General features: G+C 71.6%; 93 protein-coding genes, 2 tRNA genes and 1 pseudogene (2 of these 96 only partly in view). 45 read left to right on the top strand and 51 right to left on the bottom strand.

Annotated elements, in window-relative coordinates; translation table 11 throughout:
* Together ACZ303_RS04355 and ACZ303_RS04360 are read right to left on the bottom strand one after the other, a co-directional pair.
* Window positions 1-481, bottom strand: partial view of a hypothetical protein gene (locus tag ACZ303_RS04355; RefSeq protein WP_467334904.1) — the beginning only. The gene continues 719 nt to the left of window position 1, outside the view; the window shows 481 of its 1,200 coding nt (coding positions 1-481); it begins with the start codon at window positions 479-481; its stop codon lies off the left edge, out of view.
* A complete protein-coding gene (locus ACZ303_RS04360; RefSeq protein WP_467334906.1) occupies window positions 405-1,334 on the bottom strand; it encodes a phosphatase PAP2 family protein in 930 nt (309 codons plus the stop codon). Before ACZ303_RS04360 ends, ACZ303_RS04355 begins: the two co-directional genes overlap by 77 nt.
* A gap of 289 nt (window positions 1,335-1,623) precedes the next feature.
* Between ACZ303_RS04360 and ACZ303_RS04365 the strand changes: the two genes are divergently transcribed.
* Window positions 1,624-2,223, top strand: a complete 600-nt coding sequence (locus ACZ303_RS04365; protein ID WP_467334908.1) for a histidine phosphatase family protein — start codon at window positions 1,624-1,626, stop codon at window positions 2,221-2,223.
* 57 nt (window positions 2,224-2,280) lie between these two features.
* Here ACZ303_RS04365 and ACZ303_RS04370 read toward each other — a convergent pair whose 3' ends face one another.
* Complete coding sequence (locus ACZ303_RS04370) at window positions 2,281-3,693, bottom strand: tetratricopeptide repeat protein (protein WP_467334910.1); 1,413 nt, start codon at window positions 3,691-3,693, stop codon at window positions 2,281-2,283.
* A 229-nt stretch (window positions 3,694-3,922) separates the two neighbouring features.
* Between ACZ303_RS04370 and ACZ303_RS04375 the strand changes: the two genes are divergently transcribed.
* The gene (locus tag ACZ303_RS04375) at window positions 3,923-4,381 is read left to right on the top strand and encodes a hypothetical protein (protein ID WP_467334912.1); all 459 of its coding nucleotides are present in this window, start codon (window positions 3,923-3,925) and stop codon (window positions 4,379-4,381) included.
* 45 nt (window positions 4,382-4,426) lie between these two features.
* Window positions 4,427-5,296, top strand: coding sequence for a spermidine synthase (locus ACZ303_RS04380; RefSeq protein ID WP_467334914.1), 870 nt, complete (start codon window positions 4,427-4,429; stop codon window positions 5,294-5,296).
* Window positions 5,297-5,308: 12 nt separating this feature from the next.
* Here ACZ303_RS04380 and ACZ303_RS04385 read toward each other — a convergent pair whose 3' ends face one another.
* Genes ACZ303_RS04385 through ACZ303_RS04400 form a run of 4 tightly spaced genes read right to left on the bottom strand, consistent with a single transcriptional unit; the run spans window position 5,309 to window position 9,959 of the window.
* Entirely contained in the window at window positions 5,309-6,709 is a 1,401-nt protein-coding gene (locus ACZ303_RS04385; RefSeq protein ID WP_467334916.1) for a GH1 family beta-glucosidase, read from the bottom strand.
* Between the two features lie 41 nt (window positions 6,710-6,750).
* Window positions 6,751-7,620: a carbohydrate ABC transporter permease gene (locus ACZ303_RS04390; RefSeq protein WP_467334918.1), complete on the bottom strand. Its 870-nt coding sequence runs from the start codon at window positions 7,618-7,620 to the stop codon at window positions 6,751-6,753.
* A gap of 9 nt (window positions 7,621-7,629) precedes the next feature.
* Window positions 7,630-8,625 (bottom strand): carbohydrate ABC transporter permease, encoded by a 996-nt coding sequence (locus tag ACZ303_RS04395; protein WP_467334920.1) that lies wholly within the window; start codon window positions 8,623-8,625, stop codon window positions 7,630-7,632.
* Window positions 8,622-9,959, bottom strand: coding sequence for an ABC transporter substrate-binding protein (locus ACZ303_RS04400; protein ID WP_467335787.1), 1,338 nt, complete (start codon window positions 9,957-9,959; stop codon window positions 8,622-8,624). The genes ACZ303_RS04395 and ACZ303_RS04400 overlap by 4 nt, the downstream gene beginning before the upstream one ends.
* A 207-nt stretch (window positions 9,960-10,166) precedes the next feature.
* On the opposite strand from ACZ303_RS04400, the gene ACZ303_RS04405 reads away from it, so the two are divergent.
* Window positions 10,167-11,234, top strand: a complete 1,068-nt coding sequence (locus tag ACZ303_RS04405; RefSeq protein ID WP_467334922.1) for a LacI family DNA-binding transcriptional regulator — start codon at window positions 10,167-10,169, stop codon at window positions 11,232-11,234.
* 76 nt (window positions 11,235-11,310) lie between these two features.
* Here the strand turns inward: ACZ303_RS04405 and ACZ303_RS04410 are convergent.
* The 4 genes from ACZ303_RS04410 to ACZ303_RS04425 all read right to left on the bottom strand — a co-directional run bounded on the left by ACZ303_RS04410 (window position 11,311) and on the right by ACZ303_RS04425 (window position 14,187).
* A tRNA-His gene (locus tag ACZ303_RS04410) sits at window positions 11,311-11,383 on the bottom strand.
* Between the two features lie 100 nt (window positions 11,384-11,483).
* Window positions 11,484-12,089 (bottom strand): oligoribonuclease, encoded by a 606-nt coding sequence (gene orn / locus ACZ303_RS04415; RefSeq protein WP_467334924.1) that lies wholly within the window; start codon window positions 12,087-12,089, stop codon window positions 11,484-11,486.
* 5 nt (window positions 12,090-12,094) lie between these two features.
* Window positions 12,095-13,462 carry a helix-turn-helix domain-containing protein gene (locus ACZ303_RS04420; RefSeq protein ID WP_467334926.1) on the bottom strand — a complete coding sequence of 456 codons (1,368 nt, stop codon included), beginning with the start codon at window positions 13,460-13,462 and terminating at the stop codon, window positions 12,095-12,097.
* A gap of 368 nt (window positions 13,463-13,830) precedes the next feature.
* Complete coding sequence (locus ACZ303_RS04425; protein WP_467334928.1) at window positions 13,831-14,187, bottom strand: hypothetical protein; 357 nt, start codon at window positions 14,185-14,187, stop codon at window positions 13,831-13,833.
* 365 nt (window positions 14,188-14,552) lie between these two features.
* Here ACZ303_RS04425 and ACZ303_RS04430 point away from each other — a divergent pair, with 365 nt between their 5' ends.
* Entirely contained in the window at window positions 14,553-15,074 is a 522-nt protein-coding gene (locus tag ACZ303_RS04430) for a universal stress protein (RefSeq protein WP_215082839.1), read from the top strand.
* A gap of 372 nt (window positions 15,075-15,446) precedes the next feature.
* Here ACZ303_RS04430 and glmS read toward each other — a convergent pair whose 3' ends face one another.
* From glmS to ACZ303_RS04445, 3 genes are all read right to left on the bottom strand, one after another.
* The gene (gene glmS, locus ACZ303_RS04435; protein WP_467334932.1) at window positions 15,447-17,267 is read right to left on the bottom strand and encodes a glutamine--fructose-6-phosphate transaminase (isomerizing); all 1,821 of its coding nucleotides are present in this window, start codon (window positions 17,265-17,267) and stop codon (window positions 15,447-15,449) included.
* Between the two features lie 60 nt (window positions 17,268-17,327).
* Window positions 17,328-17,603 (bottom strand): hypothetical protein, encoded by a 276-nt coding sequence (locus ACZ303_RS04440; RefSeq protein WP_184729590.1) that lies wholly within the window; start codon window positions 17,601-17,603, stop codon window positions 17,328-17,330.
* 86 nt (window positions 17,604-17,689) lie between these two features.
* Window positions 17,690-18,592 (bottom strand): DUF4429 domain-containing protein, encoded by a 903-nt coding sequence (locus tag ACZ303_RS04445; RefSeq protein ID WP_467334934.1) that lies wholly within the window; start codon window positions 18,590-18,592, stop codon window positions 17,690-17,692.
* 151 nt (window positions 18,593-18,743) lie between these two features.
* Here ACZ303_RS04445 and ACZ303_RS04450 point away from each other — a divergent pair, with 151 nt between their 5' ends.
* Window positions 18,744-20,339: a beta-N-acetylhexosaminidase gene (locus ACZ303_RS04450; RefSeq protein ID WP_467334936.1), complete on the top strand. Its 1,596-nt coding sequence runs from the start codon at window positions 18,744-18,746 to the stop codon at window positions 20,337-20,339.
* Window positions 20,340-20,432: 93 nt separating this feature from the next.
* Here the strand turns inward: ACZ303_RS04450 and ACZ303_RS04455 are convergent, their stop codons facing one another.
* Genes ACZ303_RS04455 through ACZ303_RS04470 form a run of 4 tightly spaced genes read right to left on the bottom strand, consistent with a single transcriptional unit; the run spans window position 20,433 to window position 26,301 of the window.
* Complete coding sequence (locus tag ACZ303_RS04455) at window positions 20,433-21,599, bottom strand: acyl-CoA dehydrogenase family protein (protein WP_467334938.1); 1,167 nt, start codon at window positions 21,597-21,599, stop codon at window positions 20,433-20,435.
* Between the two features lie 3 nt (window positions 21,600-21,602).
* On the bottom strand, window positions 21,603-22,541 hold the full coding sequence (locus ACZ303_RS04460; RefSeq protein ID WP_467334939.1) for a hydroxymethylglutaryl-CoA lyase: 939 nt from the start codon (window positions 22,539-22,541) through the stop codon (window positions 21,603-21,605).
* Window positions 22,538-24,655 carry an acetyl/propionyl/methylcrotonyl-CoA carboxylase subunit alpha gene (locus ACZ303_RS04465; protein WP_467334941.1) on the bottom strand — a complete coding sequence of 706 codons (2,118 nt, stop codon included), beginning with the start codon at window positions 24,653-24,655 and terminating at the stop codon, window positions 22,538-22,540. The genes ACZ303_RS04460 and ACZ303_RS04465 overlap by 4 nt, the downstream gene beginning before the upstream one ends.
* Window positions 24,656-24,669: 14 nt before the next feature.
* Window positions 24,670-26,301 carry a carboxyl transferase domain-containing protein gene (locus ACZ303_RS04470; protein WP_467334943.1) on the bottom strand — a complete coding sequence of 544 codons (1,632 nt, stop codon included), beginning with the start codon at window positions 26,299-26,301 and terminating at the stop codon, window positions 24,670-24,672.
* A gap of 88 nt (window positions 26,302-26,389) precedes the next feature.
* On the opposite strand from ACZ303_RS04470, the gene ACZ303_RS04475 reads away from it, so the two are divergent.
* The 4 genes from ACZ303_RS04475 (at window position 26,390) to ACZ303_RS04490 (ending at window position 29,484) form a co-directional block, all read left to right on the top strand.
* Window positions 26,390-27,022: an SACE_7040 family transcriptional regulator gene (locus tag ACZ303_RS04475; RefSeq protein ID WP_467334945.1), complete on the top strand. Its 633-nt coding sequence runs from the start codon at window positions 26,390-26,392 to the stop codon at window positions 27,020-27,022.
* A gap of 112 nt (window positions 27,023-27,134) precedes the next feature.
* Window positions 27,135-28,292, top strand: coding sequence for an acyl-CoA dehydrogenase family protein (locus ACZ303_RS04480; protein ID WP_467334947.1), 1,158 nt, complete (start codon window positions 27,135-27,137; stop codon window positions 28,290-28,292).
* A gap of 10 nt (window positions 28,293-28,302) precedes the next feature.
* Complete coding sequence (tesB, locus tag ACZ303_RS04485; protein ID WP_467334949.1) at window positions 28,303-29,202, top strand: acyl-CoA thioesterase II; 900 nt, start codon at window positions 28,303-28,305, stop codon at window positions 29,200-29,202.
* Between the two features lie 45 nt (window positions 29,203-29,247).
* Window positions 29,248-29,484, top strand: coding sequence for a hypothetical protein (locus tag ACZ303_RS04490; RefSeq protein WP_467334951.1), 237 nt, complete (start codon window positions 29,248-29,250; stop codon window positions 29,482-29,484).
* A 90-nt stretch (window positions 29,485-29,574) separates the two neighbouring features.
* Here ACZ303_RS04490 and ACZ303_RS04495 read toward each other — a convergent pair whose 3' ends face one another.
* Window positions 29,575-30,372 (bottom strand): phosphatase, encoded by a 798-nt coding sequence (locus ACZ303_RS04495; RefSeq protein WP_467334953.1) that lies wholly within the window; start codon window positions 30,370-30,372, stop codon window positions 29,575-29,577.
* A 179-nt stretch (window positions 30,373-30,551) separates the two neighbouring features.
* On the opposite strand from ACZ303_RS04495, the gene speB reads away from it, so the two are divergent.
* The 6 genes from speB (at window position 30,552) to ACZ303_RS04525 (ending at window position 41,232) form a co-directional block, all read left to right on the top strand.
* A complete protein-coding gene (speB, locus tag ACZ303_RS04500) occupies window positions 30,552-31,523 on the top strand; it encodes an agmatinase (RefSeq protein WP_467334955.1) in 972 nt (323 codons plus the stop codon).
* Window positions 31,524-31,768: 245 nt separating this feature from the next.
* Complete coding sequence (gene kdpB / locus ACZ303_RS04505) at window positions 31,769-33,880, top strand: potassium-transporting ATPase subunit KdpB (RefSeq protein ID WP_467335789.1); 2,112 nt, start codon at window positions 31,769-31,771, stop codon at window positions 33,878-33,880.
* A 140-nt stretch (window positions 33,881-34,020) separates the two neighbouring features.
* Entirely contained in the window at window positions 34,021-35,118 is a 1,098-nt protein-coding gene (locus ACZ303_RS04510; protein ID WP_467334957.1) for an esterase-like activity of phytase family protein, read from the top strand.
* Between the two features lie 113 nt (window positions 35,119-35,231).
* The gene (locus ACZ303_RS04515; protein ID WP_467334959.1) at window positions 35,232-38,987 is read left to right on the top strand and encodes an ABC transporter ATP-binding protein; all 3,756 of its coding nucleotides are present in this window, start codon (window positions 35,232-35,234) and stop codon (window positions 38,985-38,987) included.
* Between the two features lie 57 nt (window positions 38,988-39,044).
* Entirely contained in the window at window positions 39,045-39,641 is a 597-nt protein-coding gene (locus tag ACZ303_RS04520) for a dihydrofolate reductase family protein (RefSeq protein ID WP_467334961.1), read from the top strand.
* A 154-nt stretch (window positions 39,642-39,795) separates the two neighbouring features.
* Complete coding sequence (locus ACZ303_RS04525) at window positions 39,796-41,232, top strand: S28 family serine protease (protein WP_467334963.1); 1,437 nt, start codon at window positions 39,796-39,798, stop codon at window positions 41,230-41,232.
* Window positions 41,233-41,253: 21 nt separating this feature from the next.
* Here the strand turns inward: ACZ303_RS04525 and ACZ303_RS04530 are convergent, their stop codons facing one another.
* From ACZ303_RS04530 to ACZ303_RS04540, 3 genes are all read right to left on the bottom strand, one after another.
* On the bottom strand, window positions 41,254-41,916 hold the full coding sequence (locus tag ACZ303_RS04530; RefSeq protein WP_467334965.1) for a hypothetical protein: 663 nt from the start codon (window positions 41,914-41,916) through the stop codon (window positions 41,254-41,256).
* Window positions 41,917-42,238: 322 nt separating this feature from the next.
* Entirely contained in the window at window positions 42,239-42,862 is a 624-nt protein-coding gene (locus tag ACZ303_RS04535) for a TetR/AcrR family transcriptional regulator (protein WP_467334967.1), read from the bottom strand.
* A 98-nt stretch (window positions 42,863-42,960) separates the two neighbouring features.
* Window positions 42,961-43,764: a sugar phosphate isomerase/epimerase family protein gene (locus ACZ303_RS04540; RefSeq protein ID WP_467334969.1), complete on the bottom strand. Its 804-nt coding sequence runs from the start codon at window positions 43,762-43,764 to the stop codon at window positions 42,961-42,963.
* A gap of 64 nt (window positions 43,765-43,828) precedes the next feature.
* On the opposite strand from ACZ303_RS04540, the gene ACZ303_RS04545 reads away from it, so the two are divergent.
* From ACZ303_RS04545 to ACZ303_RS04565, 5 genes are all read left to right on the top strand, one after another.
* A complete protein-coding gene (locus ACZ303_RS04545; RefSeq protein WP_467334971.1) occupies window positions 43,829-44,992 on the top strand; it encodes a Gfo/Idh/MocA family protein in 1,164 nt (387 codons plus the stop codon).
* On the top strand, window positions 44,989-46,146 hold the full coding sequence (locus ACZ303_RS04550; protein ID WP_467334972.1) for a dihydrodipicolinate synthase family protein: 1,158 nt from the start codon (window positions 44,989-44,991) through the stop codon (window positions 46,144-46,146). Before ACZ303_RS04545 ends, ACZ303_RS04550 begins: the two co-directional genes overlap by 4 nt.
* On the top strand, window positions 46,143-47,024 hold the full coding sequence (locus tag ACZ303_RS04555) for a sugar phosphate isomerase/epimerase family protein (RefSeq protein ID WP_467334974.1): 882 nt from the start codon (window positions 46,143-46,145) through the stop codon (window positions 47,022-47,024). The genes ACZ303_RS04550 and ACZ303_RS04555 overlap by 4 nt, the downstream gene beginning before the upstream one ends.
* 253 nt (window positions 47,025-47,277) lie before the next feature.
* Window positions 47,278-49,494, top strand: a complete 2,217-nt coding sequence (recD2, locus tag ACZ303_RS04560) for an SF1B family DNA helicase RecD2 (RefSeq protein WP_467334976.1) — start codon at window positions 47,278-47,280, stop codon at window positions 49,492-49,494.
* A 229-nt stretch (window positions 49,495-49,723) separates the two neighbouring features.
* Window positions 49,724-51,010, top strand: a complete 1,287-nt coding sequence (locus ACZ303_RS04565; protein ID WP_467334978.1) for a citrate synthase — start codon at window positions 49,724-49,726, stop codon at window positions 51,008-51,010.
* A gap of 384 nt (window positions 51,011-51,394) precedes the next feature.
* Here ACZ303_RS04565 and ACZ303_RS04570 read toward each other — a convergent pair whose 3' ends face one another.
* From ACZ303_RS04570 to iolC, 7 genes and pseudogenes are all read right to left on the bottom strand, one after another.
* Window positions 51,395-53,650, bottom strand: a complete 2,256-nt coding sequence (locus tag ACZ303_RS04570; RefSeq protein ID WP_467334980.1) for a heavy metal translocating P-type ATPase — start codon at window positions 53,648-53,650, stop codon at window positions 51,395-51,397.
* Between the two features lie 50 nt (window positions 53,651-53,700).
* Window positions 53,701-53,919 carry a heavy-metal-associated domain-containing protein gene (locus ACZ303_RS04575; RefSeq protein ID WP_215082076.1) on the bottom strand — a complete coding sequence of 73 codons (219 nt, stop codon included), beginning with the start codon at window positions 53,917-53,919 and terminating at the stop codon, window positions 53,701-53,703.
* A 212-nt stretch (window positions 53,920-54,131) separates the two neighbouring features.
* The gene (gene mmsA, locus ACZ303_RS04580; RefSeq protein WP_467334984.1) at window positions 54,132-55,625 is read right to left on the bottom strand and encodes a CoA-acylating methylmalonate-semialdehyde dehydrogenase; all 1,494 of its coding nucleotides are present in this window, start codon (window positions 55,623-55,625) and stop codon (window positions 54,132-54,134) included.
* 19 nt (window positions 55,626-55,644) lie between these two features.
* Entirely contained in the window at window positions 55,645-57,534 is a 1,890-nt protein-coding gene (iolD, locus tag ACZ303_RS04585; protein WP_467334985.1) for a 3D-(3,5/4)-trihydroxycyclohexane-1,2-dione acylhydrolase (decyclizing), read from the bottom strand.
* Window positions 57,531-58,409, bottom strand: a complete 879-nt coding sequence (gene iolB / locus ACZ303_RS04590) for a 5-deoxy-glucuronate isomerase (protein ID WP_467334987.1) — start codon at window positions 58,407-58,409, stop codon at window positions 57,531-57,533. The genes iolD and iolB overlap by 4 nt, the downstream gene beginning before the upstream one ends.
* 41 nt (window positions 58,410-58,450) lie before the next feature.
* Window positions 58,451-59,341 (bottom strand): Cgl0159 family (beta/alpha)8-fold protein, encoded by an 891-nt coding sequence (locus ACZ303_RS04595; protein ID WP_467334989.1) that lies wholly within the window; start codon window positions 59,339-59,341, stop codon window positions 58,451-58,453.
* 436 nt (window positions 59,342-59,777) lie between these two features.
* Window positions 59,778-60,764: pseudogene (gene iolC / locus ACZ303_RS04600) on the bottom strand (5-dehydro-2-deoxygluconokinase); the annotation flags it as partial.
* 173 nt (window positions 60,765-60,937) lie between these two features.
* Between iolC and ACZ303_RS04605 the strand changes: the two are divergent.
* From ACZ303_RS04605 to ACZ303_RS04625, 5 genes are all read left to right on the top strand, one after another.
* Window positions 60,938-61,858, top strand: a complete 921-nt coding sequence (locus ACZ303_RS04605) for a sugar phosphate isomerase/epimerase family protein (protein ID WP_467334990.1) — start codon at window positions 60,938-60,940, stop codon at window positions 61,856-61,858.
* A 41-nt stretch (window positions 61,859-61,899) separates the two neighbouring features.
* The gene (locus ACZ303_RS04610) at window positions 61,900-62,922 is read left to right on the top strand and encodes a Gfo/Idh/MocA family protein (RefSeq protein ID WP_467334991.1); all 1,023 of its coding nucleotides are present in this window, start codon (window positions 61,900-61,902) and stop codon (window positions 62,920-62,922) included.
* A 1-nt stretch (window position 62,923) separates the two neighbouring features.
* Entirely contained in the window at window positions 62,924-63,925 is a 1,002-nt protein-coding gene (locus ACZ303_RS04615; RefSeq protein ID WP_467334992.1) for a Gfo/Idh/MocA family protein, read from the top strand.
* A 210-nt stretch (window positions 63,926-64,135) separates the two neighbouring features.
* On the top strand, window positions 64,136-64,342 hold the full coding sequence (locus tag ACZ303_RS04620; RefSeq protein WP_467334994.1) for a helix-turn-helix transcriptional regulator: 207 nt from the start codon (window positions 64,136-64,138) through the stop codon (window positions 64,340-64,342).
* A gap of 144 nt (window positions 64,343-64,486) precedes the next feature.
* Entirely contained in the window at window positions 64,487-66,586 is a 2,100-nt protein-coding gene (locus ACZ303_RS04625; RefSeq protein WP_467334996.1) for an FUSC family protein, read from the top strand.
* A gap of 13 nt (window positions 66,587-66,599) precedes the next feature.
* Here ACZ303_RS04625 and ACZ303_RS04630 read toward each other — a convergent pair whose 3' ends face one another.
* Window positions 66,600-67,226 carry a TetR/AcrR family transcriptional regulator gene (locus ACZ303_RS04630; RefSeq protein ID WP_467334998.1) on the bottom strand — a complete coding sequence of 209 codons (627 nt, stop codon included), beginning with the start codon at window positions 67,224-67,226 and terminating at the stop codon, window positions 66,600-66,602.
* A gap of 60 nt (window positions 67,227-67,286) precedes the next feature.
* Here ACZ303_RS04630 and ACZ303_RS04635 point away from each other — a divergent pair, with 60 nt between their 5' ends.
* The 3 genes from ACZ303_RS04635 (at window position 67,287) to ACZ303_RS04645 (ending at window position 70,991) form a co-directional block, all read left to right on the top strand.
* Window positions 67,287-67,814, top strand: a complete 528-nt coding sequence (locus tag ACZ303_RS04635; RefSeq protein ID WP_467335000.1) for a PH domain-containing protein — start codon at window positions 67,287-67,289, stop codon at window positions 67,812-67,814.
* A complete protein-coding gene (locus ACZ303_RS04640) occupies window positions 67,811-69,271 on the top strand; it encodes a PH domain-containing protein (protein ID WP_467335002.1) in 1,461 nt (486 codons plus the stop codon). The genes ACZ303_RS04635 and ACZ303_RS04640 overlap by 4 nt, the downstream gene beginning before the upstream one ends.
* A 118-nt stretch (window positions 69,272-69,389) precedes the next feature.
* A complete protein-coding gene (locus ACZ303_RS04645) occupies window positions 69,390-70,991 on the top strand; it encodes a sigma-70 family RNA polymerase sigma factor (protein ID WP_467335004.1) in 1,602 nt (533 codons plus the stop codon).
* A 42-nt stretch (window positions 70,992-71,033) separates the two neighbouring features.
* Here the strand turns inward: ACZ303_RS04645 and ACZ303_RS04650 are convergent, their stop codons facing one another.
* The 5 genes from ACZ303_RS04650 to ACZ303_RS04670 all read right to left on the bottom strand — a co-directional run bounded on the left by ACZ303_RS04650 (window position 71,034) and on the right by ACZ303_RS04670 (window position 75,099).
* Window positions 71,034-71,297: a hypothetical protein gene (locus ACZ303_RS04650; RefSeq protein ID WP_467335006.1), complete on the bottom strand. Its 264-nt coding sequence runs from the start codon at window positions 71,295-71,297 to the stop codon at window positions 71,034-71,036.
* A complete protein-coding gene (locus ACZ303_RS04655; RefSeq protein ID WP_467335008.1) occupies window positions 71,294-71,647 on the bottom strand; it encodes a DUF6247 family protein in 354 nt (117 codons plus the stop codon). The genes ACZ303_RS04650 and ACZ303_RS04655 overlap by 4 nt, the downstream gene beginning before the upstream one ends.
* Before the next feature lie 122 nt (window positions 71,648-71,769).
* Window positions 71,770-72,522 (bottom strand): succinate dehydrogenase/fumarate reductase iron-sulfur subunit, encoded by a 753-nt coding sequence (locus ACZ303_RS04660; RefSeq protein ID WP_467335010.1) that lies wholly within the window; start codon window positions 72,520-72,522, stop codon window positions 71,770-71,772.
* Window positions 72,519-74,474, bottom strand: coding sequence for a fumarate reductase/succinate dehydrogenase flavoprotein subunit (locus ACZ303_RS04665; RefSeq protein ID WP_467335012.1), 1,956 nt, complete (start codon window positions 74,472-74,474; stop codon window positions 72,519-72,521). The genes ACZ303_RS04660 and ACZ303_RS04665 overlap by 4 nt, the downstream gene beginning before the upstream one ends.
* Before the next feature lies 1 nt (window position 74,475).
* Window positions 74,476-75,099 carry a succinate dehydrogenase cytochrome b subunit gene (locus ACZ303_RS04670; protein WP_467335791.1) on the bottom strand — a complete coding sequence of 208 codons (624 nt, stop codon included), beginning with the start codon at window positions 75,097-75,099 and terminating at the stop codon, window positions 74,476-74,478.
* Window positions 75,100-75,350: 251 nt separating this feature from the next.
* Between ACZ303_RS04670 and ACZ303_RS04675 the strand changes: the two genes are divergently transcribed.
* Complete coding sequence (locus tag ACZ303_RS04675) at window positions 75,351-76,280, top strand: LysR family transcriptional regulator (RefSeq protein WP_467335013.1); 930 nt, start codon at window positions 75,351-75,353, stop codon at window positions 76,278-76,280.
* Between the two features lie 53 nt (window positions 76,281-76,333).
* On the opposite strand, the gene ACZ303_RS04680 is transcribed toward ACZ303_RS04675, so the two are convergent.
* From ACZ303_RS04680 to ACZ303_RS04710, 7 genes are all read right to left on the bottom strand, one after another.
* Complete coding sequence (locus tag ACZ303_RS04680) at window positions 76,334-76,642, bottom strand: transcriptional regulator (protein ID WP_467335015.1); 309 nt, start codon at window positions 76,640-76,642, stop codon at window positions 76,334-76,336.
* Window positions 76,639-77,103, bottom strand: coding sequence for a hypothetical protein (locus ACZ303_RS04685; protein ID WP_467335017.1), 465 nt, complete (start codon window positions 77,101-77,103; stop codon window positions 76,639-76,641). Before ACZ303_RS04685 ends, ACZ303_RS04680 begins: the two co-directional genes overlap by 4 nt.
* A gap of 186 nt (window positions 77,104-77,289) precedes the next feature.
* Window positions 77,290-77,649 (bottom strand): fluoride efflux transporter CrcB, encoded by a 360-nt coding sequence (gene crcB / locus ACZ303_RS04690; RefSeq protein WP_467335019.1) that lies wholly within the window; start codon window positions 77,647-77,649, stop codon window positions 77,290-77,292.
* Window positions 77,646-78,062, bottom strand: a complete 417-nt coding sequence (locus ACZ303_RS04695) for a DUF190 domain-containing protein (RefSeq protein ID WP_467335021.1) — start codon at window positions 78,060-78,062, stop codon at window positions 77,646-77,648. Before ACZ303_RS04695 ends, crcB begins: the two co-directional genes overlap by 4 nt.
* Window positions 78,059-78,529: a fluoride efflux transporter FluC gene (locus ACZ303_RS04700; RefSeq protein ID WP_467335023.1), complete on the bottom strand. Its 471-nt coding sequence runs from the start codon at window positions 78,527-78,529 to the stop codon at window positions 78,059-78,061. Before ACZ303_RS04700 ends, ACZ303_RS04695 begins: the two co-directional genes overlap by 4 nt.
* 207 nt (window positions 78,530-78,736) lie before the next feature.
* The gene (locus tag ACZ303_RS04705) at window positions 78,737-80,005 is read right to left on the bottom strand and encodes a styrene monooxygenase/indole monooxygenase family protein (protein WP_467335025.1); all 1,269 of its coding nucleotides are present in this window, start codon (window positions 80,003-80,005) and stop codon (window positions 78,737-78,739) included.
* A gap of 185 nt (window positions 80,006-80,190) precedes the next feature.
* Window positions 80,191-81,216: a helix-turn-helix transcriptional regulator gene (locus ACZ303_RS04710; protein WP_467335027.1), complete on the bottom strand. Its 1,026-nt coding sequence runs from the start codon at window positions 81,214-81,216 to the stop codon at window positions 80,191-80,193.
* Window positions 81,217-81,700: 484 nt separating this feature from the next.
* Between ACZ303_RS04710 and ACZ303_RS04715 the strand changes: the two genes are divergently transcribed.
* Window positions 81,701-82,666, top strand: a complete 966-nt coding sequence (locus ACZ303_RS04715; protein WP_467335029.1) for a polyprenyl synthetase family protein — start codon at window positions 81,701-81,703, stop codon at window positions 82,664-82,666.
* A gap of 47 nt (window positions 82,667-82,713) precedes the next feature.
* On the opposite strand, the gene ACZ303_RS04720 is transcribed toward ACZ303_RS04715, so the two are convergent.
* Both ACZ303_RS04720 and ACZ303_RS04725 read right to left on the bottom strand, forming a co-directional pair.
* Window positions 82,714-83,616, bottom strand: coding sequence for an AfsR/SARP family transcriptional regulator (locus ACZ303_RS04720; protein ID WP_467335031.1), 903 nt, complete (start codon window positions 83,614-83,616; stop codon window positions 82,714-82,716).
* A gap of 123 nt (window positions 83,617-83,739) precedes the next feature.
* Entirely contained in the window at window positions 83,740-84,342 is a 603-nt protein-coding gene (locus ACZ303_RS04725) for a DUF3159 domain-containing protein (RefSeq protein WP_467335034.1), read from the bottom strand.
* A 260-nt stretch (window positions 84,343-84,602) separates the two neighbouring features.
* On the opposite strand from ACZ303_RS04725, the gene ACZ303_RS04730 reads away from it, so the two are divergent.
* Both ACZ303_RS04730 and ACZ303_RS04735 read left to right on the top strand, forming a co-directional pair.
* Window positions 84,603-84,842 (top strand): chaplin, encoded by a 240-nt coding sequence (locus ACZ303_RS04730; RefSeq protein ID WP_467335036.1) that lies wholly within the window; start codon window positions 84,603-84,605, stop codon window positions 84,840-84,842.
* 241 nt (window positions 84,843-85,083) lie between these two features.
* Window positions 85,084-87,567, top strand: coding sequence for an ATP-binding protein (locus tag ACZ303_RS04735; protein ID WP_467335038.1), 2,484 nt, complete (start codon window positions 85,084-85,086; stop codon window positions 87,565-87,567).
* A gap of 27 nt (window positions 87,568-87,594) precedes the next feature.
* On the opposite strand, the gene ACZ303_RS04740 is transcribed toward ACZ303_RS04735, so the two are convergent.
* Window positions 87,595-88,926, bottom strand: coding sequence for a hypothetical protein (locus ACZ303_RS04740; RefSeq protein ID WP_467335040.1), 1,332 nt, complete (start codon window positions 88,924-88,926; stop codon window positions 87,595-87,597).
* A gap of 949 nt (window positions 88,927-89,875) precedes the next feature.
* Between ACZ303_RS04740 and ACZ303_RS04745 the strand changes: the two genes are divergently transcribed.
* The 3 genes from ACZ303_RS04745 to ACZ303_RS04755 all read left to right on the top strand — a co-directional run bounded on the left by ACZ303_RS04745 (window position 89,876) and on the right by ACZ303_RS04755 (window position 92,979).
* Entirely contained in the window at window positions 89,876-91,327 is a 1,452-nt protein-coding gene (locus ACZ303_RS04745; RefSeq protein WP_467335042.1) for a hypothetical protein, read from the top strand.
* A gap of 270 nt (window positions 91,328-91,597) precedes the next feature.
* Window positions 91,598-91,876 (top strand): hypothetical protein, encoded by a 279-nt coding sequence (locus ACZ303_RS04750; RefSeq protein WP_467335044.1) that lies wholly within the window; start codon window positions 91,598-91,600, stop codon window positions 91,874-91,876.
* A gap of 443 nt (window positions 91,877-92,319) precedes the next feature.
* Window positions 92,320-92,979, top strand: coding sequence for a hypothetical protein (locus tag ACZ303_RS04755; protein ID WP_467335046.1), 660 nt, complete (start codon window positions 92,320-92,322; stop codon window positions 92,977-92,979).
* Between the two features lie 31 nt (window positions 92,980-93,010).
* On the opposite strand, the gene ACZ303_RS04760 is transcribed toward ACZ303_RS04755, so the two are convergent.
* The 4 genes from ACZ303_RS04760 to ACZ303_RS04775 form a co-directional block, all read right to left on the bottom strand.
* Window positions 93,011-94,153 carry a Fic family protein gene (locus tag ACZ303_RS04760; protein ID WP_467335048.1) on the bottom strand — a complete coding sequence of 381 codons (1,143 nt, stop codon included), beginning with the start codon at window positions 94,151-94,153 and terminating at the stop codon, window positions 93,011-93,013.
* A gap of 50 nt (window positions 94,154-94,203) precedes the next feature.
* A complete protein-coding gene (locus ACZ303_RS04765; RefSeq protein WP_467335050.1) occupies window positions 94,204-94,890 on the bottom strand; it encodes a hypothetical protein in 687 nt (228 codons plus the stop codon).
* A complete protein-coding gene (locus tag ACZ303_RS04770) occupies window positions 94,887-95,390 on the bottom strand; it encodes a hypothetical protein (protein ID WP_467335052.1) in 504 nt (167 codons plus the stop codon). The genes ACZ303_RS04765 and ACZ303_RS04770 overlap by 4 nt, the downstream gene beginning before the upstream one ends.
* Window positions 95,391-95,538: 148 nt before the next feature.
* Window positions 95,539-96,765 (bottom strand): ParB N-terminal domain-containing protein, encoded by a 1,227-nt coding sequence (locus ACZ303_RS04775; RefSeq protein WP_467335054.1) that lies wholly within the window; start codon window positions 96,763-96,765, stop codon window positions 95,539-95,541.
* Window positions 96,766-96,917: 152 nt separating this feature from the next.
* Between ACZ303_RS04775 and ACZ303_RS04780 the strand changes: the two genes are divergently transcribed.
* From ACZ303_RS04780 to ACZ303_RS04800, 5 genes are all read left to right on the top strand, one after another.
* Window positions 96,918-99,149, top strand: a complete 2,232-nt coding sequence (locus ACZ303_RS04780) for an N-6 DNA methylase (RefSeq protein ID WP_467335056.1) — start codon at window positions 96,918-96,920, stop codon at window positions 99,147-99,149.
* Between the two features lie 80 nt (window positions 99,150-99,229).
* Window positions 99,230-101,239 (top strand): type I restriction-modification system subunit M, encoded by a 2,010-nt coding sequence (locus tag ACZ303_RS04785; protein ID WP_467335058.1) that lies wholly within the window; start codon window positions 99,230-99,232, stop codon window positions 101,237-101,239.
* Between the two features lie 131 nt (window positions 101,240-101,370).
* Window positions 101,371-102,450: a restriction endonuclease subunit S gene (locus tag ACZ303_RS04790; RefSeq protein ID WP_467335793.1), complete on the top strand. Its 1,080-nt coding sequence runs from the start codon at window positions 101,371-101,373 to the stop codon at window positions 102,448-102,450.
* The gene (locus tag ACZ303_RS04795; RefSeq protein ID WP_467335059.1) at window positions 102,447-105,623 is read left to right on the top strand and encodes a type I restriction endonuclease subunit R; all 3,177 of its coding nucleotides are present in this window, start codon (window positions 102,447-102,449) and stop codon (window positions 105,621-105,623) included. Before ACZ303_RS04790 ends, ACZ303_RS04795 begins: the two co-directional genes overlap by 4 nt.
* Before the next feature lie 177 nt (window positions 105,624-105,800).
* Window positions 105,801-107,384, top strand: a complete 1,584-nt coding sequence (locus ACZ303_RS04800; protein WP_467335061.1) for a serine/threonine-protein kinase — start codon at window positions 105,801-105,803, stop codon at window positions 107,382-107,384.
* 28 nt (window positions 107,385-107,412) lie between these two features.
* Here the strand turns inward: ACZ303_RS04800 and ACZ303_RS04805 are convergent, their stop codons facing one another.
* The gene (locus ACZ303_RS04805; protein WP_467335062.1) at window positions 107,413-108,945 is read right to left on the bottom strand and encodes a CBS domain-containing protein; all 1,533 of its coding nucleotides are present in this window, start codon (window positions 108,943-108,945) and stop codon (window positions 107,413-107,415) included.
* Window positions 108,946-109,329: 384 nt separating this feature from the next.
* A tRNA-Arg gene (locus ACZ303_RS04810) sits at window positions 109,330-109,405 on the bottom strand.
* A gap of 305 nt (window positions 109,406-109,710) precedes the next feature.
* Here ACZ303_RS04810 and ACZ303_RS04815 point away from each other — a divergent pair.
* The 4 genes from ACZ303_RS04815 to ACZ303_RS04830 all read left to right on the top strand — a co-directional run.
* A complete protein-coding gene (locus ACZ303_RS04815) occupies window positions 109,711-111,333 on the top strand; it encodes a dynamin family protein (protein ID WP_467335795.1) in 1,623 nt (540 codons plus the stop codon).
* Window positions 111,334-111,338: 5 nt separating this feature from the next.
* Window positions 111,339-113,456 (top strand): GTPase, encoded by a 2,118-nt coding sequence (locus ACZ303_RS04820; protein ID WP_467335064.1) that lies wholly within the window; start codon window positions 111,339-111,341, stop codon window positions 113,454-113,456.
* 188 nt (window positions 113,457-113,644) lie between these two features.
* Window positions 113,645-114,079, top strand: a complete 435-nt coding sequence (locus ACZ303_RS04825; RefSeq protein WP_467335066.1) for a single-stranded DNA-binding protein — start codon at window positions 113,645-113,647, stop codon at window positions 114,077-114,079.
* 223 nt (window positions 114,080-114,302) lie between these two features.
* Window positions 114,303-115,343: the 5' portion of a Cys-Gln thioester bond-forming surface protein gene (locus ACZ303_RS04830; protein WP_467335068.1), read on the top strand. It continues 411 nt past the right edge of the window; the window shows 1,041 of its 1,452 coding nt (coding positions 1-1,041); the start codon lies at window positions 114,303-114,305; its stop codon lies beyond the right edge, outside the window.

Raw genomic sequence — 115,343 nt, forward strand, 5'->3', positions numbered from 1 at the left:
CCAGCAGGGGGTGGTCCAGAACGGTCCACCGCCCGGCGGCGGAGGCATCGCGAAGGGCCAGGGCCGTACGGGCCGTACGCCCCTCCGGGCCGGCGGCCGACAGGTCGGGGGCGTCGACCCGGCCCGGCTCGGGTGGCGGCGAGCCGTCGCGCAGGCGCTCGTGGAGCAGGCGGACCAGCGCCTCGCCGCCGTCGGCCTTGACCCGGGCCTCGAAGGCATTGCCCCGTACGAAGGCGAATTGCGACTGCCCGAACGTCGACGGCGAGCCGAGGGCCCGGGCCAGCGCGCCCTTGTCCACACCGGCGCCGTCGAGCAGCACCCGGCGCCGGCACCCGGGGTTGGCGGCCAGGGCCGCCAGGGCGCGGGCGTCCAGAGGGCGTGGCGCGGCGGCGGGGCCGCGCAGCTCAGCGAGCCGCTGCCGCAGCGCTGTCGGTGCGGCTGTCACCGGCACCGTGGGCGGGTTGTAGAGGGATCTGGTCACTGGCGTCCGCCTCGCGAGGATTCTCCGCTGTACCTGCCGAAGTCTCGCATCCGCCACTGACATTCGCGGGCGTCCCGGGGGTTTCCTCGCGCACCGCCCGGGAGAAACGGTTCCGCAGGCGGTCGACGGCCCGCAGCGCGGGCCGGGCCAGCAGGAGGCCGGCGACCATGACGGCGGCGCCGGCGACGGCGTCCAGGAAGTAGTGGTTGGCGGTGCCCATCACGACGAGGGTGATGGCCAGCGGATAGACCACGCCGGCGATCCTCGCCCAGGTGGTGCGGCCGTGCCGCCACAGCACGACCCCGCACCACAGCGCCCAGCCGACGTGCAGGCTCGGCATCGCCGCGTACTGGTTGGTCATCCCGCCGAGGCCGCGCGGCGCGCTGGCGTCGCCGCCCCACCAGCCGTACGACCCGTACTGCGCCATGGTGTCGACGAACCCCTGTGCGTCGTCCAGCAGGCGCGGCGGGCAGGTGGGCAGCAGGGTGAAGCCGACGAGGCCGATCAGGGTGGAGATCATCAGCCAGCTCCGCAGGAAGCGGTAGTCGGCCGGGCGGCGCCGGAAGGCCCAGATCAGGAGGGCGGGGGTGAGGATGTAGTGCAGGGAGGCGTAGGCGAAGTCGGCGGGTATGCCGAGCGCCGGGTGGTCCGTGAACAGCCGGTTGAGCGGGTGCTCGAAATTTATTCGGAAGGTCTTCTCGATGTCGAGGATCGACAGACCGTGATCGATGGCTGGCTGCACATCGCCGCGGACGAGCAGCCGGCCCGCCGAATACACCGCGTACACCACGGCGATCAGCGGCAGCTCGGTCCACCAGCGCGGCCGCTTCCCCAGTGGTGTGGTGCGGTACATCCGGACGCTCTCCATATGTTCAGGCGGCCAACAAGCGCGCATGCAACCGTACGGCGTACGCCAGGTCGATCGCACACCGCCCCGCGAGTTCCCGGAAACCTTGAGTTCGCCTGCTGTTCCGCCTCGGTCGGCGGGGCACGGGAGGGGAGACGCCTGTAATGACCGGGGGGTTGCCTGTGTCGGGCGTGAGCGATGATGGGAAGCAAGCAGATCGTTTCTGTCGGCTTTTGCCGATGTATGGGGTGATCTGTTGCGAAAATCACCGAGAACTTATGAAGGGGCTCTCGCCATGCCCTCTGCAGCGCGCATCCTGCTGGCCCGGCACGGACAGACCGAATGGTCGCTGTCCGGCAAGCACACCGGCCGCACGGACATCCCCCTCCTCGACGAGGGCCGCCGCGGCGCGAAGCTCCTCGGCGAGCGGCTCCACCGCGGCCCGTGGGACGGCCTGCCGGGCGTCGAGGTCCGTACGAGCCCCCTGGTGCGCGCCAAGGAGACCTGCGAGCTGGCCGGCTTCGGCGACCGGGCGACCGAGTGGGACGCCCTCATGGAGTGGGACTACGGCGCGTACGAGGGGATGACCCCCGCCGAGATCAAGGCGGGCCGCCCCGACTGGCTCATCTGGCGCGACGGCGTCCCCGAGGGGGAGACCCTCGCCGGGATCACCGCCCGCGCCGACGAGGTGGTGGAGTGGGCGCGGTCGGCCGACCGGGACGTCCTGATCTTCGCCCACGGGCACATCCTGCGCACGATCGGGGCGCGGTGGCTCGGGCTGGACGTGTCCTTCGGCTCGCGGATCCGGCTCGACCCGACGTCGCTCTCCATCCTGGGGTGGGCGTACGGGGCGCCGGCCATCGAGCGGTGGAACGACACCGGGCATCTGGGCTGAGGTTCCCCGTTCGGCGCGGCCCGGTGGGCCGTGTCCTCGACGCCGGACCGGTCCGATTCAGCGCGTGGCGGCCTCGTACCGGTCCAGGAAGGCCGCCACCCCCGGGTCGCCCCTGTGACGTCGCAAGGTGCGGGCGGTGGCCGCGAGCATCACGCGGACGCGGGTGGACTGGACCTGCGACAGGAGGTCCAGGGCCCGTTCGCTCTCGGCCGCCGCCTCGTCCGGCGCGCCGCCGCGGGCCAGATCGCCCGCCAGCTGGGTGGTGAACAGCGCGATGTTGCGGGTGAAGTGCTCGTTCTGGAGATCCACCGCGCGCCGGGCGTGGTCCGCGGCGCGCGTCCAGTCGCCGAGCGCCGACCAGCACTGCGCCTCCAGACCCTCCAGCTCCGCCTCGCCGAAGAACGACATCCACTCCGGATCCGCGTCGGCGGGACCGCGCTCGAACAGGGTGCGGGCCCGCAGCAGCGCCTCCTCGCAGGCCGGCCGGTCCGCGAGCCCGGCCCAGCCGCCCGCCTCGCGCAGCGTCAGCAGCGACATCAGCCGCGGCGACGGCAGCTGCCGGGCCGCCCGCTGCGCCGCCTGCGCCGCCCGTACGGCCTCGCGCGGGCGCCCCGCGTCGCGCGCGAGGAAGGCGGTGTTGCAGAAGGCATGTGCCTCCAGCGCCGCGTCGCCGGCCACCCGCGCCGTGGCCAGCGCCTCCGCGTAGTGCGAGCGGGCATCGGCGAAGCGGCCCGAGTCGTGCGCCAGCCAGCCGACGGAGATGGCCAGTTCACCGGCGCCCGAGTGCAGCCGGTCCGCGACCGACTGCCGGCGCGTGTCGGCGTCCAGCAGGTCGTACGCGACCCGCAGGGGCCGCGCGGCGCGCCGGTAGATGCCGTCCGCTCCGTGGCGGTCGTCGAGCAGCCGGATGCGGCGGACCGCCTGCTCGACGGCGGCGGCCTCCGTCTCGCCGACGCGGCGCCGGTCGCGGGCGCCGGGCACGGCGCCCGGGGAGGCACCCCACGAGGTGCCGCGGGAAGCACCCCAGGAAGCCGATGCCACGGCGGCCGTACCGCTGGTCATGAACGCGCGACGCAACACGTCGCCCTCCTTGAGGCTCTCGAAGGGCTTGCCGGATGAGCCGCCGGGTTCCGGCGGCGGGGCGACGGCGCTCTCCCGCGCCCCCCGTCCGCGTACCACGTCTCGGGGAACGAAACCCATGTCCGCCGGTTCCCGGCCGGGGAACATATGCCGGAACACCCGCTCGTAGGCGTAGTTGGGGCAGCGGATCTCCCCGGACTCCACCCGCCCGATGTAGCGCGCGTCGCACGAGACCTGCTCGCCGATCTCACGGGCGGCCCGCCGCACGGCCGCGGCGAACTCACCCGGCGACCTCGCCCCGCGCAACTCCCGGAAGGCGGTGTTCGGGCGCTGGGTGCCGCCGCCTCTGCCGTCGGACGGGGCTGACGAGGACGCTTGGGACGACGCCATGGCCGGACCCTCTCCCGTGGCGAGTGCTGCCGTAGTGGCGGAGAAACCGTACCGGTTGGCAGGGGCTCACTACACCCTGTTTGGCTACAAACCGGATATCTCACCCGCGATCCGCCATGAACCGCCATCCTTTGTGACGGCATGGCGCCGTAGCCGTTGACGTACTGCGGACGTTGAACTCCTTGGAGCGCGCTCGACGCGGAGTGGCACGGCGGAGGAGGGGTTTCCCTTGGTGGAGGCCGGAGTGGACATCAGCAGCTCGCGGACGACGGCCCTGCACCAGCCGCGTCAGGACCACAGCCCGTCCCCGATCCCGTGCGTGCCCCCCTCCGTGGACGCCGGCCCGTGCGACCTCGTGACCGTTCCCGCCCGCCAGGGCCTGGAGGCGGTCGACATCCTGCGGCTGCGCGACGGCGTGGGGCCCGTGCTGCACGACGGCGAGTGCGACACCCTCGGCTTCCTCGTCCCGCCCGGCACGGCGGACGCCTGGGACATGCCGGGCAGCGCCTGCACCCAGACCTACGACGGCGGGACGGCCGCGGGCCCGGCCGCCGAGCCGCCGCTCACCGGCACGGGGTGGCTGGTGGCGCCCGAGGCGGCGTTCTCGGAGGCGACCGACCCCGCGGTGCTGCGGGCCGCGCTGGGTGAGGCCGCGCGCACGATCGCCGCGGTCGACCGCTGCCGGTAGCCCGGCCCCGGGCGGAGCCCCGGTCACCCGGGGGATACTTGCCGGGTGGCAAACCGTAAGCAGAAGCAAACGCGCGGGCGCGCGGCCGAACCCCTCTCGGAGCAGGTCACCGGCGGCACCGCCGAGCTCGTGCCCGACCGGGACCGCCCCCGCGGCTTCACTCTGCTCATCGACGGTGCGCCGCAGTCCCACGTGGATCTCGACGACCCCTCCTACCTCGACTTCGCCTACCAGCGCCGCCTCGGCCACATCGCCGACCTCGTCGCGCCGCCCGGCAAGCCCCTTCAGGTGCTGCACCTCGGCGGGGGAGCGTTCACCCTCGCCCGCTACGTCGCCGCGACCCGGCCCCGCTCCACCCAGCAGATCGTGGAGATCGACGCGCCGCTCGTCCAGTTCGTACGCCGCGAACTGCCCCTGGACGGCGGCTGGCGGATCCGGGTGCGGAGCGGGGACGCGCGCGAGGGGCTGGCCAAGGTCCCGGACGGCTGGGCGGACCTGATCATCGCCGACGTCTTCAGCGGCGCCCGCACCCCCGCGCACCTGACCAGCGCCGAGTTCGCGGGCGAGGTGCGGCGGGCGCTGCGGCCCGGCGGCTTCTACGCCGCGAACCTCGCCGACGGCCCGCCACTGGCGTACGTCAAGGCGCAGATCGCCACCGTACGGACCGTCTTCCCCGAGCTGTGCCTGACCGCCGACCCGGCGGTGCTGCGCGGCCGCCGCTTCGGCAACGCCGTGCTGCTGGCCTCCGACCGGGAGCTGCCGGTCGCCGAGCTGACCCGGCGCGCCGCCACCGACCCGCACCAGGGCCGGGTCGAACACGGCCGCGCGCTGGCCGACTTCACCGGCGGCGCGGCGCCCGTCACCGACGCGAGCGCCCGCCCGTCTCCGGCGCCGCCGCCCTCCGTCTTCGAATAAGGCCCCGCCGCCTCAGAACGGGGGCAGCTGCCCCGTCCGTGCCACCTGGGCGTACCAGCGAGCGCTGGACTTGGGCGTACGGGCCTGGGTGGCGTAGTCGACGTACACCGCGCCGAAGCGCTTGCTGTAGCCGTACGCCCACTCGAAATTGTCGAGCAGCGACCAGAGGAAGTAGCCGCGCACGTCCGCGCCGTCGGCGATGGCGCGCCGGACGGCGTCGAGGTGGGCGTGCAGATACGCGATGCGCTCCGGGTCGTGCACCACGCCCTGGCCGTCCGGCTTGTCGTCGTAGGCCGCGCCGTTCTCGGTGACCACCAGCGGCAGCCCGGGGAACTCGTGGGTGAAGCGCATCAGCAGGTCGTGCAGGCCGGTGGGGTCCACGGACCAGTCCATCGCGGTCCGCTTGCCCGGCGGGCGGTGGAAGGCGACCTGACCGGCGCCCGGCCAGGGGGAGACGTCCCCGCCGCCGTGGCCGTCCTCGTGCGGCGGGCGATTGTCAGTGGTGCCTGATACCAATGAAGGCGCGTAGTAATTGACGCCCAGTGAGTCGAGGGGGTGCCGGATGACGCCCGGGTCGCCGTCGTGCACGAAGGACCAGTCGGTGAGGGACGCCGTGTCCGCGATCAGGTCGGCGGGGTACGCCCCGCGGAGCATGGGCTCGGTGAAGATACGGGTGGAGAGCGCGTCGACGCGCCGCTGGGCGTCCAGGTCCGCCGGGGCGTCGGTGAGGGCTCGCACGGCCGAGGGATTGAGCGTGACGGAGACCTGGGCCGCCGAGGGGAGCGCGGCGCGCAGCGCCTGCGCGCCGAGGCCGTGCGCGAGGTTGAGGTGGTGGGCGGCGCGCAGGGCCGCCACGTCGTCCGTACGGCCCGGGGCGTGCACCCCTGAGCCGTAGCCGAGGAAGGCGCTGCACCAGGGTTCGTTGAGGGTCGTCCACAGCTCCACGCGGTCACCGAGCGCCTCGGCGACCAGGTGCGCGTAGTCGGCGAAGCGGTGCGCGGTGCCGCGCTCCGGCCAGCCGCCGGCCGACTCCAGCTCCTGGGGCAGGTCCCAGTGATAGAGCGTCAGTACGGGCTTGATGCCGTGGTCGAGGAGGTCGTCGACGAGGGCGCGGTAGAAGTCCAGGCCCGCCTGGGCGGCCGGACCGCGCCCACCGGGCTGGACGCGCGGCCAGGAGACGGAGAAGCGGTAGGCGCCCAGACCCAGGTCGGCCATGAGGCGCACGTCCTCCTCGCGGCGGTGGTAGTGGTCGGTGGCGGTGTCCCCGGTGTCGCCGCCGAGGACCTTGCCGGGCGTGCGGCAGAAGGTGTCCCAGATCGAGGGGGTGCGGCCGTCCTTCTGGGCCGCGCCCTCGACCTGGTACGCGGCGGTCGCGGCGCCCCAGAGGAAGCCGGGCGGGAAGTTCACGGTCATGGAAGCGCTCCCAAGGTGGGGGGAGGGGTGCGGTGGGGGGATCAGCCTTTGACGGCGCCCTGCATGATGCCGCCGACGATCTGTTTGCCGAAGACGGTGAAGGCGAGCAGCAGCGGCAGGGTGCCCAGCAGCGCGCCGGCCATGATCACCGCTTGGTCGGGCACATAGCCGCGCCCCAGGCCGGTGAGCGCGACCTGCACGGTCGGGTTCTCCTGGGTCAGCGCGATGATCGGCCAGAAGAAGTCGTTCCACGCCTGGACGAAGGAGAGCATCGCCAGCACGGCCATCGCGGGCCGCGCCACGGGGAAGACCACGTGCCACACCACCCGCAGGCTGCTCGCCCCGTCGACACGGGCCGCCTCGATCAGCTCGGTGGGCAGCGCCTCCACCAGGTACTGCCGCATGAAGAACACCCCGAAGGCGCTGACCAGCGTGGGCAGGACCACCGACTGGAGCTGGTTGGTCCAGTGCAGATCGGCGATGACCATGAAGAGGGGGACGACGCTCAGCTGCGGCGGCACCATCATCGTGCCGATCGTCAGCAGCAACAGCACGTTCTGGAAGCGGAACCGCAGCTTCGCGAAGGCGAAACCGGCGATGGTGCAGAACAGCGTGGTGCCGAGCGCGATCGAGGAGGCCACCAGCAGCGTGTTCAGCAGCGCCAGGCCCATATGGGCGTCGGTCCAGGCCGTGCCGAGGTTGGTCAGCAGCCGGCCGCCGAACCAGAACGGCGGCGGCGTCCGGGCGAGCCGGGCGTTGTCGCGGGAGGCGGCGACCGCCGTCCACACCAGGGGGAACAGCGACCCCGCCGTGAACAGCGCCAGCACCGCGTAGGTGGCCGGCCCGCCGTGCAGCTGGCGCCCCGCGCGCCGGGCGCCGGTCCGCCGCCGCCCACTCGTCGTGGTCGTCACATCAGCCCCTCACCGGCTCTTGTGCAGCCGCCGCGCGATCAGCAGATTGACCGCGGCGATCAGCAGCAGGATCAGGAACATCGTCCAGGCGACGGCGGAGGCGCGCCCGAGATGGAAGTTGAACCACCCCTGTTCGTAGAGGTAGAGGCCCAGCGTCTGGAACTGGTGCGAGGCCCCGCCCTTCTGCCCGCCCGCCCCGCCGAACAGCAGCGGCTCCCCGAAGAGCTGCGTCGCCCCGATCGTCGAGACCACGACCGTGAAGAGGATCGTCGGCCGCAGCGCGGGGATGGTGACATACAGGAACTGCTGCCGCCGCGACGCCCCGTCCAGCGCCGCCGATTCGTACAGCTCGTCCGGCACGGCCTGCATGGCGGCCAGATAGATCAGCGCGTTGTAGCCCGTCCACCGCCAGATCACGATCGAGGAGACGGCGAACTGCGAGGCCCAGGTCGAGCTCTGCCAGTCCACCGGCCCGACGCCCACCGAGCCCAGCGCCCAGTTGATCATCCCGTAGTCGCGGCCGTAGAGCAGCACGAAGACCAGCGTCGCCGCGGCGACCGAGGTGGCGTACGGGGTCAGCAGCGCGACCCGCCAGAAGGAGGCCGCGCGCAGCCGGTAGTGCAGCAGATGGGCCAGGCCCAGGGCCATCAGCAGCTGGGGGACGGTCGAGATGACGCCGATGGTGAAGGTGTTGAGCAGGGCGTTCCAGAAGAATTCGTCGTCCAGCAGCCGGGTGTAGTTGTGCGGCCCCACCCACTCCATGTGGTCCGGCGCCGACAGCTCCACGCGGTGCAGCGAGGCCCAGCCCGTATAGATGAGCGGGAAGATCCCGAACGCCGAGAAGAAGAGGAAGAACGGCGCGACGAAGGCGTACGGGCTGTAGCGGACGTCCCAGCGGTAGAGGCGGCTGTGCCGGCGGCGCGGCCCGCTGCGGGGCGGCCGGTCGAGGCCGTTCTCGGGCGGCGGCGCCGGGGCGCCCTCGACCGCCTCGGCCGCGGCCGTCATTCGTCCACCGCGTTGTGGATCTCCCTCTGCGCGGCCTTCCAGCCCGTGCGCGGCGACCGGCCCTGCAGCTCCACCTGGGGGATGCCCACGTCGGTGAACGCCGTGCCGATCTGCTGCTCCCGCGGGCCGAAGACCAGCCGGGGGATGCCCCGGGCCGCCACCGAGAAGATCTGCCCGGTCGGCGCGCCGCCGAAGTAGGGGTTACGGGCGTCCTTGACCTGCGGCATCGCATACGAGGCGGGGGTGGAGGGGATGCTCGCCTGCCGGTCGAAGAGCTTGGCCTGCTGCGCGGGCGCCGTCAGCCAGACGGCCAGTTCGACCGCCGCGTTCCGGTGCCGGGCGGCCTTCGGCACGGCGATGAAGGAGCCGCCCCAGTTGGCGGGCCGGGGCGCGGTGGTCACGTCCCACTTGTCCTTGCCCTCGGCCCCCGCCTTCTCCTTGATGTAGCCCAGCATCCAGGGCGGGCAGGCCACGGTGGCGAAGCGGCCGTTCGCGTACGCCTGGTCCCAGGGCTTCTCGAACTGCTTCAGCCGGGCGGTCAGGCCGCCCCGCGCCGCCTGCATCGCCAGGCCCCAGGACTCCTTGACGGCGGGGCTCGTGCGGTAGACGGGCCGGCCGCGGCGGTCGTAGTAGCGCTCCGAATAGGCGTGGATGGAGGCGTTGTAGACCCCGGCCGCCGAGTCGGTGAAGACCGTGCCCTCCGGTGCGTTCTCCTTGTAGGCCAGGCCGGTGTCGATGTACTTCTGCCAGTCACCGGCCCACAGCCGGCCGACGGCCACCCGGTCGGTGGGCAGCCCGGCCCGCTCGAAGAGGTCCTTGCGGTAGCACATGGCGATCGGCCCGATGTCCGTGCCGAGCCCGATCGTCCTGCCGTCCGCCGTCGTGGCCTGCGCCCACTTCCACTCCAGCCAGTCGCGCTTGCGGACGCCCTTGGCCTTCGACAGGTCCACGAACCGGTCGGCCTGCGTGGTGGCCAGGTCGTAGATGTTGCCCACCTCGACGGCCTGGATGTCCGACAGGCCGCTGCCCGCCGCGAGGTGGGTCAGGAGCTGCGGATAGTAGGCGTCGTTCCGCTCGATCACGCTCTCCTTGATCGTGACGTCCGGGTGCAGCTTCTCGTACTCGGCGTAGAGACCGGCCTGCTTGTAGCCGAAGACACCGAAGGTGCCGATGGTGACGGTGGTCCGCTTCCCGCTGCCGCCGGGGCCGCCTCCGCCGGCGCTCTCGACATCCCCGCCGTCCTGGGCACAGGCGCCGAAGAGCCCCGCGCCGAGCGCCGCGACGGCCGCGCCGGCCATTATCCGGCGCGGGGACGTGCGGATGCGGCTGCGCATGGCGTCCTCCTGGTGCCTCGACGTACGGACTCGTGCCAACTCGGGCATGACGATGTCGTGTTCGTTGCTGCCGCCCATCCGGCGGCATACGGCGTAGGGGCGGGCCGGATACTGTGGGAGCGCTCCCATGTCTCGATGTCTTGAAGAGTCGTCGGAACCTGGCGGAGAGTCAAGGATGCCCACGGCGTGCTGACGAGGGAGGCGGCGATGTCCACCGGGTCGACCACGCCGCACACCGGGGACGGTCCGCCGCACCGCCGCGCCCGCCGCCCCGGCCCCACTCTGGAAGAGGTCGCCGCCCGGGCCGGAGTGGGCCGCGGCACCGCCTCCCGGGTGCTGAACGGCTCGCCGCGCGTGAGCGAGCGCGCCCGGGCCGCCGTCGAACGGGCCGTCACCGAATTGGGCTACGTCCCCCACCGCGCCGCCCGCGCCCTCGCCGCGGGCAGCGCCGACACCGTCGCCCTCGTCATACCCGAGCCCGGCACCGCCCTCTTCCCCGATGCCACGTTCGCGGCGATCGTCCGCGGGGTGGGCGCCGAGCTCGCCGAGGGCGACATACAGCTGCTGCTCGTCCTGCTGCGCACCCCCGACGACCGCCGCCGCTTCGCGGGCCGTTTGGCTGCGCAGCACGTCGACGGCGTGTTGGTGGTGTCGGTGCACGGCGACGACCCGCTGCCCGGGCTGCTCGCCGGGACCGGCATACCGGCCGTGCTCACCGGCTGCCCCGCCCTGGGGGAAGCGCTGTCCCTCGTCGACGTCGACGACACCGGCGGCGCCCGCGCCGCCGTCGAGCATCTGCTGGATCGAGGCCGCCGTACGGTCGCGGTGCTCGCCGGGCCGCCCGGGTGCCGCGCGGCCGGGTGCCGCCTCGACGGCTACCGGCAGGCGCTCGAAGCGGCCGGCCGTACCCCGGACGACACGCTCCTCGGCGCCGCCGATGGCACCGAGGACAGCGTCTACGCCGCGACGCGCGCGCTCCTTGACCGCCGCCCGGCGCTCGACGCGGTCCTCGCGCTCTCCGACACCCTGGCCGCCGGCGCGTTGCGGGCCCTGCGCGCGGCGGGGCGCCGCGTCCCGGAGGACGTCGCTCTCGTCGGCTTCGGCGATTCGCCCCTCGCCCGCCGGCTGGATCCGCCGCTCACCAGTGTCCGCCGTCCGGTGGAGGAGCTGGGGCGCGCGATGGCCCGTACTCTCCTCACCCGGATCGGGGATTGTGGCGCAGATCACGCCCGGATCGTACTGCCCGCGCAACTCGTCGTCCGCGCGTCGTCCTGACGCGCCGTACGGAACAGCCGCTTGCCGTACAACGCCGAAGGCCCGGTCCGCTTTCGCGGACCGGGCCTTCGATCAGGGTGAGTAACGGGACTTGAACCCGCGACATCCTGGACCACAACCAGGTGCTCTGCCAGCTGAGCTATACCCACCATGTCCGGTGTGTTTCCCACCGGCTGAGGAAAAGTGTACAGGGTCCTCAGGGGTGCTCGCTCCCAGGTAAATGGCGCGTCCTGGGAGCGAGCCGTGAAGCTACCCCTGAGCGGGCAGCACGTGCTTGGCCGCGATGGCCTTCGCGCTGTCCGAGTCCGGGCCGGGCTGCGGTACGAAGATCGCCTCGCGGTAGTAGCGGAGCTCGGCGATCGACTCGCGGATGTCCGCGAGCGCCCGGTGGTTGCCGTTCTTCTTGGGGCTGCTGAAGTAGGCCCGCGGATACCAGCGGCGGGCCAGCTCCTTCACCGACGACACGTCGACGATGCGGTAGTGCAGGTGGCTCTCCAGCGCGGGCATGTCCCGGAAGAGGAAGCCGCGGTCGGTGCCGACCGAGTTTCCGCACAGCGGGGCCTTGCCCGCCTCCGGGACGTGCTCGCGGACGTACGCCAGGACCTGCCGCTCCGCGTCCTCGAGCGTGGTCCCCTTGTCCAGTTCCGCGAGCAGCCCGGAGGCCGTGTGCATCTGGCGCACCACCTCGGGCATGGTGACGAGGGCCTCGGCGGGCGGGCGGACGACGATGTCCACACCGTCGCCGAGGATGTTCAGCTCAGAGTCGGTGACCAGTGCGGCCACCTCGATGAGCGCGTCGTCCGACAGCGAGAGCCCGGTCATCTCGCAGTCGATCCACACCATGCGATCGTTCATGCGTCTCACCCTACGGGGCGTTCCCGCTGACCGGGCAGCCGTGGGCTGTAGAGGTCGGACTCCGGCTTGCCCGGGTCGGGGCCGGCGGCGCTGTGCCCGGTGTGACCACCGCCGAGCCCACCGTGACCACCTGGGTGCACGCCGTAGCCACTGTGCCCGCCGTGCGGGGGCGGTGTGGCCATGACGGCACCGGTGGCCGCATGGGCCGTGGCGGCCATGGCGGGCCGCCGCATTCCCATGGGCGCCGGTTCCCCGGTCCGCTGCTCACCGATCTCCGGCCGGTCGAACCGGTCGTGACGCTCGCCCCGGTCCGTACGGTCCGGGCGCTCGCCCCGATCCGGCCGTCCGTCCCCGCTCTGGGGACGGCGCGCCCGGTACGCGGCCCGGTAGGCGGCCGGGGAGGACCCCAGCTGCCTGCGGAAATGGCCGCGCAGAGCCACGGGTGAACGGAAGCCGCAGCGCCCGGCGACCTCGTCCACGGAATAGTCCGAGGTCTCCAGGAGCCGCTGTGCCTGAAGCACCCGCTGGGTGATCAGCCACTGCAGCGGAGCGCTTCCGGTGAGCGAACGGAACCGCCGGTCGAACGTGCGGCGGCTCATATAGGCACGGGCGGCCAGGGTCTCCACGTCGAACTGCTCGTGGAGGTGCTCCAGCGCCCAGGCGACGACCTCGGCGAGCGGGTCGGCGCCGATCTCCTCCGGTAAAGACCGGTCGAGATAGCGCTCCTGTCCGCCGCTTCGGCGGGGCGGTACGACGAGACGGCGGGCCAGGGCCCCCGCCGCGTCGGCGCCGTGGTCGGTGCGGACGATGTGCAGGCACAGGTCGATGCCTGCCGCGGTGCCCGCGGAGGTCAGTACGTCACCGTCGTCGACGAAGAGCTCCCGCGGGTCCACATGGACCGAGGGATAGCGCTTGGCGAGCGTCGGCGCGTACATCCAGTGAGTAGTGGCGGGCCTGCCGTCGAGCAGGCCCGCGGCGGCCAGTACAAAGGCACCGGTGCACAGCCCCACGATGCGGGCACCCTCTTCATGGGCGCGGCGCAGTGCGTCGAGTGCGGCGGTCGGTGGCGGCTGGGTGATCGACCGCCAGGCCGGTACGACGACGGTGCCGGCCCGGGAGAGTGCCTCCAGGCCGTACGGTGCGGTCAATTCCAGGCCGCCGGTTGTTCGCAATGGCACATCTTCGCCCGCGCACACCAGCAAGCGGTAGCGGGGTACCCCAGCGTCCTGTCGGTCGATCCCGAACACTGAGAGTGGAATGGAGCTTTCGAAGATGGGGCCGCCGCTGAAAAGCAGCACTGCGACGATCTCCCGGCGGCGGCGTCCGGAGAGCTTGCGCGTGGTCTCCGGTACGGTCGTGGAGTCCTGGCTCATGGCGCTAAGCCCCCCTCGGCGGTCGAGTCCTCTCGGTCCTGCACGTTTCCCCTCGGTCCTGAACGGTTCCCCCGCCGGTCATGGCCAAGATCGAATCTACTGCGTCACACGGAGTCGCGGTGACCAGTTCACCACCCGGCTCTATGTCGACATGGCAACTTGGCGCGAAGCGTTCGATCACGAAGCGTTGCACTTGCAGGGCTCGGTGAAAAGTACGCCTCTCGCCCATGCCCAATCCCCGTAGGGTGCAACCGCCCTCTGCGGTCCTTTCCTTGCTGGTCGACCGGCTGTTGGGGGCTGCTCAAGCCAAGCTGAGGGGTTCGGCGCCAAGTTGGCTGAAAACCGACGGGTGCAGATGTATGAAGGCGTCATTCACCGGACGTACTACCCGGCGTACTCCCCGATCCGGGGCTCCCCGTGTGACGTCCACCGCGGTGCGCGCCGCCACCTGTGCGGCCGTGCCGGCCGCGGTGCGGAACGGTCTGCTCCGCCGCCACCCGCGCCGCGTGCCGCTCGGACTGCCGCAGCAGGGCCCGGCAGGCGCAGGTAAGGGCCACCAGGCCGGCGGCCGTGCCCGCCGCGCCGCCGAAGGACTGACCGCACATCAGCAGGACAACGGGGACCAGGACGCAGCTGAACGCCGCCCAGCGGACCACATCGCTCACCGGATCGGGGGAGACCCCCTCGGTCTCGGCGGAGCGGTCGTGATCACGGTTCCCGGGCACGGAGCGGCTCCCTGCTGACGGCGGCTGGCGGTGGTACAACGCCCGGCCGGCCGCCCGGGTCACTGGGTGGGGACGCATCGGGGGTACGGGGGGAGCGCGGCAGGAGTGCGACAGGAGTGCGGTGGGGGCATTGCGCTACGGGCCCGCCTCGTGCATGCTCCGGGGAACGCCCGGCCCGGCTCTTGTCGGCCGGGCGGCCTCTGGGCAGGCAGCGAGTGTCGCCGTACCCTTAGGGGTAAGTGCTTGAAAAGATGAATCCCGGACGGATTTCTCGTTCATGATCCACCTCCGGGCCGCACCCCCGACAACTCCAACCAGCCCACCGCCGATCCCTCCGCACGAGGACTCCCTTCGCCGAGACACCGATGGCCGGTCACGAATTCTCCGAACCCGCGGACCGCAAGCGGGTCGCCGATCACGAGGCGCACCCCGAAGCGGCGGAAGAAACACGCCATTCCTGCGATCCGGCGTTCCAGCACGGTGTCGTGGTGGGCTTCGACGGCTCCACGTCAAGCGAGCGAGCGCTTGCGTATGCAATCGGGATGGCCCGGCGCTCCGGCTCGGGGCTGATCATCGTCCATGTGGCCAACCGGCTGCCGACCACCGTCTGGGCGGGCTGTGAGCCGCCGGTCTTCGTCGATGTGCCCGACCATCGCACCGAGGTCCTGGGCCTCGAACTGGCCTGTGCGGACTATCTGTCGGAAGTGCCGTGGATCCTCGTCGAGCGCGGTGGGGACATCTGCCACGAACTGGAAGAAGTCGGGCGGGAGTATTCGGCGGACGCGATCGTCGTCGGCTCCACGCACGGCCTGGTCGGCCGGATCTTCGGCTCGGTGGCGGGGCGGCTGGCGCGGCGCGCGCAGCGGCCGGTCGTGGTGATCCCGTGAGTGCGCCGGTGTCGCGAGCCGGCTGATTTCCTGGGCGCCGGCGCTCGTGCCGGGCGCGTCAACACTCCTACCCCGTACGGGCGATGGCTCGCGCCCCCGATTTTTGACGCCCATTGAATCTACCCGCGCGTAGGGGTGGAGAGGGCTCCGGTGGCGGGTAGGTACCGCTCGGACGACGTGCTGCCGGACGGGAGGTGACGGTTCCCGGAACCGGTGGCATCACCGCCGGCGGGAGGGCGACGCCGGCACAGGGGAGGCGGTCTCCCCCACGCGAGTGGTGGCACACGTGGGGGAGGACCGTCTCTCGGGCCCGCCGCGGACAGGCGGGCGGGCCCGAGATCGTGTCGCCCGCCGAGGGCGGGCGCGGGGCGACTACTCGACCGTGACGGACTTCGCCAGGTTGCGCGGCTTGTCGATGTCGCGGCCCATGGCCTTCGCCGTGTAGTAGGCGAGGAGCTGGAGCGGGATGCCCATGAGGATCGGGTCCAGCTCGTCCTCGTTCTTCGGCACCACGATCGTGTGGTCGGCCTTCTCCTGGACCTGGTGCGCGACGGCGAGGATGCGGCCGCTGCGGGCCTTGATCTCCTCCAGCGCGGCGCGGTTCTTCTCCAGCAGGTCGTCGTCCGGGACGATCGCGACCGTCGGCATCGCCGGCTCGATCAGCGCGAGCGGACCGTGCTTGAGCTCGGACGCGGGGTAGGCCTCGGCGTGGATGTACGAGACCTCCTTGAGCTTCAGCGACGCCTCGCGGGCGACCGGGTAGCCCCGGACGCGACCGATGAACATCATCGACTTGGCGTCGGCGTACTCCGCGGCCAGCTTCTCGATCTCGCCCTCGTTCGCGAGGATCTCGGCGATCTGCTCGGGCAGCTTGCGCAGGCCCGCGATGATCCGCTTGCCGTCGGCGACGGACAGGTCGCGGGTGCGGCCCAGGTGCAGGGCGAGCAGGCCGAAGGAGACCACCATGTTGGTGAAGCACTTGGTGGAGACGACGCAGACCTCGGGGCCGGCGTGGACGTAGATGCCGCCGTCGGTCTCGCGGGCGATGGCGGAACCGACCACGTTGACCAGGCCGAGGACGCGGGCGCCCTTGCGCTTGAGCTCCTGGACGGCGGCGAGCACGTCGTAGGTCTCACCGGACTGGGACACCGCGATGTAGAGGGTGTCGGGGTCCACGACCGGGTTGCGGTAGCGGAACTCCGAGGCCGGCTCGGCGTCGGCGGGGATCCGGGCGAGCTCCTCGATCATCTGGGCGCCGATCTGACCGGCGTGGTACGAGGTGCCGCAGCCGAGGATCTTCACCCGGCGCACGGCGCGGGCGTCGCGGGCGTCGAGGTTCAGGCCGCCCAGGTGCACGGTGGAGAAGCGGTCGTCGATCCGGCCGCGCAGGGCGCGGTCGACCGCGTCGGCCTGCTCGTGGATCTCCTTGTGCATGTACGTGTCATGGCCGCCCATGTCGTACGACTCGGCCTCCCACTCCACGGTGGTCGGCGTGGCGGAGGTGGTGGAGCCCTCGGTGGTGTACGTGCGGTAGTCGTCCGCCTTGAGGGTGGCCATCTCGCCGTCGTCGAGGGTGACGACCTGGCGGGTGTGGCTGACCAGCGCGGCGACGTCGGAGGAGACGAACATCTCCTTCTCGCCTATGCCCAGCACGACGGGAGAGCCGTTGCGGGCGACGACGATGCGGTCCGGGAAGTCGGCGTGCAGGACGGCGATGCCGTACGTGCCCTCGATGTGGCGGACGGCCTCGCGGACCTTCTCCTCCAGCGTCCCGGCCTCGGAACGGGCGATGAGGTGGGCGAGGACCTCGGTGTCGGTGTCGGAGACGAAGGTGAAACCGTCGGCGGTCAGCTTCGCGCGCAGCTCGGAGGCGTTGTCGATGATGCCGTTGTGGACGACGGCGACCTTCTCCTCGGCGTCCAGGTGCGGGTGCGCGTTGACGTCGTTCGGGGCGCCGTGGGTGGCCCAGCGGGTGTGGGCGATGCCGGTGGTGCCCGCGAAGCGCTTGGGCAGGCGGGACTCCAGCTCGCGGACGCGGCCCTTGGCCTTGGCGGACTTCAGGCCGCCGGCCTTGCCGCTCGCGTGCAGGGCGATACCGGCGGAGTCGTAGCCGCGGTACTCCAGGCGCTGGAGGCCCTCCAGCAGGAGCGGGGCGACGTCGCGCTTACCGATATATCCAACGATTCCGCACATGGTGTTGACCCTCCCAGGCAAACGATCAGTGATGCTCGGCGGCGGCAGGAGCCGCCGGTCTCAGCCGTAGACGATGCGGCGCAGCTGCCGCAGTGAGAGTTCCGGCGGCGCCACCGCGCGGTGCGGCAGCTCCGCCGCGATCCGCTCGAAGATCTCCGCGTTGTTCAGTCCACCGGACTGGAGCTCGCGGTGCCGGCGGCGCACGAACGTCTCGGTCGTCTCGTCGAAGTACGCCAGGACGTCCAGGACCACCCGGGCGGCCTCGCCGCGCTGAAGCGGCGTGCTGCGCACCAGGTGGTCCACCAGGTCGTCATGGGTCATACGGCGTTCGAGCACCCGTTGATACTGAGGGCTATCGGAGTCATTCGCAAGAATCCTGCCCGATTTCGGGCAAGCTCAAGCGGAAACTTGGGGGGAAGTGTCTAGAAACGCTTCAAAACCGCCTGTTTCGCCGCGGTGAACTCGTCCTCGGTCAGCACCCCGGCCCGGTGCAGCTCACCCAGCTCCCGCAGCCGCCGCAGCAGCGCGTCATGATCGGCGCCCGGTTCCGCTGCCCGTGCGCCGCCCGCCCCGGCCTCGCCGGCCGGGACCAGGGCCGGGCGGGCCAGTCCCTGCTGGCCGGGGCCCGACGGATGCGGCAGCCGGGCCGTGACGGCGGCCGCGACCAGCGCCATCAGCGGGTCCTTCTTGAAGCCGTACAGCTCGATGGCGTACGGGTCGTGCTTCGGCGGCAGCTTGGTCACCACCCTCGGCACGACGAAGCGCAGATAGCCGTTCTCCAGCCCGGCGGACGGCAGCCACTCCACCGCTCCGATGTCCGACAGCGGCAGCGTCTGGGTGCCCGCCGAGCTCTTGCTCTCCTCGGTCTTCCAGTTCCACTCCAGCCGCACCCACTCGCCGTCGAAGGCGACCGTGCCGTCCCCGGCGCCCACTGACAGCGGCACGGCCGGCCCCGGCAGCAGATACCGGTCCGTGGGCCCCTCGGGCACCTGCTCCAGCAGCAGGGCGTTGCGCACCTCGGCCACGAAGTACTCCGCCACGCCCGCGCGGCCGGAGTCCACCGCCAGCTGGTACGGATCGGCGCCGCCGGGCAGCCGCCCGCGCGTGACCTGCGACAGGGGATCGGCCCCGTCGCGCAGGCGAAGCCGCAGCCGGCCGCTCTTGCGGCCCGGTTCGAAGGCGACGCCCGCCACCGCCGACAGCGGAACGGCCACTTCACCCAGCGTCTGCCGCATCAGGTGCACCCCGCGCTCCCGGCCCGGCACGATCCGTATCGTGTCGCCGTCGAACGTCCACGTGCCGTCCTTCTGGAGGATCTCAGCCATGGGTGGATTCTCGCAGGCCCGTGCATGGGACAAGGGGAAACAGGAGGCGCGGGAGACGAGGGCGGCCTTGACGGTCACCCGGGCCGACGGTACTCAAGTGGTCGTTCGTGTGCGCGAATTCCCGTAAGCAGGTTCGCTGAAGGGATCCTCTGTGAGACGACGCCCCGGCACCCTGCCCCGGTTGCTGTGCTCCCTGCTGCTCGTCGCGGCCGCCGGCGCCGCCGTCCGGGCCGAGGCCACCGCCGCCCCCGGGCCCACGCCCCTCGACCGGATCGTCCCCGCCCCCGCGTCCGTACGAGCCGGTGGTGACCCCTACGAGATCACCGAACGCACCCGCATCCAGGTGCCCCAGGGCTCCCGCGAGGCACGCCGGGTCGGCGAACAGCTGGCGGAGCTGCTGCGCCCGTCCACGGGCTACGCCCTGCCCGTCACCTCCGCCCCTCCGGGCGGCCGGGGCGGTGGGATCCGGCTGGCCCTCGGCGACCCCGACCGGGCCCTGGGCGCCGAGGGCTACCGGCTGTCCGTGACCGCCCGCGCCGTGACGATCAGCGCCCGGGAGAGCGCCGGGCTCTTCCACGGCGTCCAGACGCTGCGCCAGCTGCTGCCCGCGCGCGTGGAGCGCGCCGCCCGGCAGCCCGGGCCCTGGCGGGTCGCCGGCGGCACCGTCACCGACGCGCCCCGCTACGCCTACCGGGGCGCGATGCTGGACGTCGCCCGGCACTTCTTCACCGTCACCCAGATCGAGCGGTACATCGACCGGCTCGCGCTCTACAAGATCAACCGGCTGCACCTGCACCTCTCCGACGACCAGGGCTGGCGCATCGCCGTCGACTCCTGGCCCCGCCTGGCCACGTACGGCGGCAGCACCCAGGTGGGCGGCGGCCCGGGCGGCCACTACAGCAAGGACGACTACCGCGAGATCGTCCGCTACGCCGCCGACCGCCACCTGACCGTCGTGCCCGAGATCGACATGCCCGGCCACACCAACGCGGCCCTCGCCTCCTACGCCCGCCTCAACTGCGACGGCGTGGCCCCGCCGCTCTACACCGGCACCGCCGTCGGCTTCAGCTCGCTGTGCGTGCCCAAGGCGGACACGTACGACTTCGTGGACGACGTCATCGGCGAGCTGGCGGCGCTGACCCCCGGCCCGTATCTGCACATCGGCGGCGACGAGGCGCACTCCACCTCCCACCTCGACTATGTGGCCTTCATGGACCGGGCGCAGGCGGCCGTCGCCCGGCACGGCAAGACCGTGATCGGCTGGCACCAGCTCGCCGGGGCCCGCCCGGCGCCGGGCGCGCTGCTGCAGTACTGGGGCCTGAACGGCGGCGAGAAGGACGTCGCGGACGCGGCCCGCACCGGGACGGGCCTGATCCTCTCCCCGGCCAACCGCGCCTACCTCGACATGAAATACACCAAGGACACCCCGCTCGGCCTGGACTGGGCCGGGCTGGTCGAGGTCCGGCAGTCCTACGACTGGGATCCGGCGACCGTCGTCAAGGGCGCCCCGGAGGGGTCCGTGGCGGGCGTCGAGGCGCCGCTGTGGACGGAGACGGTCGTCACCGGAGCGCACATCGACTACATGGCCTTCCCGCGCCTGCCGGGCCTCGCGGAGCTCGGGTGGTCACCGGCCGCCGCGCATGACTGGGCGGCCTACCGGGTGCGCCTTGCGGCGCAGGCTCCTCGGTGGGACGCGTTGGGGATCTCTTATTACCGGTCGCCGCAGGTGTCGTGGCCGGCGTCGTGACGCGTCCGCAGGCCGTGGGGGTCACCGGCCGCCCTCAATCGCCGGGCAGGCTGAAAGAGCCTGCCCGGCGATCGAGGGCAAAGGGTGCGGCGCTCAGCCGGTGAGGCCCAGCTCGCGGGCGATCAGCATCCGCTGGACCTCGCTCGTGCCCTCGCCGATCTCCAGGATCTTGGAGTCCCGCCACATGCGGGCGACCGGGTACTCGTTCATGAAGCCGTAGCCGCCGTGGATCTGGGTGGCCTCGCGGGCGTTGGTGACCGCGATCTCCGAGGAGTAGAGCTTCGCGAGCGCCGCCTCCTTCTTGAACGGCTCGCCGTGCAGCAGGCGGGACGCGGCGTCGCGCCAGGCGATCCGGGCGGTGTGCGCGCGCATCTCCATGTCGGCCAGCTTGAACTGGATCGCCTGGTTGGCGCCGATCGGCCGGCCGAACGCCTCGCGGGTCCTGGCATAGCTCACCGACTCGTCGACACAGCCCTGCGCCAGGCCCGTGGCCAGCGCGGAGATCGCGATCCGGCCCTCGTCCAGTATCCGCAGGAACTGGGCGTAGCCGCGCCCCTCCTCGCCCAGCAGGTTCGCCGCCGGGACGCGGACGTCGGAGAACGACAGCTCACGGGTGTCGGAGGCGTTCCAGCCGACCTTGGAGTACGGGGCGGCGACCGTGAAGCCGGGGGTGCCGGAGGGCACGATGATCGAGGAGATCCGCGGCTTGCCCTCCTCGGTGCGACCGGTGACCGCCGTGACCGTGACCAGGCCGGTGATGTCCGTACCGGAGTTGGTGATGAAGCACTTGGTGCCGTTGATGACCCATTCGCCGGTGGCCTCGTCCAGGCGGGCGGTGGTGCGGGTGCCGCCCGCGTCCGAGCCGGCCCCCGGCTCGGTCAGCCCGAAGGCGCCCAGCATCTCGCCGGAACACAGCCGGGGCAGCCACTCACGCTTCTGCTCCTCCGTGCCGAAGCGGAAGACGGGCATCGCGCCCAGCGAGACGCCGGCCTCAAGGGTGATCGCAACGGAGGAGTCGACCCGGGCCAGCTCCTCCAGGGCGAGGCACAGGGCCAGGTAGTCGCCGCCCATCCCGCCGTACTCCTCGGGGAAGGGCAGCCCGAAAAGGCCCATGCGCCCCATCTCCCGCACGATCTCGTACGGGAACTCGTGGCGCTCGTAGTAGTCGCCGATCTTCGGCGCGACCACGTCGTGGGCGAACTCCTCGACCGTGCGGCGGAGTTCCTCGTGTTCGGGGGAGAGGCGGTGATCCAGCGACATGGCTCAGGGCTCCTGGTGGGAGAGGGCGCGGACGGTGCGGGACGGGCTGGGTCGGCCCAGTTGTTCGGCCATCCACACGCTCGTGGCGGTGAGCGGACCGAGGTCGACCCCGGTGTCGATACCGAGGCCGGTGAGCATCCACAGAAGGTCTTCGGTGGCGAGATTGCCGGTGGCGCTCTTGGCGTACGGGCAGCCGCCGAGGCCGCCGGCGGAGGCGTCGACGGTGGTCACGCCGTGCCGGAGCGCGGCGAGGGTGTTGGACAGGGCCTGTCCATAGGTGTCGTGGAAGTGCACGGCGAGCCGGCCGGTCTCCACGCCCGCCGCGTTCAGCGCGGTCAGCAGGGCGGTGACATGGCCGGGTGTGGCGACGCCGATGGTGTCGCCGAGGCTCAGCTCGTCGCACCCGAGGTCGAGCAGGCGGCGGCTGACCCGTACGACCCGCTCGACGGGGACGGCGCCTTCCCAGGGGTCGCCGAAGCACATGGAGAGATAGCCGCGGACGGTGGCGCCCGCGTCCTTGGCCGTGGCCACGACCGGGGCGAACATCTCCAGGGACTCGTCCACGGTGCGGTTGAGGTTGGCCTTCGCGAAGGACTCCGTGGCGCTGCCGAACACGGCGATCTCGCGGACGCCGAGGGCGAGGGCGCGGTCCAGGCCGCGCCGGTTGGGGACGAGTACGGGCAGGCGGGCGTTCACGCCGTCGAGGAGCGGCATGAGCCGCTCGGCGTCCGCCAGCTGGGGCACCCACTCGGGGCGCACGAAGCTCGTCGCCTCGACGGTGGTCAGGCCCGCGGCGGCGAGGCGGCGGATGAACTCCGCCTTCACCTCGACCGGCACGACCGTCTTCTCGTTCTGGAGACCGTCGCGGGGGCCCACCTCGTGGATCCGCACGCGGGCGGGGAGGGCCGGGTCGGGCACGGCCATGGGCAGTCCGTCGATCATGACGTCTCCTCCTGCTCCGCCGGATGCTCCGCCGGAGCGACGACGGCCAGGACCTGGTCCATGGCGACGGTGGCGCCGGCCGTGACGTCCAGCTCGGTGACGGTGCCGGCGTGGGGGGCGGAGATGACGTGCTCCATCTTCATCGCCTCGACGACGAGGAGGCTCTGCCCGGCGGTGACCCGGTCCCCGACGGCTGCCTTCACGACGGTGACGGTGCCGGGCATGGGGGCGGTGAGGGCGCCGGCGTGGGCGGCCGCGGTGCCGCCGCGCGTTTCGAGGGGGTCGTGGGTCTGTACGTGCCAGGTGTCGGCGTCGCGGCCGAGCCAGGTGCCCTCCGGGCCGGTGGTTCGGGTGAAGGTGTGGGTGATGCCGTTGAGCTCGATGGTGATGGTGTGGGGGGTGAGGGTGACGATGCGGGTGGGTTGGGTGGGGTTTTCTTCCCCGGCCCCGCCCCTTCCCGAAACCGGCCCCCGGGAGGCCGACGACTCGGCGCCGGCAGGGGTGGGTTCAGGGGCTCGGCTGATCTCCCTGTTCGCCCCCGTGCCCCGGACGCGGAGCGTCACCGGGTCCTGGCCCGGTACGCGCATGTGGTGCGGCGTCCACGCCGGTTCGCCGCCCAGGCGCCAACCCGTCGGGAGCGAGAACGGGTCCGTCCAAGTGCTCTCCGTGCGGAGTGCGGCCGGTTCCAGGGCCGCCTGGCGCAGCAGGGCCGCCGCAGCGTACACCTCGTCCGGGACGGACGTCCGTACCAGCGTCGCCGCGTCGCGGTCCACCAGACCCGTGTCCAGCGCGCCCGACACCACCGACGGGTGGGCCAGCAGCCGGCGCAGGAAGCCCGCGTTCGTCTCGACGCCCAGGACGACCGTCTCCGCCAGCGCCGCCCGCAGCCTCCGCAGTGCCGTCGGCCGGTCCGGGCCGTACGCGATGACCTTGGCGAGCATCGGGTCGTACGACGTGCCGACCTCCGTGCCCTCGGAGAGGCCCGAGTCGACCCGTACCCCTTCACCCGCCGGCTCGCGCAGCAGCCGCACCGTGCCCGCCGACGGCAGGAAGTCGACGCGGTCGCCGGTCACCCGGGCCGTCTCCGCGCAGATCCGCGCCTCCACGGCGTGCCCGGTCAGGGTGACGTCCCGCTGCGCGCGGTCCAGCCGCTCACCCGCGGCGACCCGCAGCTGCCACTCCACCAGGTCCAGTCCGGTGACGAGCTCCGTCACCGGGTGTTCCACCTGGAGGCGGGTGTTCATCTCCATGAAGTAGTACGCGGACGGGTCCTCGCCGGGGACGATGAACTCCACCGTGCCCGCGCCGGTGTATCCGCAGGAGCGGGCCGCCTGCACGGCGGCCTCGCCCATCGCGGCGCGGGTGGCCTCGTCCAGGAGGACGCTCGGCGCCTCCTCGATGATCTTCTGGTGGCGGCGCTGCAAGGAGCACTCGCGCTCACCGAGGTGGATGACGTCGCCGTGGCCGTCCGCCAGGACCTGGATCTCGATGTGGCGGGGGCGGTCGACCCAGCGCTCGACGAGCAGCGTGTCGTCGCCGAAGGAGCCCCGCGCCTCGCGTCGCGCGGCGGCGATCTCCTCGCCCAGCAGGGCCTCGTCGCGGACGAGCCGCATGCCCTTGCCGCCGCCGCCCGCCGAGGGCTTGAGCAGCACGGGCATGCCGATCTCCCGTGCGGCCGCGGTCAGTTCGGCGTCCGTCAGGCCGCTGCCCGACGAGCCGGGGACGACCGGCACGCCCGCCGCCCGTACGGTCTCCTTGGCGCGGATCTTGTCGCCCATCAGCTCTATCGCCCCGGCGGGCGGGCCGATGAAGGCGAGCCCGGCGTCGGCGCAGGCGCGGGCGAAGGCGGCGTTCTCGGCGAGGAAGCCGTAGCCGGGGTGGACGGCCTGGGCGCCGGTCCGTGCGGCGGCCTCCAGGAGGCGCTCGACGGACAGATAGCTCCGCGCGGCCGCCGCCGGGCCGATCCGTACGGCGGTGTCCGCCTCGCGCACATGGCGGGCGTCCGCGTCGGCGTCGCTGAACACCGCGACCGAGCGGACGCCGAGCGCCCGCAGGGTCCGGATGACGCGGACCGCGATCTCGCCGCGGTTGGCGACCAGGACGGTGTCGAACATGGTCACGTCTCCTCTCACATCCGGAAGACGCCGTAGCCGGGCGCCGCGGGGTCCTTGTCGGGCAGCGGCGCGTTCGCGCACGCCGTGAGGGCGAGACCGAGGACGGTCCGGGTCTCCAGGGGGTCGATCACGCCGTCGTCCCACAGTCGCGCGGTGGCGTAATAGGCGCTGCCCTGGGACTCGTACTGCTCGCGGATCGGGGCCCGGAAGGCGTCCTCCTCCTCGGTGCTCCACCGCTCGCCGCGCGCCTCGATCTGGTCGCGCTTGACCGTCGCGAGCACCGAGGCGGCCTGCTCGCCGCCCATGACGGAGATCTTCGCGTTGGGCCACATCCACAGGAAGCGGGGTGAGTAGGCCCGGCCGCACATGGAGTAGTTGCCCGCGCCGTACGAGCCGCCGATGACGACCGTGAGCTTGGGGACGCGGGTGCAGGCCACCGCCGTGACCATCTTCGCGCCGTGCTTGGCGATGCCGCCCGCCTCGTACTGCCGCCCGACCATGAAGCCGGAGATGTTCTGCAGGAAGACCAGCGGGATGCCGCGCTGGTCGCACAGCTCGATGAAGTGCGCGCCCTTCTGGGCGGATTCGGAGAAGAGGATGCCGTTGTTGGCGACGATCCCCACCGGGTGGCCCTGGATCCGGGCGAAGCCGGTCACCAGCGTCTGCCCGAACTCGGCCTTGAACTCCGCGAACCGCGAGCCGTCCACCACGCGCGCGATGACCTCGCGCACGTCGTACGGCGTCCGGGAGTCCGCGGGCACCGCGCCGTAGAGCCCGGCCGGATCGGCCTCGGGCTCCTCCGCCGGCTCCACGGGCCAGGGAAGCGCGCCGCGCTCGGGCAGCGTGGAGACGATGGTCCGGACGATCCGCAGGGCGTGCGCGTCGTCCTCGGCGAGGTGGTCGGTGACGCCGGAGACCTTGGAGTGGACCTCGCCGCCGCCCAGCTCCTCCGCCGTGACCACCTCGCCCGTGGCGGCCTTCACCAGCGGCGGGCCGCCCAGGAAGATCGTGCCCTGGTTCCGGACGATCACGGCCTCGTCGCTCATCGCGGGGACGTACGCGCCGCCCGCCGTGCAGGAGCCGAGCACCGCGGCGATCTGCGGGATGCCCGCGCCGGACATCCGGGCCTGGTTGTAGAAGATCCGGCCGAAGTGCTCGCGGTCGGGGAAGACCTCGTCCTGCATCGGCAGGAACGCGCCGCCGGAGTCCACCAGATACAGGCACGGGAGCCGGTTCTCCAGGGCGACCTCCTGCGCGCGCAGGTGCTTCTTGACGGTCATGGGGTAGTACGTGCCGCCCTTGACGGTGGCGTCATTGGCGACGATCACCACCTCGCGGCCCGAGACCCGCCCGATCCCCGAGATCACCCCGGCGGCCGGCGCGGCCCCGCCGTACATCCCCTCGGCCGCCAGCGGCGCGAGCTCCAGGAAGGGCGAACCGGGGTCCAGCAGGGCGTCCACCCGGTCGCGCGGCAGCAGCTTGCCGCGCGCGGTGTGCCGCGCCCGCGCCTTCTCGCCCCCGCCCAGCCGCGCCGCGGCGAGCCTCGCCCGCAGCTCCGCGGACAGCTCGCGGTGCGCGGCCTCATTGGTCCGCCAGGCGTCGGACGCCGGATCGGCGGTGCTCCCCAGCACCGGTGCCTGCTGCATGTACTCGAGCTCCCTTGCTCGGTTAATGAGCGTTAACACATTGCGTTCAGGTTAACGACCACTAACGCCGCTGTCTAGAATTACTTTCGTGAACGACGCAGCGACCCGCACCCCGGCGGCCCCGGCCGCCCTCACCCGCCGCGAGCAGATCCTCCGGGAGGCCGCCCGGCTCTTCGCCGAGCGCGGCTTCCACGGCGTCGGCGTGGACGAGATAGGGGCCGCCGTCGGCATCAGCGGCCCCGGCCTCTACCGCCACTTCGCCGGCAAGGACGCGATGCTCGCCGAGCTCCTGGTGGGCATCAGCGAGCGGCTCTTCGCCGGTGGCCGCGAGCGCGTCGCCGAGGCCACCGCGGCGGACGGCGGCCCGGCCGCCGTCCTCGACTCGCTCATCGACGGGCACCTCGACTTCGCCCTGGACGACCGCGACCTGATCACCCTCCACGACCGCGAGCTGGGCCAGCTGCGCGACAGCGACCGCAAGCGGGTGCGCTCGCTCCAGCGGCAGTACGTGGAGCTGTGGGTCGACGTCGTGCGCGCCCTGCACCCCGGCGCCTGCGAGGCCGACGCCCGCGCCGCCGTCCACGCCGTCTTCGGCCTGCTCAACTCCACCCCCCACCTCGGCCGCCCCGGCGCCCTCCCCGGCCGCGCGGCCACCGCGGCCCTGCTGCGCAGGCTCGCGCTGGGGGCGCTGGCGTCGCTCTCGGACGGCTCACCGGGCTGACCGGGGCGCTTTCGTTCGGCTCTGGACAGTTCTGGTGACCCCCGGGTAACTTGCGCCCTGAGCGAGCGCTTAGGCATGCCGGTCGCGGCATGCGTGGACGAGGGGGCACCACTTGCGTCGGACCGTGTACAACGAGGACCACGAGGCGTTCCGGGAGACCATCCGCGACTTCATCGCCGCGGAGGTCGTGCCCGTCTACGACGAGTGGCGGGCGGCCGGCTCCGCGCCGCGCGAGTTCTACAAGAAACTCGGCGAGCTGGGCGTCTTCGGCATCGAGGTGCCCGAGGAGTACGGCGGCGCCGGCGAGAGCAGCTTCAAGTTCCAGGCCGTCATCACCGAGGAGTGCGCCCGTGTCGGCGTCAGCTTCGGCGGCAGCGGTGTGCACACCGCGCTGTGCCTGCCCTACCTCCTGAAGTACGCCAACGAGGAGCAGAAGCGGCGCTGGCTGCCGTCCTTCGTCTCCGGCGACATGATGACCGCCATCGCCATGACCGAGCCGGGCACCGGCTCCGACCTGGCCGGCATGAAGACCACCGCCAAGCTCTCCGAGGACGGCACGCACTACGTCCTCAACGGCGCCAAGACCTTCATCACCGGCGGCGTCCTCGCCGACCGCGTCCTCGTCTGCGCCCGCACCGCGCCGGCCACCCCCGAGGACCGCCGCGGCGGCATCTCCATCCTCGCCGTCGACACCACCTCCGAGGGGTACGCCGTCGGCCGCAAGCTGGAGAAACTGGGCCTGCACTCCTCCGACACCGCCGAACTCTCCTTCACCGACGTCAAGGTGCCCGTCGAGGATCTGCTCGGCGAGGAGGGCAAGGCGTTCGGCTACCTCGGCCACAACCTCCCGCAGGAGCGCCTGGCCATCGCCGTCGGCGCGTACGCCCAGTCCGCCGCGGCCGTCGACTTCGCCAAGGCGTACACCCGGGACCGCACCGTCTTCGGGCAGTCCGTCGCCGCCTTCCAGAACACCAAGTTCGTGCTCGCCGACTGCAAGTCCGAGGTCGACGCGATGCAGGCGGTCGTCGACCGGGCCCTGGACGCGCACGACGCGGGCGAACTGACCGCCGCCGACGCCGCGTCCGCCAAGCTCTTCACCACCGAGCGCGCCGCCGTCGTCGTCGACAAGTGCCTCCAACTGCACGGCGGCTACGGCTACATGATGGAGTACCCCATCGCCCGGCTCTACGCGGACACCCGCGTCACCCGCATCTACGGCGGTACGAGCGAGGTCATGCGCTCCATCATCGCCAAGTCGATGGGCCTGTAGACGGCCCGCGATGAACGAAGCACGTGTGACGAACGAAGCCCTCCAGGACCTCCTCGACCTCCTCGACCTCGAACGGATCGAGCGGGACATCTTCCGCGGCACCAGCCGCCCCTCGCTGGTGCCGCGCGTCTTCGGCGGCCAGGTCGCCGCGCAGGCCCTGGTCGCCGCCGGGCGCACGGTCCCCGACGACCGGCTCCCGCACTCCCTGCACGCCTACTTCCTGCGGCCGGGCGACCCCGGCGCGCCCATCGTCTACACCGTCGACCGGATCCGCGACGGGCGCTCCTTCACCACGCGGCGTGTCGTCGCCGTCCAGCACGGGCAGCCGATCTTCCACCTCTCCGCGTCCTTCCAGACGTACGAGGAGGGGCTGGAGCACCAGGAGCCGATGCCGTACGCGCCGGACCCGCTCACCCTGCCGACCGCCGCCGAGATGCTGCCCGCGCACGCGCACCGCTTCGCGGACCCGGCGGTCGTGGAGCGGCTGCTGGACGCCCGGTCGGCGGTCGACCTGCGCTACGTCGACGCCCCGCCGTTCGCCAGTGTGGGCGAGGAGCGCGAGGCGAAGTCGCAGGTGTGGTTCCGGACGAACGGCAAACTGGCGGACGATCCCCTGCTGCACGTCTGCCTGGTCACCTACGTCTCCGACATGACCCTGCTGGACTCCGTGCTGCTCGCCCACGGGCGCGGTGGCTGGACGGTCGGCGACGTGGTCGGCGCGAGCCTGGACCACGCGATGTGGTTCCACCGCCCGTTCCGCGCCGACGAGTGGCTGCTGTACGACCAGGAGAGCCCCACGGCGCAGGGCGGCCGGGGGCTCGCCAAGGGCCGGATCTTCACGGAGAACGGGCAGTTGGCGGTCTCCGTGATCCAGGAGGGCGTCGTGCGGGTGCCGCGCGGCGGCCAGTAGCATGACGGGTCGTCATACCGGCCGACGGGGGAGGGGACCCGAACGATGAACGGCACCGACGCGACACCGATGGCGGGCGTCCTCCGGGGCCTGCTGCTGACCGTGGGCTTCCTGATGATCGCGACCGCGGTCGTCGTGGGCTTCCTGCTGCACGGGCGTGTGGTGGAGATGGTCGGCACCGCGCGGATGGTGAGCGGAATGGCCCTGCGCCTGGGGGAGTTCGCCCTGCTGTCGGGCGGCGCGTGGTGCGCCGTGCGCGGCTGGAACGGGCGGATGGACTGACGGCCCGATGGCCGACGGCCGATGGGCTGACGGACTGGATGGACCGACGGCCGGAACGGCCGGGCCGCGCTTCGGCCCGGCCGGCTTCCGCTACGCGGCCGTAAGGCCCGCCGCCGTCAGCAGATACGCCGTCATCGGCTCGTAGAACCGCGGATCGACGACATGGTCGTCCATCGGCACCGCCACCTGGAGCGTGCCCTCCGCCTCCGCGAGGAAGAGCGCCGGGTCGTTGGAGTCCGCGTAGCCGACCGCGTCGATGCCGCGCTGGGCCGCGCAGCCCGCCCAGCCGTGGTCGGCGACGACCAGGTCCGGCAGCGGCTCGCCCTCCCGCAGCAGGCCGTCGAGGATCGCGGCCATCGGGTGGGGGGAGTGGGTGTGCCAGAGCGTCGCCCCGCCCTCGTACACCGCGACGTCCGCGAACTGCACGACACAGCCCTCGTCCGCGGTCAGCCCGCCCGGGATCCGGACGATCTCGCAGCCCGCCGCGCGCAGCGCCCCGGCCGTGGCGTGGTGCACGTCCAGCAGCGCGCCCGGGTGACCGGTCGCGAAGAGCACCCGCCGCCGGCCCTCCGCCGCCTTGCGCAGGACGTTCGCCATGCGGTCCAGGGCGTCGACGGTCAGCTCCGGGTCGATGTGGTCCTGTCCGGCCCGGTGGCCCAGGTCGTCGCTGACCCCGCAGCGCTCGGCCATGACGGCCAGCACGTCCTGCTCGTCCGTCCAGCGGTCGCCCAGCTCCAGGCCGAGCCAGTACCGGCGGTCGCCGTTCGCGAGCTTGCGGTAGTGGTCGAGGTTGTTCTCGCGCGGGGTCGCCACGGCGCCCGCGATGCGGGCCCGCACGAGGTGGTCGATCAGTTCGGCTCGGCTGGGTGCGCGGCTGGTTATCGGCATACGGCTCATTGTCTCCCCCGAGGGCGCTGCGATGGACGTGGTGTCCATATGGCGGGTCCGGACTCACGGATACGTACATGTGCGGAATCCGCCGCCCTGCCTACCCTCGGGTACGTCCACCGCAGCCGCCCCGACGTTGATTCGACCGTAACGCGTCCGTGATTTCGAGAGGCCCTCGCATGCACACCCCCGCCCCCCGTGAACCGCGCGGCCCCGTCGACTCCTCCCGCATCCCGCGCTACGCGGGCCCCGCGACCTTCGCGCGCCTGCCGCGCCTGGACGAGGTAGGCACCGCGGACGTGGCCGTCGTCGGCGTGCCGTTCGACTCCGGTGTCTCCTACCGCCCCGGCGCCCGCTTCGGCGGCAACGCCATCCGCGAGGCGTCCCGCCTCCTGCGCCCGTACAACCCGGCGCAGGACGCCTCCCCCTTCGCGCTCGCGCAGGTCGCCGACGCCGGTGACATCGCCGCGAACCCGTTCAACATCGACGAGGCCGTCGAGACCGTCGAGGCCGCGGCCGACGAGCTGCTCGGCACCGGCGCCCGCCTGATGACCCTCGGCGGCGACCACACCATCGCGCTGCCGCTGCTGCGCTCGGTGGCCAAGAAGCACGGCCCGGTCGCGCTGCTGCACTTCGACGCGCACCTGGACACCTGGGACACCTACTTCGGTGCCGAGTACACCCACGGCACCCCGTTCCGCCGGGCCGTCGAGGAGGGCATCCTCGACACCGAGGCGCTGTCCCACGTCGGCACGCGCGGCCCGCTGTACGGCAAGAAGGACCTCACCGACGACGAGAAGATGGGCTTCGGCATCGTCACCTCGGCCGACGTCATGCGCCGCGGCGTCGACGAGATCGCCGACCAGCTGCGTCAGCGCGTCGGCGACCGCCCGCTGTACATCTCCATCGACATCGACGTCCTGGACCCGGCCCACGCCCCCGGCACGGGCACCCCGGAGGCGGGCGGCCTGACCTCCCGCGAGCTGCTGGAGATCATCCGCGGGCTGTCCTCCTGCAACCTGGTCTCCGCCGACCTGGTCGAGGTCGCGCCGGCGTACGACCACGCGGAGATCACGTCCGTGGCGGCGTCGCACACGGCATACGAGCTGACGACGATCATGTCGCGGCAGATCGCCGCCGCACGCGCCTGAGCGGTGCGTGCGGGGGCTCCGCCCGGACCCCGGTCCTCAATCGCCGGACGGGCTTGATCAAGCCCGTCCGGCGATTGAGGACGCCCGCCGCAGACGCGACGGTGCCGCACTGGCGGCGTCAAGGCTGCGTAAGGCCGGGCCCCCGGCCCGACAAGGCCCCGTAAGGAAACGGTCACGGTCCGTGCCGGAACGGTTGAGTTGAGGTGATCTTCCACCTCACTCACACCGCCGAAGGCCGCCCCCTGATGCTCTACCTCGTCCCCGAGCGGGAACCGACCGCACCACGCCGCCGTCGGCAGGCGACCGCCGCCATCGACCCCAAGCAGCTCGCCTCCTCCCTCCCGGACGCCCTCCGCAAGCTGCACCCGCGGGTCATGGTCAAGAACCCCGTGATGTTCGTCGTCGAGGTCGGCTCGGTCCTCACCACGCTCTCCGCGCTGCTCGACCCCTCCGTCTTCACCTGGCTGATCAGCTGCTGGCTCTGGCTGACCGTCGTCTTCGCCAATCTCGCCGAGGCCGTCGCCGAGGGCCGCGGCAAGGCGCAGGCGGAGTCCCTGCGCCGCACCCGCGGCACCATCGTGGCGCGGCGGCTGCGGGCCTGGCGGGTGGGGATGGACCGGTGGGACTGGGAGGAACAGCGCGTACCCGCCGCCGATCTGCGGCCGCAGGACTTCGTGGTCGTCGAGGCGGGCCAGACCGTGCCCGGCGACGGCGAGGTGGTCGAGGGCGCCGCGGCCGTGGACGAGTCCGCGATCACCGGTGAGTCCGCGCCCGTGATCCGCGAGTCCGGCGGCGACCGCTCGGGCGTCACCGGCGGTACGACGGTGCTCTCCGACCGGATCGTCGTCCGCGTCACCTCGCGCCCCGGCCACACCTTCCTCGACCGCATGATCAATCTGGTCGAGGGGACCACCCGGCAGAAGACCCCCAACGAGCTGGCGCTGAACATCCTGCTCTCCTGCCTCACGGTGATCTTCATCCTCGCCGTGGTCTCGCTCCAGCCCATGGCCGGCTGGGCCGGCGCCCCGCAGACGATCACCGTGCTGGTCGCCCTGCTGGTGACCCTGATCCCCACCACCATCGGCGCGCTGCTGTCCGCCATCGGCATCGCCGGGATGGACCGGCTCGTCCAGCGCAACGTCCTCGCCCTGTCCGGCCGCGCCGTCGAGGCGGCGGGCGACGTCAACACCCTCCTGCTCGACAAGACCGGCACCATCACCCTCGGCAACCGGCAGGCGGCCTCCTTCGTACCGGTCAACGGCGTCGCGCACGACCTCCTCGCCGACGCCGCCCAGCTCGCCTCGCTCGCCGACGAGACACCCGAGGGCCGCTCCGTCGTCGCCCTCGCCGAGCGGTACGGGATCCGGCACGGCGACGAGGACTTCGCGCACGGGCGCTTCGTGCCGTTCTCCGCGCAGACGAGGATGAGCGGGGCCGACTTCGCCTTCGAGGGGGAGTTCTGCCGCATCCGCAAGGGCGCGGGCGGTGCCGTCACCGAGTGGGTGGCCCGGCGCGGCGGCGCGATCCCCGCCGAGGCCGGGTGGATCGTCGACTCCATCGCGGCCGGTGGCGGCACCCCGCTGCTCGTCGCCGTCGAGGACCGCTATGGCGCCCGCGTCCTGGGCGCCGTCCACCTCAAGGACGTGGTCAAGCCCGGCATCGCCCAGCGCTTCGCCGACCTGCGGGCGATGGGCATCAAGACGGTCATGGTCACCGGCGACAATCCACTGACCGCCAAGGCCATCGCCGCCGAGGCGGGCGTCGACGACTTCCTGGCCGAGGCCACGCCCGAGCACAAGCTGGCCCGCATCAGGGAGGAGCAGGCCGGCGGCAACCTCGTCGCCATGACCGGCGACGGCACCAACGACGCGCCCGCGCTGGCCCAGGCGGACGTCGGCGTCGCCATGAACACCGGCACCTCGGCCGCCAAGGAGGCCGGGAACATGGTGGACCTGGACTCCAACCCCACCAAGCTCATCGAGATCGTCGAGGTGGGCAAGCAGCTCCTGATCACCCGGGGCGCCCTCACCACCTTCTCGATCTGCAACGACGTCGCCAAGTACTTCGCGATCGTCCCCGCGATGTTCAGCGGCGTGGCGGGCTACGAGGGCCTGGAGAAGCTCAACATCATGGGCCTGCACAGCTCGACCTCGGCCATCGCCTCGGCGATCATCTTCAACGCCCTCGTCATCGTCGCCCTGATCCCGCTCGCCCTGCGCGGGGTGCGCTACGCGCCGTCCACCGCGCACGCGCTGCTGCGCCGCAATCTGCGGATCTACGGGCTGGGCGGGCTCGTCGCGCCGTTCGTCGGCATCAAGCTCATCGATCTGCTGATCCAGTTCATCCCCGGGATGTGACGGGCCCGGCGTGCGACGGGACGACGGGCACTCGGAGGACGCCCGGCACCCGGTGTTCGTACGGAAGTTCCCCGAACGTGGCCCCCGCCTCCCGCGGGGCCCCTACGCTCAGGCCGCAGCCGACCCAGGAAGGCCCTTCCGTGCGCACTCGACCCGCTCTCGCCGCCGTCACCGCCGCGCTGCTGGCGGCCGCCTGCGCGATCGCCGCCCCCGCCGAGGCCGTCCCGCCCGGCGCGTCGCCCGCCTGCTCGCCGTACGCGCGGATCGACGGCTTCGGTGACGGCCTCGACAAGACGGCCTACCGGGGCACCTTCGTGGGCAACCTCTCCGCTCTCGCCGCCGACACGGACGGCACGGTCGCCGCCCTGTCCGACCGGTCCCAGCTGTTCTCCCTGGACGTCCGCCGGGACCTGGACGTCCACCGGAGCCCGAACGTCCACCGGGGCCCGGCCGCCACCCCCGTACGCCTCGTGCCGCTCGCCGACGAGAAGGGCGCCGCGCTCGACGCCGAGGCCCTCGTCGTCGACCGGGACGGCGGCCGCCTGGTCGCCTCCGAGACCGAGCCGTCCGTCCGCCGCTACGACCGGAACGGCACCCTCCGTGGCCGGCTGCCCGTGCCCGGCGCCCTGCGGCCCGCCCCGGCCGGCCGGGCCGTGCCCAACCAGACCTTCGAGGGCCTCGCCCTCCAGCCCGGCGGCCGCACCCTCGTCGCCGCCATGGAGGGCCCGCTCGCCGGGGACGGGCCGGACGCCGGGGGCCGGCCGCTCGTACGCCTCCAGAGCTGGCAGCGGCACGCGCCGGGTGCCTTCCGGCTCGGGCCGCAGTACGCCTACCCCGTCGACCGGGGCCTCGGCGTCGCCGAGATCGCCGCCACCGGCGACGGGCGGCTGCTGGTCCTGGAGCGGGGTTTCACGGCGGGCGTCGGCAACACCGTGCGCCTCTACGTCGCCGACCTGCGCGGCGCGACCGACGTCGCCGCCACCCCGGCGCTGCCGGGCGGCGGCACCCGGCCCGTACGCAAGACGCCGCTCGCCGACCTCGGCGACTGCCCCTCCCTCGGCGCCCCGGCGAAGCAGCCGCAGACCAATCCGCTCCTGGACAACATCGAGGGCCTCGCCATCACCGGCCGCACTCCCGGAGGCTCCCTCCGTCTGCTGCTCGTCAGCGACGACAACGAGAGCCCGAGGCAGACCACGCGCCTGTACGCCCTGACCGTGCGCCTGCCGCGCGCGGCGTAGGTCCCGCGCTCCGGCTCGCCTCCGACCTCCGTTCCCACTTCGTTGCGCCGGGATGAAATCCGCAGCCCACGGCGTTGGGCCCTTGCGTCGGCAGCGGACAGTGGAGGTCTCGGGTGGCGGATACGGACACAACCGGTCAGGGCTGGGCCAAGCGGCTCGCACGGTACTGCTGGCGGTACCGCCGCACGGTGCTGCTCGCGCTCGGCTCCTCGCTCGCCGGCATGGCCGTCATGGCGCTCGTCCCGCTCATACCCAAGCTGATCATCGACGACGTCATAGGTGCCGGCGACCGCCCCCTCGCCCCCTGGGCCGGCCTCCTGATAGCCGCCGCGGTCGTCGTCTACGCCCTGACCTACCTCCGCCGCTATTACGGCGGCCGCCTCGCCCTCGACGTCCAGCACGACCTGCGGACCGAGATGTTCGCCTCGATCGCCCGCCTCGACGGCCGGCGACAGGACGAGCTCTCCACCGGCCAGGTCGTCGGCCGCGGCACCAGCGACCTCCAGCTCGTCCAGAGCCTGCTGTTCATGCTGCCGATGATGATCGGCAACATCCTCCTCTTCGTGATCTCCCTGGCCGTCATGGCGGCCCTCTCGCCGCTGCTGACCGTCATCGCCCTCGCGGTGGCGCCCGCGCTGTGGTTCATCGCCCGGCACAGCCGCGTCAAGCTCTTCCCCGCCACCTGGTACGCCCAGGGCCAGGCCGCCGCCGTCGCGGGCGTCGTGGACGGCGCCGTCACCGGCGTACGCGTCGTCAAGGGCTTCGGCCAGGAGGCGCAGGAGGCCGGAAAGCTCCGCGAGGTCAGCCGCCGCCTGTTCGCCGGCCGGCTGCGCACGGTCCGGCTCAACTCCCGCTACACCCCGGCCCTGCAGGCCGTACCCGCCCTCGGCCAGGTCGCCATGCTCGCGGTCGGCGGCTGGATGGCCACGCGCGGCCAGATCACCCTCGGCACCTTCGTCGCCTTCTCCACCTACCTCTCGCAGCTCGTCGGCCCGGTCCGCATGCTCACGATGATGCTGACGGTCGGCCAGCAGGCCCGCGCCGGCGTCGAGCGCGTCTTCGAACTCATCGACACCGAGCCGGTCATCGAGGAGCGGCCCGACGCGCACGCCCTGCCCGACGACGCCCCCGCCACCGTCGAGTTCGACGACGTCACCTTCGGCTACGACGCCGACCGGCCCGTCCTCGACCACTTCTCGCTGCGCCTCGAACCCGGCGAGACCGTCGCCGTCGTCGGCGCCTCCGGCAGCGGCAAGTCCACCGTCTCGCTGCTCCTGCCGCGCTTCTACGACGCCGGCGCCGGCACGGTGCGGGTCGGCGGCCACGACGTGCGCGACCTGACGACGTCCTCGCTGCGCGCCGCCATCGGCCTGGTGCCGGAGGACAGCTTCCTGTTCTCCGCGAGCATCCGCGACAACATCGCCTATGGGCACCCGGACGCCACCGACGAGCAGATCCGGGACGCGGCGCGCGCCGCCCAGGCCGACGGCTTCATCAGCGAGCTGCCCGACGGCTACGACACCGAGGTCGGCGAGCAGGGCCTGACCCTCTCCGGCGGCCAGCGCCAGCGCGTCGCGCTCGCCCGCGCCATCCTCACCGACCCCCGGCTGCTGCTGCTCGACGACGCGACGTCGGCGGTCGACGCCCGCGTCGAGCACGAGATCCACGAGGCGCTGCGCGGCGTCATGGCCGGCCGTACGACGCTGCTCATCGCCCACCGCGCGTCGACCCTGGCGCTGGCCGACCGCGTCGCGGTGCTCGACGGCGGCCGGCTCGCCGACATCGGCACGGCGGAGGAGCTCCAGGAGCGCTGCGAGCTCTACCGACGCCTGCTGACCGACCCGGAGGAGCTGGCGGGCGTCCGCAAGGACCCCGCGGGGCTCGCGGGCGCGTTCGGCGGCGAGGCGTCGGCCACGGGCCTCACGGAGCGCCCGCGGGCCGACGAGGCGGCGCCCGGCACCCGCAAGCGGACCGTCGTCGACGGCGTCACCCCCGGGCTCTGGGTCCGCAAGGAGCGGCCCGACACCCACGGCGCCCTCGCCGGCATGCCCGCCACCCCCGAGCTGCTGGCCAAGGTGGCGGCGCTGCCGCCCGCGACCGACACCCCGGACGTCGACGAGGAGCGGGCCGCCCGGCCCGAGGAGTCGTACGGCCTGCGGCAGTTGCTGCGCGGCTTCGGCGCGCCGCTCGCGCTGAGCCTGCTGCTGGTGGCCGTCGACGCCGTCGCCGGGCTGCTGCTGCCCGTACTGATCCGGCACGGCATCGACCAGGGCGTCCAGCGCCTGGCGCTCGGCGCGGTGTGGGCGGCGTCCGCCCTCGCGCTGCTGGTGGTCCTCGGCCAGTGGACCGCGCAGGTCGCCGAGACCCGGCTGACCGGCCGCACGGGTGAGCGCGTGCTCTACGCGCTCCGTGTCAAGATCTTCGCCCAGCTCCAGCGGCTGGGCCTGGACTACTACGAGCGCGAGCTCACCGGCAAGATCATGACCCGGATGACGACGGACGTCGACGCCCTGTCGTCCTTCCTCCAGACCGGCCTGATCACCGCGGTCGTCTCCGTCCTCACCTTCTTCGGCATCCTCGTCGCGCTGCTGGTCATCGATGTCGAACTGGCCCTCGTCGTCTTCGCCACCCTGCCGCTGCTGGTCGTCGGCACCGTCGTCTTCCGCCGTCAGAGCGTCAAGGCGTACGAGCTCGCCCGCGAGCGCGTCGGCCTGGTCAACGCCGACCTCCAGGAGAGCGTCGCCGGCCTGCGCATCGTGCAGGCGTTCCGCCGCGAGGCGGCCGGCGCCCGGCGGTTCGCCGAGCGCAGCGACTCCTACCGCCGGGCACGGGTGCGCGGCCAGTGGCTGATATCGGTCTACTTCCCCTTCGTGCAGCTGCTGTCGTCCGTCGCGGCGGCCGCGGTCCTGATCGTGGGCGCGGGCCGGGTGGGCGACGGCACGCTGACGGCGGGCGCGCTGGTGGCCTACCTGCTCTACATCGACCTGTTCTTCGCGCCCGTGCAGCAGCTCTCGCAGGTCTTCGACGGCTACCAGCAGGCGACGGTCTCCCTCGGCCGGGTGCAGAGCCTGCTGCGCGAGCCCACGACGACGCCGGTGGCCCAGGAGCCGCGCCCGGTGGGCGAGCTGGCCGGCGAGATCGTCTTCGACGACGTCCGCTTCCACTACGGCGACGGCGAGGAGGCGCTCTCCGGGATCGCGCTGACGGTCCCGGCCGGGCAGACCGTGGCGTTCGTCGGCGAGACCGGCGCGGGCAAGTCCACGCTGGTGAAGCTGGTGGCGCGGTTCTACGACCCGTCCTCCGGCGCCGTCCGCGTCGACGGCCACGACCTGCGCGAGCTGGACCCCACGGGCTACCGGCACCGCCTGGGTGTCGTCCCCCAGGAGCCGTACCTCTTCCCCGGCACGGTCCGCGACGCCATCGCCTACGGGCGCCCGGACGCCACCGACGCCGAGGTGGAGGCCGCGGCGCGGGCGGTCGGCGCGCACGAGATGATCGCCGGGCTCGAAGACGGCTATCTGCACACCGTCACCGAGCGCGGCCGCAACCTCTCCGCCGGACAGCGGCAGTTGATCGCCCTGGCCCGCGCGGAGCTGGTCGACCCGGACATCCTGCTCCTGGACGAGGCCACGGCCGCGCTGGACCTGGCCACCGAGGCGCTGGTCAACCAGGCCACGGACCGCCTGGCCGGCAAGCGCACGACCCTGGTCGTCGCCCACCGCCTCACCACCGCCGCGCGCGCCGACCGCGTCGTCGTCCTCGACCACGGCCGGGTCGCCGAGGACGGCACGCACGAGGAACTGCTGGCCAGGGACGGGCGTTACGCGGAGCTGTGGCGGACCTTCACGGGGGAGGCCGTTCCGGCGTAGGGGGCGGGGCTACCTTGAGCGGTTGAAGATCTTGAACGCCGGAACACGGGGGGATCCATGCGCAAGCTCACCTACTTCATCGCCATGACCATCGACGGATGCATCGCGGGGCCGGGCGACGAGTTCGACTTCATGATGAGCGTCCTCGACGATGACTACTCCGCGGCGCTGATCGCCGCCTACCCCGACACCCTCCCGTCGCACGTCCGCCCGCACATCGGACTGGGCCCGGAGAACCGGGACTTCGACACGGTCGTCATGGGCCGCGGCACCTACGAGCCCGGTCTGAAGGAGGGCATCACCAGCCCGTACGCGCACCTCGAGCAGTACGTGGTGTCGAAGTCCCTCACCACCAGTCCCGACCCGGCCGTCACCGTCTTCCCCGGCGACCCGCTGGAGCTCGTGCGCGAGCTCAAGTCGCGCGAGGGCAAGGGGATCTACCTCTGCGGCGGCGGCAACCTCGCCGGGCAGCTGCGCTCGGAGATCGACGAGCTGGTGGTGAAGATCTACCCCTTCGTGGCGGGCGACGGCATCCGGCTGTTCGATGCCGAGTTCTCGCCCGAGCGGTACGAACTGAAGGAGTCGCGCACCTTCAAGAACGGCACGGTCGTCGTCCGCTACGGCAAGCCGGATCCGGCGGCGCCGACCGGCTGAGCGAACCGCCCCGCGGGCGCGGCGCGTTCGCGCGTCGCGTTCGTGTGGTGCGAAAGATCGCCTTGTCTGCCGACTGGGTGGTCAAAAGGTCTGGTGCAGTCGATGTTGACCCCGGTAGGTTCACGGCGAACTTTGCGAACCCAGGGGAGGGCGAATGCGCAAGGCGCTCAGAGGGCTGATGGCGCTGGCGGTGCTGACCGGCACCGTCGGTGCCGGTGGTGCGACAGCGGCGACGGCCAGCGCGGCCACCGGCGAGTCGGACATCAAGGAACGCATCCTCAAGATCCCGGGGATGAGTTTCGTCGAGGAGAAGCCCTACGAGGGCTACCGCTACCTCGTCATGACCTATGACCAGCCGGTCGACCACAAGAACCCGGCCAAGGGCACGTTCAAGCAGCGCTTCACGCTCCTGAACAAGTCCACCGACCGGCCGACGGTCTTCTACACCTCCGGCTACAACGTCAGCACCAACCCCGCCCGCAGCGAGCCGACCCGGATCGTCGACGGCAACCAGGTGTCGATGGAGTACCGATTCTTCACTCCGTCGCGGCCCCAGCCCGCCGACTGGTCCAAGCTCGACATCTGGCAGGCGGCCAGCGACCAGCACCGCCTCTACCAGGCGCTCAAGCCCGTCTACGGCAAGAACTGGCTGGCCACCGGCGGCAGCAAGGGCGGCATGACGGCGACGTACTACCGCCGCTTCTACCCGAACGACATGAACGGCACCGTCGCCTACGTCGCGCCCAATGACGTGGACAACAACGAGGACTCGGCCTACGACCGGTTCTTCGCGAACGTCGGTGACCAGGCGTGCCGCAACCAGCTCAACTCCGTGCAGCGCGAGGCGCTCGTCCGCCGCGACGAGATCGTCGGCCGCTACAAGAAGTGGGCCGGCGAGAACGGCAAGACGTTCAAGATCCTCGGCACCGCCGACAAGGCGTACGAGAACGTCGTCCTCGACCTGGTGTGGGCCTTCTGGCAGTACCACCTGCAGAGCGACTGCGCGAAGTCGGTGCCCGCGACGAACGCCTCCACCGACGAGCTCTACAAGTTCCTGGACGAGATCTCGGGCTTCGACGCCTACACCGACCAGGGCCTGCAGCAGTTCACGCCGTACTACTACCAGGCGGGCACCGAGCTCGGCGCGCCCACCTTCAAGTCCCCGCACCTCAAGGGCCTGCTGCGGTACCCCGGGATCTACAGCCCGCGGTCGTACGTGTCGCGTGACATCCCGATGAAGTTCCGCCCCGGTGCGATGGCCGACGTCGACCGCTGGGTGCGCAACGACAGCAAGCGGATGCTCTTCGTCTACGGTCAGAACGACCCGTGGAGCGGCGAGCCCTTCCGCCTGGGCAAGAACGCGGCGGCGCGCGACGACTACCGCTTCTACGCCCCTGGCGGCAACCACGGCTCCAACATCGCCCAGCTCGTCGCCGACGAGCGGGCCAAGGCCACGGCCGAGGTCCTGGAGTGGGCCGGCGTCGCCCCCAAGTCCGTACAGAAGGACACGGCGGAGGCCAAGCCGCTCGCCCCGTACGACACCAAGCTCGACCGGCCGGTCGTGGAGCGGAAGCAGAGCCTGCGCCCGTAACGGCCTTCGGGTCGGCCGGGATCAGGTCAGGCGGCGGGCGCACCCTATGGGTGTCCCGCCGCCGACGTGTACGTACAGGTCGGTGGAGGGCGGGCAGTCGGGGCGCGCGCCGACCTCGCCCGTCACCCGGTACTCCGGCGCGTGCGGCCCCGAGCCGTCGCAGGCGGTCTCCTTCACCACCCCGTCGCGCTCGCTGTAGACGCAGTCGCCGGTCACGGTCAGCGGGCCGCCGCCCATGCCGGGGTCGCCCGGGTGCGGCACCTGGAGGTTGCGCATGCAGGCGTACCCCTCCGGCTTGCTGTCCTCCTCCGAGGAGCCCCGGTCGACCGCGGTGATGTGCAGCACGAAGTCGGTGCCGTCCGGGCAGCGGGGCCCCGTCGCCCGCGGGCCGTTGTAGCGGGCCAGGACGCGGGCGGTGGCCCGTTCGCTGGTGCAGGAGACCTCGGTGTACGAACCGTCGCGGCGGCCCGCGCACTCGTCCCGGGCGAGGAACGCCGCGTCGCGGCCGGGCGCCGAGGGCGAGACGGGGGCGAGGACGGCCGCGTCTCCCCGGTCGCGCTCCCCCCGCGCGCCCGCCGCGCCCATCGGCCCCTGGGCCCGGCACCCGGTCAGCGCGGTCAGCGAGGCCGGTGCCGCGAGCAACACGAGCGCGAGCAGCGCGGTCGGCAGCGCACGATGGCGCATGGTCGTTCCCCCGTCCCCTGTGCGCTCCAGCCTGGCTTCCCGGCACCGGCACACGCCAGGACACGGCTCGGCGCGGCGGTGGAGGAAACAGAGCGCGTGCGGGGCGCGCCACCCGGCTCGCACGCCGGGGCGAGGGGTGCCGCCGCCGGCGCCTTTGGAAGGGGGGCGCGCCGACGGCGGTGCGCTGTCGCACCCCAGGCGGCGGAGAGGGAGGTCAGCGGCGCGGCCGGTGGCGCGCGCCGACACCGCTCTGCGGTGATGCGACGACAGCACGACCCTTGGACGGGCGGTGCCCCGGAGCGGTTCCCGCGCGGGGCGCGCTTCAGCCGTGCGCGCGCCGCATGCCGCCGAGCCGGGTGGGCAGCCGCCGCGTCAGCAGGCGGGCGCGCGGGGCCAGCCGCCGGGCCATCGCGAACACCGACTCCGTACGGGAGCGGTCGGCGTCCAGCACCGTGAAGAGGTTGACGCCGAGATAGAAGGTGATCGCGGCATTGGCCAGGTCGCGCGGCGGGGTGAGCCGGGCGAGCGGGGTGCCCCCGATGACGCGCTCCAGCGTCTCCTCGACGAACCCGATCCACGGCTCGGCCCGCGCCCGGATCTCCTCCCGCAGCTCCGGCTTGGCGACGGCGGCCGCGACCAGCTCGGAGAACAGCGTCAGGTGCCCGGCGTCGATGTCGTGCCGGTAGACGAGGGTGCCCGCCTCGACGAGGTCCTCCAGCGTGCGGCAGCCGGCGACGGACTCGGCGAGCAGCGCCATCCGCTCGGCGGAGGTCCGGTCCAGTGCGGCGAACAGCAGCGGGTCGACCCCCCCGAAGTGATAGAAGACCAGCGCCGAGTTGACCCCGGCCTCCTTGGCGATCGTCCGCGCGCTGGACTTGTTGTACCCCTGCGTCCGCAGTACGGTCCCCGCCGCGCTGATCAGCCGTTCCTTGGTGTCCACCGTCATCTCAGCCCTCTCGCCAAGGCGATCATACGGTTTGACCGACTGTTCAAACCGCCTGATCAACGCCTCGGTCGGGCCGGTGCGGAGGTGCGTCGTGGGGCTCAGGCGGCCCCGGCGCCGGCGATCAGGCCCAGCAGGTATTCGCGCCCCGGCCCCGCCAGCTGCTGGAAGTCGGTCGCCTGGGGGTACCAGCGCTTCTCGTACTCCCAGCACAGCCAGCCGTCCCAGCCGCCCTGGCAGAGGGTCCGTACGCAGTCGGGCAGCGGCAGCGTCCCGGAGCCCAGTTGCAGCGGGGTGGTGTCCTCGGCCGACGCGATGTCCTTGACCTGCACATAGCCCAGGTGGGGGGAGAGCGCGGGGAAGCTGACGGCCGGCGTCTCGCCGCCGAGCCAGGTGTGCAGGACGTCCCAGAGCGCGCCGACGTTCGGGTGGCCCACGGGGCCCAGGATGCGGGCGGCGTCGCGGGCCCGGCGGTGGGAGTCGTGGGTCTCCAGCAGGATGTGGACGCCCAGGTCGGCGGCGAGCGGCGCGACGGCGCCCAGCCGGCGGGCGGCGGTCGCGTCGGCCTCCGCCTCGGGCCGCTCGCCGCCGCCGGGGAAGACCCGTACGTACCGGGCCCCGAGGTCGCCCGCGAGCCGTACGAGGCCGGTCAGCTCGCCGAGGACGCTCTCGTCGTCCTCGGGGGCGGCCACGCGCGCGTACCCGGCGACGGACAGGATCTCCAGCCCCGCCGCCGTGAACTCCCGGGCCGTCGTGGCCCGCTCGCCCGGGCCGCTGTCCAGGCGGACGGGTTCCTCCGGGTGGGCCCGCAGTTCGACGCCGTCGTAGCCGTGTTCGCGGGCGAGCCGCGCCACGTCCGGCAGGGGCAGTCCGGGCACACCGAGGGTGGAGAAGGCGAGTTTCATGGGGACCGGGTTCCCCGGGGGCGGGCGGGAAATGCTTCCTGTACGGCAGAAGGGGGTCCAAAGGATGACGGGCACGCGAACCAGGACCGTGCGGATCGCCATGGGCGGCGTCACCGGGCGCATGGGCCACCGCCAGCACCTCGTCCGCTCCGTCCTCGCCCTGCGCGAGGAGGGCGGCCTCGACCTGGGCGACGGCACCCGGCTGTGGCCGGAGCCGGTGCTCGTGGGGCGCGACGCGGGCAGGACCGGGGCGCTCGCCCGGCGCCACGGCCTCGCCCACTGGTCCACGGACCTCGACACCGTCCTCGCCGACCCGGCCGTCGAGATCTACTTCGACGCCCAGATCACCGCCGCCCGCGAGGACGCCCTGCGCAAGGCCATCGCCGCCGGGAAGCACGTCTACTGCGAGAAGCCGACCGCTTCGGACATCGGCGGCGCGATGGACCTCTACGAACGCGCCCGCGCGGCCGGCGTCAAACACGGCGTCGTCCAGGACAAGCTCTTCCTCCCCGGCATCCGCAAGCTCAAGCGCCTCGTCGACGGCGGCTTCTTCGGCCGGATCCTCTCCATCCGCGGGGAGTTCGGCTACTGGGTCTTCGAGGGCGACTGGCAGAGCGCGCAGCGCCCCTCATGGAACTACCGCGACGAGGACGACGGCATCACCACCGACATGTTCCCGCACTGGGAGTACGTCCTGCGCGAGCTCTTCGGTCCCGTCACGTCCGTACAGGCCCACACCGCCACCCACATACCGCGCCGCTGGGACGAGCGCGGCAAGCCCTACGACGCCCGTGCCGACGACGCCGTCTACGCGATCCTGGAGCTGGAGAGCGGCGCCGTCGCCCAGCTCAACTCCTCCTGGGCGGTGCGCGTCCACCGCGACGAGCTGCTGGAGCTCCAGGTCGACGGCACCGAGGGCTCGGCCGTCGCCGGGCTGCGGCGCTGCCGGGCGCAGCACCGCTCGGTCACGCCCAGGCCCGTATGGGATCCCGACGTGCCCGCCTCCGAGGACTTCCGCGCGCAGTGGCAGGAGGTGCCCGACAACGACCACGACGACGGCGTCAACGCCTTCAAGGCGCAGTGGGAGCTGTTCCTGCGCCATGTGGCCCTGGACGAGCCCTGGCACCACGACCTCCTCGCGGGCGCCAGGGGCGTACGGCTCGCCCGCCTGGCCCGTACGTCCGCCCGGGAGGGCCGCAGGATGGAGCTGCGGGTGAGCGGCCCGTGATCCGGCTGCCCGACCCCTCAGGGGCGCTGCGCCCGTACGAGCCCCGGTGCCTGCCCGTGGAGCTCAGCGTCGAGGGCATGCCGCCCATGGCCCGTACGGTCTTCGCCGCCGCCCACATCGTCGCCGACCCCTTCGGCGACACCACCCCCTACGGCCCCGCCGCACTCGACTGGGACGCGACGCTCGCCTTCCGCCGCCACCTGTGGGCGCACGGCCTGGGGGTCGCCGAGGCCATGGACACCGCCCAGCGCGGCGCGGGCCTGGACTGGCCGGGCGCCGCCGAGCTCGTCCGGCGCACGGCCGCCGAGGCGCGGGCCGTCGGCGGTCGCCTCGTCTGCGGAGCCGGTACGGACCAGCTCGCGCCCCCGTACGGCACCCTCGCGGACGTCGCCACCGCCTATGAGGAGCAGCTGGCGCACGTGGAGGCGCACGGCGCGCGGGCGGTCGTGCTGGCCTCCCGCGCCCTCGCGGCCATCGCCACCGGGCCGGACGACTACCGCAAGGTCTACGGCGAGCTGCTGCGGCAGACGTCCCGGCCCGTGATCCTGCACTGGCTGGGCCCGATGTTCGACCCGGCCCTGGAGGGCTATTGGGGCAGCACCGACCTGGACGCGGCCGGCGAGACCCTGCTCGCCATCGTCGCCGACCGGCCGGACAAGGTCGACGGGGTGAAGATCTCGCTGCTGGACCCGGAGCGCGAGCGCGCCCTGCGCCGCCGCCTGCCCGCCCGGGTGCGCTGCTACACGGGCGACGACTTCCACTACCCCGAGCTCATCGCGGGCGACGCCCACGGCCACAGCGACGCCCTGCTCGGCGTCTTCGACCCGCTGGGCCCGCTGGCCGCCCACGCCGCCCGCCTGCTCGACTCCGGCGGCCGGCACGGCTTCCGGGCGCTCCTGGACCCCACGGTCGCCCTGGCCCGGCACCTGTTCGAGCCGCCGACCCACTGCTACAAGACGGGCATCGTGCTGCTGGCCTGGCTCGCCGGCCACCAGGACCACTTCACGATGGCCGGCGGCGGGCACGCCGCGCGCTCCCTGCCGCATCTGGCCCGCGCCTACGAACTGGCCGACGGCCTCGGCCTGTTCCGCGACCCGCCGCTGGCCGAGGCCCGGATGGCGCGGCTGCTGGCCGTGCACGGGATCGGCCCGTGACGGGCCTGGAGCGCTTCAGCCTCAACCAGCAGACCGTCCGGCAGTGGTCGCTGCCGGAGCTGGCGGCGGGCTGCGCGGCGGCCGGGGTGCGCCATGTGGGCCTGTGGCGCGAGCCCGTACGGCGGTATGGTCCGGCGGCCGCGGCCCGGCTCGTACGCGATGCCGGGCTGGCCGTCAGCAGCCTGTGCCGCGGCGGCTTCCTGACCGCCTCCGACCCGGCCGCGCGGGCCACGGCCCTGGCGGACAACCGCGCGGCCGTCGAGGAGGCGGCCGAGCTCGGCACCGGCACCCTCGTCCTGGTCGCGGGCGGCCTGCCGCCGGGCGACCGTGACCTGGCCGGCGCCCGTGAGCGCGTCGCGGAGGCGCTGGCCGAGCTGGGCCCGTACGCGGCGCGCCACGGCGTGCGGCTCGCGATCGAACCGCTGCACCCGATGTACGCCTCCGACCGCTGCGTCGTCTCGACGCTCCGTCAGGCGCTGGACCTGGCCGAGCGGTTCCCCGCCGGGCAGGTGGGCGTCGTGGTGGACACCTACCACCTGTGGTGGGACGACACGGTGGCCGAGCAGCTCGTACGGGCCGGGGCCGGCGGCCGGATCGCGGCCTTCCAGCTCGCCGACTGGGTCACGCCGCTGCCCGAGGGGGCGCTGCTGGGCCGGGGGCTGCCCGGTGACGGCTGCGTGGACCTGCGGTGGTTCCGCGAGCGGGTCGACGCCGCGGGCTTTTCCGGGCCCGTCGAGACCGAGATCTTCCATCCCGGGCTGTGGGAGCGCGACGGCGCCGAGGTCCTCGCGGAGGCCCTGGATCGTTACCGCAGGTACGTACTGGAGGTACCAGTGGTAACGGAGGGGCTCCTGTTTCCACTGAAGGTAACGGAATGATAACCCCTTGAAAGCGGTGCAACCCTTTGCCGGGGAAGTGGGTCGTACTGGACATCGGGCTTCCTGGGGAGGGATCCGGGGGGATTCAAGGAAGCCGGTTTTGGGGGGTACCCGAGGGGCCTGGTCGTCGGACCAGGCCCCTCGATTTTTCTCCCGCGCCGCGCTGGGCGCGATGAGTTGTCCTCCCCCAGCTACCGCTGGGAGGTGCCCCCATCCCCGAACGCCTGTCGCACCCCGGCGGTACCGTCGGGACATGGCGAACATGGCAGTGGTGGAAGGGGTCCTGGAGCGGATCACCTACGCCAATGAGGAGAGCGGCTATACGGTCGCCCGCGTCGACACCGGCCGCGGCGGCGGCGACCTGCTCACGGTCGTCGGCTCGCTGCTCGGGGCGCAGCCGGGGGAGTCGCTGCGCATGGAGGGCCGCTGGGGCTCCCACCCCCAGTACGGCCGCCAGTTCACCGTCGAGAACTACACGACGCTGCTGCCCGCCACCATCCAGGGCATCCGCCGCTATCTCGGATCCGGCCTGATCAAGGGCATCGGCCCGCGCATCGCCGACCGCATCACCGAGCACTTCGGCACGGACACCCTGGACGTCATCGAGAAGGAGCCCAAGCGCCTGATCGAGGTGCCCGGCCTGGGCCCCAAGCGGACGAAGATGATCGGTGCCGCCTGGGAGGAACAGAAGGCCATCAAGGAGGTCATGGTCTTCCTCCAGGGCGTCGGCGTCTCCACCTCCATCGCCGTGCGGATCTACAAGAAATACGGCGACTCCTCCATCTCCGTCACCCGCAACCAGCCCTACCGGCTGGCCTCCGACGTATGGGGCATCGGCTTCCTCACCGCCGACCGCATCGCCCAGTCCGTCGGCATCCCGCACGACAGCCCCGACCGCGTCAAGGCCGGTCTGCAGTACGCCCTCTCCCAGTCCACGGACCAGGGGCACTGCTTCCTCCCCGAGGAGAAGCTGATCGCCGACGCCGTCAAGCTCCTCCAGGTCGACACCGGGCTCGTCATCGACTGCCTCGGCGAACTGGCCGCCGACGAGGAGGGTGTGGTGCGCGAGAGCGTCCCGGGCCCCGAGGGCGGCGAGCCCGTCACCGCCGTCTATCTCGTCCCCTTCCACCGGGCCGAGCTCTCCCTCGCCGCCCAGCTGACGCGGCTGCTGCGCACCGAGGAGGACCGCCTCGCCGTCTTCCGCGACGTCGAGTGGGACAAGGCCCTGGCCTGGCTCGCCGACCGTACGGGCGCCGAGCTCGCCCCCGAGCAGCAGCAGGCGGTGCGGCTCGCGCTCTCCCGGAAGGTCGCGGTGCTCACCGGCGGCCCCGGCTGCGGCAAGTCCTTCACCGTGCGGTCCGTCGTGGAGCTGGCCCGTGCCAAGAAGGCCAAGGTGGTGCTGGCCGCGCCCACGGGCCGGGCGGCGAAGCGGCTCTCCGAGCTGACGGGCGCCGAGGCGTCCACCGTGCACCGGCTCCTGGAGCTCAAACCCGGCGGGGACGCCGCCTATGACAAGGACCGGCCGCTGGACGCCGATCTGGTGGTCGTCGACGAGGCGTCCATGCTCGACCTGCTGCTGGCCAACAAGCTCGCCAAGGCCGTGCCGCCCGGCGCCCATCTGCTGCTCGTCGGCGATGTGGACCAGCTGCCGTCGGTCGGCGCCGGCGAGGTGCTGCGCGACCTCCTCGCCCCCGGCGGTCCCGTCCCGGCCGTCCGGCTCACCCGGATCTTCCGGCAGGCCCAGCAGTCCGGCGTGGTCACCAATGCGCACCGCATCAACTCCGGGGTGCCGCCCATCACTCAGGGGATGACGGATTTCTTCCTCTTCCCCGAGGAGGACACCGAGGAGGCGGGCCGCCTCACCGTGGACGTGGCGGCGCGGCGCATCCCGGCGAAGTTCGGGCTCGACCCGCGCCGCGACATCCAGGTGCTGGCCCCCATGCACCGCGGCCCGGCCGGCGCCGGCACCCTCAACGGCCTGCTCCAGCAGGCCATCACGCCCGCCCGGCCCGACCTGCCGGAGCGGCGCTTCGGCGGCCGGGTCTTCCGCGTCGGCGACAAGGTCACCCAGATCCGCAACAACTACGAGAAGGGCGAGAACGGCGTCTTCAACGGCACGGTGGGCGTGGTCACCGCCCTGGACACCGTGGAACAGCGGCTGACCGTGCGCACCGACGAGGACGAGGAGGTCGGTTACGACTTCGACGAACTCGACGAGCTGGCCCACGCCTACGCGGTGACCATCCACCGCTCGCAGGGCAGCGAGTACCCCGCGGTAGTGATCCCGGTCACCACCGGCGCCTGGATGATGCTCCAGCGCAATCTCCTCTATACCGCCGTTACTCGGGCGAAACGCCTCGTGGTGCTGGTCGGCTCCCGCAAGGCCCTCGGCCAGGCCGTGCGCACCGTTTCCGCGGGCCGCAGGTGCACGGCCCTGGATCACCGGCTCGGGAGAGGGGTCGCGAGTTGAGGTTCCGGACCGGTGGGGAAGGGGAGGGGAAGGGAAAACCGAGGTGGCATTCGTCTCTCAGCGGTTTACCAACCGGGGCGAACGGGGCAGTATGGCCAGGCTGGGCGGCACTGAGTGCCGCCTTTAGGCCCTATGGCCGACCCCGAGTGCACGTGCATCGTCCAAATGGGGGAAGGTAGGGGTAGTCAGGGCACCTCGAAGAAGAGGCACAACGTCGGTGAGGGATGACGTGAGCGACAACTCTGTAGTACTGCGGTACGGGGACGGCGAATACACCTACCCGGTGGTCGACAGCACCGTCGGCGACAAGGGCTTCGATATCGGCAAGCTCCGCGCCCAGACCGGGCTGGTGACCCTGGACTCCGGTTACGGCAACACCGCCGCGTACAAATCCGCGATCACCTACCTCGATGGCGAGCAGGGCATCCTGCGCTACCGGGGTTATCCGATCGAGCAGCTCGCCGAGCGCAGCACGTTCCTGGAGACGGCTTACCTGCTGATCAACGGCGAGCTGCCGTCCGCGGACGAGCTGTCCTTCTTCAAGGGTGAGATCACCCACCACACGCTGCTGCACGAGGACGTCAAGCGCTTCTACGACGGCTTCCCCCGTGACGCCCACCCGATGGCCATGCTGTCGTCCGTGGTCAGCGCCCTGTCGACGTTCTACCAGGACAGCCACAACCCGTTCGACGAGCAGCAGCGCCACCTGTCGACGATCCGGCTGCTCGCCAAGCTGCCGACGATCGCCGCGTACGCCTACAAGAAGTCGGTCGGCCACCCGGTGGTCTACCCGCGCAACGACCTCGGCTATGTCGAGAACTTCCTGCGCATGACCTTCTCGGTGCCGGCCGCGGAGTACGACCTGGACCCGGTCGTCGTCAACGCCCTCGACAAGCTGCTGATCCTGCACGCGGACCACGAGCAGAACTGCTCGACCTCCACCGTGCGCCTGGTCGGCTCCTCGCAGGCGAACATGTTCGCCTCGATCTCCGCCGGCATCAGCGCCCTGTGGGGCCCGCTGCACGGTGGCGCCAACCAGTCGGTGCTGGAGATGCTGGAAGGCATCAAGGCCAACGGCGGCGATGTCGACTCCTTCATCCGCAAGGTGAAGAACAAGGAGGACGGCGTCCGCCTGATGGGCTTCGGGCACCGCGTCTACAAGAGCTTCGACCCCCGGGCGAAGATCATCAAGGCGGCGGCGCACGATGTCCTCTCGGCGCTCGGCAAGTCCGACGAGCTGCTGGACATCGCGCTCAAGCTGGAGGAGCACGCGCTCTCCGACGACTACTTCGTCTCGCGCAACCTCTACCCCAACGTGGACTTCTACACCGGTCTGATCTACCGGGCCATGGGCTTCCCGACCGAGATGTTCACCGTGCTCTTCGCGCTCGGCCGCCTTCCCGGCTGGATCGCCCAGTGGCACGAGATGATCAAGGAGCCCGGTTCGCGCATCGGCCGTCCGCGCCAGATCTACACCGGCGTCGTCGAGCGCGACCTTCCGGTCGAGCGCGCCTGACCCTCGGTGCAGGGCAAGCCCGCGCAGTAGTCCCAAGCGCACGAAAAGCGCCCCGCCGCCAATCCCCCCACGGGTTGGAGCGGGGCGCTTTCCGTTCCCCGGATTCGGATTCCCCCCACGGGATCCGGCCGGGAGCCGCGGTGCGCGGTGCCGACGCGATCTGCCGGGACGCGTACGTACGGGAGGGCCGCTCAAAGCTCCCCGGGTACGTGCCCCGGCCACGCGTGGCCGGTACCGTCCCCCAAGACGATCCAGCACTGCCTGGTTAGACCCTCGACCCCCCACAATGGTTACGTTCGGATGCCTGTGATCTAGGTCTCTTGCCATAAGGGGACGTAGGAGGGCAAGACCCCGAACGTGTGGGTGTTGTGTCTCTTTTATGGGCTACGCGAAGGTCCGCAGCCGCAGACTGTTGGTCACGACGAACACCGAAGAGAAGGCCATCGCCGCCCCCGCGATCATCGGGTTGAGCAGGCCGGCCGCCGCGAGCGGCAGGGCGGCCACGTTGTAGCCGAAGGCCCAGAAGAGATTGCCCTTGATGGTCGTGAGTGTCCGGCGTGCGAGCCGGATCGCGTCCGCCGCCACCCGCAGATCGCCGCGTACGAGCGTGAGGTCGCCCGCCTCGATGGCCGCGTCCGTGCCGGTCCCCATGGCCAGCCCCAGGTCCGCCGTGGCCAGGGCGGCCGCGTCATTGACGCCGTCGCCGACCATCGCGACCGTACGGCCCTCGGCGCGCAGCCGCTCCACGACCGCCACCTTGTCCTGCGGCAGCACCTCGGCGATCACCTCGTCGATCCCCACCTCGCGGGCCACCGACTCGGCCACCGCGCGGTTGTCGCCGGTCAGCAGCACCGGCCGCAGGCCCAGCGCCCGCAGCTCGGCCACCGCCCGCGCGCTGGTCGCCTTGACGGTGTCCGCGACCGAGATGACACCCCGTGCCTCCTTGTCCCAGGCCACGGCCACCGCGGTGCGGCCCCCGGCCCGGGCCGCCGCCAGGGCGTCCGCCAGCTCGCCCGGCAGCTCGACGCCCGCGTCGGCGAGCAGCGACTCGCGCCCCACCAGCACCTCGTGGCCCTCGACCCGGCCCCGGACGCCCAGGCCCGCGACGCTCTCGAAGTGCTCGACGGGCGGCAGGTCGCCGGTCCGCTCGGCGGCACCGGCCGCGACGGCGCGGGCCACCGGGTGCTCGGAGGCGTGCTCCACCGCCCCGGCGAGCCGCAGCAGCTCGCGCTCGCCCACTCCGGGCGCTGTGACCACGTCCCGCAGTCCCATCCGGCCGGTCGTCACCGTCCCGGTCTTGTCCAGGACGACGGTGTCCACCCGCCGCGTGGACTCCAACACCTCCGGCCCCTTGATCAGGATGCCGAGCTGCGCGCCCCGGCCCGTACCGACCATCAGGGCCGTCGGGGTGGCCAGGCCGAGCGCGCACGGGCAGGCGATGATCAGCACGGCGACGGAGGCGGTGAACGCGGCCGTCACGTCGCCCGTGGCCAGCAGCCAGCCGGCCAGGGTGCCGAGCGCGATGAGGATCACGACGGGCACGAAGACGCCGGAGATCCGGTCGGCGAGGCGTTGCACCTCGGCCTTGCCGCTCTGGGCGTCCTCGACGAGCTTCGCCATCCGGGCCAGCTGGGTGTCGGAGCCGACGCGGGTGGCCTCGACGACCAGGCGCCCGGAGACGTTCACGGTCGCGCCGGCCACGGTGTCGCCCGCGGCCACGTCCACCGGCACCGACTCGCCGGTCAGCATCGAGGCGTCCACGGCCGACGAGCCCTCGACCACCCGGCCGTCCGTGGCGATCTTCTCCCCGGGCCGCACGACGAAGTGGTCACCGACCGCCAGCCGGGAGACCGGAACGCGCTCCTCCCGGCCGCCGCGCACCACCGTCACCTCCTTGGCGCCCAGCTCCAGCAGCGCCCGCAGCGCCGCGCCCGCCTTGCGCTTGGAGCGCGCCTCCAGCCAGCGCCCGGCGAGGATGAACGTCGTCACCCCCGCCGCGGCCTCCAGATAGATCGCCGACGAGCCGTCCGTGCGCGAGACGGTGAGCGAGAAGGCGTGCCGCATGTGGGGCATGCCGGCCGTGCCCAGGAACAGCGCCCACAGCGACCAGCCGAGCGCCGCGAGGGTACCGATCGACACGAGGGTGTCCATCGTGGCGGCGCCGTGCCGGGCGTTGGTCCACGCGGCCCGATGGAAGGGGAGCGCGCCCCAGACCACGACGGGCGCGGCCAGGGTCAGCGACAGCCACTGCCAGTTGTCGAACTGGAACGCCGGGACCATCGACATCAGCACCACCGGGACGGACAGCGCCAGCGAGACCGCCAGCCGCTGCCGCAGCCCGGCCGCCTCCCCGCCGCCGTCGTGCTCCGGTGCGCCGTCCGGCTCGGGCGCGGCGACGGGGGGCGGCTCGGCGGTGTAGCCCGTTCTCTCCACGGTGGCGACGAGGTCGGCGATCGCCACGCCTTCGCCGAAGGCGATCCGGGCCTTCTCGGTGGCGAAGTTGACGGTCGCCGAGACGCCGTCCATCCGGTTGAGCTTCTTCTCGACGCGGGCGGCGCACGAGGCACAGGTCATCCCGCCGATGGTCAGTTCGACCTCGGTGGGGGCCGGCGCCGTCCGGGCGGTGGCAGTGCTGTTCATGCGTGTTCCCGGCGGAAAGGAGGGCTGGGGCGGGCTGGGGCGGGCTGGGGTCAGGCGCGGCCGGTGAGTTCGTAGCCCGCCTCGTCCACGGCGGCGCGGACGGCCTCGTCGTCCAGCGGGGCGGTGGCGGTGACGGTGACCTCACCGGTCGAGGCCACGGCCTTGACGGAGCTGACGCCGTCGAGGGCCGACAGCTCGCTGGTCACCGCGGACTCGCAGTGGCCGCAGGTCATGCCGGTCACCTTGTAGACGGTGGTGGAGGTGCTCATCGGTGTACTCCTCGGTAGGTCGTGTGTTGTCCTCTGCAAGCGGCAACAGCTTACCCCCTAGGGGTATTCCCGGCCGAGGTGTCGAAGAGGCGAATCCATCGAGGGGGCGGGTTCGAGGAGGCGGTCGGCGCGCCCGACCGGAAAAGCCCGACGCCACCGAGGGGATACCCCCTCGGTGGCGTCGGGCCGTCGAGCGTGCGTACCGCCGTGTCTCAGCGGTGGCTCGGGAACCCCAGGTCGACCGCGCTGTCCGCCGGGTCCGGCCACCGCGTGGTGACGACCTTGCCGCGCGTATAGAAGTGGACGCCGTCGTTCCCGTAGATGTGGTGGTCGCCGAAGAGGGAGTCCTTCCAGCCGCCGAAGGAGTGGTAGCCGACCGGAACCGGGATGGGCACGTTGATGCCCACCATGCCCGCCTCCACCTCCAGTTGGAAGCGGCGGGCCGCGCCGCCGTCGCGGGTGAAGATGGCGGTGCCGTTGCCCCAGGGCGAGCCGTTGATCAGGGCGAGGCCCTCCTCGTACGTCTCCGCGCGCAGGACGCACAGCACCGGTCCGAAGATCTCGTCGCGGTAGGCGTCCGCGTCGGTGGGGACCTTGTCCAGCAGGGACAGGCCGATCCAGTGGCCGTTCTCGTGGCCCTCGACCGTGAAGCCCGTGCCGTCGAGGACGACCTCCGAACCCTGCGCGGCCGCGCCCGCCACGTACGAGGCCACCTTGTCGCGGTGGGCGGCGGTGATCAGGGGGCCCATCTCGGACGTCGGGTCGTCACCGGGGCCGATCTTGATCTTCTCGGCCCGGTCTCGGATCTTCGCGACCAGCTCGTCGCCCGCGTCACCGACCGCGACGACCGCCGAGACGGCCATGCAGCGCTCGCCGGCCGAGCCGTACGCCGCGGAGACGGCCGCGTCCGCGGCGGCGTCGAGGTCGGCATCGGGCAGGACCAGCATGTGGTTCTTCGCGCCGCCGAGGGCCTGGACGCGCTTGCCGTTGGCGGTGCCGGTGGTGAAGATGTGGCGGGCGATCGGCGTCGAGCCGACGAAGGACACCGCCGCGACGTCCGGGTGCTCCAGGAGGCGGTCCACGGCCACCTTGTCGCCGTTGACGACGTTGAGCACGCCGTCCGGGAGACCGGCCTCCGCGGCCAGCTCGGCGAGGAGGAACGCCGCCGAGGGGTCCTTCTCGCTGGGCTTGAGGACGAAGGTGTTGCCGCAGGCGATGGCCAGCGGGAACATCCACATCGGCACCATGGCCGGGAAGTTGAACGGCGTGATGCCCGCGACGACGCCGAGCGGCTGCCGGATCGCGGCGACGTCCACCCCGCCGGAGACCTGCGTGGACAGCTCGCCCTTGAGCTGTGCGGTGATCCCGCAGGCCAGCTCGACGATCTCCAGACCGCGGGCGACCTCGCCCAGCGCGTCGGAGTGCACCTTGCCGTGCTCGGCGGTGATCAGCCGGGCGAGCTCGTCGCGGTGGGCGTCGAGCAGGGCGCGGTACTTGAACAGCACGCTCGTGCGGGCGGCCAGCGAGGAGGTGCCCCACGTCGCGTACGCCGCCTTCGCGGCGGCCACGGCGGCGTCGACCTCCTCGGCCGAGGCGAACGCGACCCGCGTGGTCCGCGCACCGGTGGCCGGATCGGTCACCGGCCCGTACGTGCCGGAGGTGCCCTCGACGGCCTTGCCGTCGATCCAGTGGTTGACGGTCCTCATGCTGCGGCCTCTCTCACGTTCAAAGGTACCGGCGGCGGGCGGACACCTGCCGTTCGTACTCCTCCCGGGCCCTGCGGGCCGCCGGGCGGGTCGCGGTCGCGGCGACAGGCACATCCCACCACGCCTGCGCGGGGGGCGCGCCCGGCACTGTGTCGGCTGTTTCGGTCTCCACATGGACACATGTGGGGCGGTCGGAGGCGCGCGCCTCGGCCAGCGCGTCCCGCAGCTCGCCGACGGTGCGCGGGCTCAGCACGTCCATGCCCAGGGAGGCGGCGTTGGCGGCGAGATCCACCGGCAGCGGCCCGCCGGTGTACGTGCCGTCGGCGGCCCGGAAGCGGTAGGCGGTGCCGAAGCGTTCGCCGCCGACGCCCTCTGAGAGGCCGCCGATGGAGGCGTAACCGTGGTTCTGGACCAGGACCACCTTGATGGCGATGCCCTCCTGCACGGCCGTGACCAGCTCGGTCGGCATCATCAGATACGTGCCGTCGCCGACGAGCGCCCACACCGGCCGGTCGGGCGCGGCCAGCCGCACCCCGATCGCGGCGGGGATCTCGTAACCCATGCAGGAATACCCGTATTCGAGGTGGTACTGGCGGCGGGAGCGGGCCCGCCAGAGCTTGTGCAGGTCGCCGGGGAGCGAGCCGGCCGCGTTGACGATCACGTCCTCGTCGCCGACGACGGAGTCCAGCGCGCCGAGTACCTGCGCCTGGGTGGGCCGCGCCCCGGCGTCCTGCCAGGCGTACGCGCGCCGGACGGCCTCCTCCCACCGCGCCTTCCCGGCCGCGTACTCGCTCTCGTACGCCTCCTGGACGCGGTGGCCGGCCAGCGCTCCGGTCAGCGCCTCCAGGCCGGCGCGGGCGTCGGCGACGACCGCGAGGCCGGCCATCTTGTGGGCGTCGGCGGCGGCGATGTTGAGGTTGACGAAGCGCACGTCCGGGTCCGCGAAGAGGGTGCCGGAGGCGGTGGTGAAGTCGCTGTAGCGGGTGCCGACGCCCAGGACCAGATCGGCGGCGCGGGCGAGCGCGTCGGCGACGGCGGTGCCGGTGTGGCCGATGCCGCCGACGTCCGCCGGGTGGTCGTGGCGCAGCGAACCCTTGCCGGCCTGCGTGGAGGCGACGGGGATGCCGGTGGCCTCCACCAGCGCCCGCAGCGCGTCCTCCGCGCCGCTGTGCACCACGCCCCCGCCGGCGACGATCAGCGGGCGCCGGGCGGCCCGCAGCGCCGCCGCGGCCTCCGCGAGGACGTCGGGCGCCGGCGCGGGGCGGCGTACGTGCCAGACGCGGTCGGCCAGGAACTCCTCCGGCCAGTCGTACGCCTCGGCCTGGACGTCCTGCGGCAGGGCGAGGGTGACGGCGCCGGTCTCGGCGGGGTCGGCCAGGACGCGCATGGCCTGGAGTGCGGCGGGGATCAGCGCCTCCGGCCGGACGATCCGGTCGAAGTACCGGGAGACCGGGCGCAGGCAGTCGTTGACGGAGATGTCACCGGCGCCGGGGTGTTCGAGCTGCTGGAGCACGGGGTCGGCGGGGCGGGTGGCGAAGGTGTCGCCGGGCAGCAGCAGGACCGGCAGCCGGTTGATCGTGGCGAGGGCGGCGCCGGTGACGAGGTTGGTGGCGCCCGGCCCGATGGAGGTGGTGACCGCGTGCGCGGCGAGCCGGTCGCGCTGGCGGGCGTAGCCCACGGCGGCGTGGACCATGGCCTGTTCGTTGCGGCCCTGGAGATACGGCAGGTCGTCCCCGGACTCCAGCAGCGCCTGGCCCACGCCGGCGACGTTGCCGTGGCCGAAGATCCCCCAGCACGCGGTGACCAGCCGCTGCCGCCGCCCGTCGCGCTCGGTGTACTGATGGGAGAGGAACTCCACCAGGGCCTGGGCGACCGTGAGCCGCCGGGTCGGGGTCCGGGTCGCGGTCATCGGGCGTCTCCGGGGACGGGGAAGCGGGGCAGCCGGGGGTCGACGGGCTGCTCGGGCCAGGTGGCGCGGATCCAGGCGTGGTCGGGATGGTCGCGAATGAGCCACTCGCGCTCGGCGCCGGGTCCGGCCATCACATTGAGGTAGTACATGTCGTGGCCGGGCGTGGCCATGGACGGGCCGTGCCAGCCGTCGGGGATCAGCACGGCGTCGCCGGTACGGACCTCCGCGAGGACGTCGGTGCCGCCGGGCCGGGACGGTGAGACCCGCTGATAACCCAGCCCCGCCTCGCCGTCGATCTCGAAGTAGTAGATCTCCTCCAGCTGCGACTCCTCGCCGGGCCGCCGCTCGTCGTGCTTGTGCGGCGGGTAGGAGGACCAGTTGCCGCCGGGGGTGAGGACCTCGACGGCGATCAGCCGGTCGCAGTCGAAGACGCCCGCCGCCGCGAAGTTGTTGACCTGGCGCGAGCAGTTGCCCGTGCCGCGCAGCTCGACGGGGACGCCGGACGCGGGCCCGTAACGGGCGGGCAGGCGGCGCTCGCAGCGCGCGCCGGTGAGCGCGAACCGACCGCCCGCGCGGGTGCGGATCGTGACCTGGGAGTCGCGCGGTACGTACGCGAAGTCGGTGACGCCCGTGAACACGCCCTCGCGGCCGTGCAGTTCGAAGGGCTGCCCGTCCGTGGTGACCGTGCAGCCGCCGGTCAGCGGCAGCACGATCCACTCGCTGTCGCCCGCGGTGAAGGTGTGCGTGGACCCGGGCGCGAGGGTCAGCACGCGCAGCGAGGAGTAGTCCCAGCCGGCCTGCTCGGGGCCGATGTCCAGGCTGTACGGGCCGCCGTCGGCAGCGCTGCCGACGGGGAGGTGGTGAGCGGAAGTCATGCGGTTTCTCGTCTCTCCTGACGCCGTATGGGACACAAGCGTCACAGCAGTCCTACGGCCGTGTCGACGGCGCCCGCGACGTCCCCGTCGGCCGGATAGAGCAACGAACGGCCGACGACGAGCCCTTGGACGGTCGGCAGGCGCAGCGCCGTGCGCCACTTCTCGTACGCGGCGTCCTGGCCGGCCGGGCCGTCGGCGACATCGCCGCCCAGCAGCACCGCCGGGAGCGTGGAGGTCTCCATCACCCGGGCCATGTCGGCGGGATCCTCGGTGACCGGCACCTTGAGCCAGGTGTATGCGGAGGTGCCGGCGAGCCCGGAGGCGATGGCGATGGACGTGGTGACGGCGTCGGCGCCCAGGTCGTTGACGACCTTGCCGGCCACGCGCCGGGACAGGAACGGCTCGACGAAGACGGGCAGCCGCCGGGCGGCCATCTCGTCGATGACGCGGGCGGCGGAGTGCAGCGTCGTGAGCGAGCCGGGGTCGTCGTGGTCGACGCGCAGCAGGAGCTTGCCGGCGTCGAAGCGGAGGGCCGTCAGGTCCTGGGGGCGGTGGCCGGTGAACCGGTCGTCCATCTCATAGGCGGCGCCGACGAGTCCGCCGCGGTTCATCGACCCGATGACGACCTTGTCCTCCAGGGCGCCGAGCAGCAGCAGGTCGTCGAGGATGTCGGCGGAACCGAGCACGCCGTCGACGCCGGGCCGGGAGAGCGCGAGGCACAACCGCTCCAGCAGGTCGGTGCGGTTGGCCATGGCGAGGGGCCGGCCCCCGGCGGAGAGGGCACCGCGCGCGGCATGGTCGGCGGCAATGATCATCAACCGCCCGCGTTCCCCGACGAACGTCCGCCGAACCCGCCGCGCGGCCGCCTCCGCCACCGCCTCGGGCCGCCGGGCGCGCGTCCGCGCGAGGTCCTCGATGCGCACTGCTGTCATGAGCGCCGCCTTTTCCGCTGCGGGGTGCGCGTCCGCGCGAGGTCCTCGATCCGCATCACCGTCACGACCGCCGCCCTTCCCGTCGCCGAGCCCGGGCGGCCTGGGCTTTGGTGGGGCGGGGTTTGGCGGGGAGGGGGCGATCTTCCGCGGCGCGGGATTCGCTTGCGGCGGGCGGGCTGGCGGCGGATCGGTCTTCGGTGGTGGTGGGTCGGGTCACGGTGGTGGTGGCTGTGCCGGTGTCGGCGGGCCGGTCGCCGGCCGACCCGTCCTCGGCCGTACGGTCGCCGGCCGACCTGCCCTCGGCCGACCGGCCGTCCGCCGACCGGCCGCCACCCCCCGGGCCCGACCGGGGCGCGGGGGCTGCACCCCCCGCACCCGAGACCCCCGTGCCCATGGCGGCGGCCGAATCGACACCCCCGGCCGGACGGCCGAACCGCAACATCCCCTCCACCTCCGGAGGACCCGGCATCGCCGACGAGCAGGCGATCCGTGTAGCGACCAGCGCCCCCGCGGCATTGGCGTAGCGGATGGTCCGTTCCAGGTCCCAGCCGGCGAGCAGCCCGTGGCACAGCGCGCCGCCGAACGCGTCGCCCGCGCCGAGGCCGTTGAGGACCTCGACCTCCACCGGCGGTACCTCGACCGTCGTGCCGTCGCGGTGGACGGCCAGGACGCCCTCGGGGCCGCGCTTGACGACGGCGAGTTCGACCCCGGCGTCGAGCAGGGCCCACGCCGCGGCCTGTGGATCCCGCTCGCCCGTGGCGACCTCGCACTCGTCCACGTTGCCGACGGCGACCGTGGCGTGCGCGAGGGCCGCCGCGTAGTGCGGCCGGGCGGCCGCCATCGCGGCGGCGCCGGTGTCGCCCCCGGCGCCCGAGGCGCCGCCCTCGCCGCCCCAGAACAGCGGCCGCCAGTCCAGGTCGAAGACCGTCGTCCCGCGCTTGGCGCGGGCCGCGAGCGCGGCGAGCGTCGCCGACCGGCTGGGCTCCTCGCACAGGCCGGTCCCCGTCACCCAGAAGATCCGCGCGGCGCGCACCGCCTCCAGGTCCAGCTCGGCGGTGCGGATCTGGAGGTCGGGCGCCTTGGGCCGGCGGTAGAAGTAGAGCGGGAAGTCGTCGGGCGGGAAGATCTCACAGAAGGTGACCGGCGTGGGGTCGGTGGCGACGGGCGTCACCCACCGTTCGTCCACGCCGAAGTCGCGCAGCGCCTGCCGGACGTACTCGCCGAAGGGGTCGGCGCCCGTGCGGCTGATCAGCGCCGGGCGGCGGCCGAGCCGGGCCGCGGCGACCGCGACATTGGCCGCCGACCCGCCCAGGAACCTGCCGAAGGTCTCGACCCGCGCGAGCGGCACCCCGGCCCGGAGGGGGTAGAGGTCCACCCCGACCCGGCCCATCGTGATCAGGTCGTACGGTCCCGTCTCGCTCATGGGGTCAGGTCTAGCCGGGCCCGTACGACCGTGTCAAGGAATTGTCCTTACATATAGACGTACCTCGCCGGTGACTTGACGTTACGTCCGTATGTCCGGACGAAGCCTTGACACTCCTCCACCCCCCGGGGAAGCTACGGACAACCCGCCCCTCGCCCGAGGAGAGCCACCAGATGCCCGTCAGCCCCCCTCGCCCCTCGTCCGCGTCCCGCATCCGCGTCGGCTCCGCGCCGGACTCCTGGGGCGTCTGGTTCGCCGACGATCCGGCCCAGGTGCCCTGGCACCGCTTCCTGGACGAGGTCGCCGAGGCGGGCTACGAGTGGATCGAGCTCGGCCCGTACGGCTATCTCCCCACCGACCCCGCCCGGCTGCGCGAGGAGACCGGGCGGCGGGGGCTGAAGGTCTCCGCGGGCACGGTCTTCACCGCCCTGCACCGCGGCCCCGCCGTCTGGGACACCACCTGGGAGCACGTCTCCCGGGTCGCGGAGCTGACCCGGGACACGGGTGCCCGCCACCTCGTCGTCATCCCCTCCTTCTGGCGCGACGACAAGACCGCCGAGCCGATCGAGAGCCCGGAGCTGACGTCCGATCAGTGGCGCGCGCTCACCACGGGCATGGAGCGGCTGGCCCGCCGGGTCCGCGACACCTACGGCCTCGGCATCGCCGTCCACCCGCACGCCGACACCCACATCGACACCGAGGCCCACGTCGAGCGCTTCCTCGACGCCACCGACTCCGCGCTGGTCGACCTCTGCCTGGACACCGGGCACTACGCCTACTGCGGCGGCGACAGCGTCGAGCTCATCAAGACCTACGGCGAGCGGATCGGCTACCTCCACCTCAAGCAGGTCGACCCGGAGGTCCTCGCGGACGTCCTCGCCAAGGGCACGCCGTTCGGCCCCGCGGTCCGCCAGGGCGTGATGTGCGAACCGCCGCGCGGCGTACCGGCGCTGGAGCCCGTGCTCGCGGCCGCCGCCGAGCTGGACGCCGACCTGTTCGCCATCGTGGAGCAGGACATGTACCCCTGCCCGCCGGACCGTCCGCTGCCCATCGCCCGGCGCACCCGGGGGTTCCTGCGCGGCTGCGGCCTCTGAGCGCGCCCGTCCGCGCACGTACGAAGGGGAGAACACGCACCATGACGCAGCACAACACGCTGGGCGTCGCCGTCATCGGCACCGGAAGAATGGGTTCCGATCACGTCCGGCGGATCGACGGGGTCATCAGCGGAGCGCGGGTGGCGGCGGTCGTCGACATCGACGGCGACCGCGCCGAGCGGACCGCCGGGGGCATCGAGGGCTGTACGGCCCACACCGACGCGGCCGCCGCCATGGCCGACCCCGGGGTGGACGCCGTCCTCATCGCCTCGCCCGGACCCGCACACGAGGCGGCGCTCCTGGAGGCGTTCGCGCGCGACCTGCCGGTGCTGTGCGAGAAGCCGCTCACGCCGGACGCCGAAGCGGCCCGGCGCGTCATGGAGGCCGAGCTCCGGCTCGGCAGGCGGCGCGTCCAGGTCGGCTTCATGCGCCGGTACGACGCGGAGTACCTCCGGCTCAAGGCGCTGCTCGACGGCGGCGGGATCGGGCGCCCGCTGATGCTGCACTGCCGGCACCGCAACGCCGGCACCCCGCCCGGTTTCACCGAGCCGATGATGATCAACGACTCGGTGGTGCACGAGATCGACGCCACCCGCTGGCTCCTGGACCAGGAGATCACCGCCGTCACCGTCCTCAAGCCCGCCCGCTCCGCGTCGGCGCCCGAGGGCCTGAGCGACCCCCAGCTCGTCCTGCTGGAGACCTCCGGCGGCGCGGTCGTCGACGTCGAGATCTTCGTCAACTGCGGCTTCGGCTACCAGGTGCAGTGCGAGGCCGTCGCCGAGCGCGGCACGGCCCGGCTCGGGGACGCGCACGGGCTGTACGTGAACGCCGCCGGCCGCTGGGGCGGTGAGATCGCGCAGGACTTCGTCGTGCGCTTCGAGGACGCCTACGACCGTCAGGTGCAGTGCTGGGTGGACGCCACCCGGCGCGGCGTCACCGAGGGCCCGAGCGTGTGGGACGGCTACGCGGCCGCCGCGGTGTGCGAGGCGGCGGTACGGGCCCAGGCCACGGGCGGACGCGTCCCGGTGGAGCGCGCCGAGCGGCCGGCGCTCTACGGGGGCTGAGATGAGGATCGGCCTGCTCGGCGCCGGGCGCATCGGCTCCTTCCACGCCGTGACCCTGACCCGTACGGAAGGCGTCGGCGAGCTGATGGTCGCGGACGCCGACCCGACCCGCGCGGCGGCGCTGGCGGAAACCGTCGGCGCGCGGGCCGCGCGCTCGGTGGACGACGTCCTCACCGGGACCGGCGTGGACGCCGTGGTCATCGCCACCGCGACCGCGGCCCACGCCGAGCTGATCGTCCGCGCCGCGCGCGGCGGGCTGCCCGCGTTCTGCGAGAAACCCGTCGCGCTCGACCTGCCGGGCACGATCGCCGCGCTGCGCGAGGTCGAGGCGGCGGGCACGGTGCTCCAGATCGGCTTCCAGCGGCGCTTCGACGCCGGGTATCTGGCGGCGCGGGAGGCGCTGCGCTCCGGTGCGCTGGGGCGGGTGCACACCATCCGGTGCGTGACCTCCGACGCCGCGCCGCCTCCGGCGGAGTTCCTGCCGCGATCGGGAGGGCTCGTCCGGGACTGCATGGTCCACGACTTCGACGCCGTCCGGTGGCTGACGGGACGTGAGGTGACCGAGGTGTACGCGCGGGGCTCCAGCGGCGGCGCGGCCTTCTTCCGGGCGGCGGGCGACGTGGACACCGCCGCCGCCCTCCTGACCCTCGACGACGGCACGCTCGTCACGGCCACCGCCACCCGCTGCAACGGCGCCGGCTACGACGTCCGTACGGAGCTCTCCGGCGAGCGCGACCAGTGGGTGGTCGGCCTGACCGGCCGCACGCCCACGACCTCGGCCGAGCCGGACGGCCCGGCGGCGCCCGAACGGCCGTGGTCGGGGTTCCTGGAGCGGTTCGAGGGGGCGTACCGCGCGGAGCTCGCGGCCTTCGTGCGCGTCGCGCGGGGGGTGGCGGAGAACCCCTGTCCCGGCGTGGAGGGCCTGCGTGCGCTGTGCGTCGCCGAGGCGTGCGAGGTCTCGCGGCGGGAGGGCCGGCCGGTGCGCGTCGCGGACATCGGCTGACATCGGCGGCGGGTTCGCTGTCTCCGCGTCATCTTCCTGTTACGAGCGTCACGTTCCCGTAGGCCGTGCGTCACAGGAGGACGACAGCCCCGCCTGCTTTGTCACTGTCCGTCGTTCCCCGGGCACAGGCTGAGTGATCGAGACGGCCGAGCCGCGGCTCCCCCGACGGATCCCCCTCCGTCGCCGCGGCCCGGCGGAGAGGCGCGAGAGATGACCGACCGTCGACTCTGGTCCTATAAGGAGATCGCGGCACACCTCGGTGTACAGACCGACACCGTCCGGACCTACCGCAAGCACGGACTGCTGCCCGCGCCCGACCTCACCGAGGCCGGGAAGCCCTACTGGTTCGCGGACACCGTCCGCGCCTGGGTGGCTCGACGCCCGGGCAACCGCTCACGGCGCGAGAACGGAAACTGACCCGCCCTTCCTCCCGGTTCGCCAGGGCCCCCGCCGACACCACGCCGGCGGGGGCCCTGGCGCGCGGGCCTCGCGCACGGGTCCTCGTACGTCACCGGAGGTGCGCCTTCCGGTTCGGTGCGGCCGAGATCGTAAGCTCGGGGCATGACCTGGTCGAGCGCGCTGCGGAAGTCCGTCCGGAGCGGCCTGACGGTCGAACGGACCACGCTGACGCCGCTCGTCGCGCTGCGCGGCACCTGCGGCGTCGCGATCGTCATCGGGCTGATGCTGTGGCTCGGGACGCCGAAGCTGGCGGTGTCGTCCGCGTTCGGCGCGTTCGCCTCGGGGCTGGTGACCTTCCAGCGGACGTGGCGGCCGCGGCCGGTGCTGGCGCTCGCGGTGGCGGTGGGCCTGGCCATCAGTACGTTCCTCGGCTACGTCGCCGCCTTCGACCACGTCGTCTTCGCCGTACTGCTGGGCGTGTGGACGCTGCTGGCGGGCATGGCGTGGGCGGTCGGCCCGGTCTCGGGCCTGATCGCGACGCAGACCGTCGCCGTCATGCTGGTCACGGTCACCCTGCCGACCTCCGTCTCCGGGGCGCTGCACCACGCCGGACTGATCGCCTTCGGTGGGCTGGTGCAGGCCACGCTCATCGTCCTGCTGCCCATCCGCCCCTGGGGCGCCCAGCGCGACGCGCTCGCCGACGCCCTGGCCGCCGAGGCGGACTACGCGCGCCGGCTCCGCCACGACCCCGTCGCCCGCTTCGACCCGCAGCCCCTGATGGACGCCCGCGAGGCCGCCGAGCTGACCCCGCGCCAGGCCCGCAGCAGACCACGGCAGCTGGGCGGTCCGCGCGGCGTCGCCGAGCGGATCCGCCCGGTGCTCGCCTCGCTCGCCGACCCCGTGCTGGGCGCGCCCGCCGAGGGCCCCGAACGCGACCGGGCCCGTGACCTGCTGGCCGCCGCCGCGTCCGTCCTGGACTCCGTCGCGCGGGCCATCCGCTGGGGCAGGCCGGTGCGGCTCTCGCCCGACGCGGTGGCCGCGCTGGAGGTGCCCGAGTCCGGACCGGTCCTCAACGGCGCCGCACGCCGCTCCGCGCTGCGGCTCATCGCCCTGCTCGGCGACGCGGTCGACGCCACCGACGAACCCGTCCGTACGACGGGCCCGCAGCCGGACGGCCGCGAACACCGGCACCTGCTGCGGCCCTCGGTCCCCCGGCTCGTCCCCGTGGGCCTGCAGGCGGTGCGCCGCGAGGCGCGCTGGTCCTCGGCGATCGGACGGCACGCGGTACGGGTGTCGGTCGTGGCCCTGATCGGCTACGCCCTGGGCAGCGCGCTGCCGCTGGGACACGGCTACTGGGCGCCGCTGACCTCCGTGATGGTGATGCGGCCCGACTTCGGCCAGACGTACTCGCGCGGCGTCGGCCGCTTCGCCGGCACGGTCGTCGGAGTCCTCTTCGCCGGAGCGCTGATGGCGGCGTCCCACCCCGGCACGTACGTGTGCGCGGCGCTGGCGGTGCTGTGCATCGGTCTGATGTACCTGCTGATGGGCACGGGCTACAGCGTGGCCTCGGCCTGCATCGCCGCCTACGTCGTCTTCCTGCTCGGCATCGGGGGCGAGGGCTGGTCGCAGACCGTCCAGGCGCGCGTGGCGCTCACCCTGCTGGGCGGGCTGCTGGCGATGGCCGCGTACGCGCTCTTCCCCACCTGGGAGACGCCCCGGCTGCGCGACCGGCTCGCCGACTGGCTCACCGCCAACGGCCGCTACGCCCTGGCCGTGCTCGGCGCGTTCGCCGCGCCCGCCGACCGCAAGCCGCGCCGGGTGCGGGAGGCCCTGCTGGACTCGCGGGCGGCGCGTACGGCCTGGGACGACGCGGCCGCCCGCGCGCTGACCGAGCCCGTACGGCACCGCGGCATCTCCCGCACCGCCGAGCGGGCGGCGGAGGCGGCGCTCGCCACCATGGGCCGGGCGACGATGCTGATGGAGGCCCACCTTCCGGACCGGGAGGCCGAGCCGTCCAAGGGGGCGGGCGCGTTCGCCGACGCCCTCCAGGCGGCGCTGCCGGACGCCGCCGCGGCCGTACGCGAGCGGCGCGAGGTGGACTGGAGCGGACCCCGCGCGGCGCTCGACACCTGGCGGGAACAGGAAGGCGACACCGGGGTCGCATTGCGGGGGAGCGAGCTGCTGATGGACGCTCTGGAGGAGCTGGCGACGGCGCTGTCGCCGGGACCGGGCGGCCGCAACCGGGCGGCGCGCAGGCCGTGAGCCCGTCGGACCGTCAGGGCGTGAACAGCCTCTCCAGGTGCGCGTCCAGCATCCGCAGCGCCTCCTCGGCCGGCCAGACCTCCAACAGGCTGTAGCTGGCGAGCCCGTCGATCAGGGCGATCAGCAGCGCGGCCTCCGTGTCCGGGTCGCGGTCGGCGGCGACCTCACCGCGGTCGACGCCCTCGCGGATCCGGCCGGCGAAGAACTCCCGCAGCGCCGGGACGCCCTCCTTGGCGTGGCCGCGCAGCCGTTCGTCGTGGACGGCCCGGACGAAATAGGCGATCTGGACGAGATGGCCGGTGCGGCTCTTCTCGTCCAGCGGGAGCATCTCCTTGATCGACTCCCGGAGCACGTCGCGGGGGGCGGGCGTGCCGGAGAGCGTGCGCAGACGCTCGCCGACGCGCCGCGCGGCGAGGTCGCTGATGTGGCCGAGGGCGAAGACGAGCATCTCGTCCTTGCTGGAGAAGTAGTGCTGGAGCTGGCCCAGCGAGATCCCCGCCTCGGCCGCGACATCGCGCAGGCTCGCCCCGTCGAGCCCCCGCGCGCAGGCGATCCGCCACAGCGCCTCGGCGATCCGCCTGCGGCGCTCCTCATGGTCCACGCGCTTGGGCACGCCGTCGCCTCCACTTTCGTAAGTCATCTGTATTGCTATAGCTTGACCTCTGCCAGTACAACTGACTTGGAAAGAATAGGTGCAGCGATGGCCGCACACCGGAACCACCCGCGCGTCAGGCTCCGGCCGCCGCGCAACGCCGTCGACCCGCGCGCCCGCCGCTGGTGGACCGTCCAGGCCCTGGTCACCGTCAGCGGACCGATGCTGCTCACGGCGCTCGCGCTGGGCGTGCTGTCCCTGCTCTTCTTCCCCGGCGCGCTGCCCTGGCTCGCGCCCCTCCTCCTCGTCACCCTCGTCCTGCCCGCCGCCGGCTACCTCTTGGCCATGCCCCGCCTGCGCCTCCGCGTCCACGCCTGGGAGCTGGGGGAGGGCGCGGTCTACGCGGCCTCCGGCTGGTACTGGCAGAAGCGCCGCATCGCCCCGCTCTCCCGCGTCCAGACCGTCGACACCACCCGCGGCCCGCTCCAGCAGGCGTTCGGGCTGGCCACGGTCACCGTCACCACCGCCTCCACGGCCGGCGCCGTGAAGATGGCGGGCCTGTCCGACGCCGACGCCCGGCAGCTGGCCGAACGCATCACCGACGCCGCCCGCCTCGCCCCCGGTGACGCCTCATGAGCACGCCCTGGCGCACCCTCGACCCCCGCACCCTGGCCGTCCACTGCGCCTGGGCGGCCGCCCCGCTCGGCTCGCTCGCCCTCACCGCGCTCGCCACCGGCGGCCGGCTCGACGCCCGGGCCCGGATCACCCTCGCCGTCATCGCGGTGGTCTTCACCTCCATCGCCACGGCCGGAATGATCACCTGGCGGCGCACCCGCTACCGCGTCACCGCCGACTCCTTCGAGCTGCGCACCGGCCTGTTCACCCGCCGCGTCCGCGCGATCCCCCTGCGCCGTGTCCGCAACGTCGACCTCACCGCCAACCCCGCCCATCGCCTCCTCGGCCTCGCCGTCCTGCGCGCCGGCACCGGCGGCCACGGCGCCGAACTCACCCTGGACGCCCTCGCCCGCCCCGAGGCGGTCCGGCTGCGGGCCGAACTCCTCGCCCGCGCCGGGGCCCGCGACGCCGGCAACCCGCTGCTCGCCACCGCCGACCCGCGCCGGCTGCGCTACGCGCCCCTGACCTTCTGGGTCTTCGGCGGCGTCCTCACCGCCGCCGGCGGGCTCTGGCGGGCGCTCGACGGCCTCGGCGTGCGGCCGTGGCGGATCGGCTTCGTGCGCGACGCCTTCGAGGAGTTCGGCGACAGCGCCCTCTGGCTCACCGTCCCCGCGGCGCTGCTCGCCGTCACCGCCCTCGGCACGGCCGGCGCGGTGGCGCTGTACGCCGAGAACTGGTGGTCGTACCGCCTGGAGTGGACCGACGCCACCACCCTGCGCGTCCGCCGCGGCCTGTTCACCACCCGCTCCGTCTCCATCGAACGCGCCCGCCTGTGCGGGGTGACCCTGCGCGAACCGCTCCTGCTGCGCGCCGGCGGCGGCGCGAGCGTACGGGCCGTCGCGGGCGGCCTCGGTGCCCGCGAGGAGAACCGCGGGCGCAGCGTCGTCCTGCCGCCCGCGCCGCGCGCCGAGGCGCTGCGGGTGTGCGAGGGCGTGCTCGGCGGGCCCGTGGAGGCCGACGGGCTGACCCCGCACCCGCGCGCCGCCCTCCGCCGACGGGTCGTGCGCGCCCTCACCTGGACGGTGCTGCCGCCGGCCGCGGCGCTCACGGTGCTGGGATGGCTGCTCACGCCCGTACTGCTGTACTGCGCGGCGGGCTACGCGCTGCTCGCGGCGCCGATCGCCTACGGGCTCGCGCGCGACGCCTGGCGCGGCCTCGGGCACGGCGTCCGGGGGCGGCACCTGATCGTGCGGTCCGGGACGTTCGGGCGGGAGACGACGGTCCTTGAGCGGAGGTCCGTCCAGGCGTGGACCTTCACCGAGACGCCGTTCTCCCGGCGGGCCGGACTGGTCACCGTGACGGCGGCCGTCGCGGCGGGCGAGGATGGATACCGCATACGGGACATGTCGGCGGCGGACGCGGCGCACTTCGCGGAAGCGGCGGCTCCGGGCATCGTGGCGGAGTTTCTGGATCGCTGAACCCGCGCTTAAACCTGTGTGCGAAAACTTCCGGATTTTTCTTCCCCGATTTCCGTTATCCCGCGTAGCCTCTCGCGTCTCCTATGTGTCGGACCGAACGGAATGAGGTGGGCGGGGCGTGAAGAGTGAGAGCGTGGCCGTGGTCGAGGCGGCGCGAGCCGGGGACCCGGCGGCACAGGACGAACTCGTCGCCGCATATCTGCCACTCGTCTACAACATCGTCGGACGGGCGCTGAACGGCAACCCGGACGTCGATGACGTCGTGCAGGAGAGCATGCTCCGAGTCATCAACGGCCTGGACGAACTGCGCGACCCCTCGCGCTTCCGGTCCTGGCTCGTCGCCATCACCACCAACCAGATACGAAGCCACTGGCGGGACCGCCCCGAGGCACCCGTCAGTGGCTTGCAGGAAGTCGCGGAAGTCCCCGACCCCCAGGCGGACTTCGTCGACCTGACCATCGTCAGGCTCGGCCTGCAGGGTCAGCGCAAGGAGGTCGCGGAGGCCACCCGCTGGCTCGACGAGGGCGAGCAGACCGTTCTGTCGCTGTGGTGGCTGGAGGCCGCCGGCGAGCTGACCCGCGCCGAGGTCGCCGCCGCGCTGGAACTCTCCCCCCAGCACACGGCCGTCCGCGTGCAGCGCACCAAGGAACAGCTGGACACGGCACGCGGCGTGGTACGCGCCCTCGCCACCACCCCGCGCTGCCGGGAACTCGCCGAACTCACCGCCCCCTGGGACGGTGTCCCCTCCGCCCTCTGGCGCAAGCGCATAGCCCGCCACGCCCGCGGCTGCGCCGCCTGCGGCGGTGCCTGGTCCGCGCTCGTACCCGCCGAGGGCCTGCTCGTGGGCCTCGGCCTGGTGCCCGTCGCGGGCGCGCTGCTCGGCTGGTGGGGCGGCGGGGCCGCGCCGCGCACCGAGCCGGTCGCCGCGAGCCACCGCGCGGACACCGGCGGATCGCACCGGGCCGGCCGCCGCCGGCGCCCCGTGAAGCGCGTCGCCGGCGCGGCCGCCGCACTGGCCGTCCTCACCGGCGGCGTCCTGGGCGGCCTGCACTTCTTCTCCGGCTCCCCGGACAGCGAGGACCGGCCCGTCAAGGCCGGTGAGGAACTGCCGAGCCGGGTCAAGGCGCTGGACGCCGGCAGCTCCCCGCTGCCGAGCTCCTCGCCGTCGCCCTCGGCGAGCAGCAGCGCGAGCGCTTCGGCGAAGCCGAGCGCCTCCGCCTCCTCCTCCGCCTCGCCCGGACCGAGCCGCACCGCCGACTCCCCGGCCCCGAAGCCCGACACCACCACCGCCCGCCCCGCGCCCAAGGCCCCCCGCGCCCCGGCCGCCGGCAAGGGCGGCGGCTCGCTCGGCCAGCAGGTCACCAACCTCGTCAACGCCGAACGCGCCAAGGCCGGCTGCTCGCCCGTCACCGAGAACGGCACCCTGGACAGCGCCGCCCAGGGCCACTCCGACGACATGGCCGCCCGCGGCTTCTTCAACCACACCAACCCCGACGGCGCCGGCCCCGGCGAACGCATCACCGCCGCCGGCTACCGCTGGAGCACCTACGGCGAGAACATCGCCTACGGCCAGCAGGACGCCGCCGCGGTCATGGACTCCTGGATGAAGAGCGACGGCCACCGCAAGAACATCCTCAACTGCTCGTTCAAGGAGATAGGCGTAGGCGTCAACCACTCCCCGGGCGGCCCCCGCTGGACCCAGGTCTTCGGGGCGCGGTGAGCGGGCCGCCGAGAAGACCGGGGCCACAGGCCGGTGGCAGCCTCAGCCGGCCCACGCCACCCGCGTGATCACCACGAGACGAAGGCGCTCCGCGGCGAGGAACATCGGGAACCCGCGTCCACCGAAGATGTCCAAGGACCGCAGGCCACCGCCGTGGAGCGCGCCTTCCCCCGCGTGGGCGGCGTCCTGGCCGAGCACCGCCAGCTGCTCGGCCAGACGCTCGACCTCCGCTACGACGGCCGACGGCAGTCCGCCCACCATGTGATCACTGTCCGGGTCGTGGTCCCAGGTCCACGCGTCGCTCACGGAGAGACCTCGCGCCGCGCCTCGTCCATGATCCATCGGATCTCGGCGAGCGCGGGCCGCAGCACTTCGCGGTCGGTCGCGGCCTCGGCGGCGGCTTCCAGCTCACGCAACCGGGCGGCACGGGCGGGGTGGCGTTGGACGGCCACGAATTCGCCCCACCGCTGGAGAAACGTGCGCAGTGGGCTGATCGTGCTCTGCGCCGCGGCCTGTTCCACCGCCCGGTCCAGATGCTCGACGAACGCCGGCAGGTGGGCGGGGGCGATCTGCGCCACCGCTGCCCGGAGTGCCGCCGGGGTGAGCGCCGGCATGGGGATCAGCGGCCCGTCGGGGCTGGTGTGCTGCTCGGTCACCGAGGCAACTCCTGAGCGGCTGTGGTGCGAGGTGCTGCTGTCGAGCCTACGCGCACGGCCGATTCGACGACGCTACCTCCCCCGCGGCCCGTCCGGCGGTCCGCGCGGGACGGGACCCTGCGTCAGCCGCGTTTCCGGCCCTTGAGCGTCGCCCGGAGGTACTCGCGGTTCATCGTGGCTATGGACTGGAGGGGGATGCCCTTCGGGCAGGCGACGGCGCATTCGCCGGTGTTGGTGCAGCCGCCGAAGCCCTGGTCGTCCATCGTCGTGACCATGTCCAGGACGCGGGACTCCCGTTCGGGGGCGCCCTGGGGCAGGACGTTCAGGTGGACGACCTTCGCCGAGGTGAAGAGCATCGCCGAGCCGTTGGGGCAGGCGGCCACGCAGGCGCCGCAGCCGATGCACTCGGCGTGCTCGAAGGCCAGGTCGGCCACCGGCTTGGGCACGGGCGTCGCGTGGGCCTCGGGCGCGGCGCCGGTCGGGACCGAGACGTAGCCGCCCGCGCCGATGATCCGGTCGAAGGCCGAGCGGTCCACGACCAGGTCCTTCACCACCGGGAACGCGGCCGCCCGCCACGGCTCCACGTCGATCGTGTCGCCGTCGGAGAAGTGCCGCATGTGCAGCTGACAGGTGGTGGTCCGCTCGGGGCCGTGCGCCCGGCCGTTGATGACCATGCCGCACGCGCCGCAGATGCCCTCGCGGCAGTCGTGGTCGAAGGCGACGGGCTGATCACCGCTGAGGATCAGCTCCTCGTTGAGGTGGTCGAGCATCTCCAGGAACGACATGTCGGGGGAGATGCCGCTGACCTCGTACGTGGTCATGGAACCCGCGGATTCGGGTCCGGACTGGCGCCAGATGCGCAGGGTGAGGTTCACGCGTAGCTCCGCTGGGTGGGGTGGACGTACTCGAAACGCAGGTCTTCCTTGTGCAGGACGGGCGCCATGCCCGGCCCCGTGAACTCCCAGGCGGCCGCGTACGAGAACTCCTCGTCCTTACGGGCCGCCTCGCCCTCCGGCGTCCGGCTCTCCTCCCGGAAGTGCCCCCCGCACGACTCCGTGCGGTGCAGCGCGTCCAGGCACATCAGCTCGGCGAGCTCCAGGTGATCGACGAGCCGGTTCGCCTTCTCCAGCGACTGGTTGAGCTCCTGGCCCGTACCCGGCACCTTGATCCGCCGCCAGAACTCCTCCCGCAGCGACGGTATGCGGTCCAGCGCCTTGCGCAGGCCCGAGTCCGTACGGGACATCCCGCACTCGTCCCACAGCAGCTCTCCCAGCTCGCGGTGGAAGGAGTCGGGGGTGCGGTCGCCGTCGTTGGCCAGCAGCCGGTCCAGCCGGGCGGTCACCGAGGAGACGGCCTCGGTGACCGCGGGGTGGGAGGGGTCGACGGGCTCGTGGGTGCGGCGGGCGAGGTAGTCGTTGATGGTGGACGGCAGCACGAAATAGCCGTCGGCCAGCCCCTGCATCAACGCGGAGGCACCGAGCCGGTTGGCGCCGTGGTCGGAGAAGTTGGCCTCCCCGATCGCGAACAGGCCCGGCACCGTGGTCTGGAGGTCGTAGTCCACCCACAGACCGCCCATGGTGTAGTGGATCGCCGGATAGATCCGCATCGGCACCTCGTACGGATCCTCCGCGGTGATCCGCTCGTACATCTCGAAGAGATTGCCGTACTTCTCCTCCACCGCCGCGCGCCCCAACCGGGCGATGGCGTCGGCGAAGTCGAGATAGACGCCCTGGCCGCCGGGGCCGACACCGCGCCCCTCGTCGCAGACGTTCTTCGCGGCCCGGGAGGCGATGTCGCGCGGCACGAGATTGCCGAAGGCGGGGTAGGCGCGCTCCAGGTAGTAGTCGCGCTCGTCCTCGGGTATCCGGGCGGGCGGCCGGGTGTCGCCCGGGGCCTTCGGCACCCAGATGCGGCCGTCGTTGCGGAGCGATTCGCTCATCAGCGTCAGCTTCGACTGGTGGTCGCCGGAGCGCGGGATGCAGGTGGGGTGGATCTGGGTGAAGCAGGGGTTCGCGAAGTAGGCGCCGCGGCGGTGGGCCCGCCAGATGGCGGTGGCGTTGGAGTTCTTGGCGTTCGTCGACAGATAGAAGACATTGCCGTAACCGCCGGAGGCGAGCACCACCGCATCGGCGAAGTGCGTACTGACCCGCCCGGTGATCAGATCCCGCGCCACGATGCCGCGCGCCCGTCCGTCGACGACGATCAGGTCGAGCATCTCGGTGCGCGCGTGCATCGCGACACGGCCGGCGGCGATCTGCCGGCTCAGCGCCTGGTACGCGCCCAGCAGCAACTGCTGTCCCGTCTGGCCCCGCGCGTAGAAGGTCCGCGACACCTGCACCCCGCCGAAGGAACGGGTGTCGAGCAGCCCACCGTACTCGCGGGCGAACGGCACGCCCTGGGCCACGCACTGGTCGATGATCTCCACCGAGATCTGGGCCAGCCGGTGGACATTGGACTCGCGGGCGCGGAAGTCGCCGCCCTTGACGGTGTCGTAGAAGAGGCGGTGGATGGAGTCGCCGTCGTTGCGGTAGTTCTTCACCGCGTTGATGCCGCCCTGCGCGGCGATCGAATGGGCGCGGCGCGGCGAGTCCTGGTAGCAGAACTGCACGACGCGATAGCCCTGTTCGGCCAGCGTCGCCCCGGCCGCACCACCCGCCAGGCCCGTACCGACGACGATGACGGTCTGCTTGCGGCGGTTGGCGGGGTTGACCAGCTTCGCCTCGAAGCGGCGGCGGTCCCAGCGCTCGGCGATCGGACCGTCGGGAGCCTTGCCATCGGCGACGGGCGCGCCGATACCGTAGCGCTGGTACTCGGACAGGTGGTTCATCTCAGCTCACGACTCCAGTCATGACACCCACGGGCACGGCGATGAAGCCGCAGGTCAGCAGCAGTGCCAGGCCATTGGCCAGCACCTTGAGCACCCGGTCGCGGCGCGGGGAGTTCGCGCCCAGGGTCTGCGCGGCGCTCCAGAAGCCATGCCGGAGGTGCAGGCCCAGGGCGAGCATCGCGACGATGTAGAAGGCGGTGACGGGCGGCCGGTCGAAAGACGCCACGAGGTTCTCGTACGGGCGCCCCTGCCGGCCGTCGGGGTTCACGGTCAGCGTGGTCAGGTCGAGGATGTGCCAGACGATGAACAGCGCGAGGATCACCCCGCCCCAGCGCATCGTCCGGGTGGCGTAGCTCGCCCGCTGCCGCTTGCGCTCGTACTTCTCCGGCCGGGCGGCGCGGTCGAGTCGACTCAGCTGGTACGCGGCCACGCCGTGCAGCACCACCGCCGCCGACAGGCCGATCCGCGCGATCCACAGGAACCACTCGTGATGCAGGAATGGCTCGCCGATGGTGCGGATCCAGTGGCCGTAGTGGTTGAACTCCCCGGCCCCGAAGAAGACCTTCAGATTGCCCATCATGTGGGCGACCAGGTACGCCAGCATGATCAGGCCGGTGACCGCCATGACCGCCTTCTTGCCGACGGTCGACCGCCACACGGAGCCGATGAGGGACGGAGACCGTCCGGTGGAGCGGGGCCGCCCGGTGGAGCGGGGCCGCGCGGGTGAGTGAGGCTGTTCAGACTGTTCGGAGGACGGAGGGCGTTCCGTCCGGGTCGCCGGTGCCATGGGACCCGACGCTAGAACCGGTCGCCTCCATCCGTCCAAGACATGGTCGAGCTCGTTTCGATAGGCACTCCCTATATACGATGCCCGGTGTGCAGTTTCAGCAGCTCCGCTACTTCGCGACCCTCGCCGAGGTCCGCCACTTCACCCACGCGGCCGAGGCCCTGCACGTCGCCCAGCCGTCGCTGTCCCAGCAGATCCGCGCCCTCGAACGGGAACTGGGCGCCGAGCTCTTCCACCGCGCCCGGGGCAACATCACCCTCACCGACGCGGGTGAGGCCCTGCTGCCTCTCGCCCGCCAGATCCTCGCCGACACCGAGACCGCGCGCCGTGAGGTCGAGGAAGTCGTCCAGCTGCGGCGCGGCAGGGTCCGCCTGGGCGCCCCGCCCAGCCTGTGCGCGAGCCTGGTCCCCGACGTCCTGCGCACCTACCACGCCCGCTACCCGGGTATCGAGCTCGTCGTCGACGAGGGCGGTTCCCAGGACCTCGTCCGCACCCTCGCCGCCGGCGGTCTCGACCTCGCCCTGATCATCACGCCGCTCGCCGTCGGCGCCCCCGCCCTGTCCACCACCGAACTCCTCCGAGAAGACCTCGTCGTCGTCACCTCCCCTTCCACGCCTCCACCCACCCGGCGCCGCACCCTGCGGGTGGCGGAGCTGGCCGGCCTGCCGATGGTGATGTTCCGGCGCGGCTACGACCTCCGCGAGATCACCACCGCCGCCTGCCGGGCCGCCGGCTTCGAACCGGTCTTCACCGTCGAGGGCGGCGAGATGGACGCCGTCCTCGGCTTCGTCCGCGCCGGCCTGGGCCTGGCCGTCGTCCCCGGCATGGTCGCCGCCCGCTCGGGCCTGCGCGTCACCCCCTTCGAGGGCACCCGCATGCGCCGCACGATCGCGGTGGCCCACCGCAAGGACGTCGCACCCCCACGTGCGGCGCGCGAGCTGAGAGGGGTGCTGCTGGAGCACTTGAGCGTGAGCGAGGAGGGCAGGACCCCCTCGGTCGAGCCGGGCGGGACCCCCTGAGCCGGGAGGGGCCCCCTGAGCCGAGTGGGGAGACCCTCCTGGGCTCTGTCCGCTCAGTTATCCGTCAGATCGGCGTTGACGATCGCCCGGAGCGCGGCGAGGTGCGCGCGGTACGCCGCCCGCCCCTCCTTCGTCAGGCGCAGCCACACCCGCTGGCGCGTGTCCCGCACGGCGCGCCGCTGCTCGACATAGCCGACGTCGCACAGGACCGTGACATGCTTGCTGAGCACGGACGGGCTCACCCCCAGCGTCTCGCGGACCGTGGAGAACTCGATCTCCTCGACGGCATCGAGCGCGGCGCAGATCCGTAGGCGGTTCGGCGCGTGGATCGTCTCGTTGAAGCCGTCTTCGGGAGCGGTCACGGTGCGGGTATGCCCTTCGTGCGGCAGTGGCGGTCGATAACCAGGATGCCCCCTCCGACCAGCAACCCCGCCGGTACCCATATCCACGGCATGCCGGCGTGACTGTCCAGATACGACGCGGTGCAGTAGGCGCCGAGACCGATGACGGCGCAGGCGAGCATCCCCCACTTCGTGCGCCGGGTGACGCGGTGCCGGACGCCGCTGGACCGCGCCTGAATGACGATGAAGGTGATCATGCCCGCGTAGACCACGGCCGTGGCGATGAGATCCAGCGGTTCGGGCAGCAGATTCGACAGATACACCCCGGCCAGGAGGACGGAGAGCGCGGCCGAATACCCGAAACCGGGCGTGATCGATCCGACCGCGGCCTTGGTCTCCTGAGCCATCGCCAGGGAGTGGGCGGCGCTCTCCCGGGACGGCATGAGCGGTCCGGACGACCGCGAATGCGTGTCTGTTTCCATGACGGAAATTGAAGCAGACTGTTTCCGGAACGGCAACAGTGGATTTTCCGCTGTGGAAAACGTGTGGAAAGCGGGTGGAAACCGCAGGTCAGCCAGGCTCGGCGGCCGGGCGTGGCTGCGGCTTCCTCACACCCACGACCTCTTCCTCACGCCTGCGACCTCTTCCTCGCGCCCGCGACCCGCCCCTCACCCCCACAAACCCCGCCCCAGCGCCACCCCCGCGTAGGCCGCCGCCAGCCCGGCCGCCACGCTCGCGACCGCGTTGGCTCCCGCGTAGAAGCGGGAACCCTCCTCGGCGAGGCGGAGCGTCTCGTACGAGAACGTCGAATACGTCGTCAGGGCCCCGCACAGGCCCGTACCGAGGAGGAGTCGCAGATCGTGCGGCGCCCCGCCGGTGAGGAGGCCGAGGACGAGGCAGCCCACGACGTTCACGGTGAAGGTGCCCCACGGGAAGACCGAGTCGTGGCGGGTCTGCACGGCGCGGTCGGTGAGATAGCGCAGGGGAGCGCCCACCATGGCACCGCCGATGACGAGGAGCCAGTTCACGCCGCGGGCCCCCCGGCACCGCCGTCACCCGGCCCGGTACCGCCGCCGCCCGGCCCGCGCCCGCCCGGCCCGCCGCCGGACCGTCCGCGCACGACCTCGACCTTCTCGACGGTGACGAGCCGCTCCGCGCCCACCACCTCGCCGAGCGCCGGCAGGAAGGCCCGTACGCGCTCCTCGGCGTCCACGATCACCACCGCCACCGGAAGGTCCTCGCTCAGCGACAGCAGCCGCGCGGTGTGGACGACCGAGGAGGCGCCGAACCCCTCGATGCCCCGGAAGACGCTCGCGCCGGCCAGCCCCGCGGCATGGGCGCGGTGCACGACCTCGGTGTAGAGGGGCCGGTGGTGCCAGGTGTCGGTCTCGTTCAGGAAGACCGTCAGCCGCAGTGCGGCGCCGTCGCCGTTCGCTGTCATCGCGCTCTCCTCGCCAGCAGCCGCCTGGTCCCGGTCGCCGCCGCCCACACCGCCGCCATCGCGGCGAGCAGCGTGCCCGCGAGGTAGGCGGCGGCGGTCGTGACGCGGCCGTCCTCGGCCAGGCGCTGGATGTCCACCGCGTAGGTGGAGAAGGTGGTGAAGCCGCCGAGCACCCCCGTGCCCAGGAAGGGGCGCAGCAGCCGACGCGGCGCGGCGAGGTCGGCGATCACCACGAGCAGGACGCCGATCAGCGCGCATCCGACCGTGTTGACCAGGAACGTCGTCCAAGGGAAGGCGCCGTTCGCGGTCGGCCACAGCAGCCCGGCGCCGTAACGGGCGGCGGCGCCCACGCCACCACCCAGCGACACGGCACAGACCACGGGCCCCTGCCCGCGCGCCGCGGGCCGTCCGCGGGTGAGTCCCCGCACCGGCGCGCTGTCCGTCACCGCCCGTGACGACGGGCTCATCTCCGCCTCCTGCTCGCAGGCGCCCCTCGCGGAGGCGCGGTCGTGCGCAAGGAGGGACCGTTGGCGGCGTCGGTGCCGCGGCTCGGGTATGGCGGGCCCCACCACCGCGCGGCGGCCGGCCCGGCCGCCGATTCCGGTGCCGACCGGCACGGCCACCACCGGAATCCAGGCTACCGCCCGTGCCGGAGGCCGCACCCCGCCCCGCGCTCAGACGCCGCCCGGCGCCGCCCGTCCCGTCACCGCCGCCAGATAGGCGTCCGCACGGTCGGCCTCCATGAGCCAGTCCTGGAAGCGCGCCGGATCGGCGTAGCCGTTGACGAACCGGTGGGCGACGTCCGGATGCTCGGTCGCCGTGGCCAGGACGCGCTGGACGTGTTCGGGTAGTGGAGCCAGCAGCATGTTGCTGAACGTCGCCCCATGCCGGGCGTACTCCCAGTACGCGGCGAACGTCCGCCGCATCCACGTCCGGTCGAACGGCCGGTCGCCGTGGTCGAGGATCGCGCGGAGATAGCCGTCGGCGCAACGCGCCGCGCTGTTGGCGCCCTGGCCGGCCAACGGGTCGTTGAGGACGACCGCGTCCGCCATGCCGAGGACGTACGAGTCCACCGCGACCCGCGCCACGGGATGCCGGACGGTGGGCGTGACGGCCCCCGTGAACGCGGCCCCCGCATCGGTCGGCTCCACACCCGAGAACAGCTCGTACTCCCATGGAAGGTGGCTCCGCAACAGCTCGAGCGACCGCTTGACCACCTCGTCCGGGCCGGGCCTGTCCTGCCAGCAGTCCAGCGGCCCGCCGGGCAGGGCCTCCCACGACAGCATCCCGCACGGCCCGCCCACGGTGGTGCCCGCCATGGTGAGGAACTCCCCACATTCCGCCATGGAGTTGACCCGCATCGGTGAGCCGTCCACGTCCGGGGCCCGCTCCATGCCGTGTACGTACGCGGTGGCCAGGATCCGCTGCGGACGGTCGTAGGGGCTGTGCCGCTCGTCGCGCGCGAAGATCTCCGCCAGCGGACCGTGGCCGGTGGCGATCACCGTCAAGTCGTGCCCGGACGCGATCCGTTCCAGCTGCTCCGGCTCGACCATGCCGTACTCCACACGGCCGCCCCGCTCCTCCAGCAGCTCCAGCCAGCGTGCCGTCTTCAGCCGCTGGTCGACGGACTGGGCGGGCTCGTCGAGCGCCGCGCCGAGGCGCGCGGCCTGGGTGCCGGGTGGGTCCGCGACGGTCAGCCGCATCTCCGTGAGCCGCGGGGTCTCCTCCTCCCAGAGGTTCAGCCCGGCCGCGCGCTCCAGGGCCAGCGTGGGGCCGAACATCACCTGGGTGGAGAGCACGTGTCCGGCCCGGATCTCCTCGGGGTGGCGCGCCGCGTACAGCGTCACCTCGTGGTCGAGGCCCTCCCCGGGCCGCTCGGCCCTGAGTCCCAGGGCCAGTTGCAGCCCCGCCTGCCCCGCGCCGACAATCGCGATCCTGCGCATCGCCGCCTCCGCCGGGCCCGGAGGTCGCCCGCCGCGTGGTCCGGAACCATGGTCCGAATAGCCGGGCCCGCACCCGTTGTAGCGGCGCCCGGTGCGCGGTGTACAGATGGCCTGCGAATGCCGTGCGGCTGCCGCACGGGCGCGCGCGGCGGCCGCCCCGGCACGGGCCACGGGCGCGCCTCGGGTCAGTCTCTCGGCCGCTCGCCGTCCAGCAGTCCGGACCGCGCCGCGTTGTAACCGGCCTGGAAGCGGCTCGTCGCCTCCAGCTCCTCCGTGATCTCCGAAATGTGGCGGCGGCAGGTGCGCACCGACATGCCCAGCCTGCGCGCTATCACCTCGTCCTTGTAGCCGTTCGCCATCAGCCGGACGATCGACAGGCGCAGGTCGTCGGTCGTGGCCGGCGCCTTCGCCGACTCCGGCACGAAAGGCGTCGCGCCGTCCCAGAGGTGCTCGAAGACGGAGCAGACGAACGCCACCAGCGTCGGCTCGCGGACGACGGCCGCGCCGGGAGGCCGGCCCGGTCCCCGGTGGGCGGGCAGGAAGACCGTCTCCCGGTCGTAGACGATCATCCGGTCGATGACCTCGTCGGCCGTACGGACCTCGACGCCCGCCGCGGTCACATCGCGCACGTACGCGCGCGTGGCGAGATCGCTGCGTGCCGGGTGCTGGTAGATCGTGCGGATGCGTACGCCCCGGGAGCGGATGGCCAGTGTGGCCCGGCGGGCGGCGTCCAGGACATCGCCCGGCCGCGCGCCGCCCGGCTGCACGGTGAACATCTCCTGTCGGCAGCGCGAGCCCAGGTGGTCGAGCATCGACTGGATGGTGTCGACGTCGTCGATGACGTCGAACGCCTCCAGCCGGTTGCGCAGCCGCCGGCCCTCGAAGTAGACGGGGTTCAGGGACAGCAGCCGGCCCCGTACGTCGGTGACGGCCTCCTGGAGGTCGCGGATGCGCCGTTCCGCCGAACCCACCAGGTCCGCGGCGGCGACATCCGGCCCGACGGGCACGAGCACGCCGGGTTCGCCGGGCATGGGCTGGAGCAGTCGCAGCCGGGAGAGGACCTGACGGGCGCGGTCGACCTCGGCCGGGGTGAGGGACAGGCGCCCGGCGATGTCGTCGGCGTCGAAACGGCCGAGCTCCACCGCGTGCCCGTACGCCGCCGCACTGAGGTCGTCCAGTTCGGCGAACTCGTCAGGGGCGTCAGGCAGCACGGTCACCATGATCCCTCGGGTCAATGGGGCGGGGCGCGCTTTTGGCCTGATGTTTACCAGAGCTATGCGTCCGGAGGCGGTGCGCGCGGGGGCCGGGTTCCGAGGATCGTACGACGTGACATGGGCGGGGAGCCGCGCGTTCCCCGGACGCTCGACGTCGATGGCTTCCTCAAGCCTGTTCGGGGCGACCGCGCAACAGCCGAATATGAGCCACTTTCACGGCCTCCTGATGCGGGCCTTCCGCGCCCGATGTCCCCACCGCGCCGGGCGGCAGGCGCCCCGGTGCCTCGCGAGGCCCGCGGGCGGCGCCTCCGTGACAGTCCGTCGGGGAGTCATGACAGCCCGTTCCGGTATGGCAGGAAACCATCGCTTCCCGAGCGCCTCGCTGGGCAGCCTTCTGGCCGGTCACGCTCCGCGGATGAGAGCGGAGCATCCGCCCGGAAGGGTCGGTGGCAGGGCCGAAGCCGATCCAGGGAGGCAGACGATGACGACGCAACCGAAGGTGCCACGAGCGGCGGCCCCGCCTGTGGCTCCCCAGCTCCAGCGCGCCGGGATGCTGGACCGGGTCGAGGAACGGCTGCGCGGCCTCCTCAACGACGAACACCGGCGCTGGCGCACCGCGGACACCCGGGGCGCCGGCCTGATCGAATCCCTCGCCGAACTCGTCGCCGTGGGCGTCGACCGGGTGCGCCCGGTCGTCCTCGTCACCGGCTACCTCGCGGCGGGCGGCGACCCCGAAGCCTCCGAGGCCGTCGACGCCGCCGCCGCGCTCGAACTCCTCGACACCTGCACCCTCATCCGCGGCGACGTCCGCGACAACGCGGCCCTGCGGCGCGGCATCCCCACCCTGCACGTCAGCCGTGCGGCGGAGCACGAGCGCAACGGCTGGGCGGGCGACGCCCGGCGCTTCGGGGACTCCACCGCCACCCTCGCCGGTGACCTCGCCCTCAGTCTCGCCGACCGGCTCGCGTCACGGCTGCCGGGCGCCGCCTGGCAGATCTGGGACGAGCTGCGCGTGGAGCGGGTGATCGGCACGTACGCCCACGAGGCCATGGCCGCCGAATACCTCGACGACCCCTGGCCCGGGCGGTGCATATCGGGATGCGACCGCGGCTGTACGGCGGGTTGGTACGCGCTGTGCCACCCCCTGCGGCTGGGCGCCGCCCTCGCCGACCGCCCCGACCTCGACACCGCCTACGACGCGTACGCCCGTTCCCTGCACGCCGCGTGGCGCCTGCGCGGCTTCCTCGACGGCGGGCCGGAGTACGACTGGGACGCGGAGTTGCTGCGGGAGATCCTCCTGGAGCGCGAGGAGCGCGGCATCGCCGAGCGGCTCATCCGGGAGCTGGTGGACCGGGCCTCGCGCACGGCGGCGGGCTCGCGGCTGACCGCGGGGTGGCGGGAGGAACTGGAGGCGTTCGCGGTGCGGATGACGGCGGAGAGGGGCTGACGCGGGAGCGCCAGGGGGAGGTGCCGGGCGGAGGTGGTGGTGCCCCGTCAGGGTCCCGTGCACAGGGCCCTGGTGGCCCTGCGGGGCATCCGGCTCCCGCGGCAGGGCCGGGTGGCCACCCTTGCCGCCTTCCCGCTCGCGGGGTTGGTCCTCGTCGCGGTCGCCTGCGGCGGGGCCAGGTTCGTGTCCCCGGCCAGGATCCGCTGGTGGAGGTGTTGCAAAGGGCGGCTCGGCTCGATCGCGAGCTCCTCCACCAGGGTGCGCCGCACGCGGCTGAAGACCTGAAGCGCCTCCGCCTGCCGTCCCGCGCGGTAGAGCGCGAGCATCAGGTGCCCGTGGAACTCCTCCCGCAAGGGGTGTTCCGCCGTCACCGAGCGCAGTTCCGCGATCAGCTCCCGGTGCCGGCCCAGGTGCAGCTCCGCCCGTACGCACTGTTCCAGCGCCGCGATGCGCGCCTCGCCCAGCCGCACCGCCATCGCCTCCAGCAGCGGGCCGTGCGGGGTGTCCGACACCAGCGGGCCGCGCCAGAGGGCGAGCGCCCGGCGCTGCGAGCGGGCGGCGGCCTCGAAATCGCCCCGCTCCAGGGCGCGACGGCCCTTCTCGCGCAAGTCCTCGAAGTCGTCGAGGTCGAGTTGCCCCGGGGCCACCCGCAGCATGTAACCGGGCCGCCTGGTGAGCAGCGCCTCACGCCCGTACGACGGCGTGGCGGTGTCCAACAGTTTGCGCAGCTGGGACACATAGACCTGGACCGTGGTCGTCGCGGTGCGCGGTGGATCGGTGGTCCACAGCTCCTCGATGAGACTGTCCACCGAGACCACCTCGCCGGCCCGTACGAGCAGCGCGGCGAGCACCGTCCGGGGCTTCGCGGCACGCGGGGCGTACGGGCCCGGAGCCATCCCCTCCGTCTCCGGCGGGTCTATCTCCAAGGGGCCCAGAATGCGGAACTTCATCGTGGCCGTTCTGTCATCACGTCTGCTCGGGTGGGGCCGGACAGCCTTGTGACCCAGAGTGCGCGATCAAGCCCCGGCCGGGCCAGCCGGGGACGGTGACAGCAAGCTGCACGACACGAAGTGTCAGGCGGCCGCCCGCTGCGCCTCGGCCTGCTGTGCCTCGGCCTCGGCCTGGAAGAAGCGCTTCTGAGCCACCTCGGGGTAGCGGATCGTGAACACCACCGGCACCACGAAGGTGACCGTCTTGATGACGATCGCCGGGATCAGCGCCTTCGGGTCGTAATTGATCAGCGCGCCCAGTGCGACCGCCGCCACGGTGAACGACAGCGCCCAGGCCGTGGTGATCACGGCATTGATCTTGTAGAACAGCGGCGTCTGCCACACGCTCTCCGGTGCCGAGCGCCGTGCCATGCCGAGCGTGAAGGGCCTGCGGATGGCCAGCGAGCCGAACGCCGTGAGGGCCAGCCAGGCGTCGACCAGTGCCGCGCCGTACGGCATGAGGGAGGAATGGGGCGAGAGGAAGGACAGCAGGGTGATGCCCGTGAAGAACACGGCGGCGCTCACCTCGATGACCATCTCGTCCCACTTCTTTCCGGACCGCCGGTCGACGACGACCACGATGAGGGCGATGAGAAGCCCGGCCATCGCGCCGTTGCGCCAGTTGTCGTTCCTGGCGAGGGCCGCGTAGGCGATCCAGGGGAGGAAGCTGACGAGGTAGCGGATCATGAGGCAGCTCCTTTCAGACCGTTCATTGCGCCAGACGGCCTTAAAGCCCCGCTAAAGCGGTCGGCGGCGCCCCTCCCGTGCGCCGGAGGCACCGGTCCCGCTCCTCGTTCTCCTCGGTGAAATGACCGGAATGCACAAGGGAAATCGCGAATCACCCGTCCGCGCCATGTACGAAACCTTTGTGACTAATGGACGTTGATCCTCACCCCGGCCGTCACCGGTCGGGTGCCCTCAGAACGACCGAGCAAAGGTGTCTCCGCATGTCACGAATCGCCAGAACAGCCGTCCTGACCGCCACTGTGGGCGCCGCGTTCGTGGGCCTGACCGGAAGCGCCGTGGCCGACGCCGGCGCCGCCGGCTACGCCGCCGGATCCGCCGGCGTCGTCTCGGGCAACGTCATCCAGATCCCGATCCACGTCCCGATCAACCTGTGCGGCAACACCATCGACATCATCGGCCTGCTCAACCCGGCATCCGGCAACACCTGCATCAACACCTGATACCCCGGCCCGCCGGCAGCCGCCCCGCGGGTCGTACGCGAGCCGACCGACGGTCCCGGGGTGCCCTCCGCCCCGAACCGAGCGGTGTGGCGCCCTCGATTCCTTTCGTGGGCGCCACGCTTGTGCCTGGGCCGCGCTCGTCCACAGCCGCTGCCCGCGGTTATCCACAGGCGCGGCGGAAGACCCCCGTGATCGCGACCTTCCCGATAGCGTGAGCGGATCGGCGAGTGGGGGAGGGACCATGGATCCGTTCACGATGGCGGCGGTGCTGTCGGCCGTCGACACGGCGACCTCGGGGGCGTTGTCGGGCGCGGCGGGCGAGATGGGCCGACGGACCACGGAGGGGCTGGCGGGCCTGGTCCGGCGAATGACGCGCCGGGGCGAGGACACCGCCGACCCCGTCCCGCCCGGCCCGGACGATCCGACTTCCTCCGCCCCCGTGCCCGCGATGGCGCCCACCGACGCCGACGGACGCCGCGCCCTGGCCGCGCTGCTCATCGAACAGGCCCGCCGCGAGCCCGCCTTCGCCCGCGACCTGGCCGTGTGGCTGCGCGAGACCATGCTGGTGCGCGACTCCGCGCCGGCCGCCGGGCCCCCGGCCTCCCGCCCGCGACTCCTCCCACCGGGCACGGCCGCCTTCACCGATCGCGACCACGTACTGGCCGCCATCACCGAGCTGTTGGACGAGACGGACAGCGCCGCCGCCCCCGGGGCGTACGGAGCCACGGGCGCTCCCCGCGTCGTCGTGCTCACGGGGCCGGGCGGCGTCGGCAAGACCGCCACGGCCGTGCACTGCGGACACGCCCTCGGCGACCGCTTCCCCGACGGCCACCTGTACACCGACCTGCGCGGTGCCTCCGCCGCCACAGCCGTCACCCCCTCCGGGGCGCTCGTACGGTTCCTGCACAGCCTGCGTGTGCCGGCCGACCGCGTCCCGGCGGACGAGCGGGCGCAAACCGACCTCTACCGCGAGCACACCGCCGGCCGGCGCCTGCTCGTCTTACTCGACAACGCCCACAGCGTCTCCCAGATCACCCCGCTGCTCACCGCCGCGCCCGGCTCGCTGGTCATCGTCACCAGCCGCCACCGGCTGCCCGAACTCGTACGCGACCACGGCGCCCGCCCGATCCGGCTCGGCCCCTTGTCCCCGGCCGACTCCGTGCGCCTGCTCACCCGCCTCGCCGGACCCGAGCGCTTCGCCGCACAGCGCCCGCACGCCGAGGCGGTGGCGGCGCGGTGCGGCGGCATGCCACTGGCCCTGTGCGAGACGGGCGCGCGCGTGGCGGTACGGGAACACCTCAGCTGGGAGAGCCTGGAACGGGAATTCGCCGCCCTGGACGTCCACCTGGGCCCTGACCCGCACCACGGTCCGCCAGGGGGAGCGCCGGGTGAGGCACGGGGAGCGGCCGACGACCCCGTCCAGCTCACCACCGACCTCTCCTACCGCGACCTCGCCCCCGAAGCCGCCCGCCTCTACCGCCTGCTCGGCCTGTGCCCCTGGCCCGACATCCCCGTCGGCGCGGCGGCCGCCGCCGCGGACATCACCGACGCCGAGGCCCGTGCCCTCCTCGACGACCTCGCCGCCGTCCACCTGCTGGAGGAAGTCGGCGAGGAGCGCTACCACTTCCACGACTCCGTGCGCCGGCACGCCGAGCGCCGCGCCCACGCCGTAGACGGCCGCGCGGCCACGGCCGACTCCGTCCAGCGCACGCTCACCTGGTATCTGCGGTTCGCCGCGGCCGCCGACTCCCGCGTCATACCGGGCCGCTGGCACCTCGGCCCCGCCTACGCCGAGCCGCACGGTCCGGACGACCGCGCGCCCGAGTCCGCCCGCACCGCCCTCGCCGACCTGCGCCGTGAGCGGGAGAACCTCGCCGAAGCCGTCCGGGCCGCGGAGGAGTACGGGTTCCACGACCTGGCCTGGCAGCTGTGCGAGGCCATGTGGGGCCTGCACCTGCGCCTTGGCTTCCACGAGCAGTGGGTGGCGACCCACCTGCGGGGCGTCGAGGCCGCCCGCCGCTGCGCCACCGCCTTCGGTGATCGGCGCGCCGAAGGACGGGTACGGACCCAGCTCGCCTTCGCCTATATGGGTCTGGGGCAGCTGTCCGACGCCGAGGACGAGCTGACCGCCGCCGCGGCGGCCGACCAGCGCGCGGGCCACCGCCGCGGGCAGGCCACCGCCGTCGAATCCCTCGGCCTGCTGTGCCTGCGGCAATGGCGGTACGAGGAGGCCGAGGACCGCTTCCGGCAGGCTCAGGGGATCCTGCGCGACATCGCCCCCGGCGAGGACGGCGCGGAGGACGTGCCGCGCGCCCTCGCGCTCTTGGAGCACCACATAGGGCGCGCGCTGCGCGGCCAGGGCCGGTCGGCCGAGTCCGTACGCCGACTCCTGCACGCCCTCACCCGCTTCCAGGACCTGCCCCGGCGCGACCGCTACAACGAGGCCCGGGTACGGATGAGCCTCGGCGAGACCCATCTCGCCGCCGGCGACCCGGCCGCGGCCCGTACGGCCCTCGACGAGGCCCTCGCGGTCATGGAGGCGGAAGGAGCCGTCCTCCAGCAGGCGGACGCCGCCGAACTCCGGGCCCGCTGCGCCGAGGACCTGGGGGACACGGCGGATCAGGTCCACCATCTGCGCCTGGCACGCGTCCTGTACGAGAAGTCAGGCGACAGCGGGGCGATGGCACGGCTGGACGCCCGCTTGGCGCGTCTCGGCATAACCTGACCGCCCAGGACAGCAGCTGACCATCCGTCACCACTCGGGCTCCATCCGGACGTGGTGTCGCGTGGTGCCCGTCACGACGGTGATGCCGGTTCCGGTCGCCTCGTCCAGTGACTTGCCGCCGCTGATCCAGGCGTGCAGGGCGGAGGCGTAGGCGGCCGGGTCGCACAGGTCGGGCCGCCCGTCCCCGCCGGGCGCGGCGGCCAGCCGGACGAGTTCGCCGGCGCGGGTGCGTACGGTGCAGTGGTCCGGGCCCGTCACATACGCGGCCAGACCACAGCCGGGGTGGCGCGCGAGGATCTCGGTGGTCCAGGCGGCGGGCGGCCCGACGCGCGGGTCGTCGGCCGCCGCGTACCGCACGATCACATCGGCGATCCGCAGCCGCCCCGGGTCCCGGGTGTCCTCGTGCACGGCGGTGTGCGCGTCCCAGCCGATGTCGTCGCCGTCCGGCTCGTCACGCGCGTCCGCGTACCGGACCACGGCGATCTCGGGTGGCGCGGCGCCGACCAGCCGCGTCAGGACGCGGAGGGGTGCGGTGCGCTCGGCGGGCTCGTACGAAGGAAGGGGCAGTCGGTCGAGGAGGGCGGGCCGGTCAGTGGGTTCGGGCAGGCCGATGAGCTCGTAGAAGGCTCGGCGGAGGAGCGCCGCCGACTGGCCGGGCGAGGAGCTGACCTGGTCGGCCAGTGCGCGGTAGCGGCCGGGGTCATAGGTGTCGACGGCCCGGTCGAGCTGGGCGCGCAGCCCCTCGTACGGTCGCAGGCGCGGCGCGGTGCGACCCAGGGCGGCGACGGGCGACGCCGGGTCGAGGGCGCCGGAAGGGAAGGCCCCGAGCAGGACGGGCGTGCCGATGGCGGCGGCGTAGAAGGTGACCGACCCGTGGTCCCCGAGCACACAGTCGGCGGCGATCAGCGCCTGCCGCCACCCCTCCAGCGGTGGTACGAGCACCATCCCGGCCCGGTGCGCCCGGTCCAGCCAGGCCCGCACCTGACCGGGGCCGTGCCCGTGCCAGATGTTGGGATGGAGGACGGCGGCGGTCCGGTACTCGTCGGCGGGCAGCTCGGCCGCGAGCCGGGGGAGGAGGGAGGGGAGCAGGTCCCCGTGCTCGGTCTCCTCGGCGTCCCCGAAGAGCGAGCCGGGCGACCAGGTCGAATTGACGACGATCAGCCGCTGCCCGGCGGCGACGCCCAGCGCGCGCCGGAAGCGTTCCCGGTACGGCAGGCCGTCGAGGATGCGGTCGAAGCACGGATCCCCGGCGAGCACGGCGGTCCCGGCGGCCTCGGGGCACGCGAGGCGCAACCGGTCCAGCTGCTCGGGGTGCGAGAGCACGGTCGCGGAGGCGAGGGGACGCCCGTCGAACAGCAACCAGTCGGACGAAAGCCCGAAGACGGGGGCGTCCGGGACGGGGGCGTCCGAGGACGGGGACGTCCGGTGTCCGGTGTCCGGTGTCCGGTGTCCGGTGTCCGGTGTCCGGTGTCCGGTGTCCGGTGTCCGGTGTGGCCAATTTCTTATTGTAGCCAACGCCGTGCGACAACACAGCCAAATCACCATCCAGAAGATGGAGTTGGCCGCCGTAGCTCGCCGATATCGCGAGGTCGACCGGCGTGGCCTTGGCCTGCTCCCAGGGCAGCACCGGCAGTCCCGCAGCCTCCATCAGCTCGGGCACCCCGGCGAGGAACGGTGACGAGCCGGTGCACGTCACGAGCATCTGCACGCGCGGATCGTCGTCGAACAGCGGCAGCACGTCGAGCAGTCGCGAAGCGGACGTCACGTTGTGCACGACGAACAGAACCCGCCGGCACCGCCCCCGAGTGACCCACCGAGAAGCGTCCCGCCCCACAGGCACCCGAACCCAAGCCTCGGTCACCACACCACCCCCCCAACTACCACCTGCCCCACTGAAACACATTCCAGCGTCGCGATGGCCCTAAAGCGATCTCTTGGGGGAGGGGGAGGGGTCAGCCCCGCCCGAAGGCAAAAACGCCCCTCCCGAAGGGGAGGGGCGTGCGGCACAAACGGAGCGCCCCCGGCAGGACTCGAACCTGCGGCCAAGCGCTTAGAAGGAGCTTGCTCTTTCGGCTCCTTGCGCCTGCTGACCTGCATCTATTCGTGCAGGTGATGGCCTATCAGGAGTTTTGTGGGACGTATGTGGGATGGGCTGGGGCGCTTGAGGCGTCTTGCCCCTGGCCTCGCTTGCCTACTGATGCTCCGGAGGACCTTGCGGGGCGGCCGCCCTTCCCGGGCAGGTCAGAGGTATGCCTGCCTTCCGAGGAACTGAGTGACGGCCTGGTGTTGCTCCCCGTACGCTCCGTGCATGGTTTACATCATAGCTCTGAGCGCCAAGGAACTCGACCGTATCGATGAGGAGTTGCTGGTCAAGCAATCCTTCACGAAGACGGTTGCTACGGCCTCTCTTCCTGGTGATCGAACGCCCCGTATCGCCCTGCTCGTCACGCGGTCTTCCGGCGAGGATGGCCGGTGTCCGCTGCGCTGGTTGGGAGTCGTGCGGCAGCCTCGTGGGGACAAGGTGGCGGCCGTTGATTCCCGGATCACCGTCGAGTTGGTACGGGAGAGCCCCGTTCCAGTCCTTATGCGATCACTTCTTGACGAGACGCCGCTTCGTCTACGACGTACTCTGGTGAGTGCCTTGGCGGGTGAAGTCACGGTCCTCGGAGACGAGGAATCCGAGGGCCTGTTGGAAGTTCTCGCGCGGCAGGACGACGTGCTGCGTAGGATGCTCGACTTCCTGGGCGAGGCGGCCGAGCCCGACCCGTTCGACCCTAGGCGCGTGGCGGATCGTGCTTGGCAGGAGCAGTACGACATGACTCGCCTGGGGCTGGCCATCGCTAATATCCCTCCAGCGCGGCTCGCAGCCTGGCGGCGCCCGAGCGACCCGAATGCCCCTCACTTGGCCGGGCTCATCCCGGAGCCATTCGAACAGGGCCTGATCGAAAATGATGCGCGGCGCATCGATTTCGATGCGGACGTGTTCAGTGAGGCGGGATGGCCTTCCGGAGGCCACGTCGCCGGGGCGTCGTTCCGCTGCGACATCCATGTGTTCGAACATCTCGGTAGTCGTATCGAGGTGGCGAATATCAACGCAACGCCGGTGGAAACTCGGCTTGGGGCGGACCTGATCTACTACCACGAGGCCACGCAGAGTTTTATTCTTGTGCAGGCTAAGCGGCTCCCCTCGGAGGCAGGCTCCCGATGGATGTATGTGGATAAGCAACTCCTTGGGCAGCTAGATCGTTTGGACCAGGTGGCCGCGATGAGCAGAGCACCATGGGCGCCTAACGATTGGCGGCTGGGCTCGGACCCTTGCTTCGTTAAACTCGCCTACTGGCCGTTGAAGGAAACTGTCGACCCAGGGCCGGCGCCAGGCATGTATCTACCGGTGCCATATGTGCGGCTGCTACTGGGCGACGATTCGACGAGTGGCCCGAACGAGGGAACCCGCCTTGGGTACGGATACGTCGAACGGTATTTGGGGAACACGGAGTTCACTCAGCTCGTGAAGAACGGGCTTGTAGGCACAGTGGGCACCACGCTCGACGATCTGAGGACGCTCGGCAGAGAGCGGGCAGAGGAAGGAATGTCCGTATCCATCGTTGTGGACCGGGCCACCGCCCCGACACGTGAGGTGGTCAAGGAACGGCACAAGCGGAACCACACGCGGGGATACGACAAGGCCCTTGCTAAGAAAGCACGCCGCAATCGGCCTCGTGACCCCGGCCCCGGACAGCAGTCGCTGTTCGGGTCTTGAGCCGAGCAGCGGTTGATCGCCGCGCATCGACTTCTCCGGTGATAATCGGGACGCCCAAACTTTGCGGAACGGTGGGGTTGAGGTAGTTTCTTCCTTTCGCTCCTGTGCGGCGAGGGCCGCGATCAATCGGGAAGATCACAGTCACGCACCTGCCAGAAGCGACCGCATGGGGCTCAGAGGGTCAGTGAGATCATAGATATTGAGAGGTGCAAGTGCGCCCCTGCACTGCTTGGCTCTGCGATCGGGAAGAGCTGGATCGAGGCGTGGCGTGTGATGGAGGCCGCCTATGACGTCAGGGTTTGGCAGATCGAGGTCCACGAGGGGCAGCGCGGGGCTTCTTATGGAGTGCGCTGGGCCGTCGAGGGGAGGAAGCACCGAAAAACGTTCCAGACATGTGCCCTGGCCGACGGATTTCGTGCTGAACCGGTGACCGCGACGCATCATGGCGTCCCATTCAACATATTGACCGACCTGCCGGATCAGCACTCGCCGGCAGCCTCCTCGATGAGTTGGTACGACTTCGCTGTCCAGTTCGTTGACGCTCAGTGACCCAGGGTTCCGCGAACCACCGCAAGAACACTGCCCGGACACTCGTGATCACAACGACGGCTCTGTTGGGCGGAAACCCTCCTGGCGGCGGCGTGCGACATTTCCGTACCGCGTTGCGCGAGTGGGCGTTCAACACCAACTGTCGGGACAAGGCGCCGTCTGAGGTCGTAACGCTCCTCGACTGGGCGCGACGCCGTAGCCCCACTATGGAAATTTGGGGTGACCCCGCAGCGGTAGCCGACGTACTCCTGGCACTCGGCACATTGCTGGATGGATCAGCCGCTGCGGCCTCGTCGGTCCGGCGGCATCGCCGCATCCTGAACGTGGCGGTGGGATACGCGGTGCAGCGGAAGATCCTCCCGAACAACCCTCTACCCAAGGGGCGCAGAAGCATCCCGCGGGAGTGCGTTGCTGTGGACCGACGCTGCTTGCTCAGTCTCGGCATGAACACAAGTCTTCTGGCCTGGATCGGCTACCGTCCGCGTATGGGCCGGTGCTACCGCGCTTACTTCGCCAGCCTCTACTACGCCGGACTGCGCCCCGAGGAAGCCGTTGCTCTCTTCGTCCGTGACGCTGCTCTCCCCGAACGCGGCTGGGGCGAGTTGCTCGTGCACGCCACACGACCCGAAGCGGGACGGCACTGGACGGACACAGGCCAGGTTCATGACGAGCGGAACCTCAAGGGCCGCGGTGAGGGCGACACTCGCGTCGTACCGGCCTATCCTGAACTCGTCGCGATCCTGCGTGACCTGATCAAGGAGTACGGCCTTTCCAGCACCGACATCCTGTTTCAAGGGGAGAGAGGCGGCCTGCTCGCAGGCTCCGTATACCGCAGGGTCTGGGGCAAGGCCCGCAGGGCGACCCTTACCGAGGCGGAATACGACTCCCCGATCGGCAAGCGCGCCTACGACCTGCGGCACACCTACCTGACCAGCTGGCTGAACAACGGTGTCCATCCAGCACAGGTAGCCGCGTGGGCTGGCACCAGCGTGGCCATGCTCTACGCCACCTACGCCCGCTGCATTGTCGGACAGACCAAGGAACTGGAGGCCCGCATCGAGCCGGCGCAAAGCCTTTCGGTGCGGGAGGCCGCGGCGGCGTAGTACGACTGAATGGCGCCAGGAGCATGCAAGGTCAGCGAGTACGTCGGTAGGGATCCGTGTACGGCTCCATGGACTGGCGGATCTCTTCCCGTACCGGGTCCATGAGGGGACCGGGGGCGTAGTAGCGGGCTCGGGCCTTACCGTGGGGGACGAGCCAGCCGCGGGCGACGAGCTCGCGGATGTCGCGGATTGCTTGTTGGTCGCTGAGGTCGGCGTCCTGCTGGTAGACGGTGCGACGGACCTTCGCGTCCGAGAAGGCGGGCAGCAGGGCGTAGACCACCCGCTCGTCCAGGCCGACTGCCTCGACGCCTTCGACCAAGCGGGTCCAGGCCCGCGACATTACGTCGAAGCGCCGCTGGGCCTGCTGGGCTTGGCGATGGTGTGCGGTCAGGCAGAACCGGATCCAGGGCCGGGTGTCCCGCTCCGGGCTCCAGTGTGGGCCGCCCACGTCTTCCAGGACCTGGTAGTAGGCGTACGTGTTCTGTCCCCGGCCGAGCCACTCCTCGATGGACGAAAACTCGGGCGGCATCAGGGCTTCTCGGGAGAACACGAGGGTGGACAGGGCACGGGACATGCGCCCGTTGCCGTCCTTCCACGGGTGGATCTTGACGAGGTTGAGGTGGGCCATGGAAGCGCGGACGTGGACGGGGGCGTCGAGGTCGCCCTCGTTGAGCCAGTCGATGAACTCCGACATCAGAGCGGGAACGTCCGCCTGGTCCGGTGCGGTGTAGGCCGGGACCAGAGGGTCGTCGGGGCTGGTGACGTAGACAGGGCCGTCGCGCCAGCGGCCGGGGCGCTTGTCGAGGTGGTGTCCCTGAAGCATGAAGTGCAGGCCGTTGAGCAGCCCGGCGTCGTAGCGGAAGTCGTCGCCTGCGTCGGCGAGGGCCTGGATGTAGGTCATGCCCCGCTGGTAACCCTCCAGCTCGGCACGTGTCTTCTCGCCGGTCTCCAGGGGTTCCTCGCCGGACATGAGGGCTTCCACGTCGTCGACCGTCGCGGCGTATCCCTCGATGGTGTTCGATCCGGCGATCGCACGGGCGGTGAGGTTGCGGCGCAGCTGGCGGGTCCAGCGGGGGGTGGCCCGGAGCATGTGGCGCAGTGATCGGCGCATGCTCTCGATCTCGTCGAGGGCCCGCTGGTCGTCGGTGTCCAGGGAGGGAGTCGCGTACAGCATGCGTCCATGACACGATAATTGTGTCATCAAGTCAAGCGTGCGTGTCCGGATCAGATCACCGTGGACGGAGCGGTCTTACCGAGGTAGATCTTGAACGCCTCGCGGATCTGGCCGCGCGTGTAACCGACCGTGTTGACGTTGGCCGGCACGACCTCCCGCTCGTATCCGCGCTTGCGGGCGGAAAGGTACTTGACCACGCTCGACGCTCCCGTGTTGGAGACGAACAGGTTCCGGGCGGTCCTCAGGTCGCTGTGCAGCCCTTCGAAATTGCGTGCATGACCGATGCCGACCCGGCTGGCCGTGTAGTACTTGCACTCGATGGCCAGCAGGCACTTGTTGCCCCGCGGTGCCATCCGGATCTGCCGTGAGAGCGCCGCCTCGTCGGCCGGCAGGATCAGGACGTCGCACTCGTGCAGCACGCCGGAGTTCCCCTGGACCTGGACGCCGAGGTGCACCTCCAGAGCCGGGGCGCGGTTGAATTCCACCACGGCGTGGGTGTACGGGTGTGTGGTGCTGTAGAGCTGGCCGGGGCTGGTGCGGAACACCAGATTGTTGACGGCGTTCCCATCGACGTCCCTGTAGCGGACGGAGGCTCCCAGGCTGCTCGCGGTGGAGGTTGCCAAGGAGAAGAGGTATCCCTCGTAGACGTCCCAGGGCTGAGATGCTGAGGTGTAGGAGACCCCAGGGCCGGCGAGCAGGGTCCGGATCTCGTGGAGCAGGGTGTTGACGGCGCTCATCGGCTGATCTCCTCGCGAGCTTCGCGGAACAGGTTCTGAAGGTGTGCGCGGGTGTCTTCGGGAAGGCGTGCGGCGACTTCATGGGTCTGGTCCCGGCGCCCGGTGAGTTCCTCGTCCGGGACGAACCGAACGCTGCGCACGGGTACGCGGTGCGGATCGTCCTCGGCGTTCACGATCTTGAGGGTTTCCGCTTCGATCTCGGGCAGTTCCAGGAACAGCCGGCGCAGAGCGTCGAGGTGCAGCTCCGTACGCTCGCGGGCGTTCATGGGGCGGGTGGTGACCACCACGGACGCCCCGCGCTTGAGGGACCTGTGGAAGATGTCCGTGCCCACGTCTGCGACGGCGAGTGCTTCGTATTCCTCGGTGGACGTGCCGCGGCGGCGCTGAAGGAGTTTCTCCTCCGCGATGCCCGTGGCGATGGCCTCGTCAAGCTCGTCGAGCAGCCAGTCGAGTCCGGCGGACCTGATGAGGTCCCTGAGCAGGTCTTCCAATTCACGCATCTCGACTGCGTTCACTCTGTCCTCCGGTCTCATGTGGGATGGGCGTGGGCAGGGCGGCCCTGCGTCGGCTAAGCCGCCCCGCCTTGGTGGGCGTCAGGATTCATGGCGGTGCATTGGGAGCCGTTACGGCCCCGTGCGCGCCTTTCCGTCACCAGCCCCGGATCCGGCGGCCGTGGTCCGTGTCCGGGCCGAGGATCGCATCGGCCACCCGGCCGCCAGAGCCCTTGGCGCCGCCGCCGAAGTTGAGAGTGCCGGAGGCGTTGGCGCTGGCGGCGACCCCGTCCCAGTAGCGGGCCTCGCGCTCGAAGCACACCGGTTCCAGGAGACGTACCAGCTCGTCCGGGCTCAGTCGCGTGCCGGTCGCCGCCCAGCTCGTCGCCTGGTGGGCGGCGATGCCAATGCCGGCGAGGACGGCGGGAGCGCTCACCGCGTTGCGTGCCGCGAAGTGGGGGAAGAGTCCGGCGATCAGGTGCGACAGCAGCGGCACGAGTTCGCGCTCGGCCTGTTCGGCGTCGACGCCGTCCGGCAGGTCGACGTCGTGCACCGTGGACGAGGACAGGTTCAGCCCTGCGCGTCCGTGCAGCGTGGTGATGACCAGGACGCGCAGCGCGGAGAGCGTGACGACCTCGGGGTCGGTCTTGGTGAGCTGCCGCTTGCGGTTCTGCACGAGCTTGGTGAGCGGTACGATCTTGCCGTCGTGTTCGACCTTCACGGTCTCGGCGATCCGATGCGCGAGCTGAGTGCCAATGTCGCGCTGGTCCATGGACATGGCGAGGTTCTTGGCGACGGGTACGCCCTCGACGTTGCGATCGTAGAAGATCTGCCGGGCGTCCTGAACGCTGAGTCCGAAATAGAGCTCGAAGGGCACCCGGACCCGGCTCAGCTGCTCGAACGTCACGCCGAACCGCTCCGGGTCGTCGTATAGCTCATGCCAGGCCGTGACCTGCGTCTCCCCGTCGATGGCCACCACGGGAGAGCCCGGCAGCACCGTGATCCGGCAGATCCCGCTGCCCGCGACGAGTCCGTCGCCGACCGCGCCGGGCCGGCCGTCCAACCAGAGCGTGATGGGCGGCGTGGACCACGCGGCGCCGTGCCCGCCGCTGACGCCGGTCGCGATGTAGGAGGCGTACGCGGCTACGTTCCGCCCCTTCTGCGTCGACTTCAGCATGCGCTGGACCAAGGCGCGCACCTCGGCATGGCGGCGCACCGAACCGGACGCGTACTTCAGCGCCCGCTTGTCCTCCTCGGCCTTCGGTGACGGGACGAGCTGGAGCAGCGTGGGCAGCCCGACGGTGCCGATGACGGCGTCCGGGCGGAAGGCGGTCACGGTGAGCTGGATGCCTTCGATGGTGGCGGTGGGCATGGCAATGGTCATGGATTCCCCCATGAGGTGGGTGCCAGACGCTTACGGCCGGCGACAGTTCGAGTTGAGCACATCGTTGAAAGCACTGTCAAACAGTTGATTCGAATTCGGAGTCGTGTAATCTGTTTCCTGTCGCTCATGCCGAACAGCGAGGAACCCTTGTCATGCCGAAGCAGCCCGAGCCTTCCGCCGTGCCTGAGGTGTCCGCTCAGGTCACCGCGGCGGAGATCTCCCGCCTCGCTGGGGTCACGCGTGCGACAGTCAGCAACTGGCGCCGGCGATACGCAGACTTCCCGTCTCCCGCAGGGGGCACGGACAGCAGTCCGCTGTACGATCTCGCAGCGGTTCGCACCTGGCTGGCCGGGCGCGGGCACGGGGAGAAGGTCCCGCCCCTCGAAGAGCTGCGCACCCTGCTGCGGCTGAGCGCGCACGGCCGTTCGGTGGCAGCTCGCCTGCTTCCTTTCGTACTTGCTCAGCGTCGATGCCCCGACCTTTTCGAAGCGGCCGATACGCTTTCAGATGATGACGTGGCGGTTCGGGCGCAGGCGAGTACCCATGAGCTTCCCGCGCCGCCGGGGGCCCGATTCGACGACGTGACCTACACGGCGTCGGACGCGGCTCTGCTCCGCGCAGTGCTTCGTTGTATCGACGCCGGTCAGACCCAGGACGCCGTTGACGTGCTGGCAGAGCGCGAGCTGGAGGACGAGGCGGCCAGCGGCGCGTATGCCACACCGGGCCCGCTGGCCGACCTCATGGCCCGGCTCCTGGGTGCTGCCACGCCGCAGTCCCCTTATCCGAAACGCGTCTTCGACCCGGCCTGTGGCAGCGGCGCCCTACTCGTCGCAGCAGCCCGGCAGGGCGCGCAGCACCTGTACGGTCAGGACCTAGTGCCCGTACAGGCCCGGCGGAGCCTGATCCACCTGGGCCTCGAAGCGTCTGATTCCTCGGCTGACGTCCGCGCGGAAGACTCTCTGCGCGCCGACGCCTTCGCCGACCTCACCGCGGACGGCGTGCTGTGCAACCCGCCCTATGGCGATCGTGACTGGGGTCACGACGAACTTGCTTATGACCCCCGCTGGGCCTACGGAGTCCCGCCGCGTGGCGACTCAGAACTGGCGTGGGTTCAACACGCGTTGGCCCACATCACGCCCGGGGCATTCGCTGTCATACTCCTGCCGCCGGCCGCCGCCACTCGCTCCCTGAGTCGCCGTATCCGTGCCGAGCTGATCCGGGCAGGCGCGCTCCGCGCTGTCGTCTCGCTGCCGGCCGGGGCTTCGCCGCCGCTCCACATCGGGCTGCACGTGTGGATTCTTCAGCGCCCTGAACTGACCGCCCCGGAATACCAGTCAGTCCTGTGTGTGGAGGGCGCCGCCCTGACCAGCTCTGACGGGAAGCCTGGGCCCCGTCCTGCGCGAACGTTGGGCGGCAGGATGGCCAGCCGTGATGGTGTGGTCGCTGCCGCTTGGGACACCCTGAGCGAGGGAGTGCTGCGCTATTGGACCTCGTACGTCACTGACCCGTCCGGCTTCGAGGACGTGCCGGGTCAGGCGCGCGCCGTGCCAGTAGTGGATCTCCTTGACGATCTGGTCGACGTCACTCCGGCCCGCAACATCCGTACGACGGCGGCTGCGGCAGATCCAGTCGCTATCGCTGAGCAAGCCCGGCGGCTCCGGCGTGAACTGGCACAAGCTGCGGATGCGTTGGCTGCATCAGCGCGGCAGGAGGACTGGCCCGCGGCTGGTGCACAGGCCCGTCAGTGGCGTACGGCGACCCTCGCCGACCTCACGCGAGGCGGAGCCCTCACCATCCACCGCGCCGGCCCGCCCTCTTCCCGGGAACGAGACACCCCGCCTCCCGCCGAATACGCGAACCGGCCCGTACTTAGCGGGCGTGACCTCGTGACCGGGCAACGAGCCACCGCCGATCCCGAGACACCGGTCCCGCACACGACGGCGATCGTCGCCGAAGGCGATGTGCTGCTGGCCGAGATGCGTAGTGACAGCGGTACGAAGTCCCGCGTCGCCGACGAGCAGGACAGCGGCGCGGTCATCGGCCGCGGAGTCCGCCTGATCCGACCAGACCCGAAACGCCTCGACGCATGGTTCCTGGCCGGGTTCCTCGCCGCCGAGGACAACCTCAACAGCGCCTCGGTCGGGACCAGCTCGCTGCACATCGACCCATCACGGCTCCGTGTTCCGCTCCTGCCTTTGGAAGAGCAACGCCGCTACGGCGAAGCCTTCCGCGACCTGTACACCTTGCGACAGGAGGCGCGTCGGGCGACCGAACTCGCCACGTTGATGCCAAAGGCACTCGCGGACGGCCTGACCAGCGGGACACTGTTGCCACCGTCACCGAATGGCAGCGACAGAACAGACCCGACCCACCCCACCTCGTAGACGCCTGAAGCCACTCCATCGCATCGGATCACATCCGCCCCGCCTGTCCCGCTCTGGGAACCGGGCCCGAAGGGAAACCGTTGAACAGCAACAAGCACACGGAACTGGCGAACCATGCCTGGTCCGTCGCCGACCTTCTGCGCGGCGACTACAAGCAGTCCGACTACGGCAAGGTGATCCTGCCGTTCACTGTGCTGCGCCGTCTCGAATGCGTCCTTGATCCGACGCGAGAGAAGTTCGCCGAGGTATACGCGCAGTATGTGGACGAGGACGTGAAGCCGGAACGGCTGCTGCGCCGCGCCTCCGGCCACGCCTTCTACAACACCAGCACCCTCACGCTGAAGAAGATCGCGAACGATGCGAACACGGCGGCGGCCAACCTCCAGCTCTACGTCAACGCCTTCTCCGACAACGCGCGCGAGGTCCTGGAGAAGTACGAGTTCGGCCGCCAAATCAAGAAGCTCGACGAGGCGGGCCTGCTCTACCAGGTCATCGGCAAGTTCACGGACCTGGACTTGCACCCGGGGAACGTGCCCAACCACAACATGGGCTACATCTTCGAGGAGCTGATCCGCCGCTTCGCGGAGCAGTCCAACGAGACCGCCGGTGAGCACTTCACTCCGCGTGAGGTCATCAAGCTGATGGTCAACCTCCTCGTCGCGCCGGACGCCGACGCGCTCAGCGTGCCCGGTGTCGCGCGCAGTGTCATGGACCCGGCCTGCGGTACGGGCGGCATGCTCAGCGCGGCCGAGGATCACATCACGGACCTCAACCCTGACGCGACGGTCGAGGTGTACGGGCAGGAACTCAACCCCGAGTCCTGGGCGATCTGCCGTTCTGACATGCTCATCAAGGGCCAGGATCCGGAGAACATCGCGGCCGGCAATTCCTTCTCCGACGACGGCCACGCACGCAGGAAGTTCGACTACCTCCTGGCCAACCCGCCGTTCGGCGTGGAGTGGAAGAAGGTCAAGGACGAGGTCGAGTACGAGCACAAGTCGATGGGCGACGCGGGCCGCTTCAGTGCGGGTCTACCCCGCATCAATGACGGCTCGCTCCTCTTCCTCCAGCACATGATCTCCAAGATGAAGCCGGTCGACGTCAACGGGGGCGGTGGCTCCCGCATCGCGATCGTCTTCAACGGCTCGCCGCTCTTTACGGGCGCGGCCGGCTCGGGCGAGTCGGAGATCCGCCGCTGGATCCTGGAGAACGACTGGCTGGAGGCGATCGTCGCCCTCCCGGACCAACTCTTCTACAACACGGGCATCTCCACGTATTTCTGGATCCTGACGAACCGGAAGGCCCCAGACCACAAGGGCAAGGTCGTGCTGCTGGACGCCCGCGACCAATGGGTGAAGATGCGTAAGTCGCTGGGCGACAAGCGCAAGGAACTGGGCGACGGCAAGAACGGCAAGCCCAACCACATTGCCGACATCACACGCCTGTATGCGGAGGCGGTCCAGGTCGCGGCCGACCCGGAGCACGAGCTGCACGGCAAGGTGAAGGTCTTCGACAACTCGGCCTTCGGCTACCAGCGCATCACCGTGGAACGGCCGTTGAAGCTCCGCTTCGAAGTGACGGAGGAGACGCTGGCCGGGCTGGCGCCGGCGAAGCCAGTGCTTAAGCTCCCGCAGCCGGAGAAGTTCGTGGAGGCGTTCCGCCCGCTGCTCGGCTCGACATGGGCGACGAAGGCGGAGGCGTTCGTCGCCCTCAAGGACGCGGTGGTCGCGGCTGGGCTGCTGTGGCCCGGGGGCGCGCCGTTCATGAAGGCGATGCGCGAGGCGGTCGGGGTCCGTGATCCCGAGGGCGAGGTCCAGATGGTCAAGGGGCAGCCTGAGCCGGACCCGGAGTTGCGGGACTACGAGAACGTGCCGCTGGGCGAGGACGTGGAGGAGTACCTCAAGCGGGAGGTGCACCCGCATGTGCCGGACGCGTGGATCGACCATACGAAGACGAAGATCGGCTACGAGATTCCTGTTACGCGGCACTTCTACGTGTACGAGCCGCCGCGGCCATTGGCGGACATCGACGCGGAGTTGAAGGCCCTGGAGATCGAGATTCAGGGTCTGTTGGGGGAGGTGACCGAGTAATGCACACCGTTCCGCTGAAGCGGCTGGCTCGGATTCGATATGGATTGGGTCAGCCACCCCCGATCTCGGATGATGGTGTGCCGATTCTGCGGGCAACGAACATTAGTCGGGGGGAAATTAGTGCAGTCAATATGATCAGGGCGCGGCTAGCCGACTTGCCTCTCGATCGCGCTCCGCTTCTTGCCGAAGATGAGATCTTGGTTGTGCGTAGCGGGGCCTGCACTGGAGATTCGGCGCGCATTTCAAAAGAATGGGCAGGTAGTGCCCCTGGGTACGACCTCCGAGTCACTCCTGAGGCAGCTGAGGCCCGATACCTCGCCTACTCTCTACTCGGAACTGTGGCCCTTGACCAAATGACTTTGGCGAGCACGCGCGCAGCTCAGCCGCATCTGAATGCCGAAGAGCTTGGTGAAGTGCGTGTTTGGGCACCTGAGATGGAAGAACAGCGTCGTATCGCCGAATTCCTCGACTCCGAGACTGCCAAGATGGACGCAATGCTTCGTACACGGTCGAGGATGTATGAACTGCTCGACGAACGTATTGAGTGCCAGATTCGATCAGTAATCGGCCGCAGTCGCTTGGGTGACCCACTCGCTGGCACTCCTGTGCTGGCCATGCGCCGATTGCTGGAAAAGCGAATGCGCCCCGCTCTGGAATCACCTGAGGTGATCACGGCATTCCGTGACGGTCAGGTGACGGCGCGTTCGCTGCGCCGAGCCGAGGGCTACACGAATTCCGCTTCGAGCGGCCCTCAAGGTCAAGGTGTTCGAACTGGCGATGTGGTGGTGCATGGGCTTGATGGCTTCGCAGGTGCCATTGGAACATCGGAAGCCGACGGGAACTGTAGTCCTGTCTATCATGTAGTTTCTCCCAAGGGAGATGGTGATGCGCTCTACTACGGGCGCCTGCTCCGCATTCTCGCGCTCCAAGGTTACCTGACTGGATTTTCCTTCAGTACGCGCGAGCGAGCCTTTGATTTTCGAAACTGGGACATGTTCGGGCGTATCCCGATTCCTGAAGCCTCACTTTCTGAGCAACGCTATATCGGCGAGCAGATCCGGACTGTGAGACCTCTGCGTGGCAAATTCGAAGTGTTTGGAAAGCTTGTTGCCGAACGTCGCCAAGCCCTAATCACCGCCGCCGTAACCGGCCAATTCGACGTCTCCACCGCCAGCGGCCGCAACGTAACGGACGGAGTCCCGACCTCATGAGCGCCGTGCACAACGAGAAAGCCTTCGGCTCCGCCATAGTCGCCGCCCTCCTCGACCGCGGCTGGCGCGAAGCCAACCCCGAGGACTACCGGCCCGACCTTGGCCTCGACACCAACGAGCTCTTCACCTTCATCGGCCGCACCCAGCCCGACGAGTGGTACGAACTCGCGAACGTCTACGGCAGTCAGGCCGAAGCCCAGCGCGGTTTCGCACGCCGCCTCGACCAGGCCATCGCCGAGCACGGCGTGCTTCACGTCCTGCGCGAGGGCGTGAAGGACCGCGGCGTGAAGCTCCGCGTCGCCTACTTCAAGCCGAATCTCGTCGCGGACCCCGCGATCCTCGCCCCGTACCGGGCCAACCGTCTCACCGTCGTCCGCGAACTCCCGTACGCCACGAAGCAGGCCGACTGGGGGCACCGCCTCGATCTGACCCTATTCCTGAACGGAATCCCTCTCGCCACCGCTGAGCTAAAGAACCCGCTCACCGGACAGGGCGTCGAGCACGCCAAGGAGCAGTACCGCAGCGACCGCGACCCGACCGAGCTGATCTTCGCGAAGCGCGTCGTGGCGAACTTCGCCGTCGACCCGGACCTCGTCTTCGTCGCCACTCAGCTCAAGGGCAAGAACACCCGCTTCCTGCCCTTCAACACCGGCTCCGAAGGCCCGGGTCAGCCCGGCGGTGCCGGAAACCCCGCCCCCACCGCCTTCGGCACGTACGCCACCTCCTACCTGTGGGAACAGGTCTGGGAGCGGGAGAACTGGCTCGACCTCCTCGAACGCTTCGTGCACCAACAGAAGCAGAAGAAGGGCGCCGGCCGGACCACGATCTTCCCCCGCTACCACCAGTGGGACGTGGTGAAGAAGCTGACCGCCCACGCCACGCACCACGGTTCCGGGCAGAACTATCTGATCATGGCGTCCGCCGGGTCCGGCAAGTCCAACACCATTGGCTGGCTCGCCCACCGGCTCTCCGACCTGCACGCCGCCACCGACCCGCGGGCTCTCGACCAGGACGCCGTGACCGCAGGGCGCATCACACCCGGCGAGCCGGTGTTCGACAAGGTCATCGTCATCACCGACCGGCGCAACCTCGACGCCCAGCTCCGCGAGACTGTCGGCAGTTTTTCACGGACCGCCGGGCTCGTCGTGAAGATCGACGAGAAGAACGGGGCGAAGGGTGAGCAACTCGCCCGCGCGCTCTCCCGGGACACTGGGAAGATCGTCACCGTAACCCTGCACTCGTTCCCGGCGCTGCTCGACTACATCAAGCGCAACCCGACCGAGATCGCCGGCAGCCGCTTCGCGATCGTCGTCGACGAGGCGCACTCCTCGCAGTCCGGTGACGCCGCAACGGCCGTCAAGGCAGCTCTGCGCGACCTCGGTCTGGACTCCGACTCCGAGGATGCCGGCGCCACCACCGTCACGCTCACCCATCAGCTCAAGGAGAAGGCCGAGGAGCGGGCGCAGGCCGCGAACCTCTCCTACTTCGCCTTCACTGCGACCCCCAAGGCCAAGACCCTCGAACTCTTCGGCACCCTCGACGATGTCGCCGGCGAGGCCAAATACCGGCCCTTCCACACGTATTCGATGCGGCAGGCCATCGAGGAAGGCTTCATCCTCGACCCGCTGCGCAACTACGTCACGTACAACACGTACTGGAAGCTGGTGAACCAGAACCCGGACGAGAAGGAGGTCGACCCCTCCAAGGCCAACGGCCTGCTCGCCCGGTACGCGCTCACCCACGACTCGACCGTCGCGCAGCACGCCCAGGTGATCGTGGAGCACTTCGTCACGCACACCCGCGGCCGGCTCGGCGGGCGCGCCAAGTCGATGGTGGTTACCTCGTCGCGGCAGTCCGCCGTGCAGATGGCGCGTGCCATCAAGAGCTACATCAAGGACCGAGACTACGACACGAAGTACCCGGACCTCGGAGTCCTTGTCGCCTTCTCCGGCTCGCTCACCGTCGACGGTGAGGAGACCACCGAGAGCAAGGAGAACGGAGGGCTCGCCGAGAGCGCGTTGCCCGAGGCGTTCGCGTACACACACGCCGACGACAAGGCTGTGAAGGCGGGCGGTCGGGGCAAGTCCGAGTACAAGATCCTGGTCGTTGCGGAGAAGTACCAGACCGGATTCGATCAGCCGCTCCTCACGACGATGTACGTCAACAAGACACTGACCGGTATCGCCGCCGTGCAGACGCTGTCCCGGTTGAACCGGACCGCCGAGCGCAAGGCGCAGTCCGATCTCGCCGTCCTGGACTTCGTGAACGAGGCCGAGGACATCCAGGACGCCTTCCGGCCGTACTTCGAGGAGGCGATGACCCTCCCCTCCGACCCGAACCTGCTCTACACCGCGCAAGGCCGCGTCATGTCCGCGCCGGTTCTCGCCGAGCACGAGATGGACGAGTTTGCCGCCGCGTACTTCGAGGCGAAGCAGAAGGCGGGCGGCTCCCAGGCCAAGTGGGAGAAGCTGCACGCCGAGCTGTACCGGCTGCTGTCCCCGGCCGTCGAGCGGTTCACCGCCTTGATGGAGAGTGAGGACGACGAGGAGGTCGAGACCGCCGAGGACTTCCGAGCCAATCTCAACGATTACGTACGAAAGTACGGGTTCCTCGCACAGATCGTGCCCTACCAGGATGCCGAGTTGGAGCGGCTGCACCTGTACGGCCGTCATCTGCTCAACCGGCTGCCGCGGCGAGCCGACGGAGGCGTGGACATTGGTGAAGTCGACCTCAGCCATATGCGCGTGGAGAAGACCGGCGAGTACGACGTCTCACTCAGCCCTGAGGGGGCAGCGGACCTGAAGGGGTTCGGTGACGGGGCCGGAGGTGCCAAGGAGGCCGAGAAGTCGCTGCTGTCCGAGCTGATCGAGAAGTTCAACGAGAAGTTCGGCACCGAGTTCACCGAAAAAGATGTCCTACGCCCCTTCGAAGAGGCCAAGGCCGACCCGAAGGTGCGGGCCGCCGCCGTGGCCAACAACGACGTGGACAACTTCGGACTGGTTTTCGACGACGTCTTTGAGGACAAGATGGCCGACCATATCGACACCATCGCCGGGCTCGGACGCCAGTACTTCGGCGCGGACAGGGGCTTCAAGTCGACTCTGGACCGCAGCGCGCGCAGGGCGGCCTGGCGGATGATCCGGCGTGAGGAAGGGATCGACGACGAGTTCTGATGGCGTCGAGCCATGAGCACATGGGGTGGCGGTTCCGGGGAGACTCGCTCCGGTGCCGCCCCCGATCGTGGCTGGACCTGACCTGGACGAATGATCACCTCAGTTGCCACACTGAGCACGCACCTTTGCGCTGCGAGCACCGACAGATCACCAGTTGTCACAGGAAGCGAGAGCACAGTGCCGTCCGAGTCCATCTCTGACCGTTATGAACTCCTGGAGGAGCTTGACCACGGTGGAATGGGCGACGTGTGGCGCGGCTACGACACCGTCCTGGACCGACCGGTCGCGGTGAAGCTGCTCAGGCAGGCAACCCTGGCCGCTTCTCCGCATCTGGCTGAGGAGTTCGCCAAGCGCTTCCAACGTGAGGCCAGGATCACCGCACGTATCCAGCACCCTGGCGTACCTCAGGTGTACGACGCGGTGCTAGATGCTTCCTTGGAGCGGCTGTTCCTGGTGATGGAACTCGTCGACGGCGTCTCGCTGACCCGGTACGTCAACCCGTCTCATCCGCTGCCGATCGGCTGGGCGGCAGCGGTGGCGGCGCAGGTCGCGACCGTCCTGTCGCACGCTCACCAAGTGCCCGTGGTTCACAGAGACTTGAAGCCGTCCAACATCCTCGTGGCTCGCGACGGAACGGTAAAGGTCCTGGACTTCGGCATCGCTGCCATCCTCCGCACGGACGTTACGAAGCTGACTGCCACCGGGACCCCCTTTGGCACCTATCAGTACATGTCTCCCGAGCAGGTACGCAGCGGCACAATCACGCCGAGGGCCGACCTCTACGCGCTCGGATGCGTTCTGCATGAACTACTCAGCGGGCGGCTGCTGTTCACAGCTCCTGACGAGTTCGGCCTCATGTACCACCATGTCAACGAAGCCCCCACCCCGCTGAGACAGTTGCGTCCCGACGTGCCGGAGGCGCTGGAGGCATTGGTCCTGTGCTTGCTGAAGAAGGCGCCTGAGGAGCGACCCGCCGACACTCAGGAGGTCTACGAGGCGCTGCTGCCGTTCCTGCCGCAGCCCGGCGAGGAGTCGGCGGTCGGTGGTCCAAGCCCCATCGGGGTGCCAGATCCGACGGCGCTTTACCGCGAGCCCTACGCGCCCCGAGCCCGCGAACAGGTCTCTGCCGCAGACAGGCCGGCCTCTGCCGCCGCACATCCCATGCCGGTCCCCGCCCAGCTGCGCGAGGACATCAAGGCTGCCTACGACCAAGCAGATCACCTCATCCAGGATGACCGTTTCGCGCAGGCCGTCGACGTGCTTGGAGAGGCCATCGAACCGGCCGCCCGCGTGCTCGGACCTGAAAACAAGGCTGTTCTGGCCATGCGTAGACGGCGTGCTGCGATCCGCCTCTTGGGCGGTGACTACCGTGCTGCGCGTCCCGAGTTCGATACTCTCGCAGACGCGTACGCGCGAATCGCCGGGCCCGCCAGCGAGCAGGCCCGTGTGTGCCGGGCTCAGGCGGCACGGTGCCGCGCTGAACTCGGCCTGGTCACTGATGCACTGGCGCAGCTCCGTGAAGTGCTGGACGTCGTGCGTGCTGTTGACAGCGACGCGAGCGAGGAAGCTGTCGAGCTCCGGCACAACATCGGCATGTTGCTGCTGGCTCAGGGACACACAGCGGAAGCCAAGGGCGTACTCGAACCGCTCTACCAGGACATCCTCTTGGTCAGCGGGCCAGAGGACGACTTGGCAGTCGAGATCGCCGAAGCTCTTGCCGTCATCGAACTCGGCCTCGACGGCCCGGGGGCGGACGCCTGACACGAGGCATCCGGCCCCGGCGACGCCGTCATGGCCGGGGATCGTGGTCGATCAGCTTGAGCAGGCTCAGGAGCTGCTTGGTCGCGGTCAAGGATTCGGTCTTCGTCTCGGGGGCGTCCATGTCCCAGTGGGCCAGCTCGTTGCGGTAGTTCTTGACCTCGGTGACGCGGCGGACGAGGTCGTCCTGCTCGTACGGCCATCCCAACCTGGCCCAGCAGGTGTCGTCCTTGAGAACCTCCGGGTACTGGCCGAGGGTGAGGTACTTGCCCTCACTTCGAGTCTTGCGCACGCCCGACCCGGTGGGCAGCTCGTCCACGGTCAGGCTGTTGGTCAGGCGGCGCAGCCGTCGTTCTGCCTCGCCGAGCAGGATGAACGGCTCTACCCGAAGCCTGAGTTGGTCGGCCAGGTCGGATGCGGTGAGGATGCCGAGGACCAGGTTGTCGCCATCGGTGACGATGAGGAACCCGTGGCGCTGGATATCGTCAATGCGCACGAAGAGCTCTTCTTGCTCCTGCGCGGTGTGCGGGTGGGGATCCAGTGCTGCGGCGATCGTGTTGCCTCGGCGGCCCAGCTGGGCGCGGGCGATGCTTTCCCAGGTGACGACCCCGCGCAGCACGTTGTTCCGGTTCACCACCGGCAGCTGAGAGAAATCCCCCTGGACCATGCGCGTGATGGCGCGGCTGAGAGGTTCGTCGTAGCCGACTGTGACCACCTCGCGGACAAAGGGGAGGCTGCCGATGCGCCAGTGCCGGCTCAGATCCTCGCCCGCTCCGTGTGCCGTGACACGGCTGGCATCCGTTCCTGGGAGGTCTTGAGGCATTTCGTCAGTCGCGGGGGCCTCCAGGGCGGAGACGGTGACCAGGCCGTCGAGCTGGACCTCCGTGAAGTGCGGAGCGACGCGCAGACCACGAGTGGCCAGTTCCTGGTCGACGAGGTCGATGACGTCACCCGTGCGGCGTTGCCATCCCCACAGACCGATGAGGTCGCGGGCGGTCAGCTGGCGGGTGCCTTCCTCCTGGACGTCCTGCGCCAGCGCCTCAGAGTCTGCGGGTGGTTCGACGGCACCCTTGTACCCCGGATCGACGCCGGTCTGTGCGAGTGTCTCGATGCGGTGTGCCGCGTCACGGCGTCGCAGTTCGCTCACCGTCAGGAACGCGCCGATGCTGTCACGGAGGTCACCGCCAATCGCGGCGCGCTCCACCTTGGTGCGTACCCAGTCGACCTTCCGCGTGTGGCGGAAGCCAGGAGCGGCCTCGCTCCGGTACTTGTACCCTCCGGTCAAGCGCCCGATGGCGACGACGGCCAGGTATTTGCGGGGCATCACGACGAGGTCGCCAATTTCCATCGTGATGAACCGCCACAGCTGGTGCTTCCAGTTGTCCACTGTGCCAGGTGCCTCGTCGGGATAGGCCCGTGCGAGCAGGTCCCCCACGTCGGCGATCGACGCGCAGCCGCTGAGATCGCCCACCTCCTCCCAGCCGGCGATCACCACGCCCTCATCCAGTGCTTGTTCCTCGCGCTCCCCGAACTGGCCCCCACGGACCGTCCACGCTCTGGTCATGGCTCCCCACCCTCGCGTTCTTCAACAGCCGCATCCGTGTCGCGCGGCTCACCTGGAGTGGGCCCGAATGTACTTGGCGGCGCTGCTTCGCTGTGGCCTGGGGAGGGACAGACCAAGCCAAGAACGTGCCGTGTGTGTCCTCATCGGAGTGTTCAGAACAGAGCAGGTGCCACAAGGATGCTTGTTCCGTTCTCATCCGAAGTGCCATTAGGGGCGTGCTGACCAGGCACTTCCCTGTGCAGAGCCTTCCATGAGGCGGAGGACGGCAGACCCTCTTGGGACGCAGGTGGTATGGACCTGCAAAAGGCTCGTCGAGAGTAGCGAAAGCCCGCCGTGAGTGATCTCGCGACGGGCCGAAAAAATGGCGCCTGACCTGCAAAAACGTGGCGCCCCCGGCAGGACTCGAACCTGCGGCCAAGCGCTTAGAAGGCGCCTGCTCTATCCACTGAGCTACGGGGGCCGGTGTGTACGGCGGTCGCGAACGGCTGAAGCCCCGGGCTCGGTGGTGCCGTGACCTTGCCGGGGACAAGGATAGGGCTCCGCTCACCTCGTCCCGGTTGCTTCACCTCCGTGACGCGATGTGGAGGTTTGGTGAAGCGGTCCTGATAATCGCAGGCAGGTACGAATCTTGCATCGTTTTTTACGCCTCAGGTGGCGGGTGTTGTGTACTCGTTATGCCTGGGCCCCATTCGCCACGCCTCGCGCGCCATGGGTTATACGCTTCAAAATCCCACCAAAATTGGGCATTCTTCACATGTGGCGACCTTGGACGTACAGCCCCGGCTGCTCGACGCGCTGTCCGCACTGCGCGATCGTGTCGACGCCGCACGCTTCCCGCTCCCCCTCCCCGGCGCCGCCCGCGCCCGTCGAAACCGTGCCGAACTCCTGGCGCAACTCGATGACTACTTGGTGCCCCGCCTGTGCGCCCCCGAAGCGCCGCTCCTCGCGGTGGTCGGGGGATCCACCGGGGCCGGCAAGTCCACTCTGGTCAACTCCTTGGTGGGCCGACGGGTCACTGCGGCCGGGGTCCTACGGCCGACGACCCGTACGCCAGTGCTGGTGTGCCATCCGGACGACCACCACTGGTTCGCCGGTACGCGCGTGCTGCCGGAGCTCCGCAGGGTCTGGGTGCCGGCTCAGGACATCACCCTGCCCGAAGCACTTCTGACGGACGATACGAACGAGAGCGACGAGGCGGACAGCGGTGAGCTCTCCGCCCTGCGCATCGAGACCGACCGTGCTCTGCCGCGCGGTCTCGCCCTCCTCGACGCCCCGGACATCGACTCTCTCATCGCCCGCAACCGTGAACTCGCCGCCGAGCTGATCTGCGCCGCCGACATCTGGGTGCTCGTCACCACCGCCACCAGGTACGCCGATGCGGTGCCCTGGCACCTGCTGCGTACCGCCAAGGAGTACGACGTCACCCTCGTCACCGTCCTGGACCGGGTGCCCCATCAGGTCGCCGCCGAGGTGTCCAAGCAATACGGGGCGCTCCTGGCCGCCGCCGGCCTCGGAGACGTGCCGCGCTTCACCATCCCCGAGCTCCCCGAGTCCGCGGGCGGCGGAAGCGGACTGCTGCCCGCCACCGCCGTCGCGGGGCTGCGCGCCTGGCTCGACCAGCGCGCGCAGGACCCGGCGGCCCGTACCGTCGCAGCCGCCCGTACCGTCGCGGGGCTGCTGGCCTCGCTGCGGTCGCGGCTGCCCGGGCTCGCCGGAGCCGTGGCGATGCAGCACGCCGCCGCCGTACGGCTGATGCAGCGGGTCGAGGACGCGTACGGCAAGGCCGCGGAGCGCGTACGGCGCGAGGTCGCCGCGGGCGAGGTGCTGGCCGGCGACGCCCTCACCCACTGGCGCGCCCACCCCCACGACAGCACACCGGACGAACTGCTCAGCTCCCTCACCAGCTCCCTGGCCGCGCTGCTGACCTGCGCCGTCGCCGCCGCCGACGAGGACATCGCGACCGCCTGCGCCGACGACACGGCCGTCGAGAGCGTCCTCGCCCCGCGCGACCCGGACGGTGCCAAGGACCGCGTCGGCGTGGCCGTACGACGCTGGCGGCGCTGTCTGGAGGAGCTCGCGGAGGAAGAGGTACGAGCCGCCGAGCGCGGCGGGAGCGTCGACGCCGACCGGGCGGGTGCGCTGCTGGCCGTGTCCCTGCTGGGCGGCCGACGGGCCCGCGTCGCCGGTGAGAGCCTCGCCGAGATGCTGGGCGCGCACGGCATCCTCCGGCTGCGCGACCGGGGCGGGCAGCTGCTCGCCGACTGCCTGGAGAACGTACTCGACGCGGAACGCGACCGCCGCACCGCGCCTCTGGAAGCCCTCGACGTCACCCCCGACCACCAGGTCGAGCTCATCGCCGCCCTGTCCGTACTGCAGAGGGAGAGGTGACCGCAATGCCCCGATCCGACAGCCGCGACGAACGCGATGAACGCGAAGAACGCAACGGACGCGACGCGCGCGACAGGCGCGACGCACGCGACGAGCGCGATCGGCGGAACGGATCTGACGCGTCGTCCGTTCCCGACGCCCCCGGCCGCGCCTGGGACGACGGGCTGATCGCGCGCCGGGCCCAACCGCGCCCGGGCCCCGCGCACGACGCGCTACAGCAGTGTGCGCCCGCGCCCGCGCGCCCGACGATGCCCCTCTCCGAGCCCCTCACCGCCCCCCACGCCGGCAGCACGCTGCGGCCGCGCCTCGACGCCCTGCGGGAGCTGGTCGGGCTGTCACGGGCGCGCCTGGACCGGCGGACGCTCGCCGAGGCGGGGCGGATGCTGGACGAGGCCGCGGCACGGCAGCGGCTCTCGATGGACCTCACGGTCGTCGCCATCGCCGGTGCGACGGGCAGCGGAAAGTCGACGCTGTTCAACGCCCTCGCCCGCACCCAGCTCTCCGAGGCCGGGGTGCGCCGGCCGACGACGGCCGCCGCGTTGGCCTGCGCCTGGACGGACCGGGCCGACCGCGCGGACGGCCTGCTGGACCGGCTCGGCATCCCGCCCAGGGCGCGCCGCCAGCCCGTCCGGCCGTACGACCCGGGCCTGCACGGGCTCGTGCTGCTCGACCTGCCCGACCACGACTCGGCGTCGACCGGCCACCGCGAGCAGGTGGACCGGCTGCTGGGGCTGGTGGACGCGGTGATCTGGGTGGTGGACCCGGAGAAGTACGCGGACGCCGTGCTGCACGAGCGCTATCTGCGGCCGCTGGCCGGCTACGCCGAGGTGACGGTCGTCGTGCTCAACCAGGTGGACCGGCTGTCGACGGACGCCGCCGACCAGGTGCTGGACGACCTGCGGCGGCTGCTGGACGAGGACGGGCTGGCGCTCGGCGAACACGGCGAGCCGGGCGCCACGGTGCTGGCGATGTCGGCGCTGACCGGCGAGGGAGTCGGTGAACTGCGCGAGACGCTGGCGCAGTTCACCGCCGGGCGGAATGTGGCGGAACGCCGCCTGATGGCCGACGTGGACGGCGTCGCGACGAGGCTGCGGCCCGCGTACGTGGCCGACGGGCGGCCGGGGCTGACGGAACGGGCGCGGCACGAGTTCGACGACCGGCTGGCGGAGGCGGTGGGCGCCCAGGCGGCCGGTCTCGCGGCCGAACGGGCCTGGCTGCGGGACGCCGAGCGCGCCTGCGGCACGTCCTGGACGCTGGCCCGGCGCTGGCGCGAGCGCAGGCGCGTGGCCCGCTGCGGCGGCCCGCCGACCGTGACCGGCACCGTCTACATCGGCGACACCGGTGCGAGGCGCGCCATCACCAGCGCGCCGCCCTCCCGCCGTACGGTCTCCCGGCCGCTGGTGGAGCAGGCCGTACGAGCCCTCGCGTCCGAGGCGTCCGCCGGGCTGCCCGGCCCGTGGGCGCAGGCCGTGCGCGAGGCGGCGAGCCGGGGCGCGGAGGGGCTGCCGGAGGCGCTGGACGCCGTGGCCGCCGCGACCACGGCGTCGGGTGGGGCGGGAGCGACGGGACGGTTGCGCGGACAACGTACGGGCGGACCGCGTACGGGCGCGGGAGGCGCCGGCGCGGGGCGTGCAGGCGGGCCTCGCACGGGCGCGGGACGTACTGGCGGGCCGCCTACGGGCGCGGGGCATACGGGCGTGGGGCGCCCGCGCGGGCCGCGTACCGCGTCGCGGCGTGCGCGCGGTGGGGCGCCGCCACGGCCGGTGCGCCCGGGGTGGTGGGCGATGGTCGCGGTCGGCCAGTGGGCGCTCTCCGTCCTGCAACTGCTGGGCGTGGCATGGCTCGTGGGGGCGGCGGTGGGCGCGTACGAAGGCGAGTGGTGGGCGCCCGCGCTGCTGCTGACCGGCGGCGGGATGGGCGCCCCGGTGCTCGCGTGGACCTGTCGGATGCTGGCGCGGGGGCCGGCCCGGCGGTATGGGCTGGAGACCGAGCGGCGGCTGCGGAACGCGGCAGCGGGGTGCGGCCGGGAGCGGGTGCTGGAGCCGGTGGCGGCGGAGCTGCTGCGGTACCGGGAGGTACGGGCGCAGTTCGTGATCGCGGCGGGCGGTGTGGGAGGGGGCTGAGAGGGGCCAGGGGGCTCCGGGCAGTCGTGTGGGTGACGGCGTTGTCCACACGCGCGCGCTCCTCCACAGGCTCCAGCGAACTTTCGCGATCGCGTGCAGCATGAGGTGACAGCACGCCGGGGACGGACGCGGCGGCACTTTCAGACCGGCCGGCGCAGGCCGGCGGGGAAGCGGGGGAGGCGGTCCGGATGAACGAGACGCTGGTGACGGTCGTGGGAAACGTCGCGACACAACCCGACTTCAAGGAGTCGGCGAACGGCGCGGCCATCTCGCGGTTCCGGCTCGCGGCGACGGTGCGCCGCTGGGACCGCGGCAAGGAGGAGTGGGCGGACGCGTACACGAGCTTCTACACCGTGTGGGCGTGGCGGACGCTGGCCGCCAATGTCGTGGCCTCGGTGTCGATCGGTGAACCACTCATCGTGCAGGGGAAGTTGCGCATCCAGGACGCGGAGCGCGAGGGGAGACGGTGGCTGTCGGCGCACATCGACGCCGTGTCGATCGGCCATGACCTGACGCGCGGCACCTCGGCGTTCCGCAGGGTGTCACCGGCGAGACCGTTGCCGGTCGAGCCGGTGCGGATGGTGGGGGCGGCCGCGGTGGCGGTCGGGGCGAGTCCTGTGTGAAATGCGGTGTTTGCCCCGCCGATTTATCGATAATGCCAGGTCAGGCGGCCTTCCCCCGGTAACGATTCCGATTCGGATCGGTTGAGCGGAGCTCTGGGTGGGGATGATGTCGCGCTCGCTCTTTAAGATCACGTTCGCAGCACGTGGCAACGGGGGCTTCTGAGTGTTGAGTTCGCTGGCGATGCGCATCGATCTGGATCTGCGTTCGCCCGGAAGGAAATCGATGATTTCTGTCAAGGGGTGGGGAGCTGCCCGCCTTGCCGCGGTGGTCCTGGTCTCGGGACTGACCGCCGTAGGCACGATAGCCGCGGTGGGCCCCGCCGTCGCGGACGGCGCGCCGCAGAATCCGGGTGGAGTCAGCGCCACGCTCGGCAGGATCACGGCCGGCTCGGGAGCCGTGGTGCACGACCGCCGCAAGACGGGGGACGTCCCGGCCGGTCTGTTCGAGATGAAGGTCGACGGGGGCGGCTCGCTCCAGACGTACTGCCTCGACATCCTCACCAACACCGTGGACGGCGCGCGGTACAAGGAGGCGGGCTGGGCCGAGTCGTCCCTGCACGCCAACAAGAACGCCGGGAAGATCCGCTGGATCCTCCAGCACTCCTACCCCCAGGTGAACGACCTCGCCGCCCTCGCCAAGGACGCCGGTACGGGCCCGCTCGACGCGAACACCGCCGCCGCGGGCACCCAGGTCGCCATCTGGCGCTACTCCGACGGTGTCCAGGTCGACGCCAAGGACGCCGCCGCCGAGAAGCTCGCCGACCACCTCTTCAAGAGCGCCCGCGACGCCGAGGAGCCCGAGGCGTCGCTGACGCTGACCCCGGCGGCGGTCTCCGGCAGGTCCGGGCAGAAGCTCGGCCCCGTCACCGTCCACACCAACGCGAGCAGCGTCACCGTCACACCCGCCGGGGACGCCGCCGCCAAGGGCGTCAGGATCGTCGACAAGGCGGGCAAGCCGGTGACCTCCATCGGCAACGGCGGCGAGCTCTGGTTCGACGTACGCGCCGGGGCGCACGACGGGTCGCTGTCGCTGCGCGCCACGGCCGCCACGAAGGTCCCGGTCGGCCGGGTCTTCATCGGCGACCACACCACGACGCAGACGCAGATCCTGGCCGGTTCCAGCGAGAGCACCGTCGCCGCGACCGCCACCGCGAACTGGGCGGAGAAGGGCGCCATGCCCGCGCTGTCCGCCAAGAAGGACTGCGCCAAGGGCGGTGTGGAGGTCACCGCCGACAACAAGGGCGACGCCCCCTTCACCTTCGAG

It is taken from the genome of Streptomyces sp. NPDC023527 (genome assembly GCF_055560115.1).

Coding starts and splice junctions, on each gene's coding strand:
- iolD (WP_467334985.1), bottom strand. CDS start 57,534: ATGACCGCGACCCGGACCCCGACCCGGCGGCTCACGGTCGCCCAGGCC.
- ACZ303_RS04395 (WP_467334920.1), bottom strand. CDS start 8,625: ATGACGGCCGCGGCCGAGGCGGTCGAGGGCGCCCCGGCGCCGCCGCCC.
- ACZ303_RS04575 (WP_215082076.1), bottom strand. CDS start 53,919: ATGAGCACCTCCACCACCGTCTACAAGGTGACCGGCATGACCTGCGGC.
- orn (WP_467334924.1), bottom strand. CDS start 12,089: ATGAACGATCGCATGGTGTGGATCGACTGCGAGATGACCGGGCTCTCG.
- ACZ303_RS04745 (WP_467335042.1), top strand. CDS start 89,876: ATGGTTTACATCATAGCTCTGAGCGCCAAGGAACTCGACCGTATCGAT.
- speB (WP_467334955.1), top strand. CDS start 30,552: ATGCACACCCCCGCCCCCCGTGAACCGCGCGGCCCCGTCGACTCCTCC.
- ACZ303_RS04705 (WP_467335025.1), bottom strand. CDS start 80,005: ATGCGCAGGATCGCGATTGTCGGCGCGGGGCAGGCGGGGCTGCAACTG.
- ACZ303_RS04445 (WP_467334934.1), bottom strand. CDS start 18,592: ATGGCTGAGATCCTCCAGAAGGACGGCACGTGGACGTTCGACGGCGAC.
- recD2 (WP_467334976.1), top strand. CDS start 47,278: ATGGCGAACATGGCAGTGGTGGAAGGGGTCCTGGAGCGGATCACCTAC.
- ACZ303_RS04615 (WP_467334992.1), top strand. CDS start 62,924: ATGAGGATCGGCCTGCTCGGCGCCGGGCGCATCGGCTCCTTCCACGCC.
- ACZ303_RS04825 (WP_467335066.1), top strand. CDS start 113,645: ATGAACGAGACGCTGGTGACGGTCGTGGGAAACGTCGCGACACAACCC.
- ACZ303_RS04400 (WP_467335787.1), bottom strand. CDS start 9,959: ATGCGCAGCCGCATCCGCACGTCCCCGCGCCGGATAATGGCCGGCGCG.
- ACZ303_RS04695 (WP_467335021.1), bottom strand. CDS start 78,062: ATGACAGCGAACGGCGACGGCGCCGCACTGCGGCTGACGGTCTTCCTG.
- ACZ303_RS04770 (WP_467335052.1), bottom strand. CDS start 95,390: ATGCGTGAATTGGAAGACCTGCTCAGGGACCTCATCAGGTCCGCCGGA.
- iolB (WP_467334987.1), bottom strand. CDS start 58,409: ATGACTTCCGCTCACCACCTCCCCGTCGGCAGCGCTGCCGACGGCGGC.
- ACZ303_RS04700 (WP_467335023.1), bottom strand. CDS start 78,529: ATGAGCCCGTCGTCACGGGCGGTGACGGACAGCGCGCCGGTGCGGGGA.
- ACZ303_RS04545 (WP_467334971.1), top strand. CDS start 43,829: ATGACGGGCACGCGAACCAGGACCGTGCGGATCGCCATGGGCGGCGTC.
- ACZ303_RS04775 (WP_467335054.1), bottom strand. CDS start 96,765: ATGACCATTGCCATGCCCACCGCCACCATCGAAGGCATCCAGCTCACC.
- ACZ303_RS04470 (WP_467334943.1), bottom strand. CDS start 26,301: ATGCAGCAGGCACCGGTGCTGGGGAGCACCGCCGATCCGGCGTCCGAC.
- ACZ303_RS04805 (WP_467335062.1), bottom strand. CDS start 108,945: ATGACCAGAGCGTGGACGGTCCGTGGGGGCCAGTTCGGGGAGCGCGAG.
- ACZ303_RS04635 (WP_467335000.1), top strand. CDS start 67,287: ATGGCCGCACACCGGAACCACCCGCGCGTCAGGCTCCGGCCGCCGCGC.
- ACZ303_RS04790 (WP_467335793.1), top strand. CDS start 101,371: ATGATCAGGGCGCGGCTAGCCGACTTGCCTCTCGATCGCGCTCCGCTT.
- ACZ303_RS04385 (WP_467334916.1), bottom strand. CDS start 6,709: ATGACCGTGAACTTCCCGCCCGGCTTCCTCTGGGGCGCCGCGACCGCC.
- ACZ303_RS04760 (WP_467335048.1), bottom strand. CDS start 94,153: ATGCTGTACGCGACTCCCTCCCTGGACACCGACGACCAGCGGGCCCTC.
- ACZ303_RS04755 (WP_467335046.1), top strand. CDS start 92,320: ATGAACACAAGTCTTCTGGCCTGGATCGGCTACCGTCCGCGTATGGGC.
- ACZ303_RS04620 (WP_467334994.1), top strand. CDS start 64,136: ATGACCGACCGTCGACTCTGGTCCTATAAGGAGATCGCGGCACACCTC.
- ACZ303_RS04820 (WP_467335064.1), top strand. CDS start 111,339: ATGCCCCGATCCGACAGCCGCGACGAACGCGATGAACGCGAAGAACGC.
- ACZ303_RS04520 (WP_467334961.1), top strand. CDS start 39,045: ATGCGCAAGCTCACCTACTTCATCGCCATGACCATCGACGGATGCATC.
- ACZ303_RS04725 (WP_467335034.1), bottom strand. CDS start 84,342: ATGATCCGCTACCTCGTCAGCTTCCTCCCCTGGATCGCCTACGCGGCC.
- ACZ303_RS04730 (WP_467335036.1), top strand. CDS start 84,603: ATGTCACGAATCGCCAGAACAGCCGTCCTGACCGCCACTGTGGGCGCC.
- ACZ303_RS04455 (WP_467334938.1), bottom strand. CDS start 21,599: ATGTCGCTGGATCACCGCCTCTCCCCCGAACACGAGGAACTCCGCCGC.
- kdpB (WP_467335789.1), top strand. CDS start 31,769: ATGCTCTACCTCGTCCCCGAGCGGGAACCGACCGCACCACGCCGCCGT.
- ACZ303_RS04610 (WP_467334991.1), top strand. CDS start 61,900: ATGACGCAGCACAACACGCTGGGCGTCGCCGTCATCGGCACCGGAAGA.
- ACZ303_RS04630 (WP_467334998.1), bottom strand. CDS start 67,226: ATGACTTACGAAAGTGGAGGCGACGGCGTGCCCAAGCGCGTGGACCAT.
- ACZ303_RS04535 (WP_467334967.1), bottom strand. CDS start 42,862: ATGACGGTGGACACCAAGGAACGGCTGATCAGCGCGGCGGGGACCGTA.
- ACZ303_RS04795 (WP_467335059.1), top strand. CDS start 102,447: ATGAGCGCCGTGCACAACGAGAAAGCCTTCGGCTCCGCCATAGTCGCC.
- ACZ303_RS04640 (WP_467335002.1), top strand. CDS start 67,811: ATGAGCACGCCCTGGCGCACCCTCGACCCCCGCACCCTGGCCGTCCAC.
- ACZ303_RS04465 (WP_467334941.1), bottom strand. CDS start 24,655: ATGTTCGACACCGTCCTGGTCGCCAACCGCGGCGAGATCGCGGTCCGC.
- ACZ303_RS04420 (WP_467334926.1), bottom strand. CDS start 13,462: ATGAGCCAGGACTCCACGACCGTACCGGAGACCACGCGCAAGCTCTCC.
- ACZ303_RS04525 (WP_467334963.1), top strand. CDS start 39,796: ATGCGCAAGGCGCTCAGAGGGCTGATGGCGCTGGCGGTGCTGACCGGC.
- ACZ303_RS04570 (WP_467334980.1), bottom strand. CDS start 53,650: ATGAACAGCACTGCCACCGCCCGGACGGCGCCGGCCCCCACCGAGGTC.
- mmsA (WP_467334984.1), bottom strand. CDS start 55,625: ATGAGGACCGTCAACCACTGGATCGACGGCAAGGCCGTCGAGGGCACC.
- ACZ303_RS04370 (WP_467334910.1), bottom strand. CDS start 3,693: ATGGCGTCGTCCCAAGCGTCCTCGTCAGCCCCGTCCGACGGCAGAGGC.
- ACZ303_RS04460 (WP_467334939.1), bottom strand. CDS start 22,541: ATGATCGACGGACTGCCCATGGCCGTGCCCGACCCGGCCCTCCCCGCC.
- ACZ303_RS04765 (WP_467335050.1), bottom strand. CDS start 94,890: ATGAGCGCCGTCAACACCCTGCTCCACGAGATCCGGACCCTGCTCGCC.
- ACZ303_RS04365 (WP_467334908.1), top strand. CDS start 1,624: ATGCCCTCTGCAGCGCGCATCCTGCTGGCCCGGCACGGACAGACCGAA.
- ACZ303_RS04360 (WP_467334906.1), bottom strand. CDS start 1,334: ATGTACCGCACCACACCACTGGGGAAGCGGCCGCGCTGGTGGACCGAG.
- tesB (WP_467334949.1), top strand. CDS start 28,303: ATGAACGAAGCACGTGTGACGAACGAAGCCCTCCAGGACCTCCTCGAC.
- ACZ303_RS04670 (WP_467335791.1), bottom strand. CDS start 75,099: ATGGCGGTCACCGGCCTGATCATGCTGGCGTACCTGGTCGCCCACATG.
- ACZ303_RS04595 (WP_467334989.1), bottom strand. CDS start 59,341: ATGACAGCAGTGCGCATCGAGGACCTCGCGCGGACGCGCGCCCGGCGG.
- ACZ303_RS04665 (WP_467335012.1), bottom strand. CDS start 74,474: ATGAACCACCTGTCCGAGTACCAGCGCTACGGTATCGGCGCGCCCGTC.
- ACZ303_RS04735 (WP_467335038.1), top strand. CDS start 85,084: ATGGATCCGTTCACGATGGCGGCGGTGCTGTCGGCCGTCGACACGGCG.
- ACZ303_RS04495 (WP_467334953.1), bottom strand. CDS start 30,372: ATGCCGATAACCAGCCGCGCACCCAGCCGAGCCGAACTGATCGACCAC.
- ACZ303_RS04625 (WP_467334996.1), top strand. CDS start 64,487: ATGACCTGGTCGAGCGCGCTGCGGAAGTCCGTCCGGAGCGGCCTGACG.
- ACZ303_RS04540 (WP_467334969.1), bottom strand. CDS start 43,764: ATGAAACTCGCCTTCTCCACCCTCGGTGTGCCCGGACTGCCCCTGCCG.
- ACZ303_RS04530 (WP_467334965.1), bottom strand. CDS start 41,916: ATGCGCCATCGTGCGCTGCCGACCGCGCTGCTCGCGCTCGTGTTGCTC.
- ACZ303_RS04715 (WP_467335029.1), top strand. CDS start 81,701: ATGACGACGCAACCGAAGGTGCCACGAGCGGCGGCCCCGCCTGTGGCT.
- ACZ303_RS04720 (WP_467335031.1), bottom strand. CDS start 83,616: ATGAAGTTCCGCATTCTGGGCCCCTTGGAGATAGACCCGCCGGAGACG.
- ACZ303_RS04605 (WP_467334990.1), top strand. CDS start 60,938: ATGCCCGTCAGCCCCCCTCGCCCCTCGTCCGCGTCCCGCATCCGCGTC.
- ACZ303_RS04780 (WP_467335056.1), top strand. CDS start 96,918: ATGCCGAAGCAGCCCGAGCCTTCCGCCGTGCCTGAGGTGTCCGCTCAG.
- ACZ303_RS04490 (WP_467334951.1), top strand. CDS start 29,248: ATGAACGGCACCGACGCGACACCGATGGCGGGCGTCCTCCGGGGCCTG.
- ACZ303_RS04685 (WP_467335017.1), bottom strand. CDS start 77,103: ATGGAAACAGACACGCATTCGCGGTCGTCCGGACCGCTCATGCCGTCC.
- ACZ303_RS04430 (WP_215082839.1), top strand. CDS start 14,553: ATGGCCGGTCACGAATTCTCCGAACCCGCGGACCGCAAGCGGGTCGCC.
- ACZ303_RS04405 (WP_467334922.1), top strand. CDS start 10,167: ATGTCCACCGGGTCGACCACGCCGCACACCGGGGACGGTCCGCCGCAC.
- glmS (WP_467334932.1), bottom strand. CDS start 17,267: ATGTGCGGAATCGTTGGATATATCGGTAAGCGCGACGTCGCCCCGCTC.